Annotated in this window: 105 protein-coding genes, 2 tRNA genes and 1 riboswitch (2 of these 108 running past the window's edge); of the genes, 61 read left to right on the top strand and 46 right to left on the bottom strand. The window is 70.9% G+C overall.

All coding sequences use genetic code 11. From position 1 onward, the window contains the following. From cysG to BT98_RS0107550, 13 genes are all read right to left on the bottom strand, one after another. Nucleotides 1-377 carry the beginning of a siroheme synthase CysG gene (gene cysG / locus BT98_RS0107610; protein WP_019461030.1) on the bottom strand. Its footprint begins 937 nt before the window's first position, so 377 of the gene's 1314 nt are visible here — the first part of the coding sequence; the start codon lies at nt 375-377; the stop codon falls past the left edge of the window. After that, a complete protein-coding gene (locus BT98_RS0107605; RefSeq protein WP_019461031.1) occupies nt 377-3013 on the bottom strand; it encodes a nitrate reductase in 2637 nt (878 codons plus the stop codon). Before BT98_RS0107605 ends, cysG begins: the two co-directional genes overlap by 1 nt. A gap of 1 nt (nt 3014) precedes the next feature. Next, nucleotides 3015-4640: a sulfite reductase subunit alpha gene (locus BT98_RS0107600; protein WP_019461032.1), complete on the bottom strand. Its 1626-nt coding sequence runs from the start codon at nt 4638-4640 to the stop codon at nt 3015-3017. After that, nucleotides 4637-6364, bottom strand: a complete 1728-nt coding sequence (locus BT98_RS0107595) for a NirA family protein (RefSeq protein WP_019461033.1) — start codon at nt 6362-6364, stop codon at nt 4637-4639. Before BT98_RS0107595 ends, BT98_RS0107600 begins: the two co-directional genes overlap by 4 nt. Then, nucleotides 6361-7563 (bottom strand): NAD(P)/FAD-dependent oxidoreductase, encoded by a 1203-nt coding sequence (locus tag BT98_RS23595; RefSeq protein ID WP_019461034.1) that lies wholly within the window; start codon nt 7561-7563, stop codon nt 6361-6363. Before BT98_RS23595 ends, BT98_RS0107595 begins: the two co-directional genes overlap by 4 nt. Before the next feature lie 14 nt (nt 7564-7577). Further along, on the bottom strand, nt 7578-8453 hold the full coding sequence (locus tag BT98_RS0107585; protein ID WP_019461035.1) for an ABC transporter ATP-binding protein: 876 nt from the start codon (nt 8451-8453) through the stop codon (nt 7578-7580). Between the two features lie 14 nt (nt 8454-8467). Beyond that, nucleotides 8468-9340, bottom strand: coding sequence for a nitrate ABC transporter permease (ntrB, locus tag BT98_RS0107580; RefSeq protein WP_019461036.1), 873 nt, complete (start codon nt 9338-9340; stop codon nt 8468-8470). A gap of 5 nt (nt 9341-9345) precedes the next feature. Beyond that, complete coding sequence (locus BT98_RS0107575; RefSeq protein WP_019461037.1) at nt 9346-10605, bottom strand: CmpA/NrtA family ABC transporter substrate-binding protein; 1260 nt, start codon at nt 10603-10605, stop codon at nt 9346-9348. Continuing rightward, complete coding sequence (locus tag BT98_RS23590) at nt 10602-11699, bottom strand: CmpA/NrtA family ABC transporter substrate-binding protein (protein ID WP_157223107.1); 1098 nt, start codon at nt 11697-11699, stop codon at nt 10602-10604. Before BT98_RS23590 ends, BT98_RS0107575 begins: the two co-directional genes overlap by 4 nt. 214 nt (nt 11700-11913) lie before the next feature. Continuing rightward, complete coding sequence (locus BT98_RS0107565; protein ID WP_226946156.1) at nt 11914-12468, bottom strand: ANTAR domain-containing response regulator; 555 nt, start codon at nt 12466-12468, stop codon at nt 11914-11916. Nucleotides 12469-12602: 134 nt separating this feature from the next. Beyond that, the gene (locus BT98_RS23585) at nt 12603-12968 is read right to left on the bottom strand and encodes an AzlD family protein (RefSeq protein WP_019461040.1); all 366 of its coding nucleotides are present in this window, start codon (nt 12966-12968) and stop codon (nt 12603-12605) included. Further along, nucleotides 12965-13714 carry an AzlC family ABC transporter permease gene (locus tag BT98_RS23580; RefSeq protein ID WP_115359333.1) on the bottom strand — a complete coding sequence of 250 codons (750 nt, stop codon included), beginning with the start codon at nt 13712-13714 and terminating at the stop codon, nt 12965-12967. Before BT98_RS23580 ends, BT98_RS23585 begins: the two co-directional genes overlap by 4 nt. 7 nt (nt 13715-13721) lie before the next feature. After that, entirely contained in the window at nt 13722-14360 is a 639-nt protein-coding gene (locus tag BT98_RS0107550) for a RecX family transcriptional regulator (RefSeq protein WP_019461042.1), read from the bottom strand. 212 nt (nt 14361-14572) lie between these two features. On the opposite strand from BT98_RS0107550, the gene BT98_RS26005 reads away from it, so the two are divergent. The 4 genes from BT98_RS26005 to argF all read left to right on the top strand — a co-directional run bounded on the left by BT98_RS26005 (nt 14573) and on the right by argF (nt 18203). Beyond that, nucleotides 14573-15229, top strand: coding sequence for a PRC-barrel domain-containing protein (locus BT98_RS26005; RefSeq protein ID WP_019461043.1), 657 nt, complete (start codon nt 14573-14575; stop codon nt 15227-15229). Between the two features lie 218 nt (nt 15230-15447). Further along, complete coding sequence (locus BT98_RS0107535) at nt 15448-15795, top strand: hypothetical protein (RefSeq protein ID WP_019461044.1); 348 nt, start codon at nt 15448-15450, stop codon at nt 15793-15795. 219 nt (nt 15796-16014) lie between these two features. Beyond that, nucleotides 16015-17217: an aspartate aminotransferase family protein gene (locus tag BT98_RS0107530; RefSeq protein WP_019461045.1), complete on the top strand. Its 1203-nt coding sequence runs from the start codon at nt 16015-16017 to the stop codon at nt 17215-17217. Nucleotides 17218-17249: 32 nt separating this feature from the next. Next, on the top strand, nt 17250-18203 hold the full coding sequence (argF, locus tag BT98_RS0107525) for an ornithine carbamoyltransferase (RefSeq protein ID WP_037250061.1): 954 nt from the start codon (nt 17250-17252) through the stop codon (nt 18201-18203). 45 nt (nt 18204-18248) lie between these two features. On the opposite strand, the gene BT98_RS23565 is transcribed toward argF, so the two are convergent. The 4 genes from BT98_RS23565 to BT98_RS0107505 all read right to left on the bottom strand — a co-directional run bounded on the left by BT98_RS23565 (nt 18249) and on the right by BT98_RS0107505 (nt 22214). Continuing rightward, entirely contained in the window at nt 18249-18791 is a 543-nt protein-coding gene (locus BT98_RS23565; protein WP_019461047.1) for a hypothetical protein, read from the bottom strand. A 151-nt stretch (nt 18792-18942) separates the two neighbouring features. Beyond that, nucleotides 18943-19017 (bottom strand) — tRNA-Gly (locus BT98_RS0107515). 71 nt (nt 19018-19088) lie between these two features. After that, nucleotides 19089-19772 (bottom strand): Fe2+-dependent dioxygenase, encoded by a 684-nt coding sequence (locus BT98_RS0107510; protein WP_019461048.1) that lies wholly within the window; start codon nt 19770-19772, stop codon nt 19089-19091. Nucleotides 19773-19952: 180 nt separating this feature from the next. Further along, the gene (locus tag BT98_RS0107505) at nt 19953-22214 is read right to left on the bottom strand and encodes a TonB-dependent receptor (protein WP_237719359.1); all 2262 of its coding nucleotides are present in this window, start codon (nt 22212-22214) and stop codon (nt 19953-19955) included. 212 nt (nt 22215-22426) lie between these two features. Further along, nucleotides 22427-22505: riboswitch (SAM riboswitch) on the top strand. A 44-nt stretch (nt 22506-22549) separates the two neighbouring features. On the opposite strand from BT98_RS0107505, the gene metZ reads away from it, so the two are divergent. From metZ to BT98_RS0107475, 5 genes are all read left to right on the top strand, one after another. Then, nucleotides 22550-23749: an O-succinylhomoserine sulfhydrylase gene (gene metZ / locus BT98_RS0107500; protein ID WP_019461050.1), complete on the top strand. Its 1200-nt coding sequence runs from the start codon at nt 22550-22552 to the stop codon at nt 23747-23749. Nucleotides 23750-23870: 121 nt separating this feature from the next. Further along, nucleotides 23871-24866: an Hsp33 family molecular chaperone HslO gene (gene hslO / locus BT98_RS0107495; protein ID WP_019461051.1), complete on the top strand. Its 996-nt coding sequence runs from the start codon at nt 23871-23873 to the stop codon at nt 24864-24866. A 58-nt stretch (nt 24867-24924) separates the two neighbouring features. Continuing rightward, nucleotides 24925-25554 (top strand): hypothetical protein, encoded by a 630-nt coding sequence (locus BT98_RS0107490; RefSeq protein ID WP_019461052.1) that lies wholly within the window; start codon nt 24925-24927, stop codon nt 25552-25554. Between the two features lie 109 nt (nt 25555-25663). Next, complete coding sequence (locus BT98_RS0107485; RefSeq protein WP_019461053.1) at nt 25664-26053, top strand: RidA family protein; 390 nt, start codon at nt 25664-25666, stop codon at nt 26051-26053. A gap of 223 nt (nt 26054-26276) precedes the next feature. Continuing rightward, a complete protein-coding gene (locus tag BT98_RS0107475; protein ID WP_126281880.1) occupies nt 26277-26504 on the top strand; it encodes a hypothetical protein in 228 nt (75 codons plus the stop codon). A 57-nt stretch (nt 26505-26561) separates the two neighbouring features. Here BT98_RS0107475 and folE read toward each other — a convergent pair whose 3' ends face one another. Both folE and apaG read right to left on the bottom strand, forming a co-directional pair. Beyond that, on the bottom strand, nt 26562-27212 hold the full coding sequence (gene folE / locus BT98_RS0107470) for a GTP cyclohydrolase I FolE (protein ID WP_081798545.1): 651 nt from the start codon (nt 27210-27212) through the stop codon (nt 26562-26564). Between the two features lie 138 nt (nt 27213-27350). Then, nucleotides 27351-27761: a Co2+/Mg2+ efflux protein ApaG gene (gene apaG, locus BT98_RS0107465; protein ID WP_026033170.1), complete on the bottom strand. Its 411-nt coding sequence runs from the start codon at nt 27759-27761 to the stop codon at nt 27351-27353. A 218-nt stretch (nt 27762-27979) separates the two neighbouring features. Between apaG and BT98_RS0107460 the strand changes: the two genes are divergently transcribed. Next, complete coding sequence (locus BT98_RS0107460; RefSeq protein WP_019461058.1) at nt 27980-28516, top strand: chalcone isomerase family protein; 537 nt, start codon at nt 27980-27982, stop codon at nt 28514-28516. A gap of 21 nt (nt 28517-28537) precedes the next feature. Here the strand turns inward: BT98_RS0107460 and BT98_RS0107455 are convergent, their stop codons facing one another. Together BT98_RS0107455 and BT98_RS0107450 are read right to left on the bottom strand one after the other, a co-directional pair. Further along, nucleotides 28538-28843 carry a chorismate mutase gene (locus tag BT98_RS0107455; protein WP_026033171.1) on the bottom strand — a complete coding sequence of 102 codons (306 nt, stop codon included), beginning with the start codon at nt 28841-28843 and terminating at the stop codon, nt 28538-28540. Nucleotides 28844-29055: 212 nt separating this feature from the next. Next, nucleotides 29056-30108, bottom strand: coding sequence for an enoyl-CoA hydratase/isomerase family protein (locus BT98_RS0107450; protein ID WP_019461060.1), 1053 nt, complete (start codon nt 30106-30108; stop codon nt 29056-29058). A gap of 83 nt (nt 30109-30191) precedes the next feature. On the opposite strand from BT98_RS0107450, the gene BT98_RS0107445 reads away from it, so the two are divergent. Next, nucleotides 30192-31289 (top strand): ABC transporter ATP-binding protein, encoded by a 1098-nt coding sequence (locus tag BT98_RS0107445; RefSeq protein ID WP_019461061.1) that lies wholly within the window; start codon nt 30192-30194, stop codon nt 31287-31289. A gap of 67 nt (nt 31290-31356) precedes the next feature. Here the strand turns inward: BT98_RS0107445 and BT98_RS26000 are convergent, their stop codons facing one another. After that, nucleotides 31357-32382 (bottom strand): NAD-dependent epimerase/dehydratase family protein, encoded by a 1026-nt coding sequence (locus tag BT98_RS26000; protein WP_019461062.1) that lies wholly within the window; start codon nt 32380-32382, stop codon nt 31357-31359. A gap of 233 nt (nt 32383-32615) precedes the next feature. On the opposite strand from BT98_RS26000, the gene BT98_RS0107435 reads away from it, so the two are divergent. The 3 genes from BT98_RS0107435 (at nt 32616) to BT98_RS0107425 (ending at nt 35858) form a co-directional block, all read left to right on the top strand. Then, nucleotides 32616-33734 carry an ABC transporter substrate-binding protein gene (locus BT98_RS0107435; protein WP_226946125.1) on the top strand — a complete coding sequence of 373 codons (1119 nt, stop codon included), beginning with the start codon at nt 32616-32618 and terminating at the stop codon, nt 33732-33734. A gap of 145 nt (nt 33735-33879) precedes the next feature. Continuing rightward, complete coding sequence (locus BT98_RS0107430; protein WP_019461064.1) at nt 33880-35079, top strand: ABC transporter permease; 1200 nt, start codon at nt 33880-33882, stop codon at nt 35077-35079. Continuing rightward, nucleotides 35076-35858 (top strand): ABC transporter permease, encoded by a 783-nt coding sequence (locus BT98_RS0107425; protein ID WP_019461065.1) that lies wholly within the window; start codon nt 35076-35078, stop codon nt 35856-35858. The genes BT98_RS0107430 and BT98_RS0107425 overlap by 4 nt, the downstream gene beginning before the upstream one ends. 150 nt (nt 35859-36008) lie before the next feature. Here BT98_RS0107425 and BT98_RS0107420 read toward each other — a convergent pair whose 3' ends face one another. Beyond that, nucleotides 36009-38480: a PAS domain-containing protein gene (locus BT98_RS0107420; protein WP_244881536.1), complete on the bottom strand. Its 2472-nt coding sequence runs from the start codon at nt 38478-38480 to the stop codon at nt 36009-36011. A 284-nt stretch (nt 38481-38764) separates the two neighbouring features. Here BT98_RS0107420 and BT98_RS0107415 point away from each other — a divergent pair, with 284 nt between their 5' ends. The 8 genes from BT98_RS0107415 to BT98_RS0107380 all read left to right on the top strand — a co-directional run bounded on the left by BT98_RS0107415 (nt 38765) and on the right by BT98_RS0107380 (nt 47343). Then, nucleotides 38765-39085, top strand: coding sequence for a DMT family transporter (locus BT98_RS0107415; RefSeq protein WP_019461067.1), 321 nt, complete (start codon nt 38765-38767; stop codon nt 39083-39085). Nucleotides 39086-39270: 185 nt separating this feature from the next. Then, nucleotides 39271-40017 carry a superoxide dismutase gene (locus BT98_RS0107410; RefSeq protein ID WP_019461068.1) on the top strand — a complete coding sequence of 249 codons (747 nt, stop codon included), beginning with the start codon at nt 39271-39273 and terminating at the stop codon, nt 40015-40017. Nucleotides 40018-40122: 105 nt separating this feature from the next. Continuing rightward, nucleotides 40123-41583, top strand: a complete 1461-nt coding sequence (locus BT98_RS0107405; protein WP_019461069.1) for an FAD-linked oxidase C-terminal domain-containing protein — start codon at nt 40123-40125, stop codon at nt 41581-41583. Between the two features lie 2 nt (nt 41584-41585). Continuing rightward, a complete protein-coding gene (glcE, locus tag BT98_RS0107400; RefSeq protein WP_019461070.1) occupies nt 41586-42779 on the top strand; it encodes a glycolate oxidase subunit GlcE in 1194 nt (397 codons plus the stop codon). Nucleotides 42780-42792: 13 nt separating this feature from the next. Next, on the top strand, nt 42793-44115 hold the full coding sequence (gene glcF / locus BT98_RS0107395) for a glycolate oxidase subunit GlcF (protein ID WP_019461071.1): 1323 nt from the start codon (nt 42793-42795) through the stop codon (nt 44113-44115). 110 nt (nt 44116-44225) lie between these two features. Next, nucleotides 44226-45341 carry a TRAP transporter substrate-binding protein gene (locus BT98_RS0107390; RefSeq protein WP_019461072.1) on the top strand — a complete coding sequence of 372 codons (1116 nt, stop codon included), beginning with the start codon at nt 44226-44228 and terminating at the stop codon, nt 45339-45341. Between the two features lie 25 nt (nt 45342-45366). Then, nucleotides 45367-45915, top strand: coding sequence for a TRAP transporter small permease subunit (locus BT98_RS0107385; protein WP_019461073.1), 549 nt, complete (start codon nt 45367-45369; stop codon nt 45913-45915). A gap of 15 nt (nt 45916-45930) precedes the next feature. Continuing rightward, complete coding sequence (locus tag BT98_RS0107380; protein WP_019461074.1) at nt 45931-47343, top strand: TRAP transporter large permease; 1413 nt, start codon at nt 45931-45933, stop codon at nt 47341-47343. Nucleotides 47344-47393: 50 nt separating this feature from the next. Here BT98_RS0107380 and BT98_RS0107375 read toward each other — a convergent pair whose 3' ends face one another. The 3 genes from BT98_RS0107375 to BT98_RS0107365 are packed head-to-tail and all read right to left on the bottom strand — an operon-like array spanning nt 47394 to nt 50229. Next, on the bottom strand, nt 47394-47990 hold the full coding sequence (locus BT98_RS0107375) for a LutC/YkgG family protein (protein WP_019461075.1): 597 nt from the start codon (nt 47988-47990) through the stop codon (nt 47394-47396). Continuing rightward, nucleotides 47987-49435, bottom strand: coding sequence for a lactate utilization protein B (locus BT98_RS0107370; protein WP_202801196.1), 1449 nt, complete (start codon nt 49433-49435; stop codon nt 47987-47989). Before BT98_RS0107370 ends, BT98_RS0107375 begins: the two co-directional genes overlap by 4 nt. Before the next feature lie 50 nt (nt 49436-49485). Continuing rightward, nucleotides 49486-50229, bottom strand: coding sequence for a (Fe-S)-binding protein (locus BT98_RS0107365; protein ID WP_019461077.1), 744 nt, complete (start codon nt 50227-50229; stop codon nt 49486-49488). A 233-nt stretch (nt 50230-50462) separates the two neighbouring features. Between BT98_RS0107365 and BT98_RS27760 the strand changes: the two genes are divergently transcribed. The 5 genes from BT98_RS27760 (at nt 50463) to BT98_RS23545 (ending at nt 56701) form a co-directional block, all read left to right on the top strand. Further along, complete coding sequence (locus BT98_RS27760) at nt 50463-52460, top strand: SDR family oxidoreductase (protein ID WP_019461078.1); 1998 nt, start codon at nt 50463-50465, stop codon at nt 52458-52460. A gap of 174 nt (nt 52461-52634) precedes the next feature. After that, on the top strand, nt 52635-53156 hold the full coding sequence (locus BT98_RS23550) for a YcgN family cysteine cluster protein (protein ID WP_051004823.1): 522 nt from the start codon (nt 52635-52637) through the stop codon (nt 53154-53156). Between the two features lie 100 nt (nt 53157-53256). Continuing rightward, a complete protein-coding gene (locus BT98_RS0107350) occupies nt 53257-53583 on the top strand; it encodes a cupin domain-containing protein (RefSeq protein WP_019461080.1) in 327 nt (108 codons plus the stop codon). Nucleotides 53584-53657: 74 nt separating this feature from the next. Then, entirely contained in the window at nt 53658-54377 is a 720-nt protein-coding gene (locus BT98_RS0107345; RefSeq protein WP_115359335.1) for a M48 family metallopeptidase, read from the top strand. Between the two features lie 221 nt (nt 54378-54598). Further along, entirely contained in the window at nt 54599-56701 is a 2103-nt protein-coding gene (locus BT98_RS23545) for an FUSC family protein (RefSeq protein WP_019461082.1), read from the top strand. Nucleotides 56702-57120: 419 nt separating this feature from the next. Here the strand turns inward: BT98_RS23545 and BT98_RS0107335 are convergent, their stop codons facing one another. Both BT98_RS0107335 and BT98_RS0107330 read right to left on the bottom strand, forming a co-directional pair. Continuing rightward, on the bottom strand, nt 57121-57966 hold the full coding sequence (locus BT98_RS0107335; protein ID WP_019461083.1) for a TIGR01459 family HAD-type hydrolase: 846 nt from the start codon (nt 57964-57966) through the stop codon (nt 57121-57123). Next, the gene (locus BT98_RS0107330) at nt 57963-59024 is read right to left on the bottom strand and encodes a quinone-dependent dihydroorotate dehydrogenase (protein ID WP_027297184.1); all 1062 of its coding nucleotides are present in this window, start codon (nt 59022-59024) and stop codon (nt 57963-57965) included. The genes BT98_RS0107335 and BT98_RS0107330 overlap by 4 nt, the downstream gene beginning before the upstream one ends. 155 nt (nt 59025-59179) lie before the next feature. Here BT98_RS0107330 and BT98_RS0107325 point away from each other — a divergent pair, with 155 nt between their 5' ends. From BT98_RS0107325 to BT98_RS0107305, 5 genes are all read left to right on the top strand, one after another. Continuing rightward, on the top strand, nt 59180-60028 hold the full coding sequence (locus BT98_RS0107325) for a DMT family transporter (RefSeq protein ID WP_226946122.1): 849 nt from the start codon (nt 59180-59182) through the stop codon (nt 60026-60028). An 88-nt stretch (nt 60029-60116) separates the two neighbouring features. Further along, nucleotides 60117-60752 carry a histidine phosphatase family protein gene (locus BT98_RS0107320; RefSeq protein ID WP_019459790.1) on the top strand — a complete coding sequence of 212 codons (636 nt, stop codon included), beginning with the start codon at nt 60117-60119 and terminating at the stop codon, nt 60750-60752. Nucleotides 60753-60853: 101 nt separating this feature from the next. After that, nucleotides 60854-61687, top strand: coding sequence for a lipid-binding SYLF domain-containing protein (locus BT98_RS0107315; RefSeq protein WP_019459789.1), 834 nt, complete (start codon nt 60854-60856; stop codon nt 61685-61687). Nucleotides 61688-61959: 272 nt separating this feature from the next. After that, the gene (locus tag BT98_RS25995) at nt 61960-62859 is read left to right on the top strand and encodes a DUF2272 domain-containing protein (RefSeq protein WP_019459788.1); all 900 of its coding nucleotides are present in this window, start codon (nt 61960-61962) and stop codon (nt 62857-62859) included. Further along, nucleotides 62856-63977, top strand: coding sequence for an NADH:flavin oxidoreductase/NADH oxidase (locus BT98_RS0107305; RefSeq protein WP_019459787.1), 1122 nt, complete (start codon nt 62856-62858; stop codon nt 63975-63977). The genes BT98_RS25995 and BT98_RS0107305 overlap by 4 nt, the downstream gene beginning before the upstream one ends. Before the next feature lie 72 nt (nt 63978-64049). Here BT98_RS0107305 and BT98_RS0107300 read toward each other — a convergent pair whose 3' ends face one another. Next, complete coding sequence (locus BT98_RS0107300) at nt 64050-64421, bottom strand: FKBP-type peptidyl-prolyl cis-trans isomerase (protein WP_019459786.1); 372 nt, start codon at nt 64419-64421, stop codon at nt 64050-64052. 150 nt (nt 64422-64571) lie between these two features. Between BT98_RS0107300 and BT98_RS0107295 the strand changes: the two genes are divergently transcribed. After that, nucleotides 64572-65744 (top strand): BaiN/RdsA family NAD(P)/FAD-dependent oxidoreductase, encoded by a 1173-nt coding sequence (locus tag BT98_RS0107295; protein ID WP_019459785.1) that lies wholly within the window; start codon nt 64572-64574, stop codon nt 65742-65744. 114 nt (nt 65745-65858) lie between these two features. After that, on the top strand, nt 65859-66155 hold the full coding sequence (locus BT98_RS0107290; RefSeq protein ID WP_147292469.1) for a hypothetical protein: 297 nt from the start codon (nt 65859-65861) through the stop codon (nt 66153-66155). A 39-nt stretch (nt 66156-66194) separates the two neighbouring features. Here BT98_RS0107290 and BT98_RS0107285 read toward each other — a convergent pair whose 3' ends face one another. After that, complete coding sequence (locus tag BT98_RS0107285) at nt 66195-66980, bottom strand: SDR family NAD(P)-dependent oxidoreductase (protein ID WP_019459783.1); 786 nt, start codon at nt 66978-66980, stop codon at nt 66195-66197. A 129-nt stretch (nt 66981-67109) separates the two neighbouring features. Here BT98_RS0107285 and BT98_RS23535 point away from each other — a divergent pair, with 129 nt between their 5' ends. From BT98_RS23535 to BT98_RS0107265, 4 genes are read left to right on the top strand one after another with little or no spacing between them, the layout of a single operon-like run. Then, nucleotides 67110-67607, top strand: a complete 498-nt coding sequence (locus BT98_RS23535; RefSeq protein WP_019459782.1) for a MarR family winged helix-turn-helix transcriptional regulator — start codon at nt 67110-67112, stop codon at nt 67605-67607. Continuing rightward, nucleotides 67604-69784 (top strand): FUSC family protein, encoded by a 2181-nt coding sequence (locus tag BT98_RS0107275; protein WP_019459781.1) that lies wholly within the window; start codon nt 67604-67606, stop codon nt 69782-69784. The genes BT98_RS23535 and BT98_RS0107275 overlap by 4 nt, the downstream gene beginning before the upstream one ends. After that, the gene (locus tag BT98_RS0107270; RefSeq protein WP_019459780.1) at nt 69784-69978 is read left to right on the top strand and encodes a DUF1656 domain-containing protein; all 195 of its coding nucleotides are present in this window, start codon (nt 69784-69786) and stop codon (nt 69976-69978) included. Before BT98_RS0107275 ends, BT98_RS0107270 begins: the two co-directional genes overlap by 1 nt. Nucleotides 69979-69983: 5 nt before the next feature. Continuing rightward, nucleotides 69984-70904, top strand: a complete 921-nt coding sequence (locus BT98_RS0107265; RefSeq protein ID WP_019459779.1) for an efflux RND transporter periplasmic adaptor subunit — start codon at nt 69984-69986, stop codon at nt 70902-70904. A gap of 90 nt (nt 70905-70994) precedes the next feature. Here the strand turns inward: BT98_RS0107265 and BT98_RS0107260 are convergent, their stop codons facing one another. The 4 genes from BT98_RS0107260 to BT98_RS0107245 all read right to left on the bottom strand — a co-directional run bounded on the left by BT98_RS0107260 (nt 70995) and on the right by BT98_RS0107245 (nt 76051). Further along, nucleotides 70995-72395, bottom strand: coding sequence for an NAD(P)H-dependent flavin oxidoreductase (locus BT98_RS0107260; RefSeq protein WP_026032972.1), 1401 nt, complete (start codon nt 72393-72395; stop codon nt 70995-70997). A 225-nt stretch (nt 72396-72620) separates the two neighbouring features. Next, a complete protein-coding gene (pnp, locus tag BT98_RS0107255; protein WP_019459777.1) occupies nt 72621-74840 on the bottom strand; it encodes a polyribonucleotide nucleotidyltransferase in 2220 nt (739 codons plus the stop codon). A gap of 408 nt (nt 74841-75248) precedes the next feature. Continuing rightward, the gene (locus BT98_RS26525; protein WP_079253244.1) at nt 75249-75401 is read right to left on the bottom strand and encodes an entericidin A/B family lipoprotein; all 153 of its coding nucleotides are present in this window, start codon (nt 75399-75401) and stop codon (nt 75249-75251) included. Between the two features lie 125 nt (nt 75402-75526). After that, nucleotides 75527-76051, bottom strand: coding sequence for a SixA phosphatase family protein (locus BT98_RS0107245; RefSeq protein ID WP_019459775.1), 525 nt, complete (start codon nt 76049-76051; stop codon nt 75527-75529). 330 nt (nt 76052-76381) lie between these two features. On the opposite strand from BT98_RS0107245, the gene BT98_RS0107240 reads away from it, so the two are divergent. The 6 genes from BT98_RS0107240 (at nt 76382) to BT98_RS0107215 (ending at nt 83617) form a co-directional block, all read left to right on the top strand. After that, nucleotides 76382-77731 carry an ABC transporter substrate-binding protein gene (locus BT98_RS0107240; protein ID WP_019459774.1) on the top strand — a complete coding sequence of 450 codons (1350 nt, stop codon included), beginning with the start codon at nt 76382-76384 and terminating at the stop codon, nt 77729-77731. 75 nt (nt 77732-77806) lie between these two features. After that, the gene (locus BT98_RS0107235) at nt 77807-78715 is read left to right on the top strand and encodes a carbohydrate ABC transporter permease (protein WP_019459773.1); all 909 of its coding nucleotides are present in this window, start codon (nt 77807-77809) and stop codon (nt 78713-78715) included. A 4-nt stretch (nt 78716-78719) separates the two neighbouring features. Next, complete coding sequence (locus tag BT98_RS0107230) at nt 78720-79541, top strand: carbohydrate ABC transporter permease (protein ID WP_019459772.1); 822 nt, start codon at nt 78720-78722, stop codon at nt 79539-79541. Between the two features lie 10 nt (nt 79542-79551). Next, entirely contained in the window at nt 79552-80655 is a 1104-nt protein-coding gene (locus tag BT98_RS0107225; RefSeq protein WP_019459771.1) for an ABC transporter ATP-binding protein, read from the top strand. Between the two features lie 11 nt (nt 80656-80666). Then, on the top strand, nt 80667-82121 hold the full coding sequence (gene xylB / locus BT98_RS0107220) for a xylulokinase (RefSeq protein ID WP_019459770.1): 1455 nt from the start codon (nt 80667-80669) through the stop codon (nt 82119-82121). 14 nt (nt 82122-82135) lie between these two features. Continuing rightward, nucleotides 82136-83617: a mannitol dehydrogenase family protein gene (locus BT98_RS0107215; RefSeq protein WP_019459769.1), complete on the top strand. Its 1482-nt coding sequence runs from the start codon at nt 82136-82138 to the stop codon at nt 83615-83617. 157 nt (nt 83618-83774) lie between these two features. On the opposite strand, the gene BT98_RS0107210 is transcribed toward BT98_RS0107215, so the two are convergent. The 3 genes from BT98_RS0107210 to BT98_RS23525 form a co-directional block, all read right to left on the bottom strand. Further along, nucleotides 83775-84488 carry a metallophosphoesterase gene (locus tag BT98_RS0107210; RefSeq protein WP_026032969.1) on the bottom strand — a complete coding sequence of 238 codons (714 nt, stop codon included), beginning with the start codon at nt 84486-84488 and terminating at the stop codon, nt 83775-83777. Between the two features lie 184 nt (nt 84489-84672). Beyond that, on the bottom strand, nt 84673-85404 hold the full coding sequence (pdeM, locus tag BT98_RS23530) for a ligase-associated DNA damage response endonuclease PdeM (protein WP_019459767.1): 732 nt from the start codon (nt 85402-85404) through the stop codon (nt 84673-84675). Between the two features lie 317 nt (nt 85405-85721). Continuing rightward, on the bottom strand, nt 85722-88292 hold the full coding sequence (locus BT98_RS23525; protein WP_081798543.1) for a ligase-associated DNA damage response DEXH box helicase: 2571 nt from the start codon (nt 88290-88292) through the stop codon (nt 85722-85724). Between the two features lie 266 nt (nt 88293-88558). On the opposite strand from BT98_RS23525, the gene BT98_RS0107195 reads away from it, so the two are divergent. The 6 genes from BT98_RS0107195 to BT98_RS0107170 all read left to right on the top strand — a co-directional run bounded on the left by BT98_RS0107195 (nt 88559) and on the right by BT98_RS0107170 (nt 95025). Then, complete coding sequence (locus BT98_RS0107195; protein ID WP_019459765.1) at nt 88559-89758, top strand: acyltransferase family protein; 1200 nt, start codon at nt 88559-88561, stop codon at nt 89756-89758. Between the two features lie 281 nt (nt 89759-90039). Beyond that, nucleotides 90040-90819 carry an IclR family transcriptional regulator gene (locus BT98_RS0107190; protein WP_026032968.1) on the top strand — a complete coding sequence of 260 codons (780 nt, stop codon included), beginning with the start codon at nt 90040-90042 and terminating at the stop codon, nt 90817-90819. A 17-nt stretch (nt 90820-90836) separates the two neighbouring features. Continuing rightward, the gene (locus BT98_RS0107185; protein ID WP_019459763.1) at nt 90837-91823 is read left to right on the top strand and encodes a 2-dehydro-3-deoxygalactonokinase; all 987 of its coding nucleotides are present in this window, start codon (nt 90837-90839) and stop codon (nt 91821-91823) included. Further along, nucleotides 91823-92449 (top strand): 2-dehydro-3-deoxy-6-phosphogalactonate aldolase, encoded by a 627-nt coding sequence (locus BT98_RS0107180; protein WP_019459762.1) that lies wholly within the window; start codon nt 91823-91825, stop codon nt 92447-92449. Before BT98_RS0107185 ends, BT98_RS0107180 begins: the two co-directional genes overlap by 1 nt. Before the next feature lie 50 nt (nt 92450-92499). Next, nucleotides 92500-93648: a galactonate dehydratase gene (gene dgoD, locus BT98_RS0107175; protein ID WP_019459761.1), complete on the top strand. Its 1149-nt coding sequence runs from the start codon at nt 92500-92502 to the stop codon at nt 93646-93648. A gap of 45 nt (nt 93649-93693) precedes the next feature. Continuing rightward, the gene (locus BT98_RS0107170) at nt 93694-95025 is read left to right on the top strand and encodes an MFS transporter (protein WP_019459760.1); all 1332 of its coding nucleotides are present in this window, start codon (nt 93694-93696) and stop codon (nt 95023-95025) included. A gap of 76 nt (nt 95026-95101) precedes the next feature. On the opposite strand, the gene BT98_RS0107165 is transcribed toward BT98_RS0107170, so the two are convergent. Continuing rightward, nucleotides 95102-96310 (bottom strand): MFS transporter, encoded by a 1209-nt coding sequence (locus tag BT98_RS0107165; RefSeq protein WP_019459759.1) that lies wholly within the window; start codon nt 96308-96310, stop codon nt 95102-95104. Nucleotides 96311-96393: 83 nt separating this feature from the next. On the opposite strand from BT98_RS0107165, the gene BT98_RS0107160 reads away from it, so the two are divergent. Then, complete coding sequence (locus tag BT98_RS0107160; protein WP_019459758.1) at nt 96394-96807, top strand: rhodanese-like domain-containing protein; 414 nt, start codon at nt 96394-96396, stop codon at nt 96805-96807. Nucleotides 96808-96874: 67 nt separating this feature from the next. On the opposite strand, the gene BT98_RS0107155 is transcribed toward BT98_RS0107160, so the two are convergent. Continuing rightward, complete coding sequence (locus tag BT98_RS0107155) at nt 96875-97882, bottom strand: Bug family tripartite tricarboxylate transporter substrate binding protein (RefSeq protein ID WP_019459757.1); 1008 nt, start codon at nt 97880-97882, stop codon at nt 96875-96877. Nucleotides 97883-98035: 153 nt separating this feature from the next. Here BT98_RS0107155 and BT98_RS0107150 point away from each other — a divergent pair, with 153 nt between their 5' ends. Continuing rightward, nucleotides 98036-98806, top strand: coding sequence for an endonuclease III domain-containing protein (locus BT98_RS0107150; protein WP_019459756.1), 771 nt, complete (start codon nt 98036-98038; stop codon nt 98804-98806). A gap of 70 nt (nt 98807-98876) precedes the next feature. After that, nucleotides 98877-99698, top strand: coding sequence for a c-type cytochrome (locus tag BT98_RS0107145; protein ID WP_019459755.1), 822 nt, complete (start codon nt 98877-98879; stop codon nt 99696-99698). 19 nt (nt 99699-99717) lie between these two features. Here the strand turns inward: BT98_RS0107145 and BT98_RS0107140 are convergent, their stop codons facing one another. The 3 genes from BT98_RS0107140 to BT98_RS0107130 are packed head-to-tail and all read right to left on the bottom strand — an operon-like array spanning nt 99718 to nt 101995. After that, nucleotides 99718-100392: an amino acid ABC transporter permease gene (locus BT98_RS0107140; protein WP_019459754.1), complete on the bottom strand. Its 675-nt coding sequence runs from the start codon at nt 100390-100392 to the stop codon at nt 99718-99720. Nucleotides 100393-100409: 17 nt separating this feature from the next. Then, nucleotides 100410-101096, bottom strand: a complete 687-nt coding sequence (locus BT98_RS0107135) for an amino acid ABC transporter permease (RefSeq protein ID WP_019459753.1) — start codon at nt 101094-101096, stop codon at nt 100410-100412. Between the two features lie 17 nt (nt 101097-101113). Beyond that, complete coding sequence (locus BT98_RS0107130; protein ID WP_237719321.1) at nt 101114-101995, bottom strand: transporter substrate-binding domain-containing protein; 882 nt, start codon at nt 101993-101995, stop codon at nt 101114-101116. A gap of 189 nt (nt 101996-102184) precedes the next feature. On the opposite strand from BT98_RS0107130, the gene BT98_RS0107125 reads away from it, so the two are divergent. After that, nucleotides 102185-102391: a hypothetical protein gene (locus BT98_RS0107125; RefSeq protein ID WP_019459751.1), complete on the top strand. Its 207-nt coding sequence runs from the start codon at nt 102185-102187 to the stop codon at nt 102389-102391. 225 nt (nt 102392-102616) lie between these two features. Here BT98_RS0107125 and BT98_RS0107120 read toward each other — a convergent pair whose 3' ends face one another. Next, nucleotides 102617-103285, bottom strand: a complete 669-nt coding sequence (locus BT98_RS0107120; RefSeq protein ID WP_026032966.1) for an alpha/beta hydrolase — start codon at nt 103283-103285, stop codon at nt 102617-102619. Nucleotides 103286-103661: 376 nt separating this feature from the next. Here BT98_RS0107120 and BT98_RS0107115 point away from each other — a divergent pair, with 376 nt between their 5' ends. From BT98_RS0107115 to BT98_RS0107085, 7 genes are all read left to right on the top strand, one after another. Continuing rightward, nucleotides 103662-104174: an Rrf2 family transcriptional regulator gene (locus tag BT98_RS0107115; protein ID WP_019459749.1), complete on the top strand. Its 513-nt coding sequence runs from the start codon at nt 103662-103664 to the stop codon at nt 104172-104174. Continuing rightward, nucleotides 104171-105283 (top strand): cysteine desulfurase family protein, encoded by a 1113-nt coding sequence (locus tag BT98_RS0107110; RefSeq protein WP_019459748.1) that lies wholly within the window; start codon nt 104171-104173, stop codon nt 105281-105283. The genes BT98_RS0107115 and BT98_RS0107110 overlap by 4 nt, the downstream gene beginning before the upstream one ends. Next, nucleotides 105280-106467 (top strand): cysteine desulfurase family protein, encoded by a 1188-nt coding sequence (locus BT98_RS0107105; protein ID WP_019459747.1) that lies wholly within the window; start codon nt 105280-105282, stop codon nt 106465-106467. Before BT98_RS0107110 ends, BT98_RS0107105 begins: the two co-directional genes overlap by 4 nt. Before the next feature lie 11 nt (nt 106468-106478). Beyond that, nucleotides 106479-106796, top strand: coding sequence for a ferredoxin family 2Fe-2S iron-sulfur cluster binding protein (locus BT98_RS0107100; protein WP_019459746.1), 318 nt, complete (start codon nt 106479-106481; stop codon nt 106794-106796). A 31-nt stretch (nt 106797-106827) separates the two neighbouring features. After that, complete coding sequence (gene tenA / locus BT98_RS0107095; RefSeq protein ID WP_019459745.1) at nt 106828-107571, top strand: thiaminase II; 744 nt, start codon at nt 106828-106830, stop codon at nt 107569-107571. Then, complete coding sequence (mnmA, locus tag BT98_RS0107090) at nt 107571-108671, top strand: tRNA 2-thiouridine(34) synthase MnmA (RefSeq protein ID WP_019459744.1); 1101 nt, start codon at nt 107571-107573, stop codon at nt 108669-108671. The genes tenA and mnmA overlap by 1 nt, the downstream gene beginning before the upstream one ends. A gap of 17 nt (nt 108672-108688) precedes the next feature. After that, nucleotides 108689-108763: transfer RNA gene (locus BT98_RS0107085), tRNA-Met, on the top strand. Nucleotides 108764-108874: 111 nt separating this feature from the next. Here the strand turns inward: BT98_RS0107085 and BT98_RS0107080 are convergent. From BT98_RS0107080 to BT98_RS0107070, 3 genes are all read right to left on the bottom strand, one after another. Continuing rightward, complete coding sequence (locus BT98_RS0107080; RefSeq protein WP_147292470.1) at nt 108875-109096, bottom strand: hypothetical protein; 222 nt, start codon at nt 109094-109096, stop codon at nt 108875-108877. Nucleotides 109097-109317: 221 nt separating this feature from the next. Further along, on the bottom strand, nt 109318-110355 hold the full coding sequence (locus BT98_RS0107075) for a dipeptidase (RefSeq protein ID WP_019459742.1): 1038 nt from the start codon (nt 110353-110355) through the stop codon (nt 109318-109320). Between the two features lie 11 nt (nt 110356-110366). Then, nucleotides 110367-111312 carry the 3' portion of a serine hydrolase domain-containing protein gene (locus tag BT98_RS0107070; RefSeq protein WP_019459741.1) on the bottom strand. The gene runs 158 nt beyond the window's last position, so only the last 946 of its 1104 coding nucleotides appear in the window; the start codon falls outside the window, past its right edge — the gene reads right to left on this strand; the stop codon is at nt 110367-110369.

Raw genomic sequence — 111312 nt, 5'->3', positions numbered from 1 at the left:
AGCACCGTCTCGATCCGCTGCCGCAGCAGGCGCGCCAGCACGGGCGCCGCGCCGCCGGTGGAGATGCCGATCGTCACCGGGTCGCGGTCCACGATGGCGCCGGTGATGAAGGAGCAGAGTTCCGGCCGGTCCACCACGTTGACCGGCAGGCCCCGGGCGCGGGCGGCCTCGGACAGGGCGCGCAGATCCTCCTCCGGCGCCCCGGCGGCGAAGGCGGCGGCGCAGCCTTCGAGCAGGCCGGGGTGGAAGCGCGCCGCCCTGCGGAACTCGGCCCCGGCGGCATGGGCAAGGGCCGCCTTGGCCTCCAGCGCCTCGCCTTCCCCGAGCAGCAGGACCAGCCGGCCGCGAAGATCGAGAAAGGCAGGGAAGTGACGCATCAGGCGGGTTCCGGAACAGGACTCTCCGCGGCCGGGGCTTCCGCCTGGACACGGGCGAGCAGCGCGGCGATCTCGGGGCGGCAGGCGCCGCAATTGGTGCCGGCGCGCGTGGCCTCGCCGATCGCCGCGACACTGCAGGCCCCGGCGCGGATCGCCCCGCATATAGCGTCCTCCCGCACGCCATGACAGACGCAGATGGTGGGGGAGGGCGGCGGCCCGCCCACCGGGCGCCCGGCGAGCAGGGCGGCGCGGCGGCTTTCCGGCACGCCGCCGGTGAGCAGCGAGGCCAGCCAGTCGCGCGGCGGCAGCGTCGGTTCCGGCGCCACGGCGATGGCGGCGGCGAGGCGGTCGCCATCCAGCAGCACGGCGCGGTGCAGCCCGGCGGCGGTGTCCTCCAGCAGCATCCATTCCCCCTCCGGCAGCAGGGCGCGGAGCCGGGCGAAGGCCTCGGCGGGTGTTTCCCGTCCGGCCAGCTCGTGCCGCCAGCCGCCCTCGACGGGCGACACGGCGCACCAGGGGGCGAGATCGGTGCCGTGGTTTTGCTGCGCGATCAGGAAGCCGTGCCAGCCTGCCGCGAAGGGGCGGGCGCGGAAGGGGACGTGCTTCAGCTCGGGCTGGCCGCTCACCGGGTCCGGCGTGCCGCCCATGCTGGCATTGACCCGCGCCGCCGGGGCGAAGCGCGCCGTCCAGTGCATCGGCACGAAGCCGCAGCCGGGCTGCATCCCCGGGTCCAGCTTCAGCCGCAGCACTGCCTTGCCGTGCGGGCTTTCCACCTGCACCAGGCTGCCCTCCGGAGCGGGTGCGTCACCGGGGTTCAGGGTCAGCAGCGGCTCCGGCGCCTGGGCCATCAGGCGCGGCACGGCGCCGGTGCGGGTCATGGTGTGCCACTGGTCGCGCAGCCGCCCGGTCATCAGGCGCAGCGGGAATTCCCCGGTGACGCTCTCGGCGGGCGCACGGAAGGGGGTGGCCACGAAGCGCAGCCGGTGGGCCTGCTGGTCCTCCGTGCCGAGCAGCCGCGCGGGGGCGGGGCCGTCCGCCGGGCAGGGCCAGCGGGTCGGAGGCATGGCGTCGTAGCCGGCGTCGTCCAGTGCGGCGAGGGCGGAGATGTCGAAGCGGCGTGTGCCCTTGTTGCCCAGGCCGGACAGGGTGGCGTGCTCGCGGAAGATGTCGGCCGGGCCGTTCCAGGCGAAGCCGCCATGGCCCAGGCGCTTCGCCACCTCGGCCAGGATCCACCAGTCCTGCCGCGCCTCGCCGGGCGGGGGCAGGAAGCGGCGCTGGCGGCTGATGACGCGCTCGCTGTTGGTGACGGTGCCATCCTTCTCGCCCCAGGACAGGGCCGGCAGGCGCACATGCGCCATGTCCAGCGTCTCGGCGCGCCAGGAATTCTCCGACACGACCAGGAAGGGCGCCTTGCGCAGCGCGGCGCGCACCGCGTCGCCGCGCGGCAGGGAGACGGCGGGATTGGTGCCCATGACCCAGAGCGCGCCGATGCGCCCGGCCGCCAGCGCGCCGAAGAGGTCCACCGCCTTGAGGCCCGGCTTTTCCGGCAGGGCGGGCGCGCGCCAGTAGTCGCGCAACAGGGCGACATCTTCCGGCCGGTCCTGGCGCAGATGCGCGGCGAGCATGGTGGCCAGCGCCCCGACCTCCCGCCCGCCCATGGCGTTGGGCTGGCCGGTGATGCTGAAGGGCCCCATGCCCGGCGCGCCGATACGGCCGGTGAGGAGATGGCAGTTGATCAGCGCGTTGGCCTTGTCGGTGCCGGCGCTGGACTGGTTCACGCCCTGGCTCCAGAGCGTCACCACCTTCGGATGCCGCGCGAAGAGGCTGCAGAAGGCCTGGATCAGCGACGGGGCGAGGCCGGTCAGGGCCGGCGCCTCCGCCGCCACCGCGCGCGCCGCTTGCAGGGTCGGTTCCAGCCCCTCGGTGCGGCTGGCGAGGAAAGCCGCATCGGCGAAGCCGTTGTCGTGGAGATGGACCAGCAGCGCGGCGAAGAGCGCGACATCGCTGCCGGGGCGCAGAGGCAGGTGCAGCGTGGCGCCCTCGCAGCTCGCGGTGCGGCGCGGGTCGAGCACGATCAGCTTCATCTCCGGCCGCGCGGCGCGGGCGGCGGCCAGGCGCTGGTAGAGCACCGGGTGGCACCAGGCGAGGTTGCTGCCGACCAGCACGACAAGATCGGCCAGCTCCAGGTCCTCGTAGATGCCGGGGACGAGGTCCTCGCCGAAGGCGCGCGTATGGGCGGCCACGGCGCTGGCCATGCAGAGGCGCGAGTTGCTGTCTATGTTCGCCGTGCCCAGCGCCGCCTTCGCGAGCTTGTTGGCGGCGTAATAGTCCTCGGTCAGCAACTGCCCGGAGACATAGAGCGCCGTACCCTCCGGCCCGTGGCTGGCCAGGGCGCGGCGGAAGCCTTCCGCCACCGTGTCCAGCGCGGCGTCCCAGGAGGCGCGCCGGCCGTTGACCTCGGGGTGCAGAAGCCGGTCCGCGAGGCCGGTCGTCTCGGCCAGGGCGGAGCCCTTGGAGCAGAGCCGCCCGCCGCTCGCCGGATGCGCCGCGTCGCCCGCGACCGGGCCGCCATCCGGCCTTGCCAGCACGCCGCAGCCGACGCCGCAATAGGGGCAGGTGGTACGGACGGTCTCCATCTCAGTACACGTCCCGCAGGTAGCGACCCTGGCGCGCCAGGGCGACGATCCAGTCGCGCGCCGCATCGGCATCCATGCCGCCCTGCGACATGGCGATCCCGCGCAGCGCGGTGTCCACGTCCTTGGCCATGCGCGCGGCATCGCCGCAGATGTAGAAGCGGCCGCCATCCTGCAGCCAGCGCCAGAGATCGGCGGCTTCCTCCTTCATGCGGTCCTGGACATAGACCTTCCGCTTCTGGTCGCGCGACCAGGCGAGGGAGAGCCGTTCCAGCGTGCCGTCCCGCTGCCAGGCCTCGATCTCCTCGCGGAAAAGGAAGTCGCTCGCCTCGTGCTGGTCGCCGAAGAAGAGCCAGGTGCGGCCCCTGATGCCCTGCGCGGCGCGGTGCTGCAGGAAGGCGCGGAAGGGCGCGATGCCGGTGCCGGGGCCGCACATGATCACGGGCACGGCGGGGTCTTCCGGCAGACGGAAATGGCTTTCCTGCATATGCGCCGGCAGCGGCACGCATTCGGGCAGGACGCGTTCGATGTCGTGTGGCTCGGCATGGGCGCCGCCTTCGGCAAGCGGCAGGGCGCGGAAGCCCAGATGCGCCGAGGCCACGCCGTCGCGCACCCGCCCGCGACGCGGCGCGCGCACCACGCTGACGCAGAGCTCGACACGCCCCGGCACGGCGAGCGGCGAGGAGGCGATGGAATAGAGCCGCGGCTTGAGCCCCGGCAGCGAGGCGGCGAGGTCGGCCAGCGGCGGGCGGGCGGAGGGGAAGTGTTCCAGCAGGTCCAGCAGGTCGGCATCGGCGGGCTCGACGCCGTCCTCGCCCTCCGCCAGCCGGCGCAGCGCGGCGGCCTCGCCCGGTTCCTTCGCCGCGCCGGCCAGAAGGTCCAGCGTGCGGTCCAGCGGGCGGGCGATGGCGAGGTGCAGCGAGAAGGCCTCGCGCAGCGGGCGGCTCTCGCCATCCGGGCAGGGCACGGCTTCCTCGCCCGTGGCGCCGAGCGCGGCGATGCTGGCTTCGACAACCGCCGGATCGTTGGGCGCCAGCAGGCCGAGGCTGTCGCCGGGCAGGTAGTGCAGCCCGCTGCCCTCCAGCTCCAGCACGACGTTGCGCACGTCTTTGGCCGAGCTCGCGCCGGTGAGGCGGCGGGCACCGCGCAGGCGAACCGGCACCAGCGCCGGCCCCTTCGCCTTCGGCGTGGCTTTCGGCGCGGCGGCGGGGGCCTCGGCCAGCAGCGCCTTCAGCATCTTCTGCGTCGCCTTGCCGCCGGGCACGCAAAGGCCGAGCGAGGCTTCCTCCCCCTTGGCCAGCGCCTCGGCATAGGTCTGGCATACATAGCCGCACTGGCCGCAATCGAGCTGCGCCATGGCCGCCATCAGGCGGCGCGGCTGCGGCCTGCCCTCGGCGAGCTTCAGCCGCTCATCCATCCCCAGCGCCGGGTCGTGCCAGGGGAAGTCCTCCTCCTCCTGCGGCGCGGGCTGGGACATGTTCTCCGCCGCTCCGCCATAGAGGCCGGCGAGGAAGCCGTTCAGCCAGGCGCGCTGGACGGGGCTGAAGGGGGCGCTGTCGGGGATCAGCGGCACCGGGGCGGGCTGGCCGAAGCTTTGGGGAGCCGAGGCCTGGGGGACCAGCGCGTTCATGCGACGCTCTCCGGATGGGGGGCCTCGGCGATGGCGCGCAGCGCGCCCTCGTCATGCCTGGCGGCGAAGTCGTGGAAGGAGGCCTCGGGGTCTTCCTCGGCCCAGGCGCGCAGCAGGTTCAGCACCATCGGGCCGAGCTCGTCATGCGCGACCTTGGGGCGGATCAGCCGGCCGATGCGCTGCTGCGACCCGGCGCCGCCGCCGACATGCAGGTCATAGCCCTCGACCTCCTCCTCGCCGCGCTCCACCTTGGCGCCGATCAGGCCGATATCGCCGATATAGTGCTGGGCGCAGGAATTGTGGCAGCCGGTGAGATGGATGTTCACCGGCTGCGGCACGGCGATGCGCGCATCGAGATAGTCGGTCAGCGCCGCGCCGTGCTGCTTGGTGTGCGCGGCCGCGAACTTGCACCCCGCCGCGCCGGTGCAGGCGACGAGGCCGCCGCGGATATGGCTCGCCTCCCAGCCCAGGCCCAGCGCCACGATCTCCGCCTGCACCTGCGGCATGGCCTCGCGCGGGATGTCGATGATCAGGATGTTCTGCCAGGGCGTCAGGCGCAGGTTGCCGGAACCGTGCCGGTCGGCGATCGCGGCGATGCCGCGCATGCGCTCCGCCGTCACGCGCGCCATGGGCAGGGTCAGGCCGATATACTGCAGCCCTTCCTGCTTCTGGTCATGCACGCCGAGATGGCCGTGCTTCTCCTGCGCGGAAAAGTCCACGATGTTCTCCGCCCGGCGCAGCGGCGCGCCGAGCTGCTTCTCGACCTCCGCGATGAACCTGTCGAAGCCCCAGGCGTCGAGCACGTATTTCAGCCGCGCCTTCCTGCGGTCCGTGCGGTCGCCGTTGGCGATGAAGACGCGCAGGATGGCGTCGGACACCTTCACCGCATCGCCCGGCGGCAGCACCACGCCCGTATCCCGGGCGAAGTCCTTGTGCCCCGTGATGCCGCCCAGCGCGAGGCGGAACAGCGCCTCCCCCTCCACCCGGACGGCGGTGAAGGCGACGTCGGCCGTGTCCTCCAGTACCGGGATGCGGCCGCCGCCGTCGAAGGAGATGTTGAACTTGCGCGGCAGGCCGAACAGGTCGCGCGTGTGCAGGATGTGGAAGTGCAGCGCCCGCACCACCGGCCGCACGTCGATGATCTCGTGCGGGTCGATCCCCGCCGTCGGCGTGGCGGAGATGTTGCGGATGTTGTCCGCCCCCGTGCCCTTGGGCAGGATGCCGATCTCGCCCAGCCGCTCGATCACCTCCGGCCCCTTGTCCGCCGGGATCATGCGGATCTGCAGGTTGCAGCGGTTGGTGACGTCGGTGTAGCCGCCGCCGCATTCCTCAGCGATGGCGGCGATGCCGCGGAACTGGTGCGTGGTGATGATGCCGCCGGGGATGCGCAGCCGGCACATGAAGGCATCCTGCGTCGGCCCGACAAAGAACAGCCCGTGCCAGCGGGTCAGCAGGTTGTCCACGCCATGTGGGAACCTGCCCTGTTCCGCGCGGGCCACGACCTCGTCCCAGCGGTCCAGCGGATGCTTCTCGCGCTTGGCCTTCTCCTCGGCCGTCAGCTTGCCGCCCCGGGCGATGGTGGCGTCCTGCGCCGCGCGCATCGCATCGGCGGGCGCGCCGCCGGCAGCGCCACCGGCGGGGGCGAGGCTGCCGCGCCGGGCCTCGACGCCCGCCATGAAGCCCTTGAGGTAGTTCTGCTGCTCGTCGGTGAAGGCCTGGTTCATGCGGCGCGCTCCAGATGGTCCGGCCCCAGGGCGAGCCCGGCGCGGTCAGGGCCCACCGGACGGCCGCTGACGATGAGGTCGAGATAGAAGGAGGAATCCCCGGCATCGCCGTAGAGCACGGCGCCGACGAGGCGGCCGTCGCGCAGCCAGAGGCGGCGGAAATGGCCGGAGGCGGGGTCGTGGAAGGTGACCGCCTCGGCATCCGGCGGAGCGACCTGCCCGCCCGACCAGACCGCGACGCCGGAGATCTTCAGCGCCGCCGCGTCGGGGCGGGGCGCATAGGCGCCGGCCTCCCCGGCGATGGCGGCGGCGGCGGTCTCGGCCATGGCCAGCGCCGGGGCGACGAGGCCGACCACGGCGCCGTTGTGCTCGGCGCATTCGCCGACGGCGTAGATCTCAGGGTCCGCCGTCCGCATCGCGTCATCCACCAGGATGGCGCGGTTGACCGGCAGGCCTGCGGCGGCGGCGAGCGAGGAGTCGGGCCGCACGCCGACCGCCAGCACCACGATCTCGGCGGGGACCACGCCGCCATCGGCGAGGCGCACGCCACTGGCATGGTCCTCGCCCTCGATCGCGGCGGTGGAGGCGGGCATGGCGAAGCCGATGCCGCCCCGGCGCAGCCAGCCGGTCAGCAGCCCGCCCGCCGTGGCGTCGAGCTGCCGCTCCATCGGCCAGCCCAGCGGATGCACCACCGTGACCTTCAGCCCCTGCTTCGCCAGGCAGTCGGCGGCCTCCAGCCCCAGCAACCCGCCGCCGATCACCGCGGCTTGGCGGGCGCCGCCACGGGCGAGGCGCAGCAGGGCCTGCACGTCGTCCATGGTGCGGTAGAGGAAGACGCCGGGCAGGTTGGCGCCGGGAAGTGGCAGGCGCACGGCGCGCGAGCCGGTGGCCAGGATCAGCCGGTCATAGCCGATGCGCTCGCCCTTCTCCGTCACCACCTCCCGCGTCGCGCGGTCGATAGCGGCGATGCGCGTGCCGGGGCGGAAGCGGATGCCGAGCTCGCGCAGCCGCGCCGGCGGGTGGGTGATCAGCGCCGCCGGCCCGTCCTTGCCCGACAGCACCCGGCCCAGCGCCACGCGGTCATAGGGCAGGGCGCGTTCCTCGCCGATCAGCGTCACCCCGGCGCCGGGCAGGCGCTGCGCCACCCGTTCCGCCACCCGTGCCCCCGCCGGTCCGGCCCCGATCACGACGATCCGCATCGCCCCGGCTTCCCTCAATGCGCGGCCGGGAGGGAGTGGCGCTCGTGCAGGAAGCGCAGCACCGCCTCGCGGGCATGGAGGAACTTCGGATCGGAGGCGAGCGCCAGCCGGTCGCGCGGGCGCGGCAGGCCCACCTCCAGGATCTCGCCCACCTGGGCATTCGGCCCGTTGGTCAGCATCACGATGCGGTCGGACAGCAGCACGGCCTCGTCCACGTCATGGGTGATCATCATCACCGTGGTGCCGAGCCGGGCATGGATGTCCATCACCTGGTCCTGCAGATGCGCGCGGGTCAGCGCGTCCAGCGCGCCGAAGGGCTCGTCCAGCAGCAGCACGGAGGGCTTCATCGACAGCGCCCGGGCGATGCCGATGCGCTGCTTCATGCCGCCGGAGATCTCGGCCGGGCGCCGGTCCTTCGCATGGGTCATGCGGACCAGCTCGATATTCTCCATGGTCCATTCGTGCCGCGCGGCGCGCGACATCTTCCGGCCCACGGTGCGGTCCACGGCGAGGCGGACATTCTCGTAGCAGGTGAGCCAGGGCAGCAGGCTGTGGTTCTGGAACACCACGGCGCGGTCAGGCCCGGGCTGGTTGACCTCGCGGCCCTCCAGCACCACGCCGCCCAGCGATGCGGGCAGCAGCCCCGCCACCACGTTCAGCAGCGTGGACTTGCCGCAGCCGGAATGGCCGATCACCGAGATGTACTCGCCCTTCGCGATGCGCAGGTCCACGTTGCTCAGCACCGGGATGTTGGTGCCGAAACGGATCGAGAGGCGGGTGATCTCGAGGAAGGCGGGGCCCTGCGTGGCCGGAGGCGCCGCCTGCGCCGGGGCCGCTGTCTGGCCCTGGTTCTGCCCTTGGGTCTGCCCCTGGGCCTGGATGCTGGTCATGTCGGTCGCTTCCTTCAGGCCGAGGCGGTGCCGCGGGTGACGAGGCGGCCGATCAGGGCGACGAGGCGGTCGAGCAGGAAGCCGACCACGCCGACATAGACCAGCGCCACGATGATGTCGGAGAGGTTGGAGGAGTTCCAGGCATCCCAGATGAAGAAGCCGATGCCGACGCCGCCGATCAGCATCTCCGCCGCGATGATGGCGAGCCAGGAAAGGCCGACGCCGATGCGCAGGCCGGTGAAGATGTAGGGCGCGGCGGAGGGGATCACGATGCGCAGGAACCAGTCGGGCAGGCTCATCCGCAGCACCTTGGCGACGTTGCGGTAGTCCTGCGGCACGTTGCGCACGCCGACGGCGGTGTTGATGATGATCGGCCAGACCGAGGTGATGAAGATCACGAAGATCGCCGAGGGCTGCGCCTCGCGGAAGGCGGCGAGGGAGAGCGGCAGCCAGGCCAGCGGCGGCACGGTGCGCAGCACCTGGAAGAGCGGGTCGAGGCCGCGCATGGCGAAGTCCGAGGTGCCGATCAGCATCCCCGTGGCGATGCCTACCACCACCGCGATGGAGAAGCCCATGGCGACGCGGGAGAGCGAGGCGGCGAGGTGCCAGAACAGGCCCTTGTCCAGCCCGCCACGGTCGAAGAAGGGATCGACGATCAGGTCGTAGCTGTCCGTCCAGACCTTGCTGGGCGCGGGGAGCGTGGCATCCGGGCGGGAGCAGAGCACCTGCCAGACCAGGCCCAGCACCAGCAGCACGAGCAGCGGCGGCAGGACGTTCTGCGCGACATGGCGGACCTTCAGCGCCAGGGCGGAGGGCTGGCGGAACTCGGGCGGCGCGGTGGTGGAGCCACCGGCGGGCACGCCCTTGACGGGGGTGACGGCGTTCATCGGGCTCAGGCTCCGGCCAGCTTCTTGATGGAAAGGGAGTCGAGATAGGCGCGCGGATTGGCGGGATCGAAGCGCTTGCCGTCGAAGAAGGTCTCGACGCCACGGCTGTCGCCCTGCGGCACCTCGGCATCCGGCACGCCCGCGCGGGCGGCGGCGGCGCGCCAGACATCGGCGCGGTTCACCTGCGCCACCAGCGCCCGGGTGTCGGTGTTCTCCGGCAGCACGCCCCAGCGGATGTCCTCGGTGAGGAACCACAGGTCGTGGCTGGCGAAGGGGAAGGAGGCGTTGTCGCGCCAGAACTTCATCAGCAGCGGCGAGCTCTCGACCTTCCGCCCGTCGCCATAGTCGATGTTGCCGCGCGAACGCTCCAGGATGTCGGCGACCGGCACGTTGAACCAGGCGCGCTTGCCGATGATGGCGCACATCTCCGCCTTGTTGGCGTCGGCGTCGCACCAGCGCTGCGCCTCGATGACGGCGGCGGTCAGCGCCTCGGCGGCCTTCGGGTTCGCCTTCACCCAGTCCGCGCGCAGGGCAAAGGCCTTCTCCGGGTGGTCCTTCCACAGCTCGCCGGTGACGGCGGCGGTGTAGCCGAGCTTCTGGTTCACCGTCTGCGCCGGCCAGGGCTCGCCGACGCAGAAGGCATCCATGGTGCCGACCTTCATGTTCGCCACCATCTGCGGCGGCGGCACGACGATGGTCTGCGCGTCCTTCTCCGGATCGATGCCGGCGGCGGCGAGCCAGTAGCGGAGCCACAGGTCGTGCGTGCCGCCGCGGAAGGTCATGGCCACCTTGCTGTCCGGCGTCAGCACGGATTTCAGCGGGGCGGCGTCGATGGTGGCGCCCTTGTGCTTCGCGGCGACGGAGAGGCCCTGGCCGTTCACGTTCAGCCGCGCCAGGATGTTCATCGCCAGCGGCTGGCTGTTCTGCGTGATCCTGCCAGCCTGCAGCAGATAGGCCATCGGCGTCAGCAGATGCGCGCCGTCGATGCCGCCGGCCCCGCCGCCGAGCACGAGGTTGTCGCGCGTGGCGCCCCAGGAGGCCTGCTTCACCACCTCGACATCCGCCATGCCGTATTTGGTGAAGAGGCCCTTCTCCTTCGCCACGATCAGCGGCGCGGAGTCCGTGAGAGCGATGTAGCCGAGCGTGGCCTTGGTCACCTCGGGCGTGGTCGAGCCCTGGGCGAAGGCACCGCGCGGCGTGGCGGCGCGGGCGGCGGCGAGAAGGGCGGCAGTGGCCGAAAGGGCGGCGCGGCGGGAGATCGTCATGCCTGGGGCTCCGGGCGAGAAAGGGCAGGTTCGGGTTCGGAGAGACGGGCGGCGGCCTCGCGCCACAGGCCGTCGTCATAGGGGGCGAGGGCCCCGGCCTCCCCGGCACCGGCGGGCAGGTGCCCCCAGCGCCGCATCTGGCGCAGCCACCAGCGCGCGCTGTCGGCGCGCGGCAGGGTGGCGGGGCGGAAGCGCAGCCGTGCTTCCTCGGGGAGCAGGCGGCCATCCGGGAGCGCGCCCTCCAGGGCGAGGCCGATCGTTTCCTTCGCGAGGCCGGGGAAGGCCCGGGCGCGCAGGATGGCGATGGCCTCGCCGCGGTTCGCGGGATCGTCCAGCCAGCGCGCGGCGGCGATCACGGCGGCGGTGCAGGCCACGGATTCCTCGCGCCGCATGGCGACGAATTCCTCGGAGAAGGCCAGCATCTTCTCCGGATGGCCGGCCCAGATCTCGCCGCTGCTCAGCACGATGCGGCCGGCACCGCGTGCCGCCGCCTCGCTGCCCCAGGGCTCGCCGGCGCAGAAGCCGTCGATCTCCCCGGTCGCCAGCGCATCGCCGGCCCGGGAGGGCGGCAGCACGCAGAGGTGCAGGTCCCGGTCCGGGTTGAGCCCGCCCAGCGCCACCCAGTGGCGCAGCAGGTAGTTGTGCGAGGAGAAGGGGAAGACCACGGCGAGGCGCGGCGGCGCGGGCAGCGCGCGCACCAGCGCGGCGAAGCCCTGCGGCGTCAGCGGCAGCGACGGGTCGAGCCGCGCGGCAAGGGCGCCGGACAGGACCAGCCGGTTGCCGTTCAGGCCGAGTCCGGCGCCGATCGCCAGCCGGTGCCGCACGCCGCCCAGACCGCAGGCCAGGGCGATGGGCATCGGGCCGAGCAGGTGGGCCGCGTCCAGCCCGCCGAAGGCGATCTTGTCGCGCACCGCGGCCCAGGCTGTCTCGGCGGAAAGCACGACCCGCAGCCCGGCGGCGGCGAACATGCCCAGTTCCTGAGCCACCAGCAGCGGCGCGGCGTCGGTCAGCGGCACGAAGCCCAGCCGGAGCAGGCCGGAGCCCAGTTCGCTCAGCAGCACGGGACGGGGAGGGGCGAGGGTTGCGGCAGACACGCGGATCGGGTCCGGACCCCTGGCGGGGATGGCTGGCGATCCGCCCTTGGACCGCTGTCTCGATCCGGGTTCGCTTGCCGCGCGCATCCTTGAGCGCGGCCCCGGTGGGGATGCTTAAATCATAGCCCTGGAGCGAAGGTCAAAACGAAAAGGATTTTAACAAGGGCATTTTTTTACAAACTCGGGCATATATGCATATCAAAAGGGCATTTGACTATGAAAGAGTCAGAATTTCTGCTGCAAGATCGATCAGCCTGATCCGCCGCTCCATTGCCATCCGCCGCAGGCGCTTGTAGGCCTCCGGCTCGCTCAGCTTTGCCTGTTGCATCAGGCGCAGCTTGGCGGCGTCGATCAGCTTGCGTTCTGCGAGGCTGGCCCGCGCCTCCTCCAACTCCCGCCGCAGGGCCTGGTGCGCGCGGAAACGCAGGATGGCGACCTCGATGACCGGGCGGACGCGCTCCGGCGACAGGCCCTCCACCACATAGGCAGCCACCCCGGCCTCCAGCGCCGCCTGGATCTGGTCGGTGTCGCCACGTGCGGCGAAGACCACCACCGGGCGCGGCTCGTCCCGGTGCAGCGCGCCCATGCTTTCCAGCGCATCGCGCGAGGGGTCGTCGAGCGCACAGACGATGACATCGGCGCCGCTCTCCCGCACGCGGCGGGTGAGCTGCGTCGCATCCGGCGCCACCGCGACCACCGTGCAGCCGGCGGCGGTCAGCCCGGCGCTGACCGTGGCCGCGCGGTCCTCTTCGTCATCCACCAGCAGCACGCGCAAGCGGGGCTCCTGCTTATCCCGGCTGTGCCGTTCCAGTTATTGTGCGCTGCAACGACAAGCAAGGAAGGTGCCGCGCCCCGACACAGGCAGGCGGCGCAGCCCGTGCCGCGAAGCGAGGCGGGGTTGGGTCAGGAACCCAGGAAACTGGCGCCGAAAGCGGCACCCTGCTCCACCAACGCGGCGGCTTCCCGCGCCAGTGCCACGCCCAGCACACCGGCCGGGATGGAAAGGGCGAGCTGCCGCGTCCGCCATTGCACCAGCACCGCCAGCGCCGCGCCACCCAGGCCGGCGGGGCCCTGCAGCCAGAGCGCGGGCGCGACATAGGCGACGAAGAGCGGGCCGGGCAGTTCCCGCAGCATGGTTTCCACGAAGGGCGGCAGGCGGAAGGCCTGGCGCAGGATATGGCCACCGATCCGGCACAGGAAGGTGACCAGGCCCATGCCCAGCACGGCGATCAGCACGTCGCCGCGCAGCAGCCAGGGGGAGTGGGTCATGGCGCGGCCCCGGGCTGGATGTTCCGGCGGCGCGTGGCCAGCCAAGCGGCCAGGAACGCCCCGCCCAGGGCGCCGGACAGCAGCGGCAAGGGCGTCGGCATGCCGAGCAGGAAGAGGCCCAGCGACAGGATGGCGGCCAGCAGCCAGGGCAGCAGATCTCGCCCGAAGCCGCGCCAGAGCGGCACCAGCAGCGAGATGAAGGCGGAAACGGAGGCGAAGTAGAGCGCATGGCCGGGCGGCAGCACCACGGCGCTGCCCAGCATGTGCCCGCCCACGCAGAAGACGATCCAGCCGGCCCAGGTGACGAGGCCGAGGCCGAGCAGAAAGCCCGCATCGACCCGCCCCGCCCGCTCCTCGGTGACGGAGAAGGCCAGGGCATGGTCGGTGACGGTCGCCAGCGTGCCCCAGACGCGCCAGCCGCGCAGCCGCACGAACCAGTGCGACAGGGAGGCCGTGATCGGCAGGAAGCGCAGGTTCACCACCAGCGCCGCCACGATGGTCGCCACCACCGGCACCGGATCGGCCCAGAGCTCCAGCGCCAGGAGCTGCGAGGCGCCGGCGAAGACCGTGGCGCCCATCAGCCCGGTTTCCAGCAGCGACAGGCCGTGCGCCTGGGAGATCACGCCGATCACCATGGCGAAGGGCAGGTAGCCGATCAGCAGCGGCAGGGCGGTGCGGGCCCCACGGCGGAGGCCCTCGCGGGTGAAGGGCTCGCGGGGCGATGCGGGGCCCGTCGGTTCCGTCATGCCCATCTCAGTCGCGGCGCGCGGCGAGGAGGCGTTCGGTGGCCTCCTCGGGGGAAAGGTCCAGGGCGCGCTCGGCGACGTCTCGGGGGAAGCCGGCCCGGGCCAGGGCGCCCAGAGCCTTCAGCCGCGCCGCCTCGTCCGCCGGCTCCTCCGCCGCGCCGGGGGCGAAGGGGCCCTGCCGGCGGCGGCGCAGATGCGCCAGGGCGGCGTCGAGCTCGTCGGTGGCGCTGTCCTCCAGCGCCGCGCCCGCGGTTTCCGCCGCCACGCCCTTGCCCGCCAGATGCGCCGCCACGGCGCGGCGGGAACGTCCTGCCCGGCTCAGCCGCCGGACCCGGGCCGCGGCAAAGGCGGCATCGTCCACCGCGCCGGCGGAGACCATGTCACGCGCCGCTTGCGCCGCCTTTTCCCGCGCCGCCGCGACATGTCGGGCGATCTCCTCCGACGGCTGGCCCTCGCGCTCCGCGCGCTGCGCCCAGCGGGCGATGCGCCGTTGCAGCACGCGGACGAGGTTGCTTTCCGTGCTGGCGAAACGGGCCAGGTGGTTCAGCGCGGCCTCCCGCAGCGAGGCCGCGTCCGGCGCCGGGCCCGCCGGAATCTCGCGCGGGCGCCGCGGGGCCTGCGGCGGCCCAACCGCGCTTCCTCCCATGTCCCGTGCCTTCCGGCCGGGCCTTTGCCGATCACCTTGCGCCACGGCGGCATAGTGGCACGGAAGCCGGGTGCGGCCTATCGCACCCGTTCCGCGCCCGGCGCGGCGGCGGCGTGTTTTCGCGCATGGCGCGCATGAACGATTCGCAACCGTGGCCGGGCAGGGCGCGTTCCAGCGGGCATCGGAGAACCCCAGTCCCGGAGAGAAGAACGATGCGTAAGAACCTCCTCGGCATGACCGCCGTGGCCGTGATGCTGGCCCTGCCGGTGATGGCGCAGAACACCTCCACGCCGCGCGATGGCACGCCGGGCAATCCTTCCTCCACCGCCACGCAGCGGGCAGCGGATTCCGCGACCGGCAGCCACACCCCCGCCGACGGCACGCCCGGCAATCCGCCCGGCACGGCCCTGGGCCGCGCGACGGACCGCGCGCTGGGCACGAACATGACCGGTGCCTATCCGCAGAACAGCGATGGCACGGCCAACAACCCGTCCGGCACCGCGGCCGGCCGCGCCGCTGACCGCGCGACCAGCGACACGGGCAACAATGCCGCCCGCAGCGGCACCATGGGCATGACCCATGCCGCCCAGTCCGACCGGGCGAGCAAGGTGATCGGTGCCAATGTCTACAACGACCGCAACGAGACCATCGGGTCGGTGGATGACCTGCTGATCGGCAACGGGGGGGCGCCGACGGCGATCCTGTCCGTGGGTGGCTTCCTGGGCATCGGTGCCAAGCTGGTCAGCGTTCCCTTCGACCAGCTGCGCTGGAGCGGCGAGAACGATCGCTGGGTGCTGAACGGCGTGACCAAGGAGAGCCTGACCGCCCTGCCGTCCTTCAGCTACGACGCCACCCGCAATCGCGGCTGAGCCGTGATCCTGGCCGGGGCCGCTCCTCGCGGGCGGTGCCGGCGACGGATGCTTCGAACGGCCCGGATGCCCCCGCATCCGGGCCGTTTCCCTGTTCGCCGGTCCGGCCTTCTTTCCTCATGCCGCCCTGGCATCTCCGCGTGGAACCCTCTTCCGTGAGCAACGTTGCGGTCATGTCCCCCGTTCGGGGGCAAGAACAGATCAGGAGTTCCTCAGGGATGATCCATCGCCCGATGCTACGCGGCCTCATCGCCTTCACCGCACTGGCTGGACTGGCGGCCTGCGATCATGGGCCCGGCAACCGGGGCAACCCGCCCGGGACCGCGGCCGAACGGGCTCTGGACCGTGCCGCGGGAACGAACACCTCGGGTGCCTATCCGGCGCAGTCCGACGGCACGCGCGTGAACCCGCCGGGCACGGCGGCGGAACGGACGCTGGACCGCGCCGCGGGGACCGATGTCTCAGGCGCCTATCCGCGCCAGCGTGACTGCACGGCCAACAACCCGCCGGGCACCGCGGTCAGCCGCGCGCTCAACACCACCGATCCGAACGACTGCCGCCGCTGAGAAGCTGCGGGTCCCGGGGCCATGCCTTCGGGACAGCGAAGGGGAGCTGGCATGCCGGCACCCCCTTTTCATGCCCTGTAGGGGTGAGGAGCGAATTTTTCGCGGCCACCGGCCGGTCCACGCTTTGACCGTCTTTTGCCTTTGCGGCATGGTCTTGACTCCCCGTCCGGCTGCGGCCGTCGCACCGGGCCGGGAGTCGATTTCTGGATGAACCGACACGTGATCCCCGCCTTGATGCCGACCTACAACCGCGCCGACCTCGCTTTCGAGCGGGGCGAGGGCGCTTGGCTGTGGACGGCGGACGGGCGACGATTCCTCGATTTCGGCGCCGGCATCGCCACCACCAGCCTCGGTCACGCGCATCCGCACCTCACGGCCGCCATCGCCGAGCAGGTCGGCAAGGTGATGCACGTCTCCAACCTCTACCGCGTGCCGCAGGCCGAGCGCCTGGCACAGCGGCTGGTGGAGAGTTCCTTCGCCGACAGCGTCTTCTTCTGCAATTCGGGCGCCGAGGCGAACGAGGGCATGATCAAGGCGGTGCGCAAGCACTATGCCGAGACCGGGCGCCCCGAGCGTTTCCGCATGATCTGCTTCGAGGGCGCCTTCCACGGCCGCACCCTGGCCACGCTCTCGGCCACGGGCAACCCGAAATACCTGGCAGGCTTCGGCCCGCCGGTGGAGGGCTTCGACCACGTCCCCTTCGGCAACATGAACGCCGTGCGCGACGCCATCGGGCCGAACACCGCCGGCATCATGATCGAGCCGATCCAGGGCGAGGGCGGCGTTCGCCCCGCCGACCTGCGCTTCCTGCGCGAGCTGCGCGCCGTTTGCGACGAATACGGCCTGCTGCTGGCGCTGGACGAGGTGCAGACGGGCATGGGCCGCTCCGGCAAGCTCTGGGCGCACCAGTGGGCCGGGATCGAGCCGGACGTGATGTCCTCGGCCAAGGGCATCGGCGGCGGCTTTCCGCTCGGCGCCGTGCTGGCGCGGGAGCATGTGGCCAAGTACCTCGTGCCCGGCACTCATGGCACGACCTATGGCGGCAACCCGCTGGCCTGCACCGCCGGCAATGCCGTGCTGGACGTGATTCTCGAACCGGGCTTCCTGGACGGGGTGGACCGCGTGGCGCGCCATCTCTGGCGCGGGCTGCAGGACCTCGCCGCGCGGCACCCGCGCGTGGCGATGGGCGTGCAGGGCGCCGGGCTGCTGATGGGCCTGCGGCTGCGCGAGGACATCTCCAACACCGCCATGCAGGCCATGGCGGTGGAGGAAGGCCTCCTCACCGTCGCGGCCGGGATGAACGTGCTGCGCCTGGCGCCGCCGCTGATCATCACCGAGGCCGAGGCCGACGAGGCGCTGCGCCGCCTCGACCGCGCCGCGGCCCGCATGGAGCCGGCCCGGGACAGGGCAGCAGCCCAATGAGTGCCGCGCTCAGGTCCGTGCCGGGATCGGCAATGTCATCGGCATCCGGGCTGGTGTCGGGGGAGGGGAAACCCTCCCTCCGGCATTTCCTGGATCTCTCGGATCATGATTCTCCGACGCTGCGGCACATGCTGGATCTCGGCATGCGCTGCAAGCGCGGCGAGATGGCGGACAGGCCGCTGGCCGGCAAGACCGTTGCGCTGATCTTCGAGAAGCCTTCCACCCGCACCCGCGTCTCCTTCGAGGTCGGCATCCGCCAGCTCGGCGGCGACGTGGTGGTGCTGAGCGGAAAGGACAGCCAGCTCGGACGCGGCGAAAGCCCGGCCGACACGGCCCGCGTCCTGTCCCGATACGTGGATGCCATCATGCTCCGCACGGATTCCGCCGGGAAGCTGTGCGAACTGGTGGAGCACGCCACGGTGCCGGTGATCAACGGCCTCACCGACCTGTCGCATCCCTGCCAGATCATGGCGGATGTGATGACCTTCGAGGAGCATCGCGGCCCCATCGCGGGTCAGGTCGTGGCCTGGACCGGCGACGGCAACAACGTCGCCCGTTCCTTCATCCAGGCCGCGGCGCGCTTCGACTTCACGCTGCGCGTCGCCACGCCGCCGGAGCTCTCGCCCCCGGCGCAACTGGTGGACTGGGCCCGGGCCGAGGGTGCGCGGATCGAGGTGACGGACGATGCCGTGGCTGCCGTGCGCGGCGCGCGTTGCGTGGTGACGGATACCTGGGTCAGCATGTCGGACGAGGAGGACGGCACCGCCGCCCGCCGCCAGAACCTGCTGGCGCCCTACCAGCTCAACACCCAGTTGCTGCGCCACGCGGCGCCGGATGCGATCGTCATGCACTGCCTGCCGGCCCATCGTGGCGAGGAGATCACCGACGAGGTGATCGACGGCCCGCAATCCGTGGTCTTCGATGAGGCCGAGAACCGGTTGCATGCCCAGAAGGGCGTGCTGCTCTGGGCCCTGGGCGCCGGCTGAGAAGCGGGGAGGGCGCCGTCTGGCGCCCCCCCCCCCGCGAATGCTCTACCGTCCCACCGTGGGCATCCGCGCCACCGCATCCGGATCGATCACCGGGGCCGGGGGCGCCGTCTCGACGGGTGTCGGCGGCGCGGGCGGCTGCGAGAAGGCGGAGGCATTGGTCTGCTGGCTAACCGGCAGCATGCTCGATTGCGGCCGCCGCATGCAGCCCCGGATAATGGGCTCGCAGATGCCGTCCTCGCCGATCCCGCGGTCGGTGTCGCCGCTGTAGAAAAGGGCGGCGACCTTGTTGTCCACCAGCCGGAAATTGGCCGTGCAGTTCCAGCCGCTGCCGTTGATCGTATAGCCGCCGCCGATGATCGGCAGCGTCACCTCGATGCCACCCGAGGATGGGTTCCTGAGGATGTAGCTGAAGATCTGCGTGCGCGCGTCGATCTTGCTGGTCTTGTCAGGCACCCCCGCGCAGGACTGCAGATCGGCCGAGGTCATGCCCACCATGTTGATCTGCGCCTGATGCGCCGTGTCGGCGGCCTCATAGCCGCAGCTCGCGAGGGCCAGCAGGCTGGAGAGGATGAGGGGATGCCGCATGGATGCTCCTGTCCGGGTCGCATCATTGAACGCGTGCTGCGTTGCGGCGAAAGGCCGGGGGCGGCCCCCTCACGGCTTTCTGAGGCTGCCGGCAGCGTAACGGTCCTGCCGGATCCGCTGGGAACGGTCACCACTGATGCCGGGAAGGGGATGGAGCGGGCGATGGGAATCGAACCCACGACATTCAGCTTGGGAAGCTGACGTTCTACCTCTGAACTACGCCCGCAGCCGAGGTGCGGGCTCTTCTACCCCGGCCACGCGAGACCGGCAAGAGACCCCGCACATGCCCCACGAAGGTCACATCTCCGCCCAGCGCCGCAGGAGGTTGTGGTAGCTCGCCGTCATCGCCAGCACGCCGGGGTGGTCGTCGGGCAGGGAGCGGCGGAGCTCGATGATCCCCATGTCCAGGTCATAGAGATGGGCACGCTGGCCATCGTCCTTGACCATGGACTGGCTCCAGAAGAAGCAGCCCCAGCGCGAGCCCCGGGTGATCTCCGTCACGCTGTGCAGGCTGGTGGCCGGATAGACCACCATGTCGCCCGCCGGCAGCTTCACGCGCTGTTCGCCATAGGTGTCCCGCACCACCAGCTCGCCCCCGTCATATTCCTCCGGCGGGGTCAGGAAGATGGTGGAGGAGACGTCGGTGCGGATGCGCATCCCCGCCCCGGGCACGAGGCGCACGGAATTGTCCACATGCGCGCCGAAGGTCATGCCGACATCGTACCGGTTGAACATCGGCGGATAGACCCGCAGCGGCAGGGCGGCGGTGGAGAAGATCTGGTTCCGGCCCAGCGCCCGCAGGACCAGGTCGCCCAGTTCCCGCGCCACCGGGGAACCTTCCGGGATCTGCAGGTTCTTCTTCACCAGGGCCGACTGCGCCCCGGCGGTGGTCCGCCCATCCTCCCAGGCCGCGTCTTCCAGCCTCTGGCGGGCATAGGCGACCTCCTCGGGCGTCAGGACATGGGGAATGCGCACGAGCATCGGAGATCCACTCCATCCTTGGCGAAGGGGCCGCCGGGAAGGCAGTCCCCGTGAAGGCAGTCCCCGGAAAGGGCGCCGAAACGGGCAGGGAGGCGTCCGCGATACGGCCCCGGCATCTCGCGGGCGCCTCCTCTCTCCCGGCATTCCGGGACCGCCGGCAGGGCCTGCCGGCGGGCCGCGTCAGAAATTCGCCGCCAGCGACACCAGCACGGTGCGGCCCGCGGACGGGATCACGCGCCCCGAGAACAGGGAGTCGTAGTTCAGCGCATTGCCGAGGTTATAGCCATTCACGGACAGCGTGAGCTGTTCGGCCAGCTTGTGCGACACCATGGCATCGAAGCTCAGGTTCGACGGCACCTTCGCCGAGTTGGCGGCATTCAGATAGACCGAGCTGCGATAGAACATGCCGCCGCCGAGGGTGATGTTGTAGGGCGTCTGCGGTGCGATCTCATAGGTCGTCCACAGCGAGGCCGCGTGCTTAGGCACGTACTGGACGCGGTTGCCCACATTGGCGGCCGTCGTGGACCGCGTGGTCTCGCTGTCGAGATAGGTGTAGTTGGCGTTGACGTTCCATGCCGGGGTGATGCGGCCGGTGACGCCCGCCTCGGCACCCTGCACCCGCTGCCGGTCGCTGGTGGAGTACACGGTGCCGTCTTCCAGCGGCGTGGTGGCGTTCTTCTTGTTGATCCGGAACAGCGAGGCATAGAGGCCGAGCCGGTTGTCGAACACGCCGACCTTGGCGCCGACCTCGAAGTTCTGGTTGCGCTCGGGCTCGACGTTCGGGTTCACCGTGAAAGGAACGGTGGTGAAGTTGGCGCCCGGTGGCGTGGTCGAGGTCGAATAGGAGAAGTAGTAGGTCTGCGCCGGCGTCGGTTCGAAGACCAGGCTGGCGGTGGGATCGACGAAGTCCTCGGTGGTGCTGATATCGGTGGTCGGCGCCGCGCCGCGGTTACCCGCCGTGTAGTCCAGGTTGTAGTGCGTGTAGCGGAAGCCGCCGATCACCGAGAGTTCCGGGATCAGCCAGACCCGGTCGCGCATGAACAGGCCGAGATTGGTCGTGTCCGTGTTGCGCAGGGCGCTGCCGGTGGTGAAGCCGAGGCTGTAGTCGTTGTCCGGGTTCCGGATGCCGGGGAGCAGCCTTGTGCCCACCGTCGTGAGCCCGGTGCGGTCCGTGCTCTCGTGGGCGATGTCCACGCCCGCCGTCAACTCGTGGCGCAGCATCCATGTGTCGAACCTGGCATTCGCGGTGGCGATGTTCTGGATGCCCCAGGTGTCCTGCGTATAGGCGCCGATGCCGCCGCCATAGCCGACATTCGGGTTCCTGCCGGCCAGGAACTGTCCCGAGCAGCTGTTGTTGAAGGCCGTGAGCGTGGCGCCGGTGCCGCATGTGACGGGGCTGTAGGCGAAGTCGCGCTTGACCCAGGAGGTGCGGAAGCTGTCGTTCAGGGTCAGCCAGTCGTTCACGCGGTGCTGCAGGGTGGCGGTGAGACGGTTCACCTCGACCTTGTCGCGGTCGCCCTGGTTGCCGTACCAGTTGCGGCGGCGGAGGCCGTACTCCGTGGCCGGGCGGCCGATGCCGCCAAAGGGCGTGACAACCGGAACGCCACTCTCGGTGGCCTGATCGTATTCGTAGTGCAGGTACTCCAACGTGGCGGTGGTATCCGTGCCCAGACCGAAGGCGACGGAGGGCGCGATGCCCCAGCGCTGCTGATCCTGCCCGTCCCGATCCACGGTATGGCTGCTCTGGCCCATCATGTTGAGGCGGACGGCGCTGCTCTCGCCCACCTGCACGTTCACGTCGGCCGTGGCGCGCGCGAAGGGACCCATGCCGCCCGTCGCCACGCCGCCGTAGCTGTTGCCCAGGTGTGGCATGCGGCTCACCTGGTTCACGCCGCCGCCCACCGTGCCGGCGCCGCCCAGGGCGAAGCCGGAGGGGCCCTTCAGCACCTGCACCTCCTCGGTGGTGAAGGCATCGCGCACATAGGTGCCGAAGTCGCGCAGGCCATCCGAGAACAGGTCGTTCTGGGCGTTGAAGCCACGGATGCGGAACTGGTCGCCCGCCACGCCGCCATTGCCTTCACCCGCCGAGGCGGTGATCCCGGGAACGTTGCGCAGCGCCTGCTCCAGCGTGGTGACGTTCTGCTGGCGCAGGACCTCCTGCGGCACGACATTGATGGTCTGCGGCGTATCCTGGATCGTGTCCGGCAGGCGATCGATGCCGGTGCGGCCGCGAAGCGTGTTGGGCGGCGCCGCCCCTTCCACGTTCACCTGCGGGATGACCAGCGGCGAAGGGCTGAAGGCCGGGGCCTGGCTCTGGGCCGGCGCGCCTTCCGCCGTCGGGCTGGCGGTTTGCGCCTGGGCCACGGCCGAGACGGAAACGGCAAGCCCGGCCACCAGCGCGCCCTGCGTCATCAGGTCGCGCACTCCACTGCGAGTTACCACGTAGCAAATTCCCCGGATGATATTGCGAGTAGTTATCAGTATCGGATTCGTGAAAGGTTACAAGCGGGCAACTCAGCGAAACGGGGCGGACCATTCCCGCTCCGCGAGCCCGGGATGCATTTCCTGGCCGGTGTGGCTTCCCTGCGGCTCCCCGCCGCAGCGCGGAGGGTTCCCATGCGGCGGGGATCTGCTCTAGAAGCGCCCTGTACCCGGAAGGGTGCCCTCGCGATTTGTCCGGCCAGCTTGCGGCGAGGTAAAAGAAGCGCGCTAAACGGCCGTGGCGCCGTTTCCGCGGCGCCCGACCGGGCCGGCTTCGTCCGCAGGGAACCCGGTTGATGGCCAAGCCCCTTTCCGACAAGCCGCTCCGCCCCGCCACGCTGCTCGTGCGCGGCGGCCAGGCCCGCAGCAATTTCGACGAGACCTCGGAGGCGCTCTTCCTCACCTCCGGCTTCGTCTACGACAGCGCCGAGCATGCCGAGGCCGCCTTCACCGGCGCCGCGCCGCACTACCAGTATTCCCGCTTTGGCAACCCGACCGTGACGGCGCTGGAAGCCCGGCTGGCGGCGCTGGAAGGGGCGGAGGCCTGTCGCGTCGTGGCCACCGGCATGGCCGCCGTCTCCTCGGCGATGCTCAGCCACCTCAAGACCGGCGACCGCGTGGTGGCCTCCCGCGCCCTGTTCGGCTCCTGCCACTGGATCGTGTCCACCCTGCTGCCGCGCTACGGCATCCGCACGGAATTCGTGGAGGGCAGCGATCTCGCCGCTTGGCGCGAGGCCCTGGCGACGCCGGCCGACCTGGTGCTGCTGGAGACCCCCTCCAACCCGATGCTGGACGTGGTGGACCTGCGCGCCGTGGCCGATCTCGCCCATGCCGCGGGGGCGCTGGTGGTGGTGGACAACGTCTTCGCCACGCCGCTGCTGCAGCGCCCGCTGGAATTCGGCGCCGACGTGGTCGTCTATTCCACCACGAAGCACTTCGACGGCCAGGGCCGCACGCTGGGCGGCGCCGTGCTCGGACGGCAGAAGTGGATCGAGGAAGTGCTGCAGCCTTTCACCCGCAACACCGGCCCGGCGCTGTCCCCCTTCAACGCCTGGGTGATCCTGAAGGGGCTGGAAACGCTGCACCTCCGCATGCCGGCGATGTGCCAGTCCGCCGAGGCCGTGGCGCGGTTCCTGGAGGGGCGGACGGAGGTCTCCCACACCCGCTATCCGACCCTGGAATCGCATCCGCAGCGGGAACTCGCGATGCGCCAGATGTCGGCGGGCGGCACGATGGTCACCTTCGACCTGGCCGGCGGGCGCGAGGCCGCCTTCGCCTTCATGAACGCCCTGGGGGTCGTGGACATCTCCAACAACCTGGGCGACTCGAAGAGCCTGATCACCCATCCCGCGACGACCACCCATATGCGGATCGGCGCCGAGGAGCGGGCCAAGCTCGGCATCGGCGACGGCACGGTGCGCCTGTCGATCGGGCTGGAGGACCGGCAGGACCTGATCGAGGACCTGGAAACCGCCCTGGCCGCCACCCGCCGCTGAGGCCGCCGCCCCGCCATCCGCCAGGAGGCGGGCAGCCATCCCGTGGCCGCAGCGCCGCCCTTCGCAAAGAGGGGCGGGGCCGCACCTCGCAGGCGGAACGGGCAGCGCCTATCTAGGCGCGGTGAAAGACGTCACCGAACCCTCCGCCACGCCCGACTTCCTCAACCATGACCGGCCGCCCGTGCCGGACCTGGTCGTGCCGCGCGGCGTGCAGCCCTTCCACCTCGCCAACCGGCCCGTGCGCGGCCGGCTGGTGCGGCTCGGCCCGCTGGCCGAGGCCCTGATCTCCCGCCATGCCTATGCGCCGGACGTGGCCCGGCTGCTCGGCCAGTCCCTGGCGCTTACCGCCGGCCTCGCCGCGGCGCTGAAGTTCCGGGGTTCCTTTTCCCTCCAGGCCAAGGGTGACGGGCCGGTCGGCATGCTGCTGGCCGACTGCACCGACACCGGCAGCCTGCGCGGCTATGCCCGGATCAGCGAGGGGGCGGAGGGCATGCCCAGGGATATACCCAGGGATATACCCAGGGATATACCCACGGGCGAGGCCGCGGCGCTGCTGGGCAAGGGCTACCTGGCCTTCACCTGCGACCAGGGCCAGGACATGGACCGCTACCAGGGCATCGTCGCCATCGAGGGCGACACGCTCTCGGCGATGACCGACCGCTATTTCGAGACCTCCGAGCAGCTCCGCGCCTGGGTGCGCCTCGCCGCCGCGAGGACCGCTTCCGGCTGGCGCGCCTCCGCCCTGATCATGGAGCGCGTGGCGGGGGAGGGCGGCATCGGCGCACTGGACGAGGAGGAGCAGGAGGAGGCCTGGCGCACGGCGACCATCCTGGCCGGGACGCTGAAGGACGAGGAGCTCCTGGACGATTCCCTGCCGCCCGAGCGCCTGCTGCACCGCCTCTTCCACGAGGAGGACCTGGTGACCGACCGCGCCCGCTCGCTGTCCTATGGCTGCCGCTGCTCGCGGGCGCGACTCGCCTCGGTGCTGCAGTCCTTTCCGGGCGACGACCTCGACCACATGGCCGAGGACGGGCAGATCGCCATGACCTGCGAGTTCTGCAACGTCGAGTTCCGCTTCGATCGCGCGGATGTACGCTCTGGTGCGGGGCGGGCCTGATCGGCTACCCCTCTCGCCCCATCGCCTCTTCTGCCCCTCCACGGAGCTGCGAATCCGCATGATCCGCCGACGCCAAGCCCTCCTGCTGCCGCTGCCGCTCCTGGCGGCCGCCTGTTCCGGGGGGGAGGCGCCGGTGACGCGCCTGCGCCGGCCCGAAGGCTATGCCTGGCTGACCCCGCTGCGCCTGAACGTCGCCGGGCTCGACTTCCCGCCGCCGCAGCCGGGCGCGGTGATCCGCGCCGACCCGCCGGCGCCGCTGGTGCCGGCCACGGAGGTCGAGCGCATGGGGCGTGACCGCCTGTCCGCCGCCGGCACCACGGGACGGGCCGCCTTCACCGTGGAGACCGCGACCCTGACGCGCAGCCGCCAGTCGGGCGGGATGTTCACCGATGCCAGCGAGCGACTCGACTGCGTGCTGCGCTGCCGGCTCACCATCCTCGGCGCGGACGGGCAGCAGCTCGCCTTCGCGGAGGCCGAGGCGCGACGGGGCGCGGTGATGAACCTGGGTGGCGGCAACACCGCCGCCGGCAATGCGGAGGATGTGGTCGGCAAGGCGATGGACGACCTGAACGTGGAGTTCGAGGTCCAGGTCCGCCGGAACCTGCGGGACTGGGTGCAGGAGACCACGCCGGTCGTTCCCACCCCCGCGCCGGGAAGTATCGAGCGCGAAGAGCTTCCGCCAAGCTGAGAACAACCGCAGGATGGTGCTCCTGGAAGGCCCGGGACCGGAGCCTGGGCAGGCGTGACGCCGCCGCAGGCCAACCGGCGGCCGAACCATCAGCCGGAGGAGTACCAGCATGGGAATCATCACCACATCCAACCCCGAGGGCGTGCACGAGCCCCACGCGGCCTATTCCCACGCGGTCCTCGTCCAGGGCGCCAGCAGGCGGCTCGTGGTCAGCGGCCAGGCGGGCGTGACCCCCGACGGCCGGATCGCCGCCCATGCGGACGAGCAGATCGGGCAGGTCTTCCGCAACCTCGACACCATCCTGAAGGCGCATGGCATGACCCCGGCGAATGTCGTGCGGCTGACCGCCTATCTGGTGCAGCGCATCCATATCGGCCCCTGGCGCCGGCGGCGGGACCAATGGCTGAACGGCCACCAGCCCGCCGCGACGCTGCTGCTGGTGGACGGCTTCGCCGACCCGCGCTTCGTGGCAGAGGTGGAGCTGGAGGCGGTAGCGTGAGAATCGGCCCGCAACCCTTGCGGCGCCTCTTCCGGCACCGCGCGGCCTGCGGCGCCGGGCTGATCCTGCTCGCCCTGGCCGGCTGCGGTGCCACCCCGGCGCCGGAGCTTCCCAGCTCCGTGCCCCGGCCTCCGCCGATCAGCGATCGCCCGAACGCCCCCGCCGCCTCTGGTGGCCCGCGCGCGGAAGTGACGGCGCCGGCCGCCGTCGCATGGAGCCGCCCATGAGCCGCCGGATCCTGGGGGCGGCCCTGGCCGCCGCCGCGCTGCTGGCGGGTTGCGCGCCGCCCGCGGTGCAGCCCGCGCCGCAGGGCTACCAGGCCCCCTACCAGCCGCCGGGCTCCCCGGAGCGGGGTGGCTGGGAGCGGCCCTACGCGCCGCCGCCGGCCGTGCCGCAGCCGGCCTACTACGGCAATCCCGGCGCGCCGGCGGTTTCCACCGAGCCGCACTGAAGGCGCCTCGGGGGTAGCCGCGGGGCAGCGCCAAGGGCCGGGCGCCGCCGTTCGCGTTCAGATGATCGGCGTGGCTCTCGGGGCACCGATCATGGCGAGGAATTCCTGCCGCGTGCTGCGCTGGTCCCGGAAGGCGCCCAGCATGCGGCTGGTCACCATGGTCACGCCCGGCTTGTGGGCGCCGCGCGTGGTCATGCACTGGTGCGCCGCCTCCACCACCACGGCGACGCCGTAGGGGTTCAGCACCTCCTGGATGGAGTTGGCGATCTGCGCCGTCAGCTTCTCCTGGATCTGCAGGCGCTTGCCATAGGCGTCCACGACGCGCGCCAGCTTGGAGATGCCGATGACCCGACCGCGCGGCAGGTAGCCGACATGGGCGCGGCCGATGATCGGCGCCATGTGGTGCTCGCAGGTGCTTTCCAGCCGGATGTCGCGCAGGATGACCATCTCGTCATAGCCTTCCACCTCCTCGAAGGAGCGCTGGAGCAGCTCGACCGGATCCTCCTCATAGCCGGCGAACCATTCGCGGTAGGCCTTGGCCACGCGCTTGGGCGTGTCCAGGAGCCCTTCGCGGCCGGGATTGTCGCCTGCCCAGCGCAGCAGCGTCCGGATCGCATCCTCCGCATCCTGCTGCGTCGGCCGGGGTTCGTCCGGCTCCTGGTACGGAGGGAAAGGTGTGCTGGTCAAATTCCGTTCCTCTGATTCCATCCCTGGCCGGGGATGGGGTGGGGCCTGCGCGCGGATCTCGCCGGCCGGTGCCAGCCGGCATCCGGGAAGGCGGGGCTCGCGGGCTCCCGGCAGTGAGTTGTGGCAGGGCTGCGGGAGGCTGCGCAACCTTTGCGTGTATCAGTTCAGGGTGACGCGCCCATCCGGGCTGTCGAGGCTGAAGGCCGGTATCTCGACATCGAAATTCTCGCCGGTGCCGGTGGCCACCATGTGGTAGGCGCCCCGCATGAAGCCCGAGGGTGTGGGCAGCGGCGTGCCGGAGGTGTATTCGAAGCTCTCCCCCGGCTCCAGGATCGGCTGCTCGCCCACCACCCCGTCGCCATGCACGCGCTGGGTGCGGGCCATCGCGTCGGTGATCAGCCAGCTCCGCTTCAGCAACTGCACGGTTTCCCGGCCGCCATTCTCGATCTCGACGCGATAGGCCCAGACATGGCGCCCTTCCTCCTCCGAGGACTGGTCGGCCAGGTAGTAGGTCCGCACGCTGACACGGATTCCCCGCGTGACGGCGACGTAGGCATCTCGGCCAACCATGCTGCTCAGCCTCCCGGAAACAGGTTCGGCAACTGCCAGATAGGCGGAAACGGGCGCGGAATCGAGCTTCACGCAGAAGTTTCCGCGGATCGGGTGGCGCGGCCGGGTGTGGGGCTTGGCCCGGGAGCGGGGAGCGGGGAGGCTGCGGCGCCCCGGCACCGGTGCCCTCCGGGAACCAGCCGGGGCGGTGCCAAGGACCCCCTCGGGAGTTGCCATTCTTGCCCCTGCTGACCCGCCGTGCCGGCCTGTCGCTCCTGCCGCTGCTTGCCTTGTCCGGCCGGGCCGTAGCGCAGCAGGCGGCACTGCCGCCCAGCCTCCAGGTCGCCGGGCGCAGACTGGTGCTGAACGGCACCGGCCTGCGCCGGGTCTTCCTGTTCGAGGCCTTCCGCGCCGCGCTGTACCTGGAAACCGCCAGCCACGACGCGGAGGCGATCCTCGCCTCGACCCAGGTGAAGCTGCTGATCCTGCGCTATTCCCGCGACATCCCGCGCGACCGGCTGGTGTCGGGCTGGGAGGACGGGTTCCGCGAGCGCTGCGCCTGCGCCATGCCGGACAACTTCCGCGCCCGGCTGCGCGACCTGCGGGAAGGCGAGGAGGAGACCTGGCTCTTCCTGCCAGACCATGTCGATATCGCCTATGCGGGCGAACGCCCGGTGCGGATGGACAATCCCCTGGGCGCGCGCATGCTGTCCGCCTTTATCGGCCCCAAGGCCCAGAGCAGCGCCCTCAGCCGGGGGCTGCTGGGGCTGTCCTGAACCTTCCGGGGCGCCCGGGGCTCAGCTCCCCGCGCGCGGAACGGCCTCGTGGTGGCGGATCACCTCCTTCACCACGAAGGCCAGGAACTTCTCGGCGAATTCCGGGTCCAGCTTCGCGTCGGTGGCCAGGCGGCGCAGCCGCGCGACCTGTTCCGCCTCCCGCGACGGATCGGCCGGCGGGAGGTGGTGCTCGGCCTTCAGCTGGCCGACCCGCTGGGTGCAGCGGAAGCGTTCCGCCAGCATGTGGATGATCGCCGCATCGATGTTGTCGATGCTGTCGCGCAGGGTCTTGAGTTCCGGCAGGATGGCCGGTGCCGCTCGTGTCATCGGCGAAGCCTTCTCATGGTCCATCGGCATCCCCTCACAGGGGCGCTTGCGCTATCGCTTAGAGCAGATCGCCGCGGGGCGGCATCGCCCGGACGCCTGAATCCGCTCCGCGAACGAATGGGCAGGGCCTTCGCGGCGAAGGGCCGCGAACCGGGAATGCTCCCGCCGGAAGGCCGGGGATGGTGGCCGGGCCTTCCGGCGGGCCGCGCGGCTCAGGGCGCGAGCAGCGCCCGCACGGCTTCCATCCCGACATCCTCGATCCGGGCGGGCCGCCAGCGCGGCGACTGGTCCTTGTCCACCACCACGGCCCGCACGCCCTCCGCGAAGTCCGGTTGCCGGATCACCCGCCGCGCCAGGGCCAGCTCCGTCGCGAGGCAGGTGGCGAGGTCGTGCCCGCCGCCGATGCGGAACAGCTCCCGCGTGATGCAGAGGCTCATCGGCGACATCCGGCGCAGCGTGGCGATCTGCTCCCCCGCCCAGTCGCTGCCCTCGGCCTCCAGCGCCTCCAGGATATGCGGCACGGTGCCGGCGCCGAAGCAGCGGTAGATGGCTTCCGCCTGTGCCGTCACCGCGCCATGTGGCGCCGGGCGCGTATGGGCGGCGATGGCGGCCTCGGCATCGCCTTGCAGCAGGGCCTGGCGCAGCGCCGGCAGCTCCCCGGAGGGGCAGTAATGCGTGGCCATCCCGGCCTCCACCGCCTCCGCGCCCCGCAGCCGGGCGCCGGTCAGGCCCAGCCAGTTCCCGATCGCCCCTTCCAGGCGCGGCAGGCAATGGGAGGTGCCGACATCGGGAAAGAAGCCGATCGCGGTTTCCGGCATGGCGAGCAGCGCCTTCTCCGTCACCACACGGTGGGAGCCATGCAGCGAGACGCCGATGCCGCCGCCCATGCAGATCCCGTCGATCAGGCTGACCCAGGGCTTGGGGAAGGCGGCGATGGCCCCGTTCAGCGCGTATTCGGTGGCAAAGAAGTGGTCGGCCGCCTCGCCGCGCCCTTCCAGCACCGATTGGCGGATGAAGCGGATGTCGCCGCCCGCGCAGAAGGCACGGCCGCCGAGCCCTTCCAGGAGCACCAGCCGCACCGCCGGGTCCTCGCCGAAGCGGCGCAGGGCCTCGGCCAGCGCATCGATCATCGGCTGGTCCAACGCGTTCAGCGCCTTCGGCCGGTCGAGCTGGATCACCCCCGCGGCCCCCTCGACCCGCGTGGCGATTCCCGGGCCGTTCCCCGGGCCGTTCCCCGGGTCGTTCCCCGTCTGGGCTTGGCTCATTGGCATTCCCTCCTGTCCATTGCGCATCATGGCACCGTAGGGGCGGTTGACGGCAACCGGGGGGACCCGCAGTTTCCGCCACCATGACGACCCACCTGGTGTGCTTCGAGGATGTGGAGAAGCGCTACGACGCCGGCGCGCTGGCGGTGCATGGCCTCAACCTCGCCATCCGCCGGGGGGAGCTGCTGACGCTGCTGGGCCCCTCGGGCTCGGGCAAGACCACCACGCTGATGATGCTGGCCGGCTTCGAGGAGCCGAGCAGCGGGCGCATCCTGCTGGACGGCAAGGACATCGCCCATACCCCGCCGCACCGGCGCGGCATCGGCGTGGTGTTCCAGTCCTATGCGCTGTTCCCGCACATGACGGTGGCGGAGAACATCGCCTTTCCGCTGGAGGCGCGCGGCGTGGCGCGGGCGGAGCGCGAGAGCCGCGCGCGTCGGGCTTTGGAAACGGTGCGCCTGCCCGGCCTGGGCGACCGGCGGCCGGCGCAGCTTTCCGGCGGGCAGCAGCAGCGCGTCGCCCTGGCCCGTGCCCTGGTCTTCGAGCCGCCGATCGTGCTGCTGGACGAACCGCTCGGCGCGCTGGACAAGTCGCTGCGGGAGGAGATGCAGTTCGAGATCCGCCGCCTGCACCGCGAGCTCGGCGTGACCATGATGTACGTCACCCATGACCAGGCGGAGGCGCTGGTGCTGTCCGACCGCGTGGCGGTGTTCCGCGGCGGCCGCATCCGGCAGCTCGCCCCGCCGCGCGACATCTACGACCGCCCGGCCGATGCCTTCGTGGCCGGCTTCGTCGGCGAGAACAACAGCCTGCCCGGCCATGTCCTGGCCATGGAGATGGAGGAGGCGCGCATCCGCCTGGACTGCGGCGTGGTGGTGCGGGCCACCGCCGCGGTGGGGGTCGGCCCCGGCAGCCGCTGCATCGTCGCCATCCGGCCGGAGCGCTTGGCCGTCGCGGCCATGCGGGCGGAGGAGATGGGTGAGGATGCGGTGCCTGCCCGGCTGGAGGAGATCGTCTTCGGCGGCGACCACCTGCGCCTGCGCCTCTCGATCGGTGACGAGGATGGGTCGCGCGCCGAGGTGATCGCCAAGCGCCCCGCCACCGGCGTGCTGCCCCAGCCCGGCGGCGCCGCGGCCCTGGCCTGGGACCTGTCGCAGGCCATCGCCTTTCCGGTGGAATGACGGGGCCCCTGAAGGGAGGGCGTTCCGCCGGGACCCTGCCCGGCGGATTCGGCACCCGCCCCTTTCCTCAGCCCTGGAGCAGGTTCGGCGGCAGCAGCATCGCGCGTGGCCCGATGGGCTGCGTTTCCATGCGGCGCGGGTTCCGCCGCAGGAGGCCATGGCCCAGCCTGGCCTCGACCGTGCGCCGCAGGCCCGCATCCAGGGTGACGCGCGGCACCCAGTTCAGCAGGTTCCAGGCGGGCCGGGTGTCCACCGCCGTTTCCAGCTCGTGGGGGCGCGGCGGCAGGGCGCCATAGACCGGCTCGACCGAGGGGTCGATCAGGTCCACCAGCTTCTGCACCACGTCCCGCACCGAATGGGTGACGCCGGTGCCGACCTCGATGCTCCGGCCGAGCGCCGCCTTGCTCACCCCGGCATGCACCAGCGCGCTCACGATGTCATCCACATAGGTCCAGTCGGCGAGGCGGCCGCCGTCGCCCAGATGCGGCGCCCGGCCGTGGCGCAGCTCCTCGATCACGTAGGGCACCAGCTTGCTGCCGTCACGCTGGCCGGGGCCGTAGGTCATGGCAATCCGGATATCGACGCAGCGCGTGTCATAAAGGCTGTCGAACAGCCGGGCATAGGCGGTGGCGGCGGCCTTGGAGGCGGCGTAGGGTGAGCGCGGCGCCTCGTTCGGCGCCGAATGCGCCTCGACCGAGCCCGCCAGCACCACGCGCTCCACCCCGCGCCCGGCGGCGGCCAGCAGGATGTTGATGGTGCTCACGAGGTTGTCGCGCAGCGTGGGCAGGACGGCCTCGATGCTGCGCGACCCCGTCACCGCGGCGCTCATGTGGAAGATGATCTCGGGCTGCGTCAGGCGAAGGAGCGACTCGATCTCGCCCGGCGCCGCCGGATCGCAGCGCCACCACAGGGGCGCCGCCTCGCCATCGTCATCCTGCGGGATCTCGCCGCGCGTGGTGCCATGCACCTCGGCGCCGGCCTCCAGCAAGGCGCTGCACAGGGCACCGCCGATGAAGCCCCGCGCACCTGTCACGAGGACGGAACGGCCTCGCAAGGCTGCCAGAATCGGGTCGTCGCTGCCGGGTCGGATCATCTCATATCCACGCTTGGTCACTCAGCATGGATCAAAATTGATATGAATTGAAGCATATCGCAAGAATTTTGTTTCTTTTTCTGGATCATACCGGAAAAATATGCTGCGGTGCAGAAGTTATCTCACCGAGCCATGTCAAACCAAGCACCGAAGTTCCTTGCGGCCCGTTCCGCCGCCGTTTCCGCTGGCGGATCTTTGTTCTAGCCTCCGGCGGCAGGGCAGGGAGGCAGATCATGATGCCGCGAAGCATGTTTCCGGTCGGGCATGGGGCCGGGAGGACAGGCATCGCCCGAAGGCGCCTTTTCCGGGCCGCGTGGCTGGCGGCCTGCCTTCCCGTCCTGGTGCCCATCCTGGCGACATTTCCGGCGCGGGCGCAGCAACGCGACCTGACCGTGGTATCCTGGGGCGGCGCCTATCAGGACGCGCAGCGGGAGGTCTATTTCCGCCCCTTCCAAACGAAGACGAACACGCGCCTGCTGGAGGAGAGCTGGGATGGCGGCGTCGGCGTGCTGCGCGCCAAGATCCAGTCCGGCGCCAACAACTGGGACGTCGTGCAGGTCGAGAGCGAGGAGCTGCTGCTCGGCTGCGACGAAGGCCTGTTCGAGAAGATGGACTGGGCGGCCATCGGCGGGAAGGACCACTACATCCCGCAGGCGGTGGGCGAATGCGGCGTCGGCACGATCCTCTATTCCTTCGTGCTGGCCTATGACCGCAACCGGACGCCGAACGGTCCGGCCAACTGGGCCGAGTTCTTCGACACGAAGAAGTTCCCGGGCAAGCGCGGCCTGCGCCGCGGGCCGAAGACGACGCTGGAGATCGCCCTGCTCGCCGACGGGGCGAAGCCGGAGGAGGTGTACAGGCTGCTGGGCACGGAGGCCGGGGTGGACCGCGCCTTCCGCAAGCTCGACAGCATCCGCGACAGCCTGGTCTGGTGGGAACGCGGCGCGCAGCCGCCGCAGCTCCTGGCCTCGGGGGAGCTGGCCATGGCCGTGGCCTATAACGGCCGCATCGACGCCGCCAACAGGCAGGACGGGCAGAACTTCGCCATCTCCTGGCCCGGCAACCTCTACACGCTGGATTCCTGGGTGATCATGAAGGGCACGCCGAACCGTGACCGGGCCCTGCAATTCCTGAACTTCGCCGGCCAGCCCGGGATCCAGGCCGAGCTGCCGCCGAAGATTCCCTATGGCGTCACCGCCAAGGGCGCCAACGATCACATCGCGCCCGCCGTGCTGGCCAACCTGCCCACCACGCCGGAACACATGGAAGGCGCGCTGCGGATCGACGACCAGTTCTGGCTCGACAACCTCGACCGGCTGAGCCAGCGCTTCAACAACTGGCTGTCGCGCTGAATCGGACCGCCGCCGGCGCCGCCCGCTTCCCGGGCCGGGCCTGGGCCTGGACACGACCCCGGCGGCTTTCCGCCGGGGACAGGGGATGGTAGCGGGGGCGCCCCGCCTCCACGCGCCTTCCCTCCGGAGTTCCACCGGGAGATCCATGCCGAACCGCCGCGAACGCCTCGCCGCCGCCCTGCTGGTGGCACCGCTGCTGCTCTTCCTGCTGGGCGTCTTCCTGCTGCCGATCGGCGCCTTCCTCTGGCGTGCCGTGGCGGAGACGGACGTGGCGCCGGCCCTGCCGCGCACCCTGGCCGCGCTGCGGGACTGGAGCGGGCGGGACCTGCCGGGCGAGGCCGCCTTCGAGGCGCTGGCGGCGGATCTGCGCGCCGCGCGCGCCGCCGACCAGGCGGCGGGCGGCGGCCTGATCCCTCGCGCCGCGGCCCGACTGAATGCCGAGATCCCCGGCTTCCGCTCCACCCTGCCGGCCACGGCGCGGCGGCTTTCCAGCCCGGAGGCGCCGGCGCGCGAAACCATCCTGGCCGCCAGCCCGGACTGGTCGAAGCCTGAAAGCTGGGCCGCCATCCGCCGCACCGGCGGCCCGGTCTCCGACCTGAACCTGCTCGCCGCGCTCGATCTCCGGCGCGACGCGGCGGGGGGCATCGCCGCGGTGCCGCCGGACCAGGCGGTGTTCCGGGGCGTGCTGCTGCGGACGCTCTGGATCGCCCTGCTGGCGACGGCGCTCAGCCTGCTCCTCGGCTATCCGCTGGCCTATCTGATCGCCACCGCGCCGCCGCGCCTCGCCCTGTGGATGCTGGGCGCGGTGACGCTGCCGCTCTGGATCAGCGACGTGCCGCGCATCGCCGCCTGGATCGTGCTGCTGCAGCGCGACGGCGTGGCGAACACGCTGCTCACCGCCACGGGCCTGCTGCGGGAACCCGCCTCCTTCCTCTTCACGCGCGGCACGGTGCTGCTGGCCACGGTGAACCTGCTGCTGCCCTACGCGGTGCTGCCGATCTATGCCTCGCTGCGGGCGCTGGACTGGCGGCTGCCGCGCGCGGGGCTGTCGCTGGGGGCCTCGCCCTGGCGGGTCTTCCGGCGTGTGACCCTGCCGCTCTCCATGCCCGGGGTCGGCGCCGGGGCGCTGCTGGTCTTCATCCAGGCGCTGGGCTTCTACGTGACGCCGGCCCTGCTGGGCGGGCCGAACGACCAGATGCTGTCTTACTTCATCGGCTTCTACGCCAACCGCACGGTGAACTGGGGGCTGGCGGCGGCGCTCTCGGTGGTCCTGCTGCTGGCGGTGGCGATCGTGGTCGCGCTCTATGCGCGGCTGGTCGGCTTCAACAAGGTGCGCCCGGCATGACGCGGCTGCCCGCCTCCCGCCTGGTCCTCTGGGCCTTCGGCCTGCTGGTGATGCTGTTCCTGCTGGGGCCGCTGCTGGCGATCGTGCCGCTCTCCTTCTCGGCCGGCTCCTTCCTTACCTATCCATTGCCCGGACTCTCGCTGCGCTGGTACGCGGACTTCCTCACCTCCGACTTCTGGATGCCGGCGCTGCGCAACAGCCTGGTGATCGGCCTGGGCGCCTCCGCCATCGTCACGGTGCTGGGCACGGCGGCGGCCTTCGGCCTGTGGCGCGCGCGCTTCCCGGGGCAGACGCTGGTGCTGGGCGTGCTGATGACGCCGCTGGTGATGCCCTCGATCATCGTCGCAGTGGCGCTGCTCCTGGCCTTCGGGCCGCTGGGGCTGACCAACAGCTTCGCCGGCATGATCCTGGCCCATGCGGCACTGGGCGCGCCCTTCGTGGTCACCACCGTTTCCACCGCCCTGGCGCAGTTCGACCCGGTGCTGCTGCGCGCCGCCTCGGCCTGCGGCGCCGGGCCGGGGCTGGCCTTCCGCCGCGTGGTGCTGCCGCGCATTGCGCCGGGCGTGGCGGCGGGGGCGCTCTTCGCCTTCGCCACCTCGCTGGACGAGGTGGTGGTGGCGCTGTTCATCTCCGGCCCGGCACAGCGCACCCTGCCGCGCCAGATGTTCTCCGGTCTGAACGACCAGATCAGCCTGACCATCACCGCCGCCGCCACGATCATGGTGGCGCTGGCCCTGCTCCTTCTCCTGGCGCTCGGCTGGCTGCGCCGGGGGCGCTGATACGGGTGGTGGCCCTCCGGAAGCCGGATCGCGTCTCACGCGGCCGGCATTGCGCTTCCCGGGGGACAAGGCGCTGCCTTTCCCAGGACCCCGCTCCGCCAGGACACTGCGTGCCCTGGAACCGATGATCTGGTTCTCGCTGCGGCCGGATCAGGGGCCGGCCAGCAGGTCCCGGATGCGGGCCGTCAGGGCCGCGATGTCGAAGGGCTTGGTCATGATGTGCATGCCCGGGGCCAGGTTGCCCTCGCCCACCACGGCTGCCTCGGCATAGCCGGTGATGAACAGCACCTTCAGGTCCGGCCGCGCGATCCGCGCGGCATCAGCCATCTGCCGGCCGTTCATGCCGCCGGGCAGGCCGACATCCGTAACCAGCAGGTCGATCCGCCGGGTGGACTGCAGGATGTCCAGGCCCGTGGTGCCCTCCGCCGCCTGGAGCACCTCGTAGCCCTGCTCCTCCAGCAGCTCCGCCACCAGCATCCGCACGCTGGGCTCGTCGTCCACCACCAGCACCACCTCGCCAGCGCCGCCCCGTGGCATGGCCAGGGGCGGCCGCGGCTCTGGCGCTTCCGCCGAGCTCGCATGGCGCGGCAGGAAGAGGCGGACGGAGGTGCCGCGGCCCGGCTCGGACCGGATGCTCACCTGCCCGCCGGACTGCCGGGCGAAGCCGTAGATCATGGACAGCCCCAGCCCCGTGCCCATGCCCAGCGGCTTGGTGGTGAAGAACGGATCGAAGGCCTTCGCCACCACCTCGGGCGGCATGGCCGTGCCGTCGTCGGAAACGTTCAGGCGGATGTAGCGGCCGGGCGGCAGGCTGAGCTCCCGCGCCGCCTCGTCGCCGAGTGTGGCGTTCTCTGTCGCGATGCGCAGGGTCCCGCCCTCCGGCATCGCGTCGCGCGCGTTGATGCAGAGGTTGAGCAACGCGTTCTCCAGCTGCGGCAGGTCCACCAGCGTGGTCCAGAGCGCCGGTGCCGGCACGACCACGATGGTGATGTCGGGGCCCATGGTGCGGCGGATCAGCTCCTCCATCCCGGTCACCAGGCGGTTCACGTCGGTGGGCCGGGGATCGAGGGTCTGACGGCGGGAGAAGGCCAGCAGCCGGTGGGTCAGCGCCGCCGCGCGCCGGGCCGCGTCCAGGGCCGCCCCGGTGTAGCGGCCGACCTCCCCGGCGCGCCCCTTGGCGACGCGGCTGTTCATCAGCTCCAGGCTGCCGATGATGCCGGTGAGCAGGTTGTTGAAGTCGTGCGCCAACCCGCCGGTGAGCTGGCCCACCGCCTCCATCTTCTGTGCCTGCCGCAGCTGCTCCTCGGCCAGTTTCAGCGCTTCCGCCTGTTCCCGCTCGGCGGTCACGTCGCGGCCGACGAAGACCACGACGTCGTCCCGCGCGGTGGCCGACCAGGAGATCCAGCGGTGGCCGCCGTCCCGGTGCCGGCAGCGGCTGTTGCCAGGCAGCAGCCGTCCCGAGGCCTGGATGCGGGCGAAGTCGCCCACCATGGCGCCGGCATCCTCCGGCTGCAGCAGGTCGGGCAGCCGCCGTCCGATCAGCTCCGCCTCGGACCAGCCCAGGCAGGCCGTCCAGGCGGGGTTCACCGCCTCGATGACCGTGTCGGGGCGCATCACCGCCATGATGTCGCTGGAAAGCTGCCAGAGGCGGTTCCGTTCGCGCGTCCGCTGCTCCACGCGCTGCCCCAGCGTGGCGTTGAGCTCCTTCAGGCGCGCCTCGCTCTCGCGGAGCGCCAGGTCGGCGCGGGCACGGGCAGTGACGTCCGCACCTTCCACGAAGATGCCGTTCACCTGGCCGGAGGCATCCCGGATCGGCTGGTAGACGAAATCGACATAGCGTTCGTCGACGGGGCCGCCGGGCACCGGTTCGACCGCAAAGCGGGAGCCCGTCGCCACGAAGGGCTCGCCGCTGCGGTACACCTGATCCAGCAGCACCAGGTAGCCCTGGGCGACCGCGTCCGGCAGGGCCTCGGCCACTGTCTTGCCCAGGATCTCCCGCTGCCCGACGATGGCCCGGTAGCTGGGGTTGGCGAGCGCGAAGCGGTGCTCCGGCCCTTGCAGCAGGGCCATGAAGGTCGGCGCCTGCTCGAAGAGCCGCGACAGCCGCTCCTGCTCCTCCATGACGCGGCGCTCGGTGAGGACCCGCTCGGTGATCTCGATCCCCTGGTTCAGCAACCCGGCGATGCGCCCGTCCTCGCCGCGGATCGGGGTGGCGGTGAAGAACCAGTGGGTGGTCTCGGCCCGGCCCCGCCGGATCATGGGGAGCTCGACATTCTCCTGCGAGAAGCCGCGCCCGGTCGCCATCGCCTCGTGGAAGGGCGGGGAGACCCGTTCCCAGACGGCGCCCCAGACCTCCGCCACGGGGCGCCCCAGGGCGGCGGGATGCCGGTCCGCCAAAGAGGGGATGTAGCTGTCGTTGTAGAGCATCCGCAGATCCGGCCCCCAGAGGATGGTGCCGAGCAGCGGGGAGTTCAGGCAGGCCGAGAGGGTGGAGCGGAGCGACTGCGGCCAGGTGTCCGGCGGGCCGAGGGGCGTGGCTGCCCAGTCATGGTCCCGCATCCGGGCCCCCATCTCGCCCCCACCCGCCAGGAAAGGCCAGCAGCCCACCCGATCCTCAGTCACGCAACGCTTCCCGTCTCCATCGCATGTCCCGTCGGCGCCCTCCGGCCCGGGGGTTGAGGTCCATCAGGGCCGGTGATCCAGGGCATATAGGTGGAATGCCGGGCGGGGGACAGGCACGACAGCGCGCATTGCCCGCCGCTGCCGGGATCGGTCATCCGCCTCGATGCTCCCGGGGAACCCGGCCGGCGCCTCGGCTGGCGAAGCCCTCTTCCGTGGCTCTCGCTCTCCCCGCAGGATGGCGCAGGCCGGGCATCCTTCGGCCGGGCGGCGCGAAGGAGAGCAGGATGGCCTGGGCCATGGTGGTCGCGGCGGGGTTGCTGGAGATGGTCTGGTCCTACGCGGCCAAGCAGTCGCAGGGTTTCACCGAGTGGGGCTGGGGGGGCCTGACGGTCGTGGCCTCGCTGGCCAGCTTCCTGCTGCTGACCTTCGGCATGCGCGGCCTGCCGCTCGGCACGGCCTATGCGGTCTGGACCGGAATCGGGGCGATCGGCACCTTCATCGTCGGCATCCTGCTGCTGGGCGAGTCCACCAGTGTCTGGCGGATCGCCAGCGGGCTGCTGATCGTGGCGGGGGTCATCGGCCTGCGCCTGACGAGTTCCGAGTAGCGGCTTCCGGCGCCCCCGGCATTGCTTTCTGGTTTCCTCTCCGGCCTGTGTTTCAGTTTCGCTGAAACCCGCATCCGGGTGCCGCGAGGCGCGTTCAGCCCGTGCGGGTCCGGTTCTGCCTCCGAAGAAACCTGCCGGCGGCATGGCGAGCCGGGCCCGGCGCAACGGGAAGGAAGGAGAGCGTCATGAATCCAGCACTCGGCCGCCGTGGCTTCGCCCTGGGGGCAGCGGCCCTCGCCGCCGCTCTGCCCATGGGAATTCCCGGCCTGCGCTCCGGCGCCGCCCGGGCCCAGGCGCTGTCCCCCGGCCCCTATACGCTGCCGCCGCTGCCCTACGCCTTCACGGCCAACGAGCCGCATATCGATGCCCAGACCATGGAGCTGCACCACGACAAGCACCATGCGGCCTATGTGAACAACCTCAACGCGGCGCTGAAGGATCATGGCCAGCTCGCGGCCCTGCCGCTGCAGCAGCTCCTGGCCCGGATCGACAGCGCGCCGGAGAGCATCCGCACCGCGCTGCGCAACAATGGTGGCGGCCATGCCAACCATTCGATGTTCTGGGAGATCATGGGTGGCAAGGGAGGCGCCCCGTCCGGGGAACTCGGCGCGGCGATCGAGCGCGACTTCGGCGGCTTCGACAAGTTCAAGTCGGAGTTCAACCGGCGTGGCGGGGCGCGCTTCGGCTCCGGCTGGGTCTTCGTCACCGTGGCCCGGGACGGGAAGCTGGGGCTGACCGACATGCCGAACCAGGACAGCCCCCTGATGTCCGGCCAGATGGTGCTGATGGGCAACGATGTGTGGGAGCACGCCTACTACCTGAAGTACCAGAACCGCCGCCCCGAATACCTCCAGGCCTGGTGGAACGTGGTGGACTGGGACAAGGTGGCGCAGCGCCATGCCGCCGCGAAATCGGGTAGCCTGACGATCTGATGGGGGCGCCGGGCATTCTGCGGGAGCGACCGGGAGTTTGCTCCTGCCAGCGCCTCGCCATTCCGGTGTGATATCTTATATGATTATCGCACCGGAGGTCCCGCCATGCTCGCCCAGCTCCCGCCCAAGCCCGAGATCCTTGCCCGGCAGGAAGAGATCGTGGCGGCCCTGCGCGCCATCATCCCCGCCGGCCCGCGTGGTGAGGGGGTGATCGGCGAGCCGCTCCGCCTGCGCGCCTATGAGACGGACGGGCTTTCCGCCTATCGCCAACCGCCGCTGGCCGTGGTGCTGCCGGAAAGCACGGAGCAGGTGGCGGCGGTGCTGCGCTACTGCCACGAGAACGGCATCCGCGTGGTGCCACGCGGCGCCGGCACCAGCCTGTCCGGCGGTGCCCTGCCGATGGCGGATTCCGTGGTCATCGGCATGATGCGGATGAACCGCGTGCTGGAGGTGGATTTCGAGGATCGGCTGGCCGTGGTCGAGGCCGGGGTGACCAATATCGGCATCACCAAGGCGGTGGAGGGGGAGGGGTTCTTCTATGCCCCGGACCCGTCCTCGCAGCTCGCCTGCATGATCGGCGGCAACGTGATGATGAATTCCGGCGGGGCGCACTGCCTGAAATACGGCGTCACCGCCAACAACCTGCTGGGCGTCACCTTCGTCACCATCGAGGGCGAGGTGATCCGCATCGGCGGCGGGCACCTGGACGCGGCGGGCTATGACTGGCTCGGGCTGATCACCGGCTCCGAGGGGCAGCTCGGCCTCGTCACCGAGGTCACGGTCCGCATCCTGCGCGGGCCGGAGGGGGCGCGGGCCATGCTGGCCGCCTTCCGCGGCGTCGAGGTCGCGGGCCAGGCGGTGGATGCCATCATCGCCAGCGGCGTGATCCCCGTGGCGTTGGAGTTCATGGACAAGCCCTGCATCCATGCCTGCGAGGCCTTCGCCCATGCGGGCTATCCGCTGGAGGCCGAGGCGATGCTGATCATCGAGGTCGAGGGCAGCCCGGAGGAGCAGGACATGCTGCTCGGCCGCATCAAGGACATTTGCGCCCGCTTCGACCCGATCAGCATGAAGGTTTCTCAATCGGCCGAGGAGAGCATGGCGATCTGGAAGGGCCGCAAGGGCGCCTTCGGCGCGGTCGGCCGCATCTCGCCGGATTATCTCTGCATGGACGGCACCATCCCGACCGGGGAGCTGCCCCATGTGCTGCGCCGGATGGAGGAGATGTCGCAGGCCTGCGGGCTGAAGGTCGCCAATGTCTTCCATGCGGGCGACGGCAACCTGCACCCGCTGATCATGTTCGACGCCAACGACCCGGAGAGCTTCCGCAAGGCCGAAGCCTTCGGCGCCGATATCCTGAAGCTCTGCGTCGAGGTCGGCGGCTGCCTGACCGGCGAGCACGGCGTCGGCGTCGAGAAGCGGGACCTGATGAGCGTCCAGTTCACGCCACGGGAGCTGGCGCAGCAGCGCCGCATCAAGTCGGCCTTCGATCCGGACTGGCTGCTGAACCCCTCCAAGGTCTTCCCGCTGGAGGTGGAGCAGGCACCGGGGCGCGTCGCGGCGTGACAATGGACGATCTTTCGGCGCCGCTGGAGGAAGCCGGCGTGGCGCGCGCCGTGGCCGAGGCCCATGCGGCGGGCGAGCCGCTGCTGGTCGAGGGCGGCGGCAGCAAGCGCGCCGCGCTGCGCCCGGTGCAGGCGGCGCGCAGCCTGTCGCTGCGGAACCTGTCGGGCATCACCTTCTACCGGCCGCAGGAGATGGTGATCTCCGCCCGCGCCGGCACGCCGATCCCGGAGATCGAGGCCGCCCTGGCCGAGAAGGGGCAGTTGCTCATCGCCGAGCCGCCCGATCCGCGCCCGCTCTTCGGTGGCAGGGCCGCGGCGACGCTGGGCGGCACGGTGGCGGCCAACCTGTCCGGCCCGCGCCGCATCAATGGCGGCGCGATGCGCGACCATGTGCTGGGGGTGCGCTTCGTGAACGGGGAGGGGGAGGTGCTGCGCTCCGGCGGGCGGGTGTTGAAGAACGTCACCGGCCTCGACCTCTGCAAGCTGCTCTCCGGCTCCCACGGCACGCTGGGGGTGATGACCGAGATCACGCTGAAGGTCCTGCCCGCCTCCGAGGCCACGGCGACGCTGGCCGTGAGGGTGCCGGACCTGCGCCAGGGCGTGGGCGCGCTTTCGGCGGCGCTTGGCAGCCCCTTCGGCGTTTCCGCCGCGGCGATCCTGCCCGATGGCCATGCCACGCTGGGGCTGGATGGAGTGCTGGCGGTGGTGCGTCTGGAGGATTTCTCCGAATCCGTCCGCTACCGCGCCGAAAGGCTGCGCGAGGCGCTGGGCCTCTATGGCGCGCTGGCGCTGATCGAGGGCGAGGATTCCCGTGCCCTCTGGCGCGCGGTCCGCGATGCCGCGCCGCTCGGCGCCGTGCCGGAGGAGGCGGTCTGGCGCGTTTCCGTCCGTCCCTCCGCCGCGCCGGGCCTGGCCGGGGCGCTGCGCCGCGACTTCGGCGCGAAGCTGCTGCTCGACTGGGGCGGCGGGCTGGTCTGGGTGGCCGGGCCGGCGACGGAGGCGGCCCATGCGGCGGTGATGCGCGCCGCGCTGGCGGCGGGGGGCACCTTCCTGCTCTTCCGGGGGCCGGAGCCGCTGCGTGCCGCGGTGCCCGTCATCCCGGAGGAGGTGCCGGCGCTCGCCGCCCTCTCGCAACGCGTCAAGGCCGCGCTCGATCCGCGCGGCATCCTCAATCCGGGCCGCCTGCGGGCGGCCTGAGCACGAGACACAGATGCAGACCAGCTTCACCGCCGAGCAGCTCGAAGACCCCGACACGCAGGAATCGAACAGGATCCTGCGCACCTGCGTGCATTGCGGCTTCTGCACCGCGACCTGCCCGACCTTCGTGCTGCTGGGCGACGAGCTCGACAGCCCACGCGGCCGAATCTACCTGATCAAGGACATGCTGGAGAGCGGCAAGCCCGCCACCGAGGAGGTGGTGCGGCATGTGGATCGCTGCCTGTCCTGCCTGTCCTGCATGACCACCTGCCCCTCGGGTGTCCACTACATGCATCTGGTGGACCATGCCCGGCACTATATCGAGGAGACCTATACCCGCCCGCTGCCCGAGCGCCTGCTGCGCCGCGTGCTGGGCTGGGTGCTGCCAAGCCCGGCGCGCTTCCGGCTGGCGCTGACGGGCGCGCGTCTCGCCCGGCCCCTGCGCGGGCTGATCCCCGGCAAGGGTGCCACGAGCCAGCGGCTGCGTGCCATGCTCGACCTGGCGCCGGCCAGCCTGCCTGCCGCCAGCCCGATGCAGGCGCCGCAGGTCCACCGGGCGGAGGGTATGCGGCGCGGGCGGGTGGCGCTGCTCACCGGCTGCGCGCAGCAGGTGATCGGACCCTCGATCAACGAGGCGACGATCCGCCTGCTGACCCGCATGGGGCTCGATGTGGTGGTGACGAAGGAGCAGGGCTGCTGCGGCGCGCTGAACCATCATATGGGCCACCACGATCCCGCCATGGCCCAGGCCCGCGCCAATATCCTGGCCTGGAGCCGCGAGATCGAGGGGGAGGGGCTGGACGCCATCGTCATCAACACCTCCGGCTGCGGCACCACGGTCAAGGATTATGGCCACATGTTCCGCGAGGAGCGGGAAAGCGAGCGCGCCGGCAAGGTGGCCGCGCTGGCGATGGATGTCTCGGAGGTGCTGACGCGCTTCGGCTACGCGCCCTCCCGCCCCGCGCCGGGGCTGAGTGTCGCCTATCACGCCGCCTGCTCCCTGCAGCACGGGCAGAAGATCACCGCCCTGCCCAAGGACCTTCTGAAGCGCGCCGGCTTCACCGTGAAGGAAGCCGCGGAGAGCCACCTCTGCTGCGGCTCCGCCGGCACCTACAACCTGTTGCAACCGGAAATCGCGGGGCAGTTGCGGGAGCGCAAGCTGGGCAACATCGACCGCACCGGGGCGGACCTGATCGCGGCGGGCAATATCGGCTGCCTGACGCAGCTCGCGGGCGGTGCGCGCCCGACGGTGCATACGGTGGAGCTGCTGGACTGGATGGCGGGCGGGCCGGAGCCTGCGGCTGTCACGGGGCTCGCCGCGCGCCGGGCCGCCTAGGGGCAGGCTTCGGGAACATCCGGAAAGGCATCTTTCCAGTATGGAAACGGCGAGCTAAAGATTCCGCAAGACCGGCGCCATGAAGTGCCGGCAAAGGAAACGGAACGAGAATGGATCGTCGCAAGTTCCTCGCGGGTGCCGGGCCCGCGCTGGCCCTGCCCGCCGTCACGGCCACCGGCCTGCCGGCCCCCGCCCTCGCACAGAGCGCCCCGGAGATCCGCTGGCGCTGCGCTTCCTCCTTCCCGAAATCGCTCGACACGATCTATGGCGCCGCGGATTTCATGTCGAAGCGGGTGGCGGCGCTGACCGATGGGCGGTTCCGCATCACCGTCTTCGCCGCGGGCGAGATCGTGCCGGGCCTGGCAGTCGCGGATGCGGTGCAGAACAACACCGTCGAATGCGCCCACACCGCCTCCTACTACTTCGTCGGCAAGGACCCGACCTTCGCCCTCGACGCCACCATCCCCTTCGGCATGAACACGCGTCAGACCAATGCCTGGCTGCATGCCGGGGGCGGGCGCGAGGTGCTGCGCGAGTTCTTCGACGGCTACAACATGGTCTCCATCCCCACCGGCTCCACCGGGGCGCAGATGGGCGGCTGGTTCCGCAAGGAGATCAAGACCGTCGCCGACCTGAACGGGCTCAAGATGCGCATCGCGGGCATCGCCGGGAACATGCTGCAGAAGCTGGGCGTGGTGCCGCAGCAGATCGCGGGCGGCGACATCTACCCGGCGCTGGAGCGCGGCACGATCGACGCGGCCGAATGGATCGGCCCCTATGACGACGAAAAGCTCGGCTTCAACCGGGTGGCGCCCTTCTACTACTACCCAGGGTTCTGGGAGGGCGGGCTGAACCTCTCCCTCTATGTCAGCAAGCCGAAATACGAGGAACTGCCGCCACTCTACAGGGACGCGCTGGAATCCGCCTGCCGCGACGCGACCATGGAGACCATGGCGAAGTACGACGTGCAGAACCCCCAGGCGCTGCGCCGGCTGGTGGCGGGCGGCGCGCAGCTCCGGCCCTTCCCGCGCGAAGTGATGCAGGCAGCCTACAAGTCGGCCTTCGAGCTCTATGACGAGACGGCGGCGGAGAACCCCCGCTTCAAGAAGGTCTACGACCACTTCAGGACCTTCCGCGACACGCAGCTCCAGTGGTTCCGCGTCGCCGAGAATACTTACGACAACTTCGTCTATTCCATGCAGGCCCAGGAACAGCGCCGCCCATGACGCCTGGCACCACCCGGAGGACCGGATGAAACCCCTTCTCGCCTTTTCCCAGGTGGTGGACGACATCAATACCCGGGTCGGCCGGATCGCGGACTGGCTGACCCTGATCGCCGTGGTGGTGAGCGCCGGCAATGCCTTCGTGCGCTACGGCGTCTCCTGGTCCTCCAACGCGCTGCTGGAGGTCCAGTGGTACTTCTTCGCCGGCATGGTGATGCTCGGCGCGCCCTATACGCTGCTGCGCAACGAGCATGTGCGGGTGGACATCCTCTACGGCTCGATGGGGGAAAGGGCACGGCTCTGGGTGGATATCCTGGGCATCATCGTCTTCCTGCTGCCCGCCATGGCGCTGCTGACCTGGATGACCTGGCCCTTCTTCTGGGATTCCTTTGTCCGGGGGGAAGGCAGCCAGAACGCCGGCGGCCTGCTGCGCTGGCCGGTGAAGATCCTGATGCCGGTGGGCTTCCTGCTGATCACGCTTCAGGGGCTGAGCGAGCTGATCAAGCGCATCGCCCTGTTGCGCGGCCTCAAGCCGGATGGCGAGGCGGTGATCACCTATGAACGACCGCTGCAGTAGGAAGACGCCCCGCAGATGAGCCTCGAATGGATGCCGCCACTGATGTTCGGCGGCCTAATCGTCTTCCTCGTCATCGGGTTCCCGGTGGCCTTCTCCCTGGCCGCGGTGGGGCTGTTCTTCGGCTTCCTGTCGATCGAGCTGGGCTTCTTCACCGCCGACTACCTCGGCAACCTGCCGCTGCGCGTCTTCGGCATCCTGAGCAACGACCTGCTGCTCTCCATCCCCTTCTTCACCCTGATGGGGGCGGTACTGGAACGCTGCGGCCTGGCGGAGGACCTGCTGGAAGGCACGGGGCAGCTCTTCGGCAAGGTCCCGGGCGGCCTCGCCTATGCGGTGATCATCGTGGGCGCGGTGCTGGGCGCCATCACCGGCACGGTGGCGGCCTCGGTGATCGCCATGGGCATGATCTCGCTGCCGATCATGATGCGCTACGGCTACGACATGCGCATCGCCACGGGGGTGATCGCGGCGTCCGGCACCATCACCCAGCTCATCCCGCCCTCCCTGGTGCTGATCATCCTGGGCGACCAGCTCGGCCGCTCGGTGGGTGACATGTATGCGGGGGCGATCGGCCCCTCGATCCTGCAGATCCTGCTCTTCGTCGGCTTCATCGCCGTGGTCTCCATCGTGGCGCCGCACAAGGTGCCGCCGCTGCCGGAGGAGGCGCGCACGCAGCGCGGCTGGCCGCTGATCTGGCGCGTGGCCAAGGGCATGGTGCCCTCGCTGGTGCTGATCTTCCTGGTGCTGGGCACGATCGGCCTGGGCCTTGCCACCCCCACCGAGGCCGGGGCCATGGGCGCGGTGGGCGCCATCGCGCTCGCCATGGCCAATGGGCGCTATTCCTGGCGGCTGCTGCGGGAGGCCATGGCCAATACCATGCGCATCACCGCCATGGTCATCTTCATCCTGGTCGGCGCCACGGTCTTCTCGCTGGTCTTCCAGGGCGTGGATGGCGGGCTGTGGCTGGAACACCTGCTGTCGCACCTGCCGGGCGGTCAGCTCGGCTTCCTGCTCTTCGTCAATATCTTTGTCTTCTTCCTGGCCTTCTTCCTCGATTTCTTCGAGATCGCCTTCATCATCGTGCCGCTGCTGGCACCGGTGGCGGCAAAGCTGGGCATCGACCTCGTCTGGTTCGGCGTGCTGCTCTGCATCAACCTGCAGACCAGCTTCATGCACCCGCCCTTCGGCTTCGCGCTCTTCTACCTGCGCGGCATCGCGCCGAAATCGGTGAAGACCGCGGACATCTACTGGGGCGCCATCCCCTGGCTGCTGCTGCAGATCGCCCTGGTCGCGGTGGTGATTCTCTGGCCGGAAAGCGTCACCTACTGGATCGATGCCGGCAGCAATGTGGACCCGGCCTCCGTCACCATCGACGTGCCCACACCCGGCATGGGCGAGGACGAACCACCGCCGGTGATCTTCAAGTAGCTCCCACGCACCGGGGGGTGACGGTTTCCCCCCCGGGGGGGGCGCCGGCCTCACCCCGGGGGTGGCAGCAGCAGCACGGAGAGCGACCGCACGCCCTGGGCGCCGTGGATCAGCACGCCCTCGATATCCGCGGTGGCGGAGGGGCCGGTGTGGAAGACGGTGTAGCGCGACCGCGCGAATTCCGGACGCCGGTAGGCATGGTGCAGGTTGGGCAGGATCGCGGCGGGGTCGAGCAGCACCAGCAGGTGCTGCGCCAGATAGGCGACGGAGTTCACCCCCAGCGCTTCCTCGGTGAAGCAGACCGAGCCGGTCTCCGCCACGCCGAAGCAGGCCCGCAGCACCGCCACGTCCACATCCGCCAGGCTGGCCGGCGCGGTGTCCGGTGTCAGCGGCCGGTTGCCCTGGACCTCCGGCACCATGGAGCAGATCACCACGGCCTCACGCAGGAGCGGGGCGGCGGGGGCCAGCGGGTCGCCGTCCGGACCGGGCTCCAGCAGCTTGCCGCCCATCTGCGCCAGGCGCCGCCCGAATTCCGCGATGGGGCCGCCCTCCAGCTCCCGGTCGAAGAGCCCGACCTGCGGCAGCGGCACGCGCTCCGGCCGGTGCTTGCGGCGGAGCGAGGCCAGGATCGCCTCCCGGCTGCTCATGATGGCCTCCCCCCGGATTTCGCCTGCCCCCGGTTGCGGGCGTACCAGTCGTGGAAGGTCTCCCTCGGCGCCGCCGGCACCTCGCGCCCGGCGCCCCAGCGGTTCAGCGGGTTGTAGAGGGCGAAGCGCGGCAGGTGGCGCAGCGCGGAATCCGCCGCGCCGATGGCGGCCCGGAACAGCCGGGGCCGCGAAAGCACATGCCCCGCCGCCGCCATCATCGCCCGCTTGGCCATGGGCAGCTCGTGCTCCTCGGCCAGCACCTTGCGCCAGGCGAAGATCTGCTCGTGGATGTTGATCTTCACCGGGCAGACATTGGTGCAGCTGCCGTTCAGGGTCGAGGCGAAGGGCAGGCTACTGTATTTCCGCCGGTTGAAGGTGGGGTCGAGGATCAGCCCGATCGGCCCGGCATAGGTGGCGCCATAGGACAGGCCGCCGCTGCGGCGATAGACCGGGCAGGTGTTCATGCAGGCGCCGCAGCGGATGCATTTCAGCGAGGTCCAGAACTCCTCCATCCCCAGCCGGGCGGAGCGGCCATTGTCCACCAGCACGAAATGCATCTCCCCGCCCCGGCGCGGCGCCCGGAAGTGCGAGGTGTACTGCGTGATCGGCGACCCCAGGGCGGAGCGCGACAGCAGGCGGATGAAGACGCCGAGATCGGCCACGCGCGGGATCAGCTTCTCGATGCCGATGCTGGCGATGTGCAGCGGCGGCACGTTGGCCGACAGATCGGCATTGCCCTCGTTGGTGCAGACCACCACGCCGCCCGTTTCCGCCACCGCGAAGTTGCAGCCGGTCATGCCGGCATCGGCTTCCAGGATCAGCGGTCGCGTCGCCTCGCGCTGCCGCCGCGCCAGATAGGCGGCGTCGTGGTTGTCCGGGTCGCTGCCCAGCGTCCTGGCGAAGACGGCGGCGACGTCGGAGCGCAGCTTGTGCACCGCCGGCACCACCACATGGCTCGGGTCCTCGTTGTCGAGCTGCTGGATGCGCTCGCCGAGATCGGTCTCCACCACCTCGATGCCGGCCTCGGCCATGGCGTCGCGGAAGCCGCATTCCTCGGTCAGCATCGACTTGCTCTTGATCAGCCGCCGTGCGCCGTGGTCGCGCAGCAGGCCGAGGACGATCCCGTTGTGCTCGGCGGCGTCCTTCGCCCAGTGGACATGCGCGCCGTTCGCCTTCGCGGCGGCCTCGAACTGCTCCAGATAGGTGTCGAGATGGGTGAGGGTGTGCTCCTTGATGGCCGAGGCCAGGGCGCGCAGCTCCTCCCATTCCGGGATGCCGTGCGCCTCGCGGTCGCGCTTCTCCCGCAGGTCCCAGAGCCGGCGGTCGTGGAAGCTCTCGTGCTCCGGCGCCTTCAGGAAGCGCGCGGCGGCCTCGGCATGGTCCACCGGCCGGTTGCCCCGCACCACGGCGCCGCGCGGCTGCGGCTCGCGCTGCGGTGCAGGGATCGGCTTCGAGCGGCCCTCGGCATGGTCAAGACCGGGCTTCGCGGTGCTGCTCACGCCATGTCTCCATTGAGGATCTGGGCGATGTGGATGAACTTCACCGGCAGCCCCATGCGCTCGGCGCAGCCCTGCTGGTGCAGCAGGCAGGAGCTGTCGGCGGATACGATGTACTCGGCGCCCGCCTGGCTGTGGTTGCGTACCTTGTCCTGGCCCATCCGGACGGAAACATCCGGCTCCGTCACCGCGAAGGTGCCGCCGAAGCCGCAGCACTCGTCATGCCGGGCAGGCGTCACCACCTCGATGCCGCGCACCCCGCGCAGCAGGTCGAGCGGCTTGGAGAAATCCGGCAGGTTTAGCTCGGAGGGCCTGGCATGGCCGAGGTTGCGCAGGGTGTTGCAGGAATAGTGGTAGCCGACCTTGTGGGGAAACTCGGCCCAGGGGAATTCCCGCACCTCCAGCACGTCGTGCAGGAACTCCACCAGCTCGAAGGTGCGGGAGCGGAGGTCGCGCAGGGCCTCCGTCTGCGGGATGGCCGTCATATGCTCCCGGACCTGCTGGACGCAGCTCCCGGAGGGCGCCACCACATAGTCGAAGCCGGTGAAGTTCCGCAGGAACAGTGATTCCGCCGCGGCGGATTCCCGGTGGAAGCCGCTGTTGGTCATCGGCTGGCCGCAGCAGGTCTGGTCGGGCGGATAGGTGACGTCGAGGCCGAGCCGTTCCAGCAACTCCAGCGTGGCAATGCCGATCTCCGGGTGGAAGGCATCGATGTAGCAGGGAATGAAAAGCCCGATCCGCATCCGGTGTCTCCGTCCTGTTCCCAGGCTCCGTTCTCTCGCCTGATACCCAGCCATGGGGGCCATGCCCCCGGATGGGCGGGCGGGTTCCGGCGTCCGCCTTTTCGACGCCGGCCCCGATCCTCCGCCCAGCCATCCCGCGCGGGAAGGGCGGATGCGCGGAAATCCGGCCTCAACCTCTCGCGAGGCGCGGCGTTCACCGGGGGAGATACCCAGACAAGGGAGTAACCCCGACCATGGCCAAGCCCCATCGCAAGCCGTTGCGCCAGCAGGTGATCGTGCTCACCGGCGCCACCTCCGGCATCGGCCTCGCCACCGCGCGGCTGGCGGCTGAGCGGGGCGCCTCGCTGGTCCTGGCCGCCCGCAACGAGGACGCCCTGCGCTCCCTGCGCGACGAGTTGCGCGCCCGGGGCGGCCGCACGGAATACGTGGTGGCCGATGTCGCCGATGCGGGGGCAATGGAGAAGGTCGCGCAGAAGGCCATCGACAGCTTCGGCGGCTTCGACAGCTGGGTGAACAATGCCGGCGCCGCGATCTATGGCCGGATCGAGGACACGCCGCTGGAGGACCAGAGGCGTCTCTTCGACGTCAACTACTGGGGCGTCGTGAACGGCACCCAGGTGGCGGTGAGGCACCTGAAGCAGCGCGGTGGCACCATCGTCAATGTCGGCTCCGTCCTGTCCGACCGGGCGATGGAGCTGCAGGGCGTCTATTCCGCCTCCAAGCACGCGGTGAAGGGCATCACCGATGCCTTCCGCATGGAGTTCGAGGAAGCGGGGTATCCGGTCTCCGTCACGCTGGTAAAGCCCAGTTCGGTGGACACGCTCTTTCCGGAGCATTCCCGCAACGTGACGGAGAGCGCGGGGCTGAAGCTGCCCGCGCCAGTCTATCATCCGCGCCTCGTGGCCAAGGCGATCCTGTACGCCTGCGAATACGCGCCCCGGACCCTGGTGGTGGGCATGGGGGGCTACGCCATCGCGCTGCTGGGCAACCACGCCCCGCGCCTGACCGACCGGGTGATGGAGGCCTTCGGGCGCCGCAGCCAGACGCGCCGGAGCCCGGGGCGGAAGGACCGCCACGACAACCTTTACGAGCCGCGCGCCGACCTGGCCGAGACGGGCGCCATCAAGGACCAGCCGGCCCCGCGCCGCACCTCCGTCCTGCTGGAAGCGCAGATGAACCCGCTCGGCACCGCCGGGGTGCTGATCGGCCTGGGCGCGCTGGCGGCTGGCGTGGCGGTGGGCGTGCACTACAGCCGCAAGTCCCGCGACCGCGCCCTGCTCCGGGAGGCCGAGGAAGCGATGCGCCGGGGCCGCTGGAGCCTCTCTCGCCTGGGCCGGCAGGGCAGCGAAGAATGGGCCGGCCTGTCCCGCAAAGGCCGCCGCCGCGCCGAGCGGCTGGCGCGCGAGGCGGAGCGCAGGGCCTCGCGCGGCGGCGGCCTGCTGGGCGGACTGTTCGGGCATGCCAGGCACGATGCCCGCGAGCTGGCGGAGGACACTTCCTCCCGCGCCCACTCCCTCTGGGGACGCTGGCGGGGGCAGGCCGACGATTTCGCAGAGGAGGCGCAGGACCGGGCGCAATCCTGGCGTGGCAGCGCCCGCGGGCTGGTCGGCCAGGCGCGGTACCGGGCCGGGGATCTGGCGGAAACGGTCCAGGACCGGACCGACAGCTATCGCGATGGCGCCCGCTCCTTCCTGGGGCGGGTCCGGGGCCGCGCGGAGGACGTGGCGGAATCCGCCCATGACGCGGCGGAAGACTACCGCGACGGCGCCCGTTCCTTTCTGGGCCGTACGCGTGGCCGGGTGGAGAACGTGGCCGAGACCGCGCAGGACCGTGCCAGCGTCCTGCGGGGCGGAGCCATGTCCCTGCTGGGGCGCGGCCAGGACCGGGTGGAAGGCTTCGCCGGGGATGTCCGGGACCGGGTGGAGCACATGCGGAACGAAGCCCACGGCCTGCTGCACGGCGGGCGCCGCCGGGCCCGGCGCGACGAGAGCGTCCTGGCCTCCCTCTTCTGCTCGCTGCGGCAGGGGGTGGACAATGTGGTGGACCGGCTCTCGGGCCGCCCTTCGCGGCGCCGGACGGGCTGGCTGGGGCGGGCCTCGGAGTTGCGGGAAACCCTCCGCGACACCGCCTCCCATGCCGGGCACGACGCGGCCGAGCTTGCAGGCCGTGCCCGCAAGCGCGGTGACGCCCTGGTGCGCGACCTGCGCCGCGAGATCCGGCGCTGGGCCTGAAACCCTCCGGCCCGGCCCCGGAGGCCTGCCAAGCGCCAGTCCGGGGCTTTGGCTGGAAGCGGATCCGCGGGGCCGGAGGAGGACTCCGGCCCCACGGCGTGTGAGAGAAACCGGCGGGGCAGGGCCGCTGGTTTTCGCCTTGTGTTTGCGCCATGGGGCGCTCAGCTTGGCGGGATGCTTCCTGACCTGCCTTTCTGGAAGGCGAAATCCCCCTCCGAGATGACGCGGAGCGAATGGGAGAGCCTTTGCGACGGCTGCGGCCGCTGCTGCCTGCACAAGCTGCGCGACGACGACACGGATGAGATCCACTGGACCGAGGTGGCCTGCCGCCTGCTCGACACCTCGACCGCCCTCTGCTCCGACTATGCCAACCGCCGGGCCAAGGTGCCCGACTGCGTGAAGCTGACCCCGGCCCGGCTGAAGCGCATCGACTGGCTGCCGCCGAGCTGCGGCTACCGCCTCGTCGCTGAGGGCAGGGACCTGCCCGAATGGCATCCGCTGGTTTCCGGCGACCCGGCCACCGTCCAGGGCGCCGGCGTTTCCGTGGCCGGGCGGGTGGTGAGTGAGCGCCGCGCAGGGGCGCTGGAGGATCATGTGGTGGACTGGCCGGGGCGCTGGCCGCGTCCGGCTCCGGCCACCCGGGGCGGAAGCGAGGCCGCCCGCGTCCACTGGCGTCGGCGCCCCTTGCCAGCCTGAACCATCCGGGGAGAGGCTGGACCAGGCGCTCCGCGCCCTTTCCACCCTCGCCGTGGTGCCACGGCCCATGCCGTCGCGCCGCCAGCCCAGGAGTCCAGGCATGAGCCAGTTCGCCCGCGAAGCCCTCCGCTGCCGCGTTCCCGCCGTCGCCACCCTCCAGTCGGACAATGAGCGCGTGCGCGTCACCCGCTGGGACTTCGCCCCGGGTGCCGAGACGGGCGCCCATCGCCACGGATGGGCCTATGTCGTGGTGCCGGTGACGGACGGGACCCTGCTGGTGGAGATGGCGGACGGCACCAGCGTCACCAGCCAGCTCCAGGCCGGGCTGGCCTATGATCGCCTGGCGGGGGCGGAGCACAACGTGATCAATGCCGGCGAGGCGCCGCTTTCCTTTGTCGAGATCGAGATGAAGGGCCTGCCCGGCTGAGGCGGTCCGTGCCCGTCGCCCGGATGGGAAGCCGGGCGTTGTCCCGGGGCCTCCGTCCGGGCATTCTGTCCGGCATGGAGCCGAGCACCACCGAGAGCGTCCCCCTGCGGACGGGGCCGCTCAACCGGCCGATCCCCTGTCCGGTGCGCTGGCAGCGTTCGAGCCGGGCCCGCCGCGTCTCGCTGCGCATCGACCCCTGTGCCGCCGAGGTGATCGTCACCCTGCCGCCGCGTGCCAGCCGCCAGCAGGGCATGGCGTTGCTCACCGCCCATGCCGCCTGGGTGATGGAGCGCCTGTCCTCCCTGGCGCCGCCGCAGCCTTTCCAGGACGGGGCGGAGATCCCGCTCGGCGGGGTGCCGCACCCGATCCGCCACGAGCCCCAGGCACGGGGGGGCGCCTTCCTGCAGGACGGCCGCATCGTCGTTGCCGGCGCCCCGGAATTCGTCGCGCGCCGGGTCGGCGACTTCCTGCGGGCCGAGGCGCGCCGGCGCATCGCCCCCCTGGTGGCGGAACATGCCCGGGCGCTGGCGGTGCACCCGCGCGCGGTCCGGCTGAAGGACACCCGCTCGCGCTGGGGTTCCTGCGCGCCGGACGGCACCCTGGCCTTTTCCTGGCGCCTCGTGATGGCGCCCGGCTGGGTGCTGGACTACGTGGCGGCGCACGAGGTTGCGCATCTGCGCGAGCTCAACCATTCCGCCCGCTTCTGGGCGCTGGTGGAAACGCGCACCCCGCATCGCGAGGCGGCCCAGGACTGGTTGCGGCTCAACGGTTCGACACTGCTGCGGATCGGCTGAGGCTGCGCCCCGCGGCAGGGGGCTGGCGACCCGGCTACGAAAGCCGCTATGCTGCAATGCAGCAATCGTGAATCGCCGCGTGGCGGAGGTGATCCCAGGATGACGCATCCCACGATGCCGGGGATCGTGCCGCCCCGGAAGGTCTCCCGCCCGGCGGGATGTCGGGCGTCGCCGCACCGGGCGGCAGGCACCGCGTCCCATCATGATGGACAGCATGGGCCATGACCCCGGCCCGTCCCCGGCCGATCGCCCGGCGCCGCGCCGGCCCCGCCTGGCCGGAGCGCCTTTCGGCCCGGCTGGGGCGCTGGTCGATCTCGCTCTCCCCCCGCGCCGTCAGCCTGGGCGAAGGCCTCCGTGCCGCCGCCGCCTGCGCCCTGGTGGTGCTGGTGATGGAGCTCCTCCACTGGCCTGCCCTGTCCTGGGCCGCGATCGCGGCGCTCTGGACCTGCCTCGCCGACCCGGGCGGGCCAGGGCGGGAGCGGGCGCGGCTCATGGCGGGCTACGCGGCCGTCTCCACCCTCTGCGCCCTGGCAGGGGCTGTCAGCGGCGGGCTGGGCTGGCCCTTCGCGGCAGCGCTGCTGTGCCTCTGCACCTTCCTGGGCGGGCTGGGCCGCCTCTACGGCGCCGCCATCACCCAGGCCGGCGCCCTGGCGGTGGTGGCCTTCGCGGTGGCGGCAGACCAGCCGGTTCATTCCGCCGGGGCGGCGCTGGAATTCGGGCTGATCTTCGCGGGGGGCTGCCTTTGGGCGCTGCTGCTCAGCCTGACCCTCTGGCGCATCCATCCCTTCCGCCCCTCGCGCCTGGCCCTGGCCGCGGCCTTCCGCGACCTGGCTGCCCTGTGCGCCGACCTGGACCGGCTTCTCGCGGAGGGTTCGACGGAGAATGCCTGGGGCGAGCATGCCGGGCGCCACCGCCGCGCCGTGCGCCTGTCCATCGAGAATGCCCGCGCTGCCCTGGAGCAGCTCCTCCGCGCCCGTGGCCTGCGCGACGCGGTGGGGCGGCTGCTGATCGGGCTGGAAACGGCGGAACGGCTTTTCGCCCTGCTGATCGCGCTGGAGGACCGGCTGGAGGAGCAGGGCCAGCGGCCCACGCCACCGGACCGCCGGGCCGCCCGGCGCCAGTTGCGGCAACTGGCCGTGGTGCTGCTGCGCCAGTCCCGGCTGATGGAGGCGGGGCAGCCGCCCGATGCCCGGCTGCGCGCCGCCCTGGCCCGGCTGGAGGCCATGCCCGCCGCGCCGGAAAGCGAGGCGGGGGAGGGCCTGCACGCCATGGCCGCCGCCCTGCGCGGAATGATCGACAACGCGCCGGCTGGCCCGCCCGCGCCGCAGCCACGGCAGGCCCACAGGTTCTGGGTGCTGCTGCTGGCCAACCTGCGCTGGGAGTCGCTGGTCTTCCGCCATGCCCTGCGTTCGGCCGTGCTGGTGACCGGGGTGATGGTGCTGGCCCATCTCCTGGAATTGCCGCAGGCCTACTGGGCCACGATGGCGGTGATCCTGGTGCAGCAGCCGGAGATCGCCACGACCTGGCCCCGGGCGCTGGAACGCGCGGTCGGCAGCGTGCTGGGCGGGCTGGCGGCCGCTTTCCTAGGCTGGGTGCTGGAGGGTCCCCTGGCGCTGACCCTGGCGATCTTTCCCCTGGCCATGGCGACCCTGGCGGTCCGGGGCGTGAGCTATGCGCTCTTCGTCTTCTTCCTCACGCCGCTCTTCGTGCTGCTGGTGGACCTGACCGTGCCGGGCGCGAGCCATGCCGGGCTGGCCGGGCTGCGCGCCTTCAACAACGTGCTGGGCAGCGTCATCGCCCTGGCGGGGGCCATGCTGCTCTGGCCGGAGCGGGCGCCGCAGCGGCTGCGCCTCGCCCTTGCCGGGGCATTGGAAGCGCATGCGCGCTATGCCGCGCTGGCTTTTGGACCCGACGCCGACCGGGCGGCGACCGAGGCGGCGCGGCGAGCGGCCGGGCTTGCCAGCGTCAATGCCGAAGCCTTGCGCGAGCGTGCCGCCCGTGAGCCCTGGGGGCAGGTGGGCGAGCATGGGGGCGAGGGCGAGCGACGCCAGGAGGCCGCCGGGACCGCCCTCCTGCTCCTGCGCCGCCTGGCTGGTGCCAGCACCGCCGTTTGGTTGCAGTCTGCCCGCCATTCCCGAAGCGGCGACCCGGCATTCGGCCGGCAACTGGCCGCCGGGCTGGAAGCCGTGGCGGCGGCCCTGCGCGCGGGCCGAGCTTCGCCGGAGCCCGCATGGCCGCCGGAGGAAGGACTGTCGCCGGAACAGCGCCGCGCCCTGCGCCAGGCCCGGCTGCTGCAACAGGCCGGAGCGCGCTACCTCGGCTGATCGGAACGGTGGCTTTCCCTGGGCGAGCCTGTCATGAGTTTGCGCCGTCCTTTGAGGGTGAGGCGCTGCCTCGCCCCCAAACTCCCACTCTGCCAGGACACTGCGGGCCCTGGACCCGATGAGTTGGCCTCCGCTGATGCCGGACGCATCGGAGAGCCATGCTCTCCGGCGGACTGCCGGTGCCACCAGCGCGGACAGGGTGTTTTCCTTCTTGAGCTCCTTTGCCCCGCCTGCCCCCTGGGTTCGGGAAGGCAGGCCTTGCCACCCGCACCCACGCAAGGTGGGGTCCGGGGAGATACGATCTCCCCGGCGGTGGGGGTTCCGGGGGTAGGCGGAGCCTCCCCCGGGGCTGGCCACGAAGCGCAACGCCAGGACCAGGCGACGCCACCCTGCATTCGGGGCGCCGCGCCGGTTGCGCCTCAGGGCCGGAAGGCGCGCAGGGCCGCGAGGGGGAAGACCTTTTCCGCGGCGGCGATGGTGTCGAGCTGGTCCGGCGCCAGCGCGGCGGAGAGGCCGTTCAGCACCCAGACGCAGTCGAGCCCGGCGGCCTTGGCCCCGGCGAGATCGGTGCGCGGCCCGTCGCCCACGGCCAGGACCTTCTCCTTCGGCACGGCGAGGCGGCGCAGCACCGGGCCATAGACGGTCGGGTCCGGCTTGCCGACCTCGAAGATGTCGGTGACGCCCAGCAGGCGGTAGCGGTCGGCGAAGGCCCCGGCGCAGAGCAGGATGCGGCCGCCCACCACCACCTCTCGGTCCGGGTTCACGCAGACCATCGGCAGGCCCTTCTCGGCGCAGGCCCGGAGCACCGCGTCATAGGGCTCCAGCGCATGCGGGCCGAGCTGCGGGTCGGGGCCGGTGTTGAGCAGAAAGTCCGCGCCATCCGGCCGCTCCGCCAGGGTCAGGTCCAGCGTCTCGATCACGCTGAGATCGGTGGCCGGGCCGAGGTGGTAGGCGCGGCGGCCGAGCTTCGCGAACCAGGGGTCGGTGCGGTCGCGCAGCATCTCCCAGGCGACCTCGCCCGAGGTCACGGCGTCCACGTAGAGCGAACGCGGCACGCCGAGCCGGGCCAGCAGCTCCTCCACCACCCAGGAGCGGCGCGGAGCGTTGCTCAGGAAGACCACGCGCTTGCCGGCGGCCTGGAGCTGCGCCAGCGCGTCGGTGACGCCGGGATAGGCCTGCACCCCGTCATGCACCACGCCCCAGAGATCCACCACGAAGCCGTCATAGCGCTCCGCCAGCGGGGTAATGCCTTCGAAGATCTTCATGCCGCGTCAACTCCCACCGCGTCCGAGATATGCGCGAAGCCGTCGCGCCGCAGCAACGCGGCGAGGCCGCGCCTGATGTCCGGGATCAGCGCCGGTCCCTCATAGGCCAGCGCCGCGTAGATCTGCACCAGCGAGGCCCCGGCCCGGATCTTGGCATAGGCCTGTTCCGCGCTGCCGACGCCGCCCGCCCCCACCAGCACGAGCCGCCCGCGCGCCAGCCGGTGGACCGCCGCCAGCATGGCGGTGGAGGGGGCGAAGAGCGGCGGGCCGGAAAGGCCGCCCGCCTCGGCCCGGCGCGGCGAGCGCAGCGTCGCGGGGCGGGCGATGGTGGTGTTGGACACGATGATCCCGGCCACGCCCTGGGCGATGCAGGCTTCCACGATGGCCGGCAGGGCATCCTCGGCGAGGTCGGGGGCGATCTTCACCAGCAGCGGCGGCTGCTTCGCCAGCCCGGCGCGGCGCTCCGCCACGGCCGAGAGGATGGCGGCCAGACGCGCCTCGCCTTGCAGGTCCCGCAGCCCCGGCGTGTTGGGGGAGGAGACGTTGAGCGTCACGTAATCCGCGTGCGGCGCCACGGCGGCATAGAGCGCAGGGTAGTCGCGCTCCGGATCGGCGCCTTCCTTGTTGATGCCGATATTGGCGCCCAGCACGGCGGGCAGGGGGCGGGGCAGGGCCGCCAGCCGCGCCACATAGGCGTCGAGGCCGCCATTGTTGAAGCCCATGCGGTTGACCACCGCGCGGTCCTCCTCCAGCCGGAAGAGGCGCGGCCTCGGATTGCCCGCCTGGGGGCGCGGCGTGACGGTTCCGGCCTCGACGAGTCCGAAACCCAGGCGCATCAGCGGCAGCACCGCCACCGCATCCTTGTCGAAGCCGGCGGCGAGGCCGACCGGGTTGCGGAAGCGCAGGCCCAGCGCCCCGGTGGCCAGGATGGGATCGTCCGGCATGCGGTCGCGGCCGGCGAGGCCGAGGCGCAGGGCCCGCAGCGCCGCGCCGTGCGCGCGCTCGGGGTCCATGCCGCGCATCAGCGGCATGAGTGCGGAGGCGAGGGCAGGAGTCATCGGCGCCCCCTATGGACCGAAGCCGGGCATGGGGGAAGCGCGGGTTGCGCGGGTTGACCACGCGCCCGGCGCCAGGGAGAAGCCGCGACAAGGGATACGCGGCCCGCGGGACGGTCGGCCTGTCGGCCCGCGGGGGGATGGGGGAGACGAACCGGGTGCGCGGACCTCTGCTGCTGCTGGCGGCGCTGGGCCTCTTTGCCCTGCTGGACACGAATTCCAAGCTGCTGTCGGGGCACTACCCGCCGCAGCAGGTGGTGGGCATCCGCTATGCCACCATGCTGACCCTGCTGCTGCTCGCGCGCCTCGCGCGCCCCGGCCTGGGCGGCGATCTGGGCACGCGGCATCCGTGGCTGCACCTGCTGCGCGCCGCCGGGATGCTGGGCTCGGCCTTCGGCTTCTTCCTGGCGCTGCGCGGCCTTGCCCTGGCCGAGGGCTACCTCGTCTATTTCACCGCGCCTTTCTTCACCCTGGCCCTGGCCGCGCTCTTCCTGCGGGAGCCGGTTCCCGCCTCCGCCTGGGGCTGGTGCGCGCTGGGCTTCGGCGGCGTGCTGATGTCGCTGCTGCCCGGTCTGACCGGCGGCGCGCCGGTGGCCTCCTATCTCTGGGCCCTGATGGGCACCGTCTGCTACTCCATCGTCATGACGATCAACCGCTGGCTGCGGCACGAGGCCGGGATGGCGCGGCTGATCCTCTGGACCTCGGCCCCCGGGCTGCTGGTGCTGCTGCCCTTCCTGATGGAAAGCTGGGTGCCGCCCGGGACGCGGGATCTCGCGGCGCTGATGGCCAACGGCGTCTTCTCCGGCGTGGCGTCGCTCTGCCTGGCCGGGGCCTTCCGCCATGCCTCGGCCTCCCGCCTCGCGCCGCTGGAATTCAGCGCGCTCGCCTATGCGGTGGTCTTCGACCTCGCGATCTGGGGCGTGGTGCCGGGGCCCTGGGCCATGGCGGGCGCGGCGGTGGTGATGCTGTCGGGGGTGATGAGCCAGCGCTCGGCCCGCGCGGCCTGAACGGCGGTCGACCCGTGCCGCCACGGCACGGGAGGGGCGCCGTCAAAGGGGGCTCTCACCGGCCCGTGCCTCGGCCATAAGCGGGGCCATGATCCTGACGCGCCTCTTCCTGATCCGGCACGCCATCGTCGAGCCCTCGGCCCGGCTGACCATGTACGGGGACATGGACGTGCCGCTCTGCACCGTGGCCCTGGCGGCGGAGCAGGTGGCCCATGCCTGGCTGGCCGAGCGGCTGCCGCGTCCGGCCCGCTGGTTCTGCACGCCGCTGGCGCGGACCCGCTCCACCGCGGCGGCCGTCTTCGCCGGAGGCTATCCCGAGCAGAGGCTGACCGTGCTGCCGGACATGCGCGAGCAGAACCTGGGCCGCTGGCAGGGGCTGACGCATGAGGAGTTCACCGCCCTGTTGCGCGACCCGCCGCACCCGTTCTGGCCGCATTCGGCCGAGGAGCGGCCGCCCGGCGGGGAAAGCGTCGGCGACGTGGTGAAGCGCGTCGGCCCGGTGCTGGACGATCTGGTGGACAAGTATCCGGGCGAATCGCTGGTGATCGTGGCGCATGGCGGCTCGATCCGCGCCGCGCTGGCCCATGCCTGCGGCTTCAGCCCCTATCAGGCGTTGCAGTTCTCCGTCCGCAACCTGTCCCTGACCCGGCTGGAGAATCTCAGCGGCCAGTGGCGCGTCGGCGCGGTGAACGAGGAGCCGCCCGGCCTCAGCGCACTGCACTGAGGCGGCCGGAAATCCGTCCTCCCGAGGCGCCGACGCTTGGTCACAGCCATTCTTTGCGTTTAGAACAGGGATCGGGACCAAGGGGTTAGGGGGAGAATTTGATGCGCCGTGCGATGTGCCTTGTGCTTCTCATGGCGCTGGCGGCCTGCGGCGGGGGCTCGATCCCACCGGCCGCCGAGCAGCAGACGCTGGTGGACCGCGCGACGCTGACAGCGCAGGAGATGCTGGGCCAGGGCGATCCGGGTGTGCGGCAGGACACCCAGGGCTCGCTCCGCCGTTCCCGCGCGGTGATGATCTGCCCGCGCGTGCTGAAGGCGGGCTTCATCCTGGGGGCGCAGGGCGGCAGTTGCGTGCTGACGGCGCGTGACGGGGCGGGATCCTGGTCTTCGCCGGCCTTCTACAGCTTCGGCTCCGGCTCGCTCGGCCTGCAGATCGGCCTGCAGGACGCACAGCTCATGTTCTTCATCCTGACGGACAAGGGGCTGAACGCCGTGCTGGACAACCAGGTCAAGCTCGGCGGCGACATCTCCATCGCCCTGGTGACGGTGGGCGGCGGCATGGGCGGCGCGACCACCACGGCGGCCGGAGCGGACGTGGTGGCCTATGCCAAGACCCGCGGCCTCTATGCCGGCATCACCCTCGATGGCGCGGTGATGAGCCCTTATCACGAAGGCAACCAGGCCTATTACGGGCGGGCGGTCGCGGTGCGCGACATCGTGCTCAGCATGACCGCCTACAACCAGGGCGCCGACCCGCTGCGCGCGGTGCTGATGCAGTACGGCGCCAGCCAAGCCGTCGTGCCGCCCTCCGCGCAGCCCTATGCGGCGCCGGCCCAAGGGAGTGTCCCGGGCGCCGCCCCCTATGGTCAGGCCGCGCCCCCCGCCTACAGCGCCCCGGTGACCGGCGGCGGGATCACGCGCGAGACGCTGCACTGACCGTCCCGGCGCGGGAGCGGACCGCGCCGGATGCCGTGGCGCCGCTGCCCCCGTGCCGGAAACGAGGTGCCGCCGCCGGCATCCCCGGCGCGAAAGCCGGGGATGCAACCCTGGGTGGTGCGGGTCCGTCGGCATGGTGCTATCCAGCGGGCCATCCTGCGGCTGGCCAACCGGCCTCCGGGCTTCTGCCTCCGGGCGGGCGTGATCCACGGCCGTCCCCCTTCCTCCACAGACCTGGCGCGAAGCCCGGTCCTGTTCCGGATCACCGCCCGATGCGCCTGTCCGCGCCCTCCGCTTCCGCCGGGAGGCGGGTCCACGCCCTGTTGCTGGCACTGTGGCCCACCGCCCTGCTCGCCGCCTGCGCCACGCCGCCGCAGGCCACGGCCCGGTTCCGCGAGCCGCCGCTCTCCTATCCGCCCTCCACCCGGGAGCGGATCGTCCGCTTCGCGCTGACGGAATGGCAGGACTGGGGCGGCTACGTCACCACGCCCGGCGAGAAGCACCCGCCCAGCAAGGCACCGGGACCGGAATCGGCCATCGCCAACTTCCCCCGCGTCCTCGCCTACTGGCGCGCGGTGGAGGAGGACCGGCCGGTGATCGACCGGAACCGGGACCGCTATGCCGCCGCCCTGCAAGGCGCGGCGACGGCCCCCTGGCGCGAGCCCGCCTGGTCGGCGGCCTTCATCTCCTGGGTGATGCGCTCCGCCGGGGTGGACCAGCGCGAGTTCGCGGGGAACGCCGCGCATTCCTTCTACCTGGACGCCATCCTGGCCGACGCGCGGGATTTCCCGGCCCAGGCGCCCTTCGTCCCGCACAGCATCGGCGACTATGCCCCTGCACCGGGCGATCTGGTCTGCGGCGACCGCTCGCGCCGCCCGCTCACCGACTGGCGGGAGAGGCTGGCGGAGATCGGGCAGTTCCGCGCCATGCATTGCGACATCGTGGTGCGGGTCGGGCCTTTCGTGGCGGAAGCGGTCGGCGGCAATGTGGAGGATGCGGTCACCATGACGCGCTTCCCCACCGATGCCTCGGGGCGCCTGCTGCCGCGCCCGGCGGGGGAGCCCGTCCTGTTCGGCGTGATCGAGGACCGGATCGGCAGGCTGCCGCCCTTCGGCGCGGCCATACCCATCCCCGCCAATCCCCCGGCCAGCATCGGAGCGCCCGTCTCGTGACCGACCAGCCCAGCACCTCGCTCTTCACGCCGCTGACCCTGCGGGGCGTGACCCTGCCGAACCGGATCGGCGTCTCGCCCATGTGCCAGTACTGCTGCGCGCCGGATGGCAGGCCCACGGAATGGCACCTGCAGCACCTCCTTTCCCGCGCCCTGGGCGGGGCGGGGCTGGTGATGACCGAGGCCGCCGCCGTGCTGCCGGAAGGGCGCATCACCCCCTGGGACCTCGGAATCTGGGAGGAGGCGCAGGTGCCGGGCCATGCCCGCCTCGCCGCCGCCATCGCCCGCGCCGGAGCGGTGCCGGCGATCCAGCTCGCCCATGCCGGGCGCAAGGGCAGCCGCAACCCGCCCTGGAGGCATGGACCGGCCTCGGAGCATGGCTGGGAGCCGGTCGGGCCGAGTGCCGTGCCCTTCGAGGGCTATGCCACGCCGCACGCCATGAGCGAGGCGGAGATCGGCGCCACGATCGCCGGTTTCGTCGAGGCCGCGCGGCGGGCGGTGCAGGCGGGCTACCGGGTGGTCGAGCTCCACGCGGCGCATGGCTACCTGCTGCACCAGTTCCTCTCGCCCCTCGCGAATCGCCGCGACGACGGCTGGGGCGGCGGTTTCGCCGGGCGGACGCGGCTGGCGCGCGAAACGGCGGCCGCGCTCCGTGCCGCCTTGCCGGGCGACGTGCCGCTCTGGGTGCGGATCAGCCACACCGACTGGGTGGAAGGTGGCTGGACCACGGAGGAAAGCGTGGAACTGGCGCGCCGGCTGCGGGAGGCCGGCGTGGATCTGGTGGATGTCTCCTCCGGCGGCAACGCGGCCCATGCGGAGATCCCGGTCGGTTCCGGCTATCAGGTGCCGGGTGCTGCGGCGGTGCGGCGGGGCGCCGGCATCCCGGTGGCCGCCGTGGGCATGATCACCGAGCCGCAGCAGGCCCAGGCGATCCTGGCCGAGGGCAAGGCGGATCTGGTGCTGCTGGCACGGGCGATCCTGAAGGACCCCTACTGGCCTGTCCGGGCCGCCGAGGCGCTGGGCCGGACGAGCGACCTCTCCATCCCGCCGCAATACGAGCGCGGCTGGGGCAAGTATCCGCTGCGGGACGGGGTGGCGGCACCAATGCCGCCCCTCTGATACGGCCCCTGTAGCGGGGAGGCCGTGGCGGAACCGGGGCCGGCGCTTTGGCGCCGACCCGGAACCCTGGCCTCAGCCGAGGCCGAGCAGCTCCACGTCGAAGATCAGCGTGGCGTTGGGCGGGATCACGCCGCCGGCGCCGCGCGCGCCATAGCCGTGCTCCGGTGGCAGGACGAGGATGCGGCGCCCGCCCACCTTCATGGTGGAGACGCCGATATCCCAGCCGGAGATGACTTGCCCCATGCCGATCATGAACTGGAAAGGGTCGCCGCGGTCGCGGGAGCTGTCGAACTTGCGGCCCGGCTTGCCCTGGTCGTCGAGCCAGCCGGTGTAGTGGACGGTGACCCACTGGCCGGGACGGGGGGATTCCCCCTCGCCGACCACCTCGTCACGGTAGCGGATGCCCGAAGGCAGGGTGCTGTACTGGTCGGCGCTGTCGGTCATACCCGGAATCCCTGAACTGGGTCCGCCCGCTTGTAGGGCAGGGGCGGGCCGAGGCCAAACCCGGGCGGTTTCCCCGGCCGGTCAACTGTTTGGGGGCGATTCACGAGTCCGGCGGTTCCGCCGGCGGCGGCCACGGGCTAGGGAGCCGCGATGGAATCCTTCGATGCGGTGATCCTGGGCGCCGGGGCGGCGGGGCTGATGTGTGCCATGGCGGCGGGACAGCGCGGGCGGCGCGTGCTGCTGCTCGACCATGCGGACCAGGCGGGGGCCAAGATCCTGATCTCCGGCGGCGGGCGCTGCAACTTCACCAACCTGGGCGTGGTGCCGGAGCGCTTCTTCTCCGCCAACCCACATTTCGCGAAATCCGCCCTGCGCCGCTACACGCAGCACGACTTCCTGGCACTGGTGGAGAAGCACCGCATCGCCTGGCACGAGAAGACGCTGGGCCAGCTCTTCTGCGACGGTTCGGCGCGGGCCGTCCTCGCCATGCTGCTGGCGGAATGCCAGGCGGCGCGGGTGGAGCTGCGGCTGCGACACCGGATCACCGCAGTCGCCCATGACGGCGGCGGCTTCCGCGTGGAGACCGACCGGGGCGCCTTCGCCGCGCCCGCTTTGGTGCTGGCAACGGGCGGTCCCTCCATCCCGAAGATGGGTGCCACCGGCTTCGCCTATGACGTCGCGCGGCAGTTCGGCCTGCCGCTGGTGGAGCCGCGCCCGGCCCTGGTGCCGCTGACCTTCGCCGGGGAGACGCTGGAGATGATGCGCCCGCTGAGCGGCGTGTCGTTGGAGGCGGTGGCCCGCTGCGGCCGCCATGCCTTCCGGGAGGCGGTGCTCTTCACCCATCGTGGCCTGTCCGGCCCGGCCATCCTGCAGATCTCCTCGCCCTGGCGGGAGGGGGAGGCGGTCATCCTGGACCTGCTGCCGGACCGCGATGCCACCGCCTTCCTGATCGAGCGCAAGAACAGCCGTCCGCGCGCCGAATTGCGGACCGTGCTGGGGGAGGTGCTGCCGCAGCGCCTGGCGGTCGCCCTGGCGGACGGCGTGGCACGGCCCATGGGGGAGTTGCCGGACCGGGAACTGCGCCGGGTGGCGGAGGGGCTGAAGAACCGCCGCCTGGTCCCCAGCGGCACGGAGGGTTATGCCAAGGCCGAGGTCACGCTGGGCGGCATCGACACGCGGGCGCTTTCCTCCCAGACCATGGAGGCGCGCGACGTGCCCGGCCTCTATGCGATCGGGGAGGCGGTGGACGTCACCGGCTGGCTCGGCGGCTACAACTTCCAGTGGGCCTGGTCGAGCGGCTGGTGCGCCGGACAGGCGCTCTGACTTCGCCTGGAGGGCACCGCCCGGAAGGTTCTTTTTCCGTTCCCGGATGGCCCTGGATGTAAATCAGCGTTTTCAAGGGTTTGTATTCGCGGGGCGCTTGCGTTCTATGGGGCCATGCCCAAGCTCCGCGCTTTTCTCCGGAACCTTGCCGTCGTTGCCGTGACCGTGCTGATCGGGACTGGCGTCGTTGCCCTGACCGGCTTTCCCTGGTGGGTCAGCGGCCCGCTCTATGTGGCCGTGGTGGCCGGGCTGCTGACCTGGGCCGAGAGCCTGCCGTCGCCGAAGCCGGCGAGGAAGCGGGTCCGGAAGGCACCGTCCGCCCGCCGCCCCGGCAGCGCGGCGAAACCCCGCCGCAGCAAGGCCGAGGCGGCGCCCCAGGCCCTGCTGCCGGCGCCGGACAAGAAGGGCTAGGCGCGGAGCGGTCCGCCCTCCCGGCAAAGGGCGGCCCGCTCAGGTGCGGATCGAGTTGCCTCCGTCTACCGTCAGCGTGGCGCCGGTGACGTAGCTGGCCTTGCCGGAGCAGAGGTAGAGCACCGCCGCGGCGGCATCGTCGGGGCCGCTGGTGCGGCCCAGCGGGATGCGGGCCAGCATGTTGGAGACGTATTCGTCGCTCAGCGGACTGACCTCGCTGCCCGGGGCGAAGCCGGGCTCGACCGCGTTCACGCGGATACCGCGCGGCGCGAAATCCAGGGCGAGCCCCTTGGTGAGCCGGTCCAGCGTGGTCTTGGAGGTGCAATAGGCGACGCGGGCCGGGTTCATCTTCCGCGAGGCGCCGGAGGAGATGTTGACGATGCAGCCCTGCACGCCCTCCGCCACCATCAGATGCGCCACCTCCCGCGACAGGATGAAGACGGCGCGGACGTTGACGCCGAAGACCCGGTCCCATTCGCTGGTCGGCAGGTCGAAAAGGTCGCCGCCGGGATAGATGCCGGCATTGTTCACCAGGATGTCCACCCCGCCCCAGCCCGCCTTCACATGTGCGGCGAGGTCGCGGATCGAGGCTTCCTCCATCAGCTCCGTCCGGTGGAGCATGACACGCTCCTCCGGCAGGGCCAGTTCCTCGGCCAGGGATTCCAGTGCCTCCGCCCGGTTGTCGGACAGGCAGAGGCGCGCGCCCTCGCGGGCGAAGGCCCGGGCGATCCAGCGTCCGTAAATGCCCCCGGCCCCGGTGACGATGACGCGCTTGTCCTGGAATTCCATCATGCCGAGTCCGGTTGGGAAAAGGGCGCGCAGCATGGTCCCGTGCAAAGGGTCCTGCCAGGGGGATGGGAGCGGGGAGGGCAGGGGCATCCCTGCAAAGGCAGCGGGGCAGGCGCGCAAGCAATTAGATTGCTACCTATTAGCTTTGCCCCTAGCTAACGTCCCATGTGCAGCGAGCGATCCCGCCTGGCCGCCGAGTTCGGGCGAGACCTCTTCCGCGCCGGCCAGCTCTGGCGGCGGGAGATGGATCTCGGCATGCGCCGTCTCGGCCTTTCGGACGGGACATGGCGGCCCCTGCTCTATCTCGGCCGCATGGGCGGCGGCATACGGCAGACGGACCTGGCCGCTGCCCTGGGGATCGAGGGGGCATCTCTGGTGCGGCTGCTGGATGCGCTGGAGCGCGGCGGGCTCCTGCGCCGGCATCCCGATCCGGAGGACCGGCGTTCCAAGGTGCTGCAACTGACCGAGTCCGGGCAGGAGACCGTGGAGCAGATCGAGAGCGCCTATGAGGGCGTGAGCCAGCGCCTGCTCGTCCAGATCGACGAGCAGGAGCTGGAGCTGTGCCTCCGCGTGTTCCGCAAGGTCGAGCTGACCCTGCGTGGCCCCGGCACGGCCATGGAGAGCGGCCCGGATGATGGCCTCTCCGGGGAGGTAGGGGCATGAGCGCCGCGGAAGGCAGCGCCGGCCCGGCCCGCAGCAACGCCATCGGTGCGGACAGCACGGCGGGCGGCATCCTGGCCGCCATGGGGCGCCGCTTCCGGCCGCGCCTGCCCGCATGGCTCATGGGCTGGAGCCATATCCTCCGTACCCTGCTGGCCTTCAGTATCGCGCTCTATGCCGCCTATGCGCTGGAGCTCGACAGCCCCTCCTCGGCCGGCCTGACGGTGCTGATCGTGGCCAGCGCCTCGCGCGGCGCGGTGCTGTCCAAGAGCCTCTACCGCGCCGGCGGCACGGTGGTCGGCGCGCTCGCCTCGATCACGCTCGTCGCCTGGTTCGCCCAGGCCCCATGGCTCTTCATCCTGGGCTTCTCCCTCTGGCTCGGCCTCTGCACCTTTGCCGCCTCGCTGCTGCGCTACTTCCGCAGCTATGGCGCGGTGCTGGCCGGCTACACCATCGCCCTGATCGCCCTTTCCGCGGTGCAGGACCCGGACAACGTCTTCCACCTCGCCACCGCGCGCATCGCCGTGGTCAGCCTCGGCATCCTTGTCACGGCGGTGGTCTTCCTGGTGACGGATCTTGGGCCGCGGCGCGGCGAGGTCCGGGCCGGGATCACCCGGCTGGTGGCGGCGGTGGCGGCGGTGACGCGCCAGGCCCTGATGCGGGAGGATGCGGCCACCGTGCGGGCCGCGCGCAGCAAGGTCGTCGGCGAGCTGAGCGCCCTGGACCAGACGGTGGAATTCGCCTCGGTCGAGGATACCGGCTTCGGCCGCCATGCCGATGGCGTGCGCCTTGCCGTGGCGGAGCTCTTCGCGGTGCTGACGGCCAGCCAGCGCACCGCCCGCCTGCTCGCCGATCCCGCGCTGGCGTGGGAGCCGCAGGTCCCGGCCACGCGGCAGCGGCTGACCGGCCTGATGGACCGCCTGGCCGCGCTGGCGCCCGATACCCCCCTCGACGCGCTGCGCAGCGACATCCACGCCGCCCAGGCGGAAACGGCTCGGGCCACGGCCACCTGCCGCGACCTGCCGGTGCTGGTGGCGCTGGAGCGTGCCGATGCGATGCTGCGGCAGCTCGTGCGGATCATGGACACCCTGACCGACCTGCGCGACGACACGCCTCGCACCCCGGCCCTGCAGCTGCGGATCTATGCCAACCCGGTGACGGCGGCGCGGAACGGGGTGCGCGCGGCGCTGGCCGTTTTCCTCGGCGGTGCCTTCTGGCTGGTGAGCGGCTGGTCCTCGGGCGCCAGCACCCTGGTCATGCTGGGCCCGATGTGCGCCCTGCTGAGCACGACGGACAGCGCGGCGGCGGCCAGCATCGGCTTCTTCAAAGGGCTGATCATCGCCATCCCCGTGGGGCTGATCGTCGCCTATGCGATCCTGCCGATGATGAACAGCTTTCCGCTGCTGCTGCTGAGCACGTTGCCTTTCGTCGCGCTTGGCGTGTGGCTCAGCCAGCGGCCGAAGACGATGGGTCTCGGCACCGCCTTCCAGATCTTCTTCATGGTGACGGTGTCACCGGGCAACCCGATGAACTACCAGCTTTCCAGCGCCCTCGATGGCGCCTTCGCCAACCTGATCGGCGGCTTCTGCGGCGTGCTGGCCTTCCGCGTGCTGCTGCCGCCCGACCCGGTGGCCGAGGCACAGGTGCTGCAGCGCTCGCTCGTGCGGGCGGTGCGGCGGCTGGCGAGGGGCCGCCTGATGCCCTGGCTGGTCTGGGAGCACCTGCAGCACCAGAAGCTGGTCCGCCTGTCGCGGCGTCTGGCGGCGGTGGCACCGGCGCGGCGCGGCGATGCCATCAGCGACGGCGGCAGCGCCGTGCTGATCGGGCGGGCGCTGATCCGTGCCCGGCTGATCGCCAGCCGCCCGGACATGCCACCCGCCGGGGCCACCATCGTGGCGCGGGCGGTGGGAGCCTTCGGGCGTGTCGATACCGCGCCGGCCGAGGTCGCCGCCGAGGCGCGGCGCGCCACCGCCGAGCTCACGGCCCTGGACGGCGCGAACGCCGTGGTCTTCCACGCCGCCGCCATGCTCAGCGAGGCCGCCGCGATCCTGACGGAACGCGCGCACTTCTTCCTGATCGGCCAGGACTGGCTGGCGGAGCCGCCGGGCAAGGGCCTGCCTCCAGGAAGCCAGGGCGGAAGCGGAGGCGGTGCGCCCGCCGTGGCGCGGGGGGCGGCCTGATGCTGGCGGAAATCAGTATCGGCGGCGTCTACCTGGCGCCAATCGTGGTCGAGGGGCTGCTCGCCCTGGCGATCTTCGCCCTCTGCCGCTCCGTCCTCGGCCGCCTGGGCGTGCTGGGCCGGATCTGGCACCCGGCGCTTTTCGAGGTCTGCCTTTTCCTTTCCATCGTCTCCCTGCTCGTGCTGCTCCGGTAGAGAAAATGAGATTCCTGCAATCCGCCCTCCGAGTCCTGATCACCCTGGCGGCGGTCGTCATTGCCGGCGTCCTCGTGGTGATGCTGTGGCAGTCCTACATGCTCTCGCCCTGGACCCGTGACGGACGCGTCCAGGCCCAGGTCGTGAACGTCGCCTCTGAGGTGGCCGGCACCGTCGTGGACGTTCCGGTGCAGGACAACCAGTTCGTCCACAAGAACGACGTGCTGTTCCAGGTCGATCCCACCCGCTTCCGCCTTGCCCTGGCGCAGGCCCAGGCCGCGCTGGAGAGCGCGCAGAACCAGTTGAGCTTCGCCCGGTCCGAATCCCGGCGGCAGCAGCGGCTGACGGTCTATGCCTCGGAGGAGGCCAGGGAGAAGGCGGAGAACACCATGCGGGTGGCCGAGGCCACGCTCGACCAGGCCAAGGCGTCGCTGGACGTGGCCAAGCTGAACCTCGCGCGTTCGACCGTGGTGTCGCCGGTGAACGGCTATGTCACGCATCTGCGGCTGCGGGCCGGCGCCTATGTCAGCACGGGCGTCGCGCAGATAGCCGTGGTGGATGCGGATTCCTTCTGGATCGAGGGGTATTTCGAGGAAACCAAGCTGCACGCGATCCGCCCTGGCGACCCGGCCCGGATCCGGTTGATGGGCTACAACACGCCCTTCGAGGGGCGGGTGGAGAGCATCGGGCGCGGCATCGCGGATTCCAACGACGCCACCAACAACCGCGGGCTGCCGGCGGTGAACCCGGTCTTCACCTGGGTCCGGCTGGCGCAGCGTATCCCGGTCCGGGTTTCCATCAGGGATCTGCCGCCGGAGGTGACCCTGGTGGTGGGCATGACGGCCTCGATCGATGTCGGGCCGGAAAGCGAGCAGCGTTCGGGCCTCGGCGGCCGATTGCTGGAATGGATGCGCGACAATATGTGACGCCGATCCCGCCGGGGGCGGGGGCATGGAAAAAAGGGCTGCCCGCCATTGGCGGACAGCCCTTTTCCTGGTCTTGCCGGTGCGGAGCGCTCAGCGGCCGGTGAGGATCCGCTCCACCAGCTGCCGCACCGTCGGGATGAAGCCGTTGGAATAGAAGGGGTCCTGCCCGAAGCGGTAGGCGTTGTGTCCCGAGAACATGAGGTTCTGCTCCGGGTCGCCGCCATGGGCGATGTCCTGCAGCGTCTTCTGGATGCAGAAGCTGCGCGGATCGGCCTTCTTGCCGTTGCTGAAATCCGGCTCGTGCTGCGACCAGTTGGAGAAGCGGCACTGCGACAGGCAGCCCATGCAGGCCACCTGATCGGCCAGGATCTGGCGGGATTCCTCGGGCGTCACGAAGACCAGCGTGTCGTCCGGGGTGCGCAGGGCCTCGGTGAAGCCCTCGCTCTCCCATTGCTGCACCCGCACGAGGTCGCCGGGCACGAGATAGACCGGCCGCTTGCGCGGGCCGACGCCGTAGCGGGCGGAATGCTCCCCGATCGCCTCGGAGGTATAGGCCACCTGGCGGTGCGAGCGCCCCTCCAGGCCGTGCAGGAAGTCGTTGCGCACGGCGGAGGAGTAGAAGCCGGTCGGCGAGAAATTCTGCAGCGACACGTCGCCGGGCTTCAGTGTCAGCAGGCGCTGCTTCCAGGCATCGGGGATCGGGCTTTCCTGCGTCACCAGCGGACGGGTGCCGAACTGGAAGGCGATGGGGCCGAGCTCCGGGTTGTTGATCCAGTCCTCCCACTCCTCCAGCCACCAGACGCCGCCGGCCATGATGATCGGCACGTCGCCCAGGCCGAACTGGCGCATCTGCTCGCGCAGCTTCAGCACGCGGGGGAAGGGGTCCTCCGGCTTGCGCGGGTCCTCGCTGTTGGACAGGCCGTTATGGCCACCCGCCAGCCAGGGGTCCTCGTAGACCACGCCGCCCAGCCAGTCCTGCGCCTTGTGATAGGCACGCTTCCAGAGGGCGCTGAAGGCCCGGGCGGAGGAGACGATCGGATAGTAGTGGACGCGGTATTCCCGCGCGATCTCGCTGAGCTTGTAGGGCATGCCCGCGCCGCAGGTGACACCATGGACGAGGCCCCTGGCCCCCTCCAGCACACCGCGCAGCACGCGCTCCGCCCCGCCCATCTCCCACAGCACGTTGATGTGGACGCGGCCCCGGCCGTTGGAGCGCTCATGCGCCTCCCGCGCCTGGGCGATGCCGCCGGCGATACCGTACTGCACCAGTTCCTCGTGCCGCTCGCGGCGGGTGGAGCCGTGGTAGACCTGCGGGACGACATGCCCGTCGGCGTCATAGCTGTCGGCATTGACACCGGAGAAGGTGCCCACGCCACCGGCCTCGGCCCAGCCACCGCAGGACGCACCATTGGTGGCGGAAACACCCTTTCCACCCTCGACGAGAGGGAGGACGTCTACGCCCCCCATGCGTATTGCGTTGATCGCCTTCACGGCACGCTATCCTGAAATTCCTGGAACGGGTCCCGATATGGACCGGCCACCCTCCCGAATCGAGGGGAAATGCGGCCTGTCTTCACCGATTTGTAAGATTGCCGGAAAAGCCGCCGGCACCGGGAGCAACCTGGGAGGGTATTTTCCTCTCTAGGCAAGTCCGGAGCGGCGATGTCCGGGCCGGGGCCCGTGCCGGCCGGTGGCCGGGCACAGGCCCCCTGGGCCTCAGTCGCGGAAGTCGCGCCGCGGGCCACGGCCCCGGTCGCCCCGGTCCCCACGGTCGCGGCGGCCCTCTCCACCTTCCTCGCCCTCGGGGCGGGGGCGGCGGGCGCCGACCTGCTCGGTGATGTCCGCGCCGGTCGCCTGATCGACCACCCGCATGGACAGCTTCACCTTGCCGCGGTCGTCGAAACCGATGACCTTGACCTTCACCTTGTCGCCCACGTTGACGATGTCGGTGGTCTTGTTGACCCGGTCCTGCGACAGCTCGGAGATGTGGACAAGGCCGTCCTTGGCGCCGAGGAAGTTCACGAAGGCGCCGAAATCGGCGGTCTTCACCACGGTGCCGTTGTAGATCGTGCCGATCTCGGCCTCGGCGGTGATGCCCTTGATGCGGTCGATCGCGGCCTGGGTCGCCTCCGGGCTGGACGAGGCGATCTTGATCGTCCCGTCGTCCTCGATGTCGATCTTGGTGCCGGTCTGCTCGACGATCTCGCGGATCACCTTGCCGCCCGTGCCGATCACTTCGCGGATCTTGTCCTTGGGCACGTTGATGATCGTGACCTTGGGGGCATTCGCCGAGACGTCGGTGCGGGCGCCGGACAGGCCCTTCGCCATCTCGCCCAGGATGTGGATGCGGCCGTCACGGGCCTGCTCCAGGGCGGTCTTCATGATGTCGAAGGTGATGGACGTGATCTTGATGTCCATCTGCAACGCGGTCACGCCCTGCTCGGTGCCGGCCACCTTGAAGTCCATGTCGCCGAGGTGGTCCTCGTCGCCCAGGATGTCGGAGAGCACGGCGAAGCCGCGATCCTCCTTGATCAGGCCCATGGCGATGCCGGCACAGGGGCGCTTCAGCGGCACGCCCGCATCCATCAGCGACAGGGAGGTGCCGCAGACGGTGGCCATGGAGGAGGAGCCGTTCGACTCCGTGATCTCGGAGACCACGCGCATCGTGTACGGGAACTTCTCCTTCTCCGGCAGGAGCGGGTGGATGGCGCGCCAGGCGAGCTTGCCATGGCCGACCTCACGCCGCCCCGGCGAGCCCATGCGGCCCGTCTCGTTCACCGAGTAGGGGGGGAAGTTGTAGTGCAGCAGGAAGTTCTCGCGGTACTCGCCGGCGAGCTGGTCGATGATCTGCTCGTCCTGCCCGGTGCCCAGCGTCGCCACGGCGAGCGCCTGGGTCTCACCACGGGTGAAAAGGGCGGAGCCATGGGCGCGCGGCAGCACGCCGACCTCGGCCATGATCGGGCGGACGGTGCGGGTGTCGCGGCCGTCGATGCGGATGCCCGTGTCGAGGATCGCGTTGCGGACCACGTCCGCCTCCAGGTCCTTGAGCAGACCCTTGGCGGCGGCCACGTCGAGGCCCTCGGCCTCCAGCGCCGCCAGGACCTCCTTCTTGACCTCGCCGACCTTGCCCTGGCGGAGAAGCTTCTGCGTCTCCTTGTAGGCCTCGGCCATCTTGTCGCGGCCCAGCCCGGCGATGCGGGCCTTGAGCGCCGTCAGGCCCTCATCGGCCTCGGCCAGCGGCCAGGGCTCCTTGGCGGCATGCTCGGCCAGCTCGATGATGCCCTGGATCACGGGCTGGAAGCCCCGGTGGCCGAATTCCACGGCGCCGAGCATCACCTCCTCGGAGAGCTCCTGTGCCTCGGACTCCACCATCAGCACGCCCTCGGCGGTGCCGGCGACCACGAGGTCGAGCTGCGAGCGCTTGCGCTCCTCCAGCGTCGGGTTCAGCACGTACTGGCCGTCGATATAGCCGACGCGCGCCGAGGCCACCGGGCCGAAGAAGGGAATGCCGGACAGCGTCAGGGCGGCGGAGCAACCGACCATCGCCACCATGTCCGGGTCGTTCTCCATGTCATGCGACAGCACCGTCGCGATGACCTGGACCTCGTTGCGGAAGCCTTCGGGGAAGAGCGGGCGGATCGGCCGGTCGATGAGGCGCGAGATCAGCGTCTCGCTCTCGGAGGGACGACCCTCGCGCTTGAAGAAGCCGCCGGGGATCTTGCCCGCGGCGAAAGCCTTCTCCTGGTAGTTGACGGTCAGCGGGAAGAAGTCCTGCCCGGGCTTGACCGAACGGCTACCGACCGCTGTGCAGAGCACGATGGTATCGCCCAGGCGGGCCATCACGGCGCCATCGGCCTGGCGGGCCACCTTGCCCGTCTCCAGCGTCAGGGTCTTGCCGCCCCAGGCGATGTCCTTGCGGTAGTAGTGGTCGAACATGCGGTCGTCCTAATGCGTCCCGCCCCGTGGCCATGGGCCGCCGGGCAAGACTGTGGATGCGACGCGGGACGGTGCGGTTGGGACGGTCGGCAACCCGAGGATTCGGGTGCCCGGCGTCTCGGGCGGCATGGAGGGCCGCGATAGTGGGGCGGCAGGAAACCATGTGGCCGGAAACGCCGCGGCGCGGCTCGTCCATGTGCACCACCGCGTGCGCGGAAGTGGAGAGCGGCCGGTGGCCGCACCCTTGAGCCGGGCTATATGCCTTCGTCCGGCGCGGATTGCCAGTCCCAATGTCCGTTGAGGGAGGGGACTGTGGCTGGGGCCGTTCCCGGCATGGCCGCCGATACGGCCACGGCCTGCCGCCATTGTCGCGCTGCCCCCGGGGGCGGCGACGGGCTGCGGTCGAGCTTACGGCTTGGCGCGGTCGGCGCCACGGGTGACCGCGTTGCCGACCGCCGAGACATCCTCGCCGGCGCCCGACACGGTATTGCAGGCGCTGAGCAGGGTGGCGGACCCCAGCAGCAGGCAGGCGGTCACGACGGCCGCTATGGTTCTGGACATGGTGCGAAACTCCTCTGAACGACAGGATCGGGACAAGGAGCCGCGGGGATGAAGCCCCCTGGCGCGATCTGCAACATCCAGGGTGACGCCGGGTTTCACCCCGTTCGCTGGGACGGGGGCGCCGGTCAGTCCGCCAAGTCGGCGGGGGTCACGAATCGCACGAGACGGCCACCGCCGGCCGAGAGCCGGTCCCAGGCTCCCTCCACCGTGAATTCGGCCAGGGCAGCGGTGGGATAGCCTTCGCCGAGCCGGTGCGCATCTCCCTGCGGATCCTCCAGGGCCGGGCGGCCGAGGAGCTTCATTGCGAGCTCGTGCATCCCGGGGTTGTGCCCGATCATCAGGACGCAATGCGTCTCCTCCGGCACGAGCCGGATGGCCTCCAGCATCGTGTCGGGCGTGGCGAGATAGAGGCTGTCCGTGGCCTCGATCCTGGGCTGGCCGGGGAGGGGGGAGAGCGCCTCCAGCGTTTGCAGCGTGCGGCGGGCGGAGGAGACCAGCACCAGGTCGGGAGCCAGGTTCAGCCGGTGGAAAAGCTGCGCGACGGCGGCCGCCGCCTTCCGGCCGCGGCTGTTCAGCGGGCGGGCATGGTCGGAAAGCGCCGGGTCGTCCCAGGAGGATTTCGCATGGCGGAGCAGCAGAAGCCGTCGCATGGATGTGAGGATGCCATGTCCCGGATGCGATGTCGCCCCCCTGCCGGCGCTTCTCTCGCCACCGCCTCGCCGGGGTTCCCGCCCCGCCTGACGGCCCTTTCCGGACCATCCCCGGAACAGCCGTCCGGGAGCTTTCGCGGCCATCACGGGGAGGCGGCGAAGCGGCGCCGACACAGGCGCCCGGTCCGTGAATGCCGCGCCAAAGGGGCTACGCGCATGGGTTATGCCAAAACTTGACGGGAAATGGCGGAGGTGGGACGACTTCCGCCGCGCCAGGGCACCGTTCTTGGACGTCCACGAACAGCACAAGAAGATGTGAGGATGAGACCGATGGCCTCCATGCGTCCACGCGGCAGGATCACGGTGCTGGCCGCCAGTTTCTCGCTGGCCTCACTCGCGGGCCTGTCCCTCGGCAGCGGCGACGCCCTGGCCCAGACCACGCTCACCATCGCCACCGTCAACAACGGCGACATGGTGGTGATGCAGCGGCTTTCCGCGAAGTTCGAGCAGCAGCACCCCGACATCAAGCTGCGCTGGGTGGTGCTGGAGGAGAACGTGCTGCGCCAGCGCGTCACCACCGACATCGCGACGAAGGCCGGCCAGTTCGACATCATGACCATTGGCAACTACGAGGTGCCGATCTGGGCCAAGCAGGGCTGGCTGGAGCCGATGGAGAACCTGCCCGCCAGCTATGACGTCGATGACCTGCTGAAGCCGGTCCGCGAGGGGCTCACCTACGAGAACAAGCTCTACGCCCTGCCGTTCTATGGCGAGAGCGCCATGACCTACTACCGCAAGGACCTGTTCCAGAAGGCCGGCATCACCATGCCGGAGCAGCCGACCTATGACCAGGTGAAGGACGCGGCCGCCAAGATCACCGACAAGCCCGGCCAGGTCTTCGGCATCTGCCTGCGCGGCAAGCCGGGCTGGGGCGAGAACATGGCCTATGTCACCTCGCTGGTAACGACCTTCGGCGGACAGTGGTTCGACAAGAGCTGGAAGGCCACGATCGACACGCCGGAATGGCACAAGGCGCTCACCTACTACAACGACGTGCTGAAGAACTACGGCCCGCCGGGAGCCACCTCGAACGGCTTCAACGAGAACCTCGCCCTGACGGCGGGCGGGCGCTGCGGCATGTGGATCGATTCCACGGTCGCGGCCGGGCTGCTCTACGACACCAGGCAGTCGCAGGTGGCGGACAAGATCGCCTTCGCGCCGATCCCGGTGGGCGACTTCAAGGGCGGCCCGACCTGGCTCTGGAGCTGGAACCTGGGCATCCCCGCTTCCTCGAAGCAGAAGGAGGCGGCGAAGACCTTCACCACCTGGGCGACGTCGAAGGAGTACATCCAGCTCGTGGCGCAGGAGAATGGCTGGGTCGCCGTGCCGCCGGGCACGCGCCGCTCGACCTATGAGAACGCGGACTACCAGAAGGCCGCGCCCTTCGCCTCCTTTGTGCTGAAGGCGATCGAGACCGCCAACCCGAACGGCGACACGAAGAACCCGCGCCCCTATACCGGCGCGCAGTTCGTGGCGATCCCGGAATTCCAGGGCATCGGCACGCAGGTGGGGCAGACCGTCGCGGGCACGCTGACCGGGCAGACCAGCATCGACGCGGCGCTCAAGGCGGCGCAGTCCGCCACCGAGCGCACCATGCGCCAGGCCGGCTACGGCCGCTGATGCCCCCGTCCTCGCTGCCCTGACCTCGCCGCCGCGCCGGGCCCCCGGCGCGGCACCTCATTGCCGGGAGGCCGCATGTCCGCCATCTCCGCCCAGCAGGGTGTGGCCAGGGAGCCGGCGAAGCGCCGGCGCTCCGGTACGCTGCCCCTGATCGCCCCCTCGGTCGGTGTCCTGCTGCTCTGGATGATCGTCCCGCTGGCGATGACGATCTGGTTCTCCTTCCAGCGCTACAACCTGCTGAACCCGATGGTGACGGGCTTCGCCGGGCTGGAGAACTACGAGTTCCTGGTCACCGATCCGGATTTCTGGGCCTCGCTGGTCAACACCCTGGTGCTGGTGGGCTCGGTGCTGGCGATCACCGTGGTGCTGGGCACGCTGCTGGCGGTGCTGTTCGACCAGAACTTCCCCGGGCGCGGCGTGGCGCGGCTACTGGCCATCGCGCCCTTCTTCGTCATGCCGACGGTGAGCGCGCTGATCTGGAAGAACCTGATGATGCACCCGATCTACGGCGTGCTGGCCGCACTCTGGCGCGGCGTCGGGCTGACGCCGGTGGACTGGTTCGCCCAGTTCCCCATGCTCTCGATCATCGTCATCGTCTCCTGGCAGTGGCTGCCCTTCGCGCTGCTGATCCTGCTCACCGCCATCCAGTCGCTGGACCACGAGCAGAAGGAGGCGGCGCGCATGGACGGGGCGGGGCCGGTCGCGCAGTTCCTCTACATCACCCTGCCGCATCTCGGCCGCGCCATCAGCGTGGTGATCATGATCGAGACGATCTTCCTGCTGACCGTCTTCGCCGAGATCTTCGTCACCACCTCCGGCGGCCCCGGCAACGCCACCACCAACCTGGCCTTCCTGATCTATGCCCGCGCGCTGCTGCAGTTCGATGTCGGCGGCGGCTCGGCGGGTGGCATGGTGGCGATCCTGCTGGCCAATGTCGTGGCCTTCTTCCTGGTGCGCAGCATCGCGCGCCGGCTGGAGATCTGACGCCATGCGCGAAAGCACGATGCAGCGGGTCCTGATCGCCATCCTGGGCTGGGGCGTGGCGCTGGCCATGTTCTTCCCCATCCTCTGGATGGTGCTGACCGGCTTCAAGACCGAGGTCGCGGCCATCGCCACCCCACCGCAGCTCTTCTTCCAGCCGAGCCTGGAAAGCTATGCCGAGGTGCGGGACCGGGCGGACTACATCCACTTCGCCCTGAACAGCGTCATCATCTCCTTCGGCGGCACGATCCTGGCGCTGGCCTTCGCCATCCCGGCGGCCTATGCCATGGCCTTCCACCCGACGAAGCGCACGCGCGGCACGCTGCTCTGGATGCTGTCCACCAAGATGCTGCCGCCGGTGGGCGTGCTGGTGCCGATCTACCTGCTCTTCCGCACCTTCGGCCTGCTGGACAGCCGCACCGGGCTCATCATCATCTACGCGCTGATGAACCTGCCCATCGTGGTCTGGATGCTCTTCACCTTCTTCAAGGAGGTGCCGCACGAGATCCTGGAGGCCGGGCGGATGGACGGGGCCAAGACCTGGGCGGAGTTTCGCCACCTGCTGCTGCCGCTCAGCCTCCCGGGCATCGCCTCCACCGGGCTGCTCTCGCTGATCCTCTGCTGGAACGAGGCCTTCTGGAGCCTGAACCTCACCACCTCCGAGGCGGCGCCGCTCACCACCTTCATCGCCTCCTTCTCCTCGCCGCAGGGGCTGTTCTTCGCCAAGCTCTCGGCCGCCTCCACCATCGCGGTGGCGCCGATCCTCATCTTCGGCTGGCTCAGCCAGCGACAGCTCGTCCGCGGCCTGACCTTCGGCGCGGTAAAGTAGGAGAACCCGCATGGCCACGCTGACCCTGCGCGACATCCGCAAGCGCTATGCCGAGGTCGAGGCGATCAAGGGGATAGACCTCGACGTGCAGGACCGCGAGTTCGTGGTCTTCGTCGGCCCTTCCGGCTGCGGCAAGTCCACCCTGCTGCGCATGATCGCGGGGCTGGAGGAGATCACCTCCGGCGACCTGATGATCGACGGGCGGCGGGTGAACGACCTGGGCCCGGCCGATCGCGGCCTGGCCATGGTGTTCCAGTCCTACGCGCTCTATCCGCACATGACGGTGCGGGACAACATGGGCTTCGCCCTGAAGATGGCCGGCACGCCGAAGGCCGAGCGTGACCGCAAGGTGGAGGAGGCCGCGCGCATCCTGCAGCTGGAGCCCTATCTCGACCGGCGCCCCAAGGCGCTCTCCGGCGGGCAGCGGCAGCGCGTGGCGATCGGCCGCGCCATCGTGCGCAACCCGAAGATCTTCCTCTTCGACGAGCCGCTCTCCAACCTCGACGCGGCGCTGCGCGGGCAGATGCGGATCGAGCTGGCCCGGCTGCACGAGGAGCTGAAGGCCACGATGATCTACGTCACTCACGACCAGATCGAGGCCATGACCATGGCCGACAAGATCGTGGTGCTGCAATCCGGGCGGGTGGAGCAGGTCGGCTCGCCGCTGGAGCTCTACCATCATCCGAGGAACCTCTTCGTGGCGGGCTTCATCGGCTCGCCGCGTATGAACATGCTGCCCGCCCGCATCACCGGGGCGGAGGGCGGCGGCGTCACCGTGCAGCTCGCCTTCGGCCCGAACCTCGCCGTGCCGGTGCAGGCCGGGTCGGTGCGTCCGGGCGAGGCCGTGACCGTCGGCATCCGCCCCGAAGGGCTGCGGCCCGATCCGGGCGGCCCGATCCAGGGCGAGGTGCTGCTGGCCGAGCGCCTCGGCGGGCTGACCCTGCTGCACCTGCGCCTGTCGCCGGACCAGGTGGTGATCGTGCAGCTCGACGGCAGCGACGCGACGCGGCCGCACGAGGTGCTGCGACTTTCCGTCGATCCGCGCCTCTGCCACGTCTTCGACGAGCGTGGCGAGGCCCTGCCGCACCTCGAAACGCACCACCTCGCGGCCTGAGGAGGCCCGGCATGTATCTCGGCCTGGATTTCGGCACCTCCTCGGTCAAGGCCCTGCTGGTGGATGGGGCGCAGCGCGTGCTGGCCAGCGCCAGCAGCCCGCTCGCCGTGTCCCGCCCCGCGCCCGGCCACAGCGAGCAGGACCCGCGGGACTGGTGGCAGGCCATGCTCGACGCCGTGGGTGCCCTGCGCGCGCGGGAACCCGCCGCTTTCGCCGCCCTTCGCGGCATCGGCCTGTCGGGACAGATGCACGGGGCGGTGCTGCTGGATGCGGCGGGGGAGGTGCTGCGGCCCTGCATCCTGTGGAACGACACCCGTTCCACCGCCGAATGCCGGGAACTGGAGGAAGCCTTCCCTGCGCTGCACGAGGTGGCGGGCAACCTCGCCATGCCGGGCTTCACCGCGCCGAAGCTGCTCTGGGTGCGAAAGCACGAGCCCGGGGTCTTCGCCCGCACGGCCAAGGTGCTGCTGCCCAAAGCCTGGGTGCGGTACCGCCTGACCGGCGAATTCATCGAGGACATGTCGGATGCCTCCGGCACGCTCTGGCTGGATGTCGGGCAGCGCGACTGGTCCGACGCCGCGCTCGCCGCCACGGGCCTGTCGCGCGACCACATGCCGCGCCTGGTGGAAGGCAGCGCACCGGGCGGGATGCTGCGGCCGGAGCTGCTGCGCGAATGGGGCCTGTCCGGCCCGGTCGTGGTGGCGGGCAGCGCCGGCGACAACGCGGCAGGCGCGGTCGGGCTGGGGGCGATCCATCCGGGCGAGGCCTTCGTCTCGCTTGGCACCTCCGGCGTGCTCTGGGCAACCACGGACCGCTACGCACCCTATCCGAAGGCAGCGGTGCATGCCTTCTGCCATGCCCTGCCGGGCCTCTGGCACCAGATGGGGGTGACGCTCTCGGCGGCCTCCTGCCTGGGCTGGTGGGCGCAGGTGGCGGGGCAGGGGGAGGCGGCGCTGCTGGCCGAACTGCCCGCGATCCGCAAACCCTCCGAGGCGGTCTTCCTGCCCTATCTTTCCGGCGAGCGCACGCCGCACAATGACGGCGCGGTCCGCGGTGCCTTCGCCGGCCTGTCGATGGACACGGAACGCGCGGCGCTGACCCAGGCAGTGCTGGAGGGCGTGGCCTTCTCCTTCCGCGATTGTCTCGACGCGCTCGCCGCCTCCGGCACGGTGATCCGCGAGGCCGACGTGATCGGCGGCGGCTCCCGCTCCCGCGCCTGGATCGGCATCATTGCCGCGGTGCTGGGCATCCCGCTGCATGTGCTGGCGGAAGGCGAGTATGGCGGCGCCTTCGGCGGCGCGCGCCTCGCGCGGCTGGCGGTGACGGGCGAGGACCCGGCCGCCGTCTGCACCCCGCCGAGGCGGCTGGAGACGGTGATGCCCGATGCGGAGCTCACCGGAGCCTATGCCGCCCCGCTGCGCCGCTACCGCGCCCTCTATCCGGCCATTGCCGGTTCCTTTTCCTGAGCCGAGGTCTTCCCATGAGCGCCATTCCGCTCAATCGCGCCAACCTGGCGAAGCTGCGCCCGCCCATCCAGGTCCCCGCCTACGATCCCGCGACGGTCGCGCCGGGCATCGTGCATCTCGGCCTGGGTGGCTTCCATCGCGCGCATATGGCCCGCTACACGCACGAACTGATGGGGCGCGACCCGGCCGCGCGGGAATGGGGCATCGCCGGGGCCGGTATCCAGCCCGCCGACAAGCGGATGCGCGAGAGCCTGGGGCCGCAGGACTGGCTCTATACGCTGGTGGAGCGCGAGGGGGATGAGGAGAAGGTCGCGGTCATCGGCGCGCTGACCGAGATGATCTATGCCGGCGAGGATTCCTCGGAGGTCCTGGCCCGCATCGCCGAGCCGCGCATCCGCATCGTCAGCCTGACGGTGACGGAGAACGGTTACTGCCTCAACCGCGCCACCAAGCGGCTGGACAAGGAGCACCGGCTGATCCGGCAGGACCTCGCCACGCCGGAACGGCCTGCCAGCGCCATCGGCATCATCGTGGAGGGTTTCCGCCGCCGGAAGGAGGCCGGGCTGCCCGCCTTCACCGCGCTGAGCTGCGACAACATCCAGCACAATGGCGAGGTGCTGCGCGACGCGGTGCTGACCCTGGCGGGGCTGCGCGACAAGGCGCTGGCAGCCTGGATCGAGGCCGAGGCGAGCTTCCCCAGCACCATGGTGGACCGCATCACCCCCGTGACCACCGAGGCGCAGGTGCGGGAGCTGGCGGAGAAGCATGGCCTCGCCGACAACTGGCCGGTCTTCGCCGAGCCCTTCTCGCAATGGGTGATCGAGGACCGCTTCCCGCTCGGCCGCCCGGCCTGGGAGGCGGTGGGCGCGCAGTTCGTGGGCGACGTCGCGCCCTATGAATTCATGAAGCTGCGGCTGCTGAACGCCAGCCATCTCGCCATGTCGGGGCCGGGGCGGCTCGCCGGCTATACCTATATCGACGAGACCATGGCGAACCCGCTCTTCCGCCGCTACATGGCCGCGCTGATGGACCGGGAAACGGAGCCCACCCTGGCGCCCGTGCCAGGGATCGACCTCGCGGATTACAAGGCCACGCTGATCCGCCGCTTCGCCAACACCGCGATCAAGGACACGGTGGAGCGGGTCAACACCGACGCGCCGCTGAACGTGCTGGTCGATCCGATCCGCGACCGGCTGAAGATGGGGGGCGGGGTGGACCTTCTGGCCATCGCGCTCGCCGCCTGGATGCGGCGCGTGCGCGGCGAGGACGAGCAGGGCGGGAAGATCGAGGTGAAGCATCCGCTGGCCGAGCTGCTGCGGGAGAAGGCCACCGAGGGCGGGCCGGACCCGGCGCCGCTGCTCTCGATCGGGCAGCTCTTCGGGGAGCTGGGGCAGGATGAACGCCTCGTCGCGTCGCTGCGGAAATGGCTGGGCTCCTTCTACAAGGTGGGGAGCCTGAAGACGCTGGAGCGGGCAGCGGACGAGCTGGGCTTCTGACCGGAGGGGCCACGGGGGATTCAGGGCGGCGTGTTATCTCCGCCGTCACGCTCTCAGAGGGCAGGGTTTGGTTTTCTCCCTGGCCTCCCTGATCCGCCGGAATCCCGCGCTCTGGACCTGAACAGGCACGCCGCCGGCCCTGCCTCACGGCCCGCCGCTACCAGGGCAGGTCCACCCAGGACAGGTGCCCGCCCTTGCCGGCCCCCGTATCCATGAAGACGGCGGCCCCGCCCTGGGCCCCGATATGGGTCAGCGGCCTTCCGTCCGAGGAGCGGACCTCGTGCCCGCAATAGATGGTGAAGCCCTGCGGGATGCGGTCCACCCAGTCGTGCAGCCGTTCCGGGAAGCCGTCCGGCCGCATGCGGCTGGTCACCTGGCCGAACAGGGCGCGCGGCACCAGCCCCTCGGGCCGGCTCGCCCCGGCTTCCGGCGGCGGCGGCAGGTGCAGCATGCGCGGGTGGAAGCCGCCATGCACGAAGACCCGCTGATCGATCCTCAGCCAGGCCGGGGCGCGCGCCACCTCCGCCATGACGCGCTGGCGCAGCGCCTCGCGGTCCGGCGCCTGCTCGATCTGCTGCAGCGTGTTGCCGAGCCCGTTGGCATCGATATGCAGCCGCGCTCCGCTGAGCGCCCGGCGCAGCTTGTGGTCGTGGTTGCCCAGCAGGAAGAGCCCCGCCCGCGCATCCAGCAGGGCGAAGGTGCGCCGAAGCACCTCGGGGGAATCCGATCCGCCATCGGTCAGGTCGCCCAGCTGGATGATGAAGAGCCGTTCCGCCCGGGCGCCCTCCACAGCCGCCGCATAGGCATCGGCGTCGCCATGCACGTCGCCGATCACGCGCAGCCCCTCGAATTGCGACCGGATATCCGTCATGCCGCCGGCTCCATGCCACGCCGGCCCGCTCCGCCGGTCCGGGCCGCCGCCCGGCATTCCCTTTCCGGGGCCCCCTGTTCCTGGTGCCGCTGGATTCTTCCCCGCGCGGTCCGCGACTTGGGCGGCGCGGGGGATCGAGGGTGGGGCGGGGGTGGCTGGCGCCCCGGCTTCGGCGTTGCTCTCGTCATGGTGCTGATATGAGGCGCTTTTCCGGCGGCGCCACCCGTTCCGCTGCGCCGTGCGGCGTGACCGGCATGCTGAACAGCCGGTCGCGCCCCAGCAGGAAGGCCCGGCCGCCGCGCCGGAACAGCCCGGCCAGGGCCGGGTCGCGCAGGTCCAGCCCCCCGGTATAGGCGCCGAAGGAGGGCAGGATGACGCGGCGCGGATCGGCCACGAAGCAGGGTCGCGTCACGCCGCCCGCCCGGGTGGGCATGGTGGCCTTGGGGTGGAAATGCCCGCTGATCTCCACGGGACCGCTGCGGGGCAGGGCAGGGAGGGCCTGATGGCGGAACAGGAAGGGCCCTTCCGCCCATTCCGCGCAGGCCGTGCCCGGCAGCCCCTCGGGAGGCACCGGATCGTGGTTGCCGAGGACCCAGACCACCTCCAGCCCCTCCAGCGCCCGTCGCAGCACCGCACGCTCCGAGGGCGGCAGGCGGGCCGAGCCTTCCGCATCGTGAAAGGAATCCCCGAGCAGCACGAGGCACCGGGGCGTGTGCCGCCGCAGGGCGGAAAGCAGCCGCATCACCGTCTCGCGCGTGTCGTAGGGCGGCACCAGGCAGCCGCGCCGGGCGAAATGGCTCCCTTTCTCCAGATGCAGGTCGGCCACGGCCAGCAACCGCCGCGCCGGCCAGGCCAGCACGCCCTGAGGGTCCAGCAACAGACGCTCGCCCGCCAGATGCAGCGGCGCCGGGATCACGCGGACACGCCCTGAGGCCGCCCAGGGAGCCCCCCGCATCCCGCCGCATCGCCGCTGTGCCGCCGGAAGGCATGTTCCGCGTCTGTCCCATGAGCCACCGGAGCGCAACGCCGCCGGGCGGCATTCGTCACAGCCCGGCGGGCGCCGCTCCGCACGATCCCGGCTGGCCATGGCGGCGTGGTCACGGCCGGGCCTGTCCAGGCCCGGCGCCCGGCAAATCTCATCCGTTCATCCTGTCGCAACGCGTCCCCGCCATCCCAGCCTGCCAATCCTCATCCGCCATCCCCTCATCCGCCATCCCCTCAGACACTATCCCCTCAGACACTATCCCCTCGGGCGCCTTGCCGCGGGCCGGGCAACCCGCGGCCGCGCCGCTCCCGCCCCTTCCGGTGGCGCGGGCGGTCCACCACCCCGGCGCGGATGCGGACGCCTTCCGTCACCTCGCTCAGCACCTCGGCGAAGTGCTCGGCGCCGTCGGTGGCTTCCTCCACCAGCGCGGCGGCCTCGGCCAGCAGGGCGTCCTCGGCGCCGCCCGGTACCCATTCGCGCCCCTCCTCGATCAGCGCCGGTACGGCGAGGGGTGAGACACGGTCGAGCACCCGCACGCGGATGCGGCCGCGCACCCGCGCCAGCAGGCCGGCGATGCGGCGCACATCGGTCAGGCCATAGGCGGCTTCCTGCCGGGTGGCGCGCAGCAGGATATGATCCGGGTCGTGCTTCCGCAGCACGTCGTAGATGAGGTCGGCGTTCATCGTCATCTGCCGCCCGCTCTTCTCGGCGCCGGGATGGTTCTTCTCCAGCAGCCCGGCGACGGTCGCGATGTTGCGGAAGGTGCGGCGGAGCATGGAGCTCTCGGCGATCCACTCCTCCAGTTCCTCGCCGAGGATGTCCTCCTCGAACAGCCGCTCCGGCTCGGTGGGCTCGAAGGCGCTCCATGTGGCGAGCACGTAGTCCGTGGCAAGGTAGCCCAGCGGGCCGTAGCCCATCCCTTCCATCCGCTTGGTCACCAACATGCCCAGCGTCTGGTGCGCCAGCCGGCCCTCGAAGCAGTAGGCGACCATGAACCAGCGACCGTGATGCGGGAAGCTCTCGATCAGCAGCCCGTCGCGGTCGGGCAGCTCGGATTGCCGCTGCTGCAGCCGCAGCCATTCCCGCACCGGCTCCGGCAGGGCGCCCCAGCGCCGGGGATCGGCCAGGATCGCCCGCACCCGGCGCGAGAGATAGGTGGAAAGCGGCAGGCGCGCCCCGGCATAGGTCGGCACGCGCGGCTCCTCGTCGCCGCCGCGCGAGACGATGACGGAGAGCGCGTCCATCCCCTCGTAGCGCAGGGTCTGCCCGGCGAAGAGGAAGCAGTGCCCCAGCTCCAGCGTGGAGACGAACCATTCCTCGACGTCGCCCAGCACCGGCCCGCCGCGCAGCCGCACCTTCACCATCGGGCTGTCGGTGATGGTGCCGAGATTCATCCGCACCTGCCGCGCCACGCGCTCGTCGCGGATATGGATGAAGTCCACGCTGTCGCGGAACAGCTTGCGGAAGCGCTCATAGGCGTGCAGCGCGTAGCCGCCATCCTCCGCGAAGCGCAGCACGTCGTCGAAGTCGCGCCGCGTCAGCGCGGCATAGGGCGCGGCCTGCGTGACCTCGGCGTAGAGGTCGTCCGCCCGGAAGGGTGCGTGGCAGGCCAGGGCCAGGACATGCTGCGCCAGCACGTCCAGCCCCCCGGCGCGTGGCGCCTCGCCGTCCAGCTCATGCGCCGCCACGGCCTCGATGGCGGCAGTGCACTCGATCACCTCGAAGCGGTTGGCCGGCACCAGCACGGCGCGGGAGGGCTCGTCCATCCGGTGGTTGGCGCGGCCGATGCGCTGCATCAGGCGCGAGACGCCCTTCGGCGCGCCGACCTGGATCACCTGGTCCACCGCGCCCCAGTCGATGCCCATGTCGAGCGAGGCCGTCGCCACCACGGCGCGCAGCCTCCCCGCCGCCATGGCGGCCTCCACCTTGCGCCGCTGCTCGATCTGCAGGGAGCCGTGGTGCAGGGCGATGGGCAGGTTGTCGTCGTTGAGGCGCCACAGCGCCTGGAAGATCAGTTCGGATTGGGCACGGGTGTTGACGAAGACGATGGTGACCCCGGCCCCGCCGATGCGGCGATAGATCTCCGGTGCGCTGGCCAAGCCCATATGCCCGCCCCAGGGCAGGTGCCCCTCGGGCAGCACGATCTCCAGGCTGGGATCTGCGCCGCCCTGCCCGGTGATCAGCGCCGCGCCTTCGGGCCGCGCATCGGGCGCGATCCAGGCGCGCAGCGCCTCCGGCTGCGCCACCGTGGCGGAAAGGCCGATGCGCCGCAGGCCGGGGGAGAGGCGCTGCAGCCGCGACAGGCAGAGGGCGAGCTGGTCGCCGCGCTTGGTGCCGGCCAGCGCATGCACCTCGTCCACCACCACGGCGCGCAGCCTTCCGAAGATCTCCGCCGCATCGGGCAGGGAAAGCAGCAGGACCAGACTTTCCGGCGTGGAAAGCAGGATCTCGGGCGGGTTCTCGCGTTGCCTCTGGCGGCGGTTGGCGGGCGTGTCGCCGGTACGCGTCTCCACCCGGATCGGCAGGCCCATCTCCTCGATCGGGGTGGTCAGGTTGCGCGCGATATCCACCGCCAGCGCCTTGAGCGGGGAGATGTAGAGCGTGTGCAGCCCACGGGTGGCCCCCTGGTCCGGCCGACCCTGCGCGAGATCGGTCAGGCTGGGCAGGAAACCCGCCAGGGTCTTGCCGCCGCCGGTCGGGGCGATCAGCAGGGCGCTCCGCCCGGCCTCGGCGGCCTCCAGCAGCGCCATCTGGTGGGGCCGGGGTGTCCAGCCACGCGCGGCGAACCAGCCCGCGAAGGGTTCCGGCAATGTTCTCATGGGCGGGCGGTATATGGCACCCCTCGGCGCCACCGGCGAGTCGGCATCCCGTCCTTTTCCGCTGCCCTGATCCGGTGAGCTACGGGGTAGGCGGGTACTTCCCGCGAAACCTCCCCAATCATGTTACAAATTGATCAATAAAAAGATGGTTATTGGAATGTTGTCCGGTTCGGGACTATTTGTGAAACGCGGGGTGGGTGGGCCAGGCTGTGGGCTTCGCGGCCGGACAACGCCCCCGCCACCGCCGATGGGGGAAGGACGGGCCGATGAATCAGCGCCTGTACTACATGGATTTCTGCCGGGCCTTCCTGATGCTGCTGGGCATCCCCTACAGGGCGGGACAGGTCTTCGGGCCGGACCCCTGGGTGGTGAACCCGGCCACGACCAGCGTGCTGCTGGGCCATGTGAACGACATCATCCACGCCTTCCGCATGCCCGCCTTCTTCCTGCTGGCCGGGTTCTTCTCGCTGCTGGTGATCCGCAAGTCGGGTCTGGTCGCCTGGCTGAAGGCGCGGCTGGCGCGGCTCGGCCTGCCGCTGCTGGTCTCCATTCTGCTGCTGAACATCCCCGCCATGTACGTGGCCTCGGTGGCGCTGCACCCGGCCGAGGGTGTCGCGCCCTCCTTCCTCGCCCAACTCACCTCGCCGGGCGGGCACTGGCTGGGGCATCTCTGGTTCCTGCTGGACCTGCTGCTGATGTGCGGCCTCCTCGCCGCCCTGCTGCCCCTCCGCCGCCTCGCCCCCGCGCCGCTGGAGCGGATGGCGGGCCGTGTGCTGTCCAGCGACCTGCTGCTGGTCGCCCTCATGGTCGTCTGGCGCCTGGGGCTGAAGACCCTGGACGAGCGGCTGCTGGGCGGTCATCTGGAACAGGCCTTCGGCGGTACCGTGAACCTGCGGGAACTCCTGCTCTACTTCCCCTTCTTCCTGATGGGCACCTGGCTGCTGGCACGGCCCGAGGCCTTTGACCGCTTCACTCATCCAGGCTGGAGCACGCTGCTGCTTTTCGCTGCGGGGCTGGGGCTGCTGCTGCTCCAGCGGCATGTGGAGCAGGGGGTGGTGACGCAGGTTTCCGGCGTGCTGCTCTTCGCCCTGATGGGACTGACGGGCACGCGGCTGCTGCTGGCGGTGGCGCGTCGCCTCGTCCATACGGGCCATCCCGCCGTCAACGAACTGGTGCGGAGCGCCTTCACCATCTACCTCTTCCATTACCTCGTGGTGATGCTGGTGGCCGAGGGCAGCATCCGCCTGGGTCTCGACATGCCGCTGCTGGGCTGGGTGATCGCCGTGGCCGCGGGGCTGGGTGTCAGCTATCTGATCCACCGCTTCGTGATCAGCCGCAGCCGCTGGCTGCTCTGGCTGTTCAACGGCATCCCGCTGTCGCGGACGCGCCCCGGCCTCGCCGGAAAGGTGGCACCCAGGACCGTCCCGCCGGGTTCCGTCCTGTCGCCCTCGCCCCGGATCGGCTGAGGCCGTCCCGATCCCTCCGCCCGGTTGCGGGGGAGGGGATCGCGGCGGCAGTGGCGGGTGCGGTGCCGGGCGCGCAAGGCCGGTCCCATTCTCGGAACATTCGTTTTCTGTCCCGCCATGCCTTGTCGCAGGGGCGCGGGGTGTCGCCTTCGCCTTGCCGGATGCGGTGAGGCGGGCTTCCGGCTGGATCTACAACTCCCGTTTAACCCATATAATGGGATTGCAATTCATATATTGACCGATTGCGCCGCCTGCCTATCCTGGAGCGCGGAGAGATCGCCATGCCGCTGGAGAGCACGCCCGGAACCCAGACGCTGTTTCGCGGCCTTGCCGTGCTGGAGGCGGTGGCCGGCGGTGCGCACGACCTGTCCGCGCTGGGCCGGGTGCTGGGGCTGAGCCGCAGCACCACGCAGCGACTCGCCAGCGCACTGGTGAAGGCGGGCTATCTCCGGGGCGAGGGCGAGGGCTACGCGCTGGGGGCGAAGCTGATCGAGCTGGGCTTCCAGGCGCGGGAGCAGGTGCCGCTGGCGCGCCTCGCCCGGCCGCATCTGGAAGCCCTGGCCCAGCGCACGCAGGACACGGTGCATCTCGGCCTGCCCGAAGGGGTGGAGGTGCTCTATCTCGACAAGATCCCCGGTCAGCGCGGGCTGGAGATGCGTTCGCGCATCGGCCACCGCATGCCCATGGCGCTGACTGGCGTGGGCAAGGCGCTGATGCTCGACCTGCCGGAGGATCGCTGGCGGGCGCTTTACGAGAGCGGCCTTGCCCATCCCGCCAGCCGCGGCTCGCCGCGCCCCTGGGAGGCCTATCGCGACGAGATGCGGCGCTATGCCGCGCAATCCGTGGCGCTGGACTTCGCCGAGAACGAGATCGGCATCCACTGCGTCGCGGCCCCGGTGCGCGACGCCGGGCGCGGCATCGTGGCGGCGGTCAGCCTCGCCTCCGCCGCGCAGCACATGCCGGAGGAACGGATGCTGTCGCTGGTGCCGGAGGTCGCCGCCACGGCGGAGGCCATCTCGCGCAGCCTCGGCTGGCGCGCCACCGCACCGCGTGCGGCGTGAGGCAGGAGAGGAACGCCATGAACAAGGATCGGACGGATCACCGTGCCATGGACGGCGCGGCAACAGCGCGAAGCCCCGCCCTGATCGCGCTGGACTGGGGCACCAGTTCCCTGCGCGCCTATCTGCTGGGGCCGGATGGTGCCGTGCTGGACAGCCGCAGCGCGCCGCAAGGCATCATGCAGGTTCCCGGCGGCGATTTTGCCGCGGTCTTCGAGGCCGTGACCGGCGAATGGCGCCACCGTTGGCCGGAGCTGAAATCCATCGCCGCTGGCATGATCGGCAGCGCCCAGGGCTGGGTGGAGGCGCCCTACCTCCCCTGTCCGGCCGGGCCGGAGGAACTGGCCGGCGGGCTGGTGCCGGTGCCGGGCGGGGCGTTGCTGGTGGTGCCGGGCGTCGCCCAGTACGGCGAGGCTCCGAACGTGATGCGCGGCGAGGAAACGCAGATCGCCGGCGCGCTGGCCCTGAACCCCGCGTTGCGCGAGGGATCGCTGCTGGTCATGCCCGGCACCCACTCGAAATGGGTGAGCATCGAGCAGGGCCGCATCGCGCGCTTCGACACCTACATGACCGGGGAGCTCTTCGCCGTGCTGCGCGGGCATTCCATCCTGGGCCGCTTCGCCCGGGACGTGCCGAAAGCGGCGGAGGATGCCGCTGCGGACGCCGCCTTTCTGCGCGGCGTGCAGGCGGTACGGGAGGGCGGCCAAGTCGCGCCGCTGCTCTTCTCGGCGCGCGCCCTGGTGCTGACGGGCGGGCTGCGCCCCGAACTGAGCCTCGACTACCTCTCCGGCCTGCTGATCGGCGAGGAACTGCTCTGCGGGTTGCGGGGCCGGAGGGAAGGCGTGGTGCTGATCGGCGATCCCGCCCTCTGCCGCCGCTACCGCGAGGCGCTGGCCCTGCTCGGCGTCTCCGAGGTCCGCGAGATCGAGAACGCCGCCACCGCCGGCCTCTGGCGCATCGCCATCCAGGCCGGGCTCGCCGCCGGAATATCCGAGGAAACCGTTTGATGCCGTTCCAGACCTATCTCGACCGCCTGCCGCTCATCGCCATCCTGCGCGGCGTCACGCCGGAGGAGGTGTTGCCCATCGGCGAGGCGCTGGTGGAGGCGGGCTTCGCCATCATCGAGGTGCCGCTGAACTCGCCGCAGCCGGTGGAAAGCATCCGCCGCCTCGCCACCCGCTTCGGCCGGGACGTCCTGGTCGGCGCCGGCACGGTGACGGCCCCGGCGCAGGTCGCCGACGTCGCCATGGCGGGCGGCCGCATCATCGTCATGCCGCATGCCGACGCCACGGTGATCCGCGCCGCCAAGACCACCGGCCTGTTCTGCACGCCGGGCATCGTCACGCCGACCGAGGGCTTCGCCGCGCTGGCCGCCGGGGCGGATGCGCTGAAGCTCTTTCCGGCCGAGCTGCTGACGCCGCCGGTGCTGAAGGCGATGCGCTCCGTCTTCCCGAAGGAGACGCATTTCCTGCCGGTGGGCGGCATCACGCCGCACAACATGGACGGCTTCCGCGCCGCCGGCGCCGCCGGCTTCGGCCTGGGCTCCGCCCTCTACAAGCCGGGCATGGATGCGGCGGAGGTCGGCCGGAACGCCCGGGCCTTCGCCGAGGCCTGGCGGGCCCTGAAAGGCTGAGCCGGAAGGCCTGAACCCGCTTCCCGCACGACGTTCCGAGGACCTGCCGCATGAAGATCACCAAGCTCACCACCTTCATCGTCCCGCCGCGCTGGTGCTTCGTGAAGGTCGAGACGGATGAAGGCATCACCGGCTGGGGCGAGCCGGTGGTGGAGGGGCGGGCACACACCGTCGCCGCCGCCGTGGACGAGCTGGCCGACTACCTGATCGGCAAGGACGCCTCGCTGATCGAGGACCACTGGACGGTCATGTACCGCGCCGGCTTCTACCGCGGCGGCGCGATCCACATGAGCGCCATCGCCGGCATCGACCAGGCACTCTGGGACATCAAGGGCAAGGCGCTGAACAAGCCGGTGCACCAGCTCCTCGGCGGGCAGTTGCGCGACCGTATCCGCGTCTATTCCTGGATCGGCGGCGACCGTCCCGGCGACACGGCGCGCATGGCGCGCGAATGCGCCGATCGCGGCTTCACCGCGGTGAAGATGAACGGCACCGAGGAGCTGCAGTTCATCGACACGCATGACAAGGTCGATGCCGTGCTGGAGCGCGTGCAGGCGATCCGCGACGAGATGGGGCCGAATTTCGGCATCGGCGTGGATTTCCACGGCCGCGTCCACCGGCCCATGGCGAAGGTCCTGGCCAGGGAGCTGGACCCCTTCAAGCTGATGTTCATCGAGGAGCCGGTGCTCTCCGAACATGCCGAGGCGCTGAAGGAGATCGCCAACCACACCGCCACGCCCATCGCGCTCGGCGAGCGGCTCTTCTCCCGCTGGGACTTCAAGAACATCCTGCATGCAGGCTATGTGGACATCATCCAGCCCGACCCCTCCCATGCCGGCGGCATCACCGAGACGCGCAAGATCGCGGCGATGGCCGAGGCCTATGACATCGCGCTGGCGCTGCACTGCCCGCTCGGCCCCATCGCCCTGGCGGCGAACCTGCAGCTCGACGCGGTCTGCTACAACGCCTTCATCCAGGAGCAGTCGCTGGGCATCCACTACAACACCACCAGCGACCTGCTCGACTACCTGAAGGACCCCTCGGTCTTCGAATACAGGGATGGCCACGTCGCCATCCCGCAGGGCCCGGGCCTGGGCATCGAGGTGGACGAGGATTTCGTGCGCAAGGCGGCGGAAACGGGCCATCGCTGGCGGAACCCGGTCTGGCGCCACAAGGACGGCAGCTTCGCCGAGTGGTGAGGCCGGCCGCTCCGAGAGGGCATAACCGCTAACAGGAAGTCCGGAATGAGTGTTTCCCATACGCCCGCGGCCATGGCGGCCGCGGCGAAGCCCACGCGCGTGCGCTTCGGCATCATGGTGCTGCTCTTCATTACCGTGGTGATCAACTATCTCGACCGCAGCAACCTTTCCATCGCCGCCCCGGCCATGGCCGGGGAGCTGGGGATCGATCCGGCGGAGATGGGCCTCGTCCTTTCCGCCTTCGGTTGGACCTATGCGATCTGCCAGATCCCCGGCGGCTGGTTCGTGGACAAGGTCTCGCCCCGCATCCTTTACCCGTCGCTGATCGTCCTCTGGTCCATCGCCACGGTGATGCTGGGCTTCGCCTACAGCGTCCCCGCCCTGATCGCGTTGCGGCTGGCGATCGGCGCCATGGAGGCGCCCTCCTATCCGATCAACAACCGCGTCGTGACGGCCTGGTTCCCGGAGGGCGAACGCGCCACCGCCATCGGCTTCTACACCTCCGGCCAGTTCGTCGGCCTCGCCTTCCTGACCCCGGTGCTGATCTGGATCCAGACGGAGATCGGCTGGCACATGGTCTTCGTCGCCACCGGCGGCGTCGGCATCGCCTGGGGCCTGGCCTGGTACGTCCTCTACCGCGAGCCGCGCGAGCACCGCTCGGCCAATCCGGCGGAGATCGAGCTGATCCGCCAGGGCGGCGGCCTCGTCGATCTCGACCGGAAGACGTCCCGGGCGCCCAGCCGCGTCAGCGGCGCTGATCTCCGCCGCGTGCTTTCTTCGCGCAAGCTCTGGGGTGTCTATCTCGGCCAGTTCTGCCTGACCTCGACACTCTGGTTCTTCCTCACCTGGTTCCCGACCTATCTGGTCCAGGCGCGCGGCATGGACTTCGTGAAGGCGGGCTTCCTCGCCTCGCTCCCCTTCCTGGCCGCCTTCGTCGGCGTGCTGTGCTCGGGCGTGCTCTCGGACGCGCTGGTGCGGCGCGGCGCCTCGCTGGGCTTCGCGCGCAAGGCGCCGATCGTGACCGGCCTGCTGCTCTCGATCGGCATCATCGGCGCCAATTTCGTGGACAGCCCGGCGGCGGTGATCGCCTTCCTGACGCTGGCCTTCTTCGGCAACGGTCTGGCTTCGATCACCTGGTCGCTGGTCTCCGCCATCGCACCGCAGCGCCTGCTGGGCCTGACCGGCGGCGTGTTCAACTTCGTCGGCAACCTGTCCGGCATCACCGTGCCGATCGTGGTGGGCTATCTTGCCCGCGACTACGGCTTCTCCGCCGGCCTCACCTATGTCGCGGCACTCGCCCTGATCGGCGCGCTCTCCTACATCTTCGTGGTCGGCAAGGTGGAACGCCTGCCGGACACCGAGAGCACGGCAAGCTGATACGGACAGCGGCTTTCCGGGACCGCGCGGCGCCTCTCCTCCAGGGCGGGCGGCCACGAGGCGCGGCGCCGGCCGGTCAGGCGCGGCCGGTGGATCGTCCGCCGAGATTCATCCAGACCGCGACAAGGCAGGCGACGAAGGCCATCGCCGCCCCCGCCGCCGCGATACCCTGGATGCCCAACGCCGTGATGGCGATGCCGGCGAGCAGGGCGCCCGTGGCCTGGCCCAGGAACATCGCCGAGGAATTTGCCGCCAGAACGACGTTGCGCGCCTCCGGCACCAGCGCCACCAGCCGCGCCTGAAGGAGGGGGGAGAGCGCGAAGGCGCAGGCCCCCGCCACCAGGATCACCGCGCCCTGGAACAGGATCGCGCTGGCCATGCCATCCGCCGCGCCGGAGAGCAGGGCGTAATGTGCGACTGCCGCCAGCACCATCACCGCCGGCAGCAGCCAGAGCTTCCGCACCGCCCCGTGGTCCGCCATCCAGGCCCCCAGAGGGATGCCGGCGAAGGAGGCGGCGCCGATCAGCGCCTGCATCAGCCCGACCTGCCCGCCGGTCAGCCCGCTGACCCGGTTCACCGCCGGGCCGATGAAGGCGCTGGTGCAGAAGCTGGCGCCGAAGGCCAGGAAGGTGATCGCCAGGGTCTTGCGCACGCCGGTCCGCATCAGGTTGCCGAGGCCGCGCAGCCCGCTGTGTTCGCCCGCCACTTCCGGCAGCAGCAGCCGGATCGCCAGTGCCGCGCCGAGCGCCAGCAGGGCGGCGAGGCCGAAGGCGCCGCGCCAGCCGAAGACCTCGCCCGCCAGGGAGCCGAGCGGCACGCCGAAGAGGAAGGCGCAGGTGGAGCCCGCCACCACCGTCGCCAGGGCGCGGCCGCGATGTTCCGGCGTGCTCAGGCCCGCCGCCGTGGCCGCCGCCGCCGGCACCACCATCCCGGCCGCCATGCCGCAGAGCAGGCGCAGCCCCATCAGCGCGGCGAAGGAATGGGTGATCGCGATCAGCCCGTTCAGCAGAGCAAGCAGGCACAGCATCCCCACCAGCAGCCGGCGCCGTGGCCAGCGGGCGGTGAGCGCCGCCAGGAAGGGGGCGGAAAGGCCGAAGGCCATGGCGAAGACCGTGGTCACCTGGCCGGCCTGCGCGACGGAGATGGAAAGATCCGAGGCCATCTCGTTCAGCAGGCCGGACACCACGAAGGTCTGGGTCGAGGTGGCGAAGGAGGCGGCGGCAAGGACGGGCACGCGGCTGGATCGTCCCGCCAGGGCCTTGGCGGGAGGGGGGGAGGCGGACATGCGCGGAAAGAGATCCCTGGCCTGTATGGACGCGGCGCCCGCATCAAACCAGATTGCATCCAACAGATCGAGGATGCCCTGGAATGACGATCGAGGATGTGCCGTCCGGCCTAGTCTGGGACAGGCTGCGCGACGATCCGGACGCGATGCTGGTGGATGTCCGGACCGACGCGGAGTGGAACTTCGTGGGCCTGCCGGATCTTTCGGAACTGGGGCGCCAGCCGGTGCTGATCCCTTGGCAGCTCTATCCATCCATGCAGGTCAATGGCGGCTTTGCCGACATGCTGCGGCGGGCCGGGGCGAAGCCGGAAACGGCGCTCTACTTCATCTGCCGCTCCGGCGCGCGTTCGCTTGCCGCGGCGCAGACGGCGCAGGCCGCTGGCTACAGGAAGTCCTTCAACGTCGCGGACGGGTTCGAGGGGCCGCCCGATGCCTCCGGCCACCGCGGCACGGTGGCGGGGTGGAAGGCCGAGGGGATGCCCTGGCGGCAGCGCTGAAGACGGAAAGTCCCGGAAACGGAGACGCCCGGATGCCGGGCGCCTCCGGGGGAGAAGGCGGCGGGCCCTACTCCACCTTCACGTTCGCGGCCCGGGCGACATCGCCCCAGCGCTTGGTCTCGGCGGCCACGAAATCCTTGAACTCGGCCGGGGTGAAGCTGCTGGACGAGATCCCGAGCTCCTCGTAGCGCGCCATCACCTCTGGCGACCGGACCGAGGCCAGGGCCTCCCTGTTCAGCTTCTCCACGATGGCGGGCGGCGTACCCGCCGGAGCGAAGAGCCCGTGCCAGGACAGGGATTCGAAGCCCGGCAGCGTTTCCGCCACCGCGGGCACGTCCGGCGCCACCTTCATGCGCTCCCTGGAGCCGACGCCGATCGCCTTCAGCCGCCCGTCGCGCACATGCGGCCAGGCGGAGGAGAAGTTGTCGAAGCTCATCGGCAGCGAGCCGCCCAGCATCTCGGTCATGATCTGGCCGCTGCTGCGATAAGGCACGTGTACCGCATCCGTGCCGGTCATCTGCAGGAACAGCACGCCCGCCAGGTGGATCGAGGTTCCGACGCCGGAGGAGCCGTAGTCGAAGGAGCCGGGCTTCGCCTTCATCAGCGCCACCAGCTCCGTCACGTTGGAGGCGGGCACGTTGTTGGCCACGACGAGGATGTTCGGCTGCGTCGCCAGCAGCGCCACCGGCGCGAAGTCCTTCTGGCTGTCGAACGGCATCTTCGGATAGATGCTGGCATTGATCGCATGGCTGCTGATCGTGCCGACGCAGAGCGTATAGCCATCCGGCGTGGACTTGGCGCAGACATCGCTGCCGATATTGCCGCCGGCCCCGGCGCGGTTCTCCACCACCACCGGCTGGCCCAGCCGCTTGCTCATGGTCTGCCCGACCAGCCGCGCCACGAGGTCGGTGGTGCCGCCGGCCCCGAAGGGCACGATCACGCGGATCGGGCGGTCGGGATAGTTCGCCGCGGCCTTGTCCTGGGCCTGGACCGGCTGGGCACCGGCCCAGGCGAGGCCCAGCAGGGTTCCGCAGGCGGCCAGCAGCGTGGCCCTTCGGGTGCGGCGGGCGGTCATGAAGGCATTCCTCCGGAAGAACGATCCTTTGAAAGGTCGTTCATCATTCATATGGATTAACTTTTGGAAAATATCACGCCATCCGGAGGCTGTCACGCTACCGAACCGGCCGGACGCGGGCGCGTTCTCCTGCTTCCCGGAGAACGACGCACCATGGGCCAGATGCCGCAGGACCGCAGGACTTCCACCGATGACCCGCGCGCCTTGCTGCGGCAGGTCCATGCCCGCCTCTGCGAGGCCTATCACTGTCCCATCGCCTATTTTCACGCGTTGGACCCGCTGGACGAACTCGTTTCCTCACTGCTTTCGCACCGTACGAAGAATGCCGACAGCGCCCGGGCCTTCCGCCAGTTGCGGGAGCGCTTCCCTGACTGGGAAAGCGTGCGGGACGCGCCGGTGGCCGAGGTCGAGGCAGCCATTGCCCCCTGCACATGGCCGGAGGCGAAGGCGCCGGCCCTGCAGCGCACGCTGCGCGCCCTGACCGAGCGGCGGGGAGGGCTGGAACTGGGCCATCTCGCCGATATGGAAGTGGCGGAGGCGCGTGACTGGCTCGAATCCCTGCCCGGCATCGGGCCGAAGACCAGCGCGGCCGTCCTGTCCTTCTCCTCGCTGCGCCGCCGTGCCCTGCCGGTGGACAGCCACCACCACCGCGTCGCCATCCGGTTGGGGCTGATCCCGCCGAAGCTGGCCGTCGGCCCGGCGCACCGCGTGCTGGAGGCCATGCTGCCGCCCGAATGGGACGCGCAGCAGGTCTATGACGACCACGAGGTGCTGATGCTGCATGGCCAGCGGTGCTGCTTCTTCCGCCAGCCGGCCTGTCATCGCTGCGTGCTGCTCGATCTCTGTCCGACCGGACAGGAACGGCGTGGCAAGGTGGGCGAGGCGGTGGGTGGAAGGGAGGGCTTCCAGGGCCTTCCGGGATAGGAACGAATCGGTTGTCACACGTTCAGGCTTATTGTTCCTTGCTGGAAACAACCTGGACGAGAGCTTCTGTATGCCATCCATTCTGGCAATCCTGGCCGCTTGCCTGACCCTGTCGCTTCCCGCCGCCGCGGCCACGCTGCGCCTCGAAAGCGGCGTGGAGAGCCTGAGCTTCGACAGCAGCGAACTCCTGCAACATCCCGAAGCGGCGGAGATCGAGATCGCGGCGGACCCCGCCTATCGTCAGCCTCGGCGCTACAGGGCGGTGCCGCTCGCCTCCCTCCTGTCTCGCCTGGCGCCGCCCGAGGACAGCGCGCTGGAAACCGTCGCCCTGGATGGCTATGCGGCGCAGATCCCGCTGCGTGCCGTTCTCGGCACCGGAGGCAAGGAGGGCAGCCGGGCCTGGATCGCCGTCGAGCCGGCCGATGCCCCGTGGCCCGCCATGCCCGGCAAACCCGCGGGGACGGGGCCCTTCTACATCGTGTGGGAAAGGCCGGAGGCTGGCGGCATCCCGACCAAGTACTGGACCTACCGTCTTTCCACCCTGCGCTATGTCGCCTCGCCGACGGCCCGCTGGCCGATGATGGAGCCGGACCCGGCCCTGCCCGGCAGCCACCCGGCCCGGCGTGGCCTCACGGTCTTCGTCACCCAGTGCCTGCCCTGCCACCGGATCAACGGCGGTGGCACGGCCATGCTGGGGCCGGACCTCAACCACCCGATGAACCCGGTGGAGTATTTCCAGCCCGCCTCCCTGCGCCGCTACCTGCGCGACCCGGCCAGCCTGCGCCACTGGCCGGACCAGAAGATGCCGGGCTTCACCGAGGAACAGCTTCCCGAGCGGGACATGGAAAGCCTCATCGCCTATCTGGCGCAGATGGCGGCGCAGCGTCCCTGACGGGGCCGCCGCTCGCCCCTCACCGTCCGCCGGCCACGGCACGGTTCTCCAGCCGCGACAGCAGCCGCACCACGGGCCAGAGCAGCAGGAAATAGGCGAGGGCCGCCGCCACGATGGGTGAGGCGTTGTAGGTCACGCTCTGCGCCTGCCGCGCCTGGAAGAGCAGTTCCGGCAGCGCCACCACCGAGGCAAGGGAGGTGAGCTTCACCACCTCCAGCGTGTTGCTCACCAGGTCCGGCAGCACGTTGCGCAGGGCCTGCGGCAGGATCACCAGCAGCATGGCCTGCCAGGAGCGCAGCCCCAGCGCCCGCGCCGCCTCCGTCTGGCCGCGCGGCACGCTGTCCAGCCCGGCGCGCAGGATCTCCCCGTAATAGGCACCGGTGTTCAGGAAGAAGCCCACGGCCACCGCGCCCCAGGCGCCGATGTCCAGCCCGAGGAAGGGCAGGCCCGCATAGAGGAAGACCAGCAGCACCAGCGGCGGCACGGCGCGGAAGAGATCCGTGAGCGCCACGGCGGGCCAGGCGATCCAGCGCGTGCCGGCGCGCGAGGCGAAGGCCAGGATCAGCCCGCCCAGCATGCCGAGCGGCACCGTCATCAGCGAAAGCAGCAGCGTCTGCTTCAGCCCGGACCAGAGGATCGGCAGCGCCTGCCCGATGATCTCGGTGTTCAGGAAGGCGGCGGTGAATTCCTCCATCTCAGGAGTTCCTCATCTCAGGCGCCCCGCGCCCGGCCGAGCGTGAAGCGCCGCTCGATCCAGCGCCCCAGCCCGACCACCGGCAGGAACAGGATCGCATAGGCGAGCGCGCCCAGGGTCAGCGGCGTCGGGTTGGCCGAGAAGGCCATCGAGGACTGCGCCGCGCCGAGGATCTCCGACACCCCCACCACCGAGGCCAGCGCCGTGCCCTTGGTGATGGCGATGGTGCGGTTGGTCAGCGGCGGGATCACCATCCGCACCGCCTGCGGCAGCACCACCAGGAACAGCACGGGCAGGAAGCGGAAGCCCAGCGCCCGCGCCGCATCCCATTGCCCGCGCGGCACGGCGGTGATGCCAGCCCAGTAGATCTCCTCGGCGAAGGCGGCGAGCACCAGCGTCAGCGCCAGCCAGGTGGCCCAGAAGCCGGAGAGCGACATTCCCGCCGAGGGCAGGCCGAAATACAGCAGCACGAGGATCACCAGCGGCGGCAGGGCACGGAACAGGTCCACGAGGAAGACGATCAGCCAGTTCAGCGGCCGGATGCCCAGCGCCCGGACCGCCGCCAGCACGAGCCCCGCCAGGAGCCCCGCGACGACGATCAGCGCGGCGAGCGCGAGGGTCAGCGCGAAGCCCTCGGCGATGCGGGGCCAGTACTCGGCGGCGACGCGGGCGTTGAGGAAGGAGAAGACGAAGCCCGAGTCCACGGGGAAGGGACCTGTCTTCAGCCGCAGCGCGGCTCATGCGGTGCCGGGTCGTAGCCGGGCAGGCCGGGCACGCCATAGCCGGGGAAGGGGGTGTTCTCCGCATCGTCGGCGGCCGGCCTCGCCCCGAACCACTTCTCGCTGAGCTTCGCTAGGCTGCCGTCGCGCTTCATGCATTCCAGCACGTCCTCGACCTGGTTGCGCAGCGCCACCTCGTCCTTGCGGAAGGGCGCGGCCCAGTGGGCGCGGGTCTCCTTGATGACGAAGTCCGGCACGAGCTGCGGCTGCCGGGATGCCGCGTACTTCACCACCGTATTGCCCGCGAGAACGGCATAGGCACGTCCGGCCACCACCGCCTGCACGGCATCCGGGTTGGTGTCATAGGTCTGGTAGGTGAAGCCCAGCTTCGGCGCGTTCGCCTGCGCCCAGGCGTCATAGGCGCTGCCCTTGTTCACCGCGATCGCCTTGCCCTTCAGGTCGTCGAGCGAAGTGATCGGGGCATTGCCCTTGCGGATACCGAACTGGAACTCGGTGTAGAGATAGCCCTCGGTGAAGAGCAGGTTCTCCGCCCGCTCCTTTGTCACGGTCACCGGCGCGGCGAGGAAGTCGTAGCGCCCGGCGTTCAGCGCCGGCACCAGACCGGAGAAGGAGGCGCTGTCGATGGTGATCGGCCGGCCCAGCCGTTTCGCGACTTCGGTGAAGAGATCGACGTTGAAGCCCTGCACGCCGCCATCCAGCTTCGGGAAGGCATGGGGGGCGAAGGTGCCGTCCACGGCGCTGCGCAGCAGGGCGGGACCGGACTGCGCCCGGGCAGCGGCGGAAAGGTTGACGGAGGCCGGGGCGAGAAGGGCGGCGAGCAGAAGCAGGCGGCGCATGGCGGGATGGAATCTCGTGACGGTCATGGTCGCCAGCCGACAGCAAGAAACATGCAAGCCGGGCCCTGCGGCCATCGAGGGGCAGCCATGAACCGGCCGGTCCATTTGCCCGATTCATGCCACAAAAGGGTCCTCACCGTGCCGCGAGCGGCTCCCAGATTCCGCCTCAGAGGCCGGAAACGGCCGGATCACTCAGGCCTGGGAGGCCCCAGCATCATGAAGTCCTTCGCCATCTCCCTCGTCTTCCTCGGCATCGCCACCATCCTGGCCGTGGTCGGCACGCTGCTCGGCAGCGCCGGCGCCAGCCAGCTCCTGGCCCTCCCGGTCGCGCTGGCCGCCATGACCGCCTGTCTGATGCTGGTGGGCGGGCTGCTGATCCTGGAATTCCGCCGCCCGAACGCGCCCCTGGCGCTGGCGGCCTGAACCGGACCGCTGCTGCCAGCCTGCCCGCGGGCGGGGCCGGAGCGGAAACGGACTGGAACGACAAGAAGGGCGCCCCGTCCAGGGCGCCCTTTTTTCATGCCCGGCACGACCCGGACCGTGGAAACGGCGGGCCTCCGCCACCCCCGGAACAGCGAACCGCCGGTTCCCAGCGAGGGAACCGGCGGTTCTGCGAAGACACGGAAGACCTTGTCCGGGCCGGAGGTCTCAGTCCGCCGCCATGGACATGCGGGCACGGTTCAGCACCGACATCACATGGTCCTCGGTGGCGTCGCAGACCTTCTCCGTCTGGTCGGGCGTGAAGACATGGCCCGCGCCTTCCATGACGCGATAGTCGATCTTCACGCCCTTCTGCGTGTTCAGCTTGTCCACCAGCTTCCGCACGCTGCTTTCCGGCACCAGCTCGTCCTGCGCGCCGTGCAGGATCAGGCCCGAGCAGGGGCAGGGGGCCAGGAAGCCGAAATCATAGTGGCTGGCCGGGGCGGAGATGGAGACGAAGCCGCCCATCTCGGGCCGCCGCATCAGCAGCTGCATGCCGACATAGGCACCAAAGGAGTACCCGGCCACCCAGAGCATGGGCGCAGAGGGATTCACCGCCTGCAGGAAGTCGAGCGCCGCCGCCGCGTCCGAGATCTCCCCGATGCCGCCGTCATAGCGGCCCTGGCTCTTCCCCACGCCCCGGAAGTTGAAGCGGAGGGTCGAGAAGCCCATCGCCTGGAAACGGCCATAAAGCCCGTGCACGACACGGTTGTTCATGGTCCCGCCATGCAGCGGATGGGGATGGAGGATCAGGGCAACGGGGGAATTCGGGCGCTTGGAATGGTGGTAGCGACCCTCCAGCCGGCCATCGGGGCCGGCGAACATCACTTCAGGCATTGTCCCCTGGTGTCCACTTCCTTTGGGAATGCGCAGTCACGCATTCCGAGCCAACAGCCCTGAAAGGGGAACGGAGGAAACGACGCACTGGCCACTCCATTCTCCCTGGTTTCATGGAGCGATGCCGACAGGGGCGTGCCGCGGACGCAGGTGGCATACCGCGAGACACCTTCCTTACCGGCAGGGTTCCGATCATCTGATGTCTGCCGGGGCGGGCTTACGATCCCCGGTGCGAGGCCAATATAGGGAGCGGTTCCTCTAAACCCTAACGAAATCATGGCATGGGGCCCATGTCTCAGGCTCCAACCGGGAATTTTCCCTTTTTGTTTCCGGCCTTGCGGAAACACCGACGGCATCGCGGAGGTGACCGAACGACATGCGCCTGTCGACGCGCGGCCGCTATGCGGTGATGGCGATGGTGGAGATGGCGGACCGCGCGCGCGGTGCGAGCTGCAGTCCGGAGCCTCCGGTCAGCCTGGGCGAGATCGCCGCGGCGCAGAATCTGTCGCTCGCCTATCTGGAGCAGTTGTTCGGGCGGCTGCGGCGCGCGGGGCTGGTGGAATCGGCACGCGGGCCGGGCGGCGGCTACCGGCTGGCCCGCCCGGATGGGGCCATTTCCGTGGCCGAGATCATCGAGGCGGTGGACGAGCCGCTCAGCGCCACCCGTTGCACGGGGGAGGATTCCGGCTGCCTTGCCGGCCGCAAATGCGCGACTCACGACCTCTGGGACGAGTTGGGCGAGCAGATCCGGCTCTTCCTGCTGGGCGTGTCGCTGGCGGATGTGGTCCGGGGCCAGGTGCGCGGGCGCGCCCTGCCGCCGCTCCTGCCCGGCATGGTCCCGGGGATCGCTCGTGGCCAGGGACCGGGTCGCGGGGAGGCGGAGGCATGACCCCGCCCGCCCTCTACCTTGACGCCAATGCCACCGAGCCGCTGCGCCCCGAGGCCCGGCTTGCGGTGCTGGAGGCGCTGGACCTGACCGGCAATCCTTCCTCCGTCCATGCCGAGGGCCGGGCCGCCCGGCGCCTGCTGGAAAAGGCGCGCACCCAGGTGGCGGCCCGCTTCGGCGCCAGGGCGCGGGACGTGGTCTTCACCTCCGGCGGGACCGAGGCGGACGTCCTGGCGATTCGCGGCCTGGGCCGGGGCCGCCGCCTCCTGGCCGGCGCCACCGAGCACCCGGCGGTACTGACCGCCGCGCCGGAGGCGGAACGGCTGCCGGTGGACGGGGAGGGGGTGCTGGACCTCGCGGCGCTGGAGCGCAGCCTGTCTTCCGGCCCCCCGGCCCTGGTCTGCCTGATGCTGGCCAACAACGAGACCGGCGTGATCCACCCCGTCGCCGAGGCGCTGGCCCTCTGCCGGCGCCACGACGCGCTGCTGCACGTTGACGCAGTGCAGGCGGCGGGGCGGATGCCGGTCTCGCTGGAAGGGCTGGGCGCCGACAGCCTCGCCCTCTCCGGCCACAAGCTCGGCGGGCCGAAGGGGGCGGGGGCGCTGCTGCTGCGCCCGGGCCTCGACCTGCCGGCGCATCTGCCGGGCGGCGGGCAGGAGCGGGGGCGCCGGGGCGGCACCGAGCCCCTGCCGGCCATTGCCGGCCTGGGCGCGGTCGCGGAGGCCGCCGATCCCCACGCGGCAGAGCGCCTCCTGCCGGTCCGCCAGGCCATCGAGGCGGGCAGCGGCGCCCGCATTCCCGGCGCCGGGGCGCCGCGCCTGCCCAACACGGCGAGCCTGCTGCTGCCCGGCCTGCCGGCGGAGACCCAGGTCATCGCGCTGGACCTGGCCGGGGTCCGGGTCTCGGCGGGCTCGGCCTGCTCCTCCGGCAAGGTGGCGCGCAGCCATGTGCTGGAGGCGATGGGGCTGGGCGAGGCGGCAGGCTGCGCCATCCGCGTCTCCCTGCCCTGGAACGCGCCGGAGGATGCGGCGGAGCGTTTTCTCGCCGCCTATGCTGCCATGCGGGATCGCCTCTCGCAGCACGCCGCGGAGCGCCCCATCTTCGCGGCATGATTGCTCCGGCCGCGAACCGCCCGATCTATCTCGACAACCACGCCACCACCCCGGTCGATCCGCGGGTGCTGGCGGCCATGCGCCCCTGGTGGGAGGAAAACTTCGCCAACCCCGCCAGCGTGGAACACGCCATGGGCCGGGCCGCCGAGGCGGCGGTGGAGCAGGCGCGGGCGGAGGTCGGGGCACTGGTCGGCGCCGAGGCGCGGGAAATCGTGCTGACCTCCGGCGCCACGGAGAGCAACAACCTCGCCATCAAGGGCGCGGCGCGCTTCGCCGCCTCCCAGGGCAGCGGGCGGCGGCGCATCGTCACCACGGCCATCGAGCACAAATGCGTCCTGGAGAGCGTGCGCGACCTCGCGGCGGAGGGTTTCGAGCCGGTGGTCCTGCCGGTCGGGCCGGACGGACTGCTGGAGCCGGAGGTGCTGCGCGCGGCGGTGGACGAAGGCACCCTGCTGGTCAGCGTCATGGCGGTGAACAACGAGATCGGCGTGGTGCAGGACCTGCCCGCGCTGGTCGCCATCACCAAGGGGGCGGGCGCGCTGTTCCACACCGACGCGGCCCAGGCTGCCGGGCGCGTCCCGCTGGACGTGGACGCGATCGGGGCCGACCTGCTCTCGCTTTCCGGCCACAAGATCTACGGCCCCAAGGGGATCGGCGCGCTCTATGTTCGCCGCCGTCCCCGCGTTCGGCTGACGCCACTCCTGTCCGGCGGCGGGCAGGAGCGCGGCTTCCGCTCCGGCACCCTGGCCGCGCCGCTGGTGGTCGGGCTGGGCGAGGCGGCGCGCCTGGCGCGGCTGGAGGGCGCGGAGGATGCGGCGCGGGCGGCCGGGTTGCGCGACCGTTTCCTGGCGGTGCTGAACGCGCGCGTGCCAGGGGTGGTGGTGAACGGCAGCCGCGGCCACCGGGTGGCCGGCAACCTGAACCTCACCTTTCCCGGTGGCGTGGACGCGCAGCGGCTGATGGCGGCGATGCCGGAGGTCTGCGTCTCCACCGGCTCGGCCTGTTCCTCGGCCTCGGTGGAGCCATCCTACGTGCTGCGGGCCATCGGGCTGGACGAGGGATCCGCAAGAGCGAGCTTGCGCGTGGGGATCGGGCGCTTTACCTCGCCCGCCGAGGTGGACCTGGCGGCCGCGGCCCTCGCGCGCGCCTGGACATCCGTCATGTCCCCCGAGACGGTGGAGTAGGAGCGGCCCGTATGCCGAAGATGACGTTTATCGAGCGTGACGGCACGCGGCGCGAGGTGGATGCGCCGCTGGGCCTCAGCGTGCTGGAGATCGCCCATCGCCATGGCGTGGATATCGAGGGCGCCTGCGAGGGCAGCCTCGCCTGCGCGACCTGCCACGTGATCGTGGACGGTGCCTGGTTCCCCAGGCTGGCCGAGCCGACCGAGGACGAGGAGGACATGCTCGACCTCGCCTTCGACCTGCAGGAAACCTCCCGGCTCGGCTGCCAGATCGTGATGTCCGAGGCGCTGGACGGGCTGGTGGTGAAGCTGCCGGCGGCGGGCAAGTAGGCGCGCCATCGCGGGCGGAGGATGTCGCGGGATGCCGCAGCAGCAGATCGAACCCTACGGCGCGCCGGGCGGCCTGTTCCGGCGCCTGCGCCAGGGGGCGGCGCCGGAATGGGAGGCCTATTGCTGGCATCCCTTCGTGCGGGGGCTGGCCGAGGGCACGCTGCCGCTCCCGGCCTTCCGGCACTACCTGGTGCAGGACTATCTCTTCCTGGTGCAGTTCGCCCGCGCCCAGGCCCTGGCCGTGGTGAAGGCGGAAAGCCTCGCCGCGATGCGCGAGAAGAGCGCGGCGGTGGACGCCATCCTCGGCGAGACCCGGCTGCACCTGGAATACTGCGCCGGCTGGGACCTGTCCGAGGACGACATCCTGGCCCGGCCCGAGGCGGTCGAGACGGTCGCCTATACGCGCTGGGTGCTGGACCGGGGCTTCGCGGGCGACATCCTGGATCTGGAGGTGGCGCTCGCCCCTTGCACCGTGGGCTATGGCGAGATCGCGCTGCGCATCGAGGCGCACCCTGCCAGGCGCCGCGGCGGCAATCCGTATGAGAGCTGGATCGCCATGTATGCGGGCGAGGAGTACCAGGCCCTGGCGCGTTCCGCGGCCGCGCGGCTGGATGCGCTGGGCGCCAGCCATGGCGGTGAGGCGCGCCTGCCGCTGCTGACCCGGACCTTCGCCGAGGCCTCCCGGCTGGAGGCGGATTTCTGGGCCATGGGCCTGCGCGCCGCGCCCGCCACCGGAGGCATCGCCGCCGAGGGCGCGCTGTCGGAGATCGGCTGATGCGTATCCTGGTCGCCATGTCCGGCGGGGTGGACAGCAGCGTCGTGGCCGGGCTGTTGCAGGAAGCCGGGCATGAGGTCGTCGGCGCCACGCTGCAGCTCTACGACCACGGGGCCGCCGTATCCCGCAAAGGAGCCTGCTGCGCCGGGCAGGACATCCACGACGCCCGGGACGTGGCCGACCGGCTCGGCATCCCGCATTACGTGCTGGACCGGGAAAGCCGTTTCCGCGACGCGGTGATCGCGGACTTCGCGAACAGCTATGCGCGGGGCGAAACCCCCATCCCCTGCGTCCGCTGCAACCAGACGGTGAAGTTCCAGGACCTGTTCGGCCTCGCCCGGGACCTGGGCTGCGAGGCCCTGGCGACCGGACATTACGCGCAGCGCATCGAGGGGTCATCCGGGGCGGAGCTGCACCGCGCCGTCGATCCGGCGCGGGACCAGTCCTATTTCCTCTTCGCCACCACGCGCGAGCAGCTGGCCTTCACGCGCTTCCCGCTGGGCGCCATGCCCGACAAGGCCGCCGTGCGGGCCGAGGCGGCGCGGCTGGGCCTCGCCGTGGCGGAGAAGCCCGACAGCCAGGACATCTGCTTCGTGCCCGCCGGCCGCTACCACGAGACGGTCGCGAAGCTGCGCCCCGAGGCGGCGCAGCCCGGCGAGATCGTGCATCTCGACGGCCGCGTGCTGGGCCGCCACGAGGGGCTGGGGCGCTTCACCGTGGGGCAGGGGCGGGGTCTCGGCACGGCCGCGCGTGACGGCGAGGAGCCGATGTACGTGGCGGCCCTGGATGCCACCCGGCGGCGCGTCGTGGTGGGGCCCCGGGCCGCGATTCCACAGACGGTGGTGGAGGCGGGCGAGGTGAATTGGCTGGTCCCCCCGCCCGACGGCGAGTTCGTCGCGCAGGCGAAGTTCCGCGCCCGTGAGGTGCCGCAGCCTGTGCGGGCGCGCTGGGACACGGCGCGCGGCCTCCTTGCCGTCACGCCGGACCTGCCGGTGATTGCGGCGCCGGGGCAGGCGCTGGTGCTCTATGATGGGGAGCGCGTGCTCGGCGGTGGATTCATCCGCCGGGCAGCCGTTGACAGGAACGGCGCGGCGGCCTAATTCGCGGCCCACCGGTTGGCGGCGTAGCTCAGCGGTAGAGCAGGGGAATCATAATCCCTTGGTCGGCGGTTCAAATCCGTCCGCCGCTACCAACCAGTCTTCCTGAATATCCTCGAAAACACGTTGCCCCGGTGCCGGAAACGGCAACTGGCCCGCAACATGAAGATGCGGGCCTCCTGCTTCGGCTCTTGGCGCGTTCTGCCTCAGCCCGCCATAAGGGCCGGCTCGCTTTCCGGGGCCAGGATCGCGGGATGCAGCGAGGCCATCGTCATGGAAGGCGATGCCGTATCGAGCGCGCGCAGCAGGCTGGCCATGCGGCTCAGGATCAGGGTGGCGGCCGAATGGTCCGCCTCGAAGGCTTCGGCGGCCAGTTGATCGACCCGCTCCGCGAGATCGACCAACGTAAGATGACGCGGATTTTCCATGTCGGGAACGCCGGGCTCCTCTCCGCCATATCCCGAAGGGGAATGGGTGCGGTGCGGAAAAGATTAACATCCGGTGAAGCGATGACGAAGAAAAAACCGCTACCCAGGGTTCATGAACCTATGAGTTTCCAACAATCCACAATTGCGCGAAACGCCGGTCCCGCGTCGTCGCATTTGCTTGCGCGAGTCCGGCGCCCGGCATCCCTGCCGGGAGGCTTCCGCTAGGCCTCCGCAACCGCCAGCGCGGCGCGCCAGACCCGCAGGAAATTGCCGGACCAGAGCAGCTCCAGCGCCATCCGATCATAGCCGCGGCGCGCCAGTTCGGCGGTCAGGCCCAGGGTCTCGCCGGCATGGCGCCAGCCCTCTACCCCGCCACCGCCGTCGAAGTCGCTGGACAGCCCGACATGCCCGATGCCGATGCGGCGCACCGCATGGTCCACATGGTCCGCCATGTCGGCCACGGAGGCGCGGAACCGGCCATCCGCATCCGGCGCCCGCAGGAAGGCCGGGACGGCGGTGATCTGCGCGAGGCCGCCGACCTGCTTCAGCATGTCGAGCTGCTCGTCGTCCAGGTTGCGCGGGTGCGCGCGCAGGGCGGCGCAGCAGGTATGGGTGGCAAGCACCGGCGCCTTCGAGATTTCCGCCGCCTGGAAGAAGCTGCTGCGGGCGATGTGCGACATGTCCACCATCAGCCCGAGCCGGTTCATCTCCCGCACCGCCTGCCGGCCCAGCTCGCTCAGCCCGCCATGCAAGGCGGGGCCGTCCCCAAGGTCGGGCCGGGGCCGGGCGGCATCGGAAAGGTCGTTGTGCCCGTCATGCGTGACGGTGACGTAGCAGGCGCCGAGATCGCGCCACAGCTTCAGCCGCGACAGGTCGTGCCCCATAGCATTGCCGTTCTCCACGCCCAGCAGCACGGCGAAGGCGCCCTCGGCCTGCGCTTCCGCCAGCTCGTCCGGCGTGGTGACGAGGCGGTGCTCCGCATCCGCCGTGGCGCGGATGGCGCGCAGCATGGCCTCGGCACGCTCCCCGGCGGCGGCATGGCCTTCCGGTGTGCGCGGGCCCTGTGGCGTATAGGCGATGAAGACCACGCCCTTCAGCCCGCCGGCCCGCATCTTGGGGAAGTCCACCTGCCGCGGCGTCTCGCCATGCGGGTCGGGCATGTCCGGCCAGGGGATGTCCACATGCGTGTCCAGCGTTGGCAGCGACGCATGCAGGGCGGCGATTTCCGCTTCGGCGGGGCGGGTGATGGGGGCGTCCATGGCAGTCCCGTTCAGATGGTGCGGGCGCGGCTGATGCGCGCGATGATCCCGGGCAGGGCGGCGGGGTCGAGCCAGCGGAACACCGCGACGATGCGCGTCGCCGGCTCGACCCAGATGACGTTGCCGCCCGCGCCCTGGGCGAAGAGGCTTTCCCGATCGGCCTCCGGGAAGCGGCCGGAGCGGTTCAGCCACCACAGCAGGCCGTAATCCTCGTGCAGCGGGCAGGGGGTGCCACTGGCCGCCACCCAGCCGGGCGGCAAGATGCGCCGGCCCTCCCAGATCCCGCCTGCCAGCATCAGCAGCCCTAGTCGCGCCTGGTCCTCCGCATGGGTGCGGAGGCCGCCGCCCCAATGCGTACCGCCGGGGACGGAAAGCGCCGTGCGCCCATTGGGCAGGGTGACGGAGGCGGTGCGGTAACCGTCCCAGGACCACTCCCCGCTGCCGCCGGCCGGGCGCATGATCCGCTCCGCCCAGACCTCCGGCAGCGGCCGGCCGAAGCGCAGCATCAGGGCCAAGGACAGGGCGTTCACCCGGACGTCGTTGTATTCCCAGTGGGAGCCGGGCGGTTCCAGCGGCCGCTCCCAGCCCTTGGGCGCCTTGCCCTCGCGCTGCAGGTCGCGGCCACGGTCCAGCACGTCGGACTTGCCGTGCAGTGTGCCTTCCCACTCGCTGGTCTGGGTCAGCAGCATGCGCCAGGTGGCGGCGCCGTTGCGCGGGCCGGCGAAGGCAGGGTCGGAGACGCCGGCCGAGACCGGCTCGTCCAGGTCGCCGATCAGCCCGTCCAGCACGGCGATGCCCGCCAGCATGGAAAGGCAGGACTTGGCGACGCTGAAGGTCCGGTCCGCCTGCCGCGTGTCGCCCCAGCGGGCGGCGACGCGGCCATGGCGAAGGATCAGCCCATTCGGCGCGCCGCGCGGCTCGACCGGGCCCAGGATCTCGTTGCCCGGCGGCGGCTCG

The sequence above is a fragment of the Roseomonas mucosa ATCC BAA-692 genome (assembly GCF_000622225.1).
In the GTDB taxonomy this organism is placed as follows: Bacteria; Pseudomonadota; Alphaproteobacteria; order Acetobacterales; family Acetobacteraceae; genus Roseomonas; species Roseomonas mucosa.
The sequence above is the reverse complement of the archived record's forward strand: the minus strand, read 5'-3'. Positions and strand labels throughout refer to the sequence as shown.

Bases quoted from the DNA above. Each gene is read 5' to 3' on its own strand.
- BT98_RS0107605 (WP_019461031.1), bottom strand. From the start codon at position 3,013: ATGGAGACCGTCCGTACCACCTGCCCCTATTGCGGCGTCGGCTGCGGC.
- BT98_RS0107600 (WP_019461032.1), bottom strand. From the start codon at position 4,640: ATGAACGCGCTGGTCCCCCAGGCCTCGGCTCCCCAAAGCTTCGGCCAG.
- BT98_RS0107595 (WP_019461033.1), bottom strand. From the start codon at position 6,364: ATGAACCAGGCCTTCACCGACGAGCAGCAGAACTACCTCAAGGGCTTC.
- BT98_RS23595 (WP_019461034.1), bottom strand. From the start codon at position 7,563: ATGCGGATCGTCGTGATCGGGGCCGGACCGGCGGGGGCACGGGTGGCG.
- BT98_RS0107585 (WP_019461035.1), bottom strand. From the start codon at position 8,453: ATGACCAGCATCCAGGCCCAGGGGCAGACCCAAGGGCAGAACCAGGGC.
- ntrB (WP_019461036.1), bottom strand. From the start codon at position 9,340: ATGAACGCCGTCACCCCCGTCAAGGGCGTGCCCGCCGGTGGCTCCACC.
- BT98_RS0107575 (WP_019461037.1), bottom strand. From the start codon at position 10,605: ATGACGATCTCCCGCCGCGCCGCCCTTTCGGCCACTGCCGCCCTTCTC.
- BT98_RS23585 (WP_019461040.1), bottom strand. From the start codon at position 12,968: ATGACCCACTCCCCCTGGCTGCTGCGCGGCGACGTGCTGATCGCCGTG.
- BT98_RS23580 (WP_115359333.1), bottom strand. From the start codon at position 13,714: ATGACGGAACCGACGGGCCCCGCATCGCCCCGCGAGCCCTTCACCCGC.
- BT98_RS0107550 (WP_019461042.1), bottom strand. From the start codon at position 14,360: ATGGGAGGAAGCGCGGTTGGGCCGCCGCAGGCCCCGCGGCGCCCGCGC.
- BT98_RS26005 (WP_019461043.1), top strand. From the start codon at position 14,573: ATGCGTAAGAACCTCCTCGGCATGACCGCCGTGGCCGTGATGCTGGCC.
- BT98_RS0107535 (WP_019461044.1), top strand. From the start codon at position 15,448: ATGATCCATCGCCCGATGCTACGCGGCCTCATCGCCTTCACCGCACTG.
- argF (WP_037250061.1), top strand. From the start codon at position 17,250: ATGTCATCGGCATCCGGGCTGGTGTCGGGGGAGGGGAAACCCTCCCTC.
- BT98_RS23565 (WP_019461047.1), bottom strand. From the start codon at position 18,791: ATGCGGCATCCCCTCATCCTCTCCAGCCTGCTGGCCCTCGCGAGCTGC.
- BT98_RS0107510 (WP_019461048.1), bottom strand. From the start codon at position 19,772: ATGCTCGTGCGCATTCCCCATGTCCTGACGCCCGAGGAGGTCGCCTAT.
- metZ (WP_019461050.1), top strand. From the start codon at position 22,550: ATGGCCAAGCCCCTTTCCGACAAGCCGCTCCGCCCCGCCACGCTGCTC.
- BT98_RS0107490 (WP_019461052.1), top strand. From the start codon at position 24,925: ATGATCCGCCGACGCCAAGCCCTCCTGCTGCCGCTGCCGCTCCTGGCG.
- BT98_RS0107485 (WP_019461053.1), top strand. From the start codon at position 25,664: ATGGGAATCATCACCACATCCAACCCCGAGGGCGTGCACGAGCCCCAC.
- BT98_RS0107475 (WP_126281880.1), top strand. From the start codon at position 26,277: ATGAGCCGCCGGATCCTGGGGGCGGCCCTGGCCGCCGCCGCGCTGCTG.
- folE (WP_081798545.1), bottom strand. From the start codon at position 27,212: ATGGAATCAGAGGAACGGAATTTGACCAGCACACCTTTCCCTCCGTAC.
- apaG (WP_026033170.1), bottom strand. From the start codon at position 27,761: ATGGTTGGCCGAGATGCCTACGTCGCCGTCACGCGGGGAATCCGTGTC.
- BT98_RS0107455 (WP_026033171.1), bottom strand. From the start codon at position 28,843: ATGACACGAGCGGCACCGGCCATCCTGCCGGAACTCAAGACCCTGCGC.
- BT98_RS0107450 (WP_019461060.1), bottom strand. From the start codon at position 30,108: ATGAGCCAAGCCCAGACGGGGAACGACCCGGGGAACGGCCCGGGGAAC.
- BT98_RS0107445 (WP_019461061.1), top strand. From the start codon at position 30,192: ATGACGACCCACCTGGTGTGCTTCGAGGATGTGGAGAAGCGCTACGAC.
- BT98_RS26000 (WP_019461062.1), bottom strand. From the start codon at position 32,382: ATGATCCGACCCGGCAGCGACGACCCGATTCTGGCAGCCTTGCGAGGC.
- BT98_RS0107435 (WP_226946125.1), top strand. From the start codon at position 32,616: ATGATGCCGCGAAGCATGTTTCCGGTCGGGCATGGGGCCGGGAGGACA.
- BT98_RS0107430 (WP_019461064.1), top strand. From the start codon at position 33,880: ATGCCGAACCGCCGCGAACGCCTCGCCGCCGCCCTGCTGGTGGCACCG.
- BT98_RS0107425 (WP_019461065.1), top strand. From the start codon at position 35,076: ATGACGCGGCTGCCCGCCTCCCGCCTGGTCCTCTGGGCCTTCGGCCTG.
- BT98_RS0107415 (WP_019461067.1), top strand. From the start codon at position 38,765: ATGGCCTGGGCCATGGTGGTCGCGGCGGGGTTGCTGGAGATGGTCTGG.
- BT98_RS0107410 (WP_019461068.1), top strand. From the start codon at position 39,271: ATGAATCCAGCACTCGGCCGCCGTGGCTTCGCCCTGGGGGCAGCGGCC.
- BT98_RS0107405 (WP_019461069.1), top strand. From the start codon at position 40,123: ATGCTCGCCCAGCTCCCGCCCAAGCCCGAGATCCTTGCCCGGCAGGAA.
- glcE (WP_019461070.1), top strand. From the start codon at position 41,586: ATGGACGATCTTTCGGCGCCGCTGGAGGAAGCCGGCGTGGCGCGCGCC.
- glcF (WP_019461071.1), top strand. From the start codon at position 42,793: ATGCAGACCAGCTTCACCGCCGAGCAGCTCGAAGACCCCGACACGCAG.
- BT98_RS0107390 (WP_019461072.1), top strand. From the start codon at position 44,226: ATGGATCGTCGCAAGTTCCTCGCGGGTGCCGGGCCCGCGCTGGCCCTG.
- BT98_RS0107385 (WP_019461073.1), top strand. From the start codon at position 45,367: ATGAAACCCCTTCTCGCCTTTTCCCAGGTGGTGGACGACATCAATACC.
- BT98_RS0107380 (WP_019461074.1), top strand. From the start codon at position 45,931: ATGAGCCTCGAATGGATGCCGCCACTGATGTTCGGCGGCCTAATCGTC.
- BT98_RS0107375 (WP_019461075.1), bottom strand. From the start codon at position 47,990: ATGAGCAGCCGGGAGGCGATCCTGGCCTCGCTCCGCCGCAAGCACCGG.
- BT98_RS0107365 (WP_019461077.1), bottom strand. From the start codon at position 50,229: ATGCGGATCGGGCTTTTCATTCCCTGCTACATCGATGCCTTCCACCCG.
- BT98_RS27760 (WP_019461078.1), top strand. From the start codon at position 50,463: ATGGCCAAGCCCCATCGCAAGCCGTTGCGCCAGCAGGTGATCGTGCTC.
- BT98_RS23550 (WP_051004823.1), top strand. From the start codon at position 52,635: ATGCTTCCTGACCTGCCTTTCTGGAAGGCGAAATCCCCCTCCGAGATG.
- BT98_RS0107350 (WP_019461080.1), top strand. From the start codon at position 53,257: ATGAGCCAGTTCGCCCGCGAAGCCCTCCGCTGCCGCGTTCCCGCCGTC.
- BT98_RS0107345 (WP_115359335.1), top strand. From the start codon at position 53,658: ATGGAGCCGAGCACCACCGAGAGCGTCCCCCTGCGGACGGGGCCGCTC.
- BT98_RS23545 (WP_019461082.1), top strand. From the start codon at position 54,599: ATGACCCCGGCCCGTCCCCGGCCGATCGCCCGGCGCCGCGCCGGCCCC.
- BT98_RS0107335 (WP_019461083.1), bottom strand. From the start codon at position 57,966: ATGAAGATCTTCGAAGGCATTACCCCGCTGGCGGAGCGCTATGACGGC.
- BT98_RS0107330 (WP_027297184.1), bottom strand. From the start codon at position 59,024: ATGACTCCTGCCCTCGCCTCCGCACTCATGCCGCTGATGCGCGGCATG.
- BT98_RS0107320 (WP_019459790.1), top strand. From the start codon at position 60,117: ATGATCCTGACGCGCCTCTTCCTGATCCGGCACGCCATCGTCGAGCCC.
- BT98_RS0107315 (WP_019459789.1), top strand. From the start codon at position 60,854: ATGCGCCGTGCGATGTGCCTTGTGCTTCTCATGGCGCTGGCGGCCTGC.
- BT98_RS25995 (WP_019459788.1), top strand. From the start codon at position 61,960: ATGCGCCTGTCCGCGCCCTCCGCTTCCGCCGGGAGGCGGGTCCACGCC.
- BT98_RS0107300 (WP_019459786.1), bottom strand. From the start codon at position 64,421: ATGACCGACAGCGCCGACCAGTACAGCACCCTGCCTTCGGGCATCCGC.
- BT98_RS0107295 (WP_019459785.1), top strand. From the start codon at position 64,572: ATGGAATCCTTCGATGCGGTGATCCTGGGCGCCGGGGCGGCGGGGCTG.
- BT98_RS0107290 (WP_147292469.1), top strand. From the start codon at position 65,859: ATGCCCAAGCTCCGCGCTTTTCTCCGGAACCTTGCCGTCGTTGCCGTG.
- BT98_RS0107285 (WP_019459783.1), bottom strand. From the start codon at position 66,980: ATGCTGCGCGCCCTTTTCCCAACCGGACTCGGCATGATGGAATTCCAG.
- BT98_RS23535 (WP_019459782.1), top strand. From the start codon at position 67,110: ATGTGCAGCGAGCGATCCCGCCTGGCCGCCGAGTTCGGGCGAGACCTC.
- BT98_RS0107275 (WP_019459781.1), top strand. From the start codon at position 67,604: ATGAGCGCCGCGGAAGGCAGCGCCGGCCCGGCCCGCAGCAACGCCATC.
- BT98_RS0107270 (WP_019459780.1), top strand. From the start codon at position 69,784: ATGCTGGCGGAAATCAGTATCGGCGGCGTCTACCTGGCGCCAATCGTG.
- BT98_RS0107265 (WP_019459779.1), top strand. From the start codon at position 69,984: ATGAGATTCCTGCAATCCGCCCTCCGAGTCCTGATCACCCTGGCGGCG.
- pnp (WP_019459777.1), bottom strand. From the start codon at position 74,840: ATGTTCGACCACTACTACCGCAAGGACATCGCCTGGGGCGGCAAGACC.
- BT98_RS26525 (WP_079253244.1), bottom strand. From the start codon at position 75,401: ATGTCCAGAACCATAGCGGCCGTCGTGACCGCCTGCCTGCTGCTGGGG.
- BT98_RS0107245 (WP_019459775.1), bottom strand. From the start codon at position 76,051: ATGCGACGGCTTCTGCTGCTCCGCCATGCGAAATCCTCCTGGGACGAC.
- BT98_RS0107240 (WP_019459774.1), top strand. From the start codon at position 76,382: ATGGCCTCCATGCGTCCACGCGGCAGGATCACGGTGCTGGCCGCCAGT.
- BT98_RS0107235 (WP_019459773.1), top strand. From the start codon at position 77,807: ATGTCCGCCATCTCCGCCCAGCAGGGTGTGGCCAGGGAGCCGGCGAAG.
- BT98_RS0107230 (WP_019459772.1), top strand. From the start codon at position 78,720: ATGCGCGAAAGCACGATGCAGCGGGTCCTGATCGCCATCCTGGGCTGG.
- BT98_RS0107225 (WP_019459771.1), top strand. From the start codon at position 79,552: ATGGCCACGCTGACCCTGCGCGACATCCGCAAGCGCTATGCCGAGGTC.
- xylB (WP_019459770.1), top strand. From the start codon at position 80,667: ATGTATCTCGGCCTGGATTTCGGCACCTCCTCGGTCAAGGCCCTGCTG.
- BT98_RS0107215 (WP_019459769.1), top strand. From the start codon at position 82,136: ATGAGCGCCATTCCGCTCAATCGCGCCAACCTGGCGAAGCTGCGCCCG.
- BT98_RS0107210 (WP_026032969.1), bottom strand. From the start codon at position 84,488: ATGACGGATATCCGGTCGCAATTCGAGGGGCTGCGCGTGATCGGCGAC.
- BT98_RS23525 (WP_081798543.1), bottom strand. From the start codon at position 88,292: ATGAGAACATTGCCGGAACCCTTCGCGGGCTGGTTCGCCGCGCGTGGC.
- BT98_RS0107195 (WP_019459765.1), top strand. From the start codon at position 88,559: ATGAATCAGCGCCTGTACTACATGGATTTCTGCCGGGCCTTCCTGATG.
- BT98_RS0107190 (WP_026032968.1), top strand. From the start codon at position 90,040: ATGCCGCTGGAGAGCACGCCCGGAACCCAGACGCTGTTTCGCGGCCTT.
- BT98_RS0107185 (WP_019459763.1), top strand. From the start codon at position 90,837: ATGAACAAGGATCGGACGGATCACCGTGCCATGGACGGCGCGGCAACA.
- BT98_RS0107180 (WP_019459762.1), top strand. From the start codon at position 91,823: ATGCCGTTCCAGACCTATCTCGACCGCCTGCCGCTCATCGCCATCCTG.
- dgoD (WP_019459761.1), top strand. From the start codon at position 92,500: ATGAAGATCACCAAGCTCACCACCTTCATCGTCCCGCCGCGCTGGTGC.
- BT98_RS0107170 (WP_019459760.1), top strand. From the start codon at position 93,694: ATGAGTGTTTCCCATACGCCCGCGGCCATGGCGGCCGCGGCGAAGCCC.
- BT98_RS0107165 (WP_019459759.1), bottom strand. From the start codon at position 96,310: ATGTCCGCCTCCCCCCCTCCCGCCAAGGCCCTGGCGGGACGATCCAGC.
- BT98_RS0107160 (WP_019459758.1), top strand. From the start codon at position 96,394: ATGACGATCGAGGATGTGCCGTCCGGCCTAGTCTGGGACAGGCTGCGC.
- BT98_RS0107155 (WP_019459757.1), bottom strand. From the start codon at position 97,882: ATGACCGCCCGCCGCACCCGAAGGGCCACGCTGCTGGCCGCCTGCGGA.
- BT98_RS0107150 (WP_019459756.1), top strand. From the start codon at position 98,036: ATGGGCCAGATGCCGCAGGACCGCAGGACTTCCACCGATGACCCGCGC.
- BT98_RS0107145 (WP_019459755.1), top strand. From the start codon at position 98,877: ATGCCATCCATTCTGGCAATCCTGGCCGCTTGCCTGACCCTGTCGCTT.
- BT98_RS0107140 (WP_019459754.1), bottom strand. From the start codon at position 100,392: ATGGAGGAATTCACCGCCGCCTTCCTGAACACCGAGATCATCGGGCAG.
- BT98_RS0107130 (WP_237719321.1), bottom strand. From the start codon at position 101,995: ATGACCGTCACGAGATTCCATCCCGCCATGCGCCGCCTGCTTCTGCTC.
- BT98_RS0107125 (WP_019459751.1), top strand. From the start codon at position 102,185: ATGAAGTCCTTCGCCATCTCCCTCGTCTTCCTCGGCATCGCCACCATC.
- BT98_RS0107120 (WP_026032966.1), bottom strand. From the start codon at position 103,285: ATGCCTGAAGTGATGTTCGCCGGCCCCGATGGCCGGCTGGAGGGTCGC.
- BT98_RS0107115 (WP_019459749.1), top strand. From the start codon at position 103,662: ATGCGCCTGTCGACGCGCGGCCGCTATGCGGTGATGGCGATGGTGGAG.
- BT98_RS0107110 (WP_019459748.1), top strand. From the start codon at position 104,171: ATGACCCCGCCCGCCCTCTACCTTGACGCCAATGCCACCGAGCCGCTG.
- BT98_RS0107105 (WP_019459747.1), top strand. From the start codon at position 105,280: ATGATTGCTCCGGCCGCGAACCGCCCGATCTATCTCGACAACCACGCC.
- BT98_RS0107100 (WP_019459746.1), top strand. From the start codon at position 106,479: ATGCCGAAGATGACGTTTATCGAGCGTGACGGCACGCGGCGCGAGGTG.
- tenA (WP_019459745.1), top strand. From the start codon at position 106,828: ATGCCGCAGCAGCAGATCGAACCCTACGGCGCGCCGGGCGGCCTGTTC.
- mnmA (WP_019459744.1), top strand. From the start codon at position 107,571: ATGCGTATCCTGGTCGCCATGTCCGGCGGGGTGGACAGCAGCGTCGTG.
- BT98_RS0107080 (WP_147292470.1), bottom strand. From the start codon at position 109,096: ATGGAAAATCCGCGTCATCTTACGTTGGTCGATCTCGCGGAGCGGGTC.
- BT98_RS0107075 (WP_019459742.1), bottom strand. From the start codon at position 110,355: ATGGACGCCCCCATCACCCGCCCCGCCGAAGCGGAAATCGCCGCCCTG.